Origin of the sequence: Hymenobacter taeanensis (assembly GCF_013137895.1) — a bacterium.
Lineage (GTDB): Bacteria > Bacteroidota > Bacteroidia > Cytophagales > Hymenobacteraceae > Hymenobacter > Hymenobacter taeanensis.
The window spans coordinates 1,795,781-1,911,123 of record NZ_CP053538.1 but is presented as its reverse complement, the minus strand read 5'-3'; the positions used below and the strand labels follow the sequence as shown (position 1 = coordinate 1,911,123).

The window sequence follows — 115,343 nt, the reverse complement described above, 5'->3', positions numbered from 1 at the left end:
TAGGCTTCTCCTCAATGCTGAGCGCTTTGTGGTTTTCATCGAATTCCACTACGCCGTAGCGCTCAGGGTCATGCACGTGGTAGGCATACACCACGCCGCCATCGGGGTTGTTATTAGACTTAAGCAACTCTTCCATGCCTTCGCCGTGGAAGATGTTGTCGCCCAGCACCAGCGCCACCTTGTCGTCGCCGATGAAGTCTGCGCCCAACACAAAGGCCTGAGCCAGGCCATTGGGTACCTCCTGAATGGTGTATTGGAAGTTACACCCCAGGTTCTTGCCGTCGCCTAGCAGCTTCTTGAACTGCTCCTGATCATGTGGCGTCGTGATGATGAGGATATCCTTAATACCTGCCATCATCAGAATCGACAGCGGATAATAAATCATCGGCTTGTCATAGACGGGCATCAGTTGCTTGGAAACAGCCAGGGTAAGCGGGTGCAAACGGGTGCCAGAGCCACCGGCGAGGATAATACCTTTCATGTTGAGGTGTTGCTATCGTATGATCTTGACTACTAGCTGCCTTGAAACCAGCTACGACTAATTTCGCTCGGCAATAAACTCCTGATGCGTCTTAAACCAAGCGAGGGTTTTCTGCAAGCCCTCCCGGATGCGGATCTGAGGGTTGTAGCCCAGTAGGTTTTGCGCCTTGCTGATATCAGCCAGCGAGTCGCGGATATCACCGGGGCGGTCAGGGCCGTACTCAGGGTTGATATCTGATCCGGCTTCTTCCTTCAGGATATTGAACAGGTCGTTGAGCGAGGTCCGGTCGGCTACCGCAATGTTGTACACTTGGTTCACGGCCTCTGGGTTCTGCACGAGTGCCGCCTTAATGTTAGCCTGCACGCAGTTTTCCACGAAGGTAAAGTCCCGGGTCTGGCCACCATCACCGTTCATGCGCGGCGACTTGCCCTCCAGTACAGCATCAATAAAGAGCGGAATAACGGCGGCATAAGCCCCATTCGGGTCTTGGCGGGGACCAAAGATGTTGAAGTAGCGCAGGCCGATAATTTCCATACCATACGTCTTACCGAATACGTCGGCATAGAGCTCATTGGCATATTTGGTCACGGCATAAGGCGACAGCGGCTTGCCAATACGGTCTTCAACCTTTGGCAGGGCCTTATGGTCGCCATACGTTGAGGAGGACGCGGCATATACAAAGCGCTTCACGCCTGCCTCTTTAGCGCCTACCAGCATGTTCACGAAACCTCCCACGTTTACGTCGTTGCTCGTGATGGGGTCGTTGATGGAGCGCGGCACGGAGCCCAGCGCCGCCTGGTGCAGCACTACATCAATACCCTGGCAAGCATCAATGCAGGTTTGCCGGTCGCGGATATCCCCCTCAATTACTCGCAAGGCTGGGTTGCCTTCAAACAGCGCAACGTTTTTGCGGAAGCCGTTTGAGTAGTTGTCTAGCACTCGCACTTCTTTGGCTCCGTACTTAAGCAGGTATTCAACCAGGTTAGAGCCAATGAAGCCAGCTCCACCTGTTACCAGGAAAGCCAGATTATCAATGGGCTGGTTGTGAAAAGGCGTATTGTACACGTTGTGTTGATTAACAGTGATGAATAAACAATGAGCAGTGGCCTACCGAACAGCGTAGGCCACTGCTCATTGCTCATTGAAGCGCACTAGCGCGTAGCGTATTGCTGCTGGTAGTACTGCTGATAAGCACCACTAGTCACGTGCTCAAGCCACTCCGTGTTCTCCAGGTACCAGTCTACCGTTTGTGATAGGCCTTGCTCAAACGTAACGGATGGTTTCCAGCCCAGCTCGTTCATGATTTTGCTGCTATCAATAGCATAGCGCAAATCATGGCCAGCGCGGTCGGTTACGAAGGTGATGAGCTTGCGCGAAGTGCCTTTTTCTTTGCCGGTTTTCTCGTCCAGGGTATCGCAGAGCAGATGAATGAGCTCCAGGTTGGCCCACTCATTCACGCCACCGATGTTGTACGTATCGCCCAGCTTGCCCTTGTGGAACACGGCGTCGATGGCGGTGGCATGGTCTTTCACGAACAGCCAGTCGCGTACATTTTCGCCCTTACCGTATACCGGTACGGGTTGCCCGTGCTGAATGCGGTGGATAGCCAGCGGAATCAGTTTCTCGGGGAAGTGGTTAGGACCGTAGTTATTGGAGCAGTTGCTCAACTTCACGGGTAGGCCGTAAGTGTGGTGCCAGGCCCGCACGAAGTGGTCAGAAGAAGCCTTGGAAGCTGAGTAAGGAGAACGAGGGTCGTAACTGGTTTCTTCGGTGAACATCTCGGGACCGAAATCCAGGGAGCCGTACACTTCATCAGTGCTTACATGGTAGAAGGTTTTGCCTTCATAGCCCAGCGGCTTCCAGAGGTTCTTGGCTGCGTTAAGCAAGTGTACCGTGCCTAGTACGTTGGTCTTTACAAATGCCAGCGGATCGGTGATGCTACGGTCAACGTGCGACTCAGCCGCCAGGTGAATTACCGCATCGGGCTCTTCAGTTGCAAACAGCTGATCTACGAAGGCTTGGTCCGTAATGTCGCCTTTCACCAAACGGTAGTTAGGTGCCGACTCAATATCGCGCAGGTTTTCGAGGTTGCCGGCGTACGTCAGGGCATCCAGATTCAGAATCTGATACTCTGGATACTTCGTCACGAACAAGCGCACCACGTGCGACCCAATGAAGCCGGCTCCGCCGGTGATGATGATTTTCATAGATGTAGTGAATACGTAAGGCCCGTTATGTGCCAGGCGTAGGCTGACGTAAGGGAAAGTACGCTGTTTTTGAGTAGGCAGGCCTAGCTACTCCAGTCAGGCCTAGCCATACCATCTGATTATTTTTTTTGATCAAGAGCCTGCTGCCAATGCCAGGCACTGGCTAGTGCTTCTTCCAGAGTAGAGGTAGTGGTAAACCCTAACTCAGCCGTAGCTTTTGTTACATCGGCGTAAATGGCGGGCACATCACCGGGACGAGGCGCGCCTATTTTGTAGTTCAGCTTCTGGCCAGTAGCCCGCTCAAACGCCTGTACTACTTCCAGCACTGAGTTGCCGTTACCGGTACCCACGTTAAAAGTTTCAACGGTTTCACCTTGGCCGTTCAGCAGGCGCTGTACGGCTACAATGTGCGCCTTGGCCAAGTCCACCACGTGCACGTAGTCGCGGATATTGGTACCATCGGGGGTGTCGTAAGTATCGCCGTAGATAGTGAGTTGCTCCCGGATGCCAGCGGCCGTTTGCGTTACAAATGGCACCAGGTTTTGAGGAACCCCTAGTGGCAGCTCGCCAATTTCAGCCGACGGGTGCGCCCCAATTGGGTTAAAGTAACGTAGCAGAATGGTTCTCAGGGGCTGCTCAGGCACGGCGGCAATATCGCGCAGAATGTCTTCACACATTTGCTTGGTAGCGCCGTAAGGTGAATTGGCCTTTTTAGTGGGCGTCTGCTCGGTTACGGGTAGTTGGTCTGGAATGCCATATACCGTGCAGGAAGACGAAAATACCAGCGCATTCACGCCAAACTCCCGCATTACCGAAAGCAGAGCCAGCAGTGAGCCTACGTTGTTGCGGTAGTACTCCAGGGGTTTCGCCACCGACTCTCCTACCGCCTTATAAGCAGCGAAATGAATTACTCCGCGCAGGTTGCCTTCCTCGGCAAATACAGCACGCAGAGCTTCTTCATCATTGCAGTCAACGTTGTGCACCGGCACGCGCACACCCAGAATATGCTCTAGGCCATCTAGTACCTGCTCGCGCGAGTTGCTGAAGTTATCTACAATAACCGGCAGAAAACCAGCATTATAGAGCTCTACTACTGCGTGCGAGCCAATATAGCCCGCGCCTCCTGTTACTAATATTTTGGTGCGCTCCATTTTCAGTCGGTGAAACAGCCAAGAATTAATTTAATGAGCTTATAAAGTATAGCAGCAGTATCTCCTCTCTGCAGCTCAGTGCTCACTTTTACAGGCTCCAGTAAGCCAATTCTTGAATCTTATTGCGGAAGAGGCCTTTTATGTCCACTACTACAGCTGGCTGGTTGGTAATAGACTTAAAGTAAGCTTCATCCAACTTCATGTATGGCTGATGACTCACAGCTACGATTACCGCGTCGTAATCATTGCGAATCTGATCCTGTGGAGTCAGACGGAAGCCGTACTCATGGTTCAGTTCATCAGAGTCGGCGTGGGGGTCGATGATATCTACGTTTACGGAAAAGTTCTTCAGCTCTTGGATAACATCAGCCACCTTGGAGTTACGGATGTCTTCTACGTTTTCTTTGAAGGTGGCACCCATTACCAACACGCGGCCTTTGGCTACGTCCTTGCCTTGCTTGATCATGGTCTGCACCGTTTTGCGGGCAATGTAGGCCCCCATGTTATCGTTGGTGGTGCGGCCAGAGAGAATCACTTTAGCATCGTAGCCCAGCTCTTTAGCCTTGTAGGTGAGGTAGTAAGGATCAACGCCAATGCAGTGGCCGCCTACCAGACCGGGCGAGAACTTCAGGAAATTCCACTTCGTTCCGGCGGCTTCCAGCACTTCATAGGTATTAATGCTCATGCGGTCGAAGATCATAGAGAGCTCGTTCATCAGGGCAATATTTACATCGCGCTGGGTGTTCTCAATGATCTTAGCTGCCTCAGCCACCTTAATGCTACTGGCGCGGTGTACACCCGCTTTCACTACCAGCTCGTAGGTTTTAGCAATTTCTTCCAGTGACTCAGCATCGCAGCCCGCTACTACCTTCACAATGCTGGAAAGCGTGTGCTCTTTGTCGCCAGGATTAATTCGTTCAGGAGAATAGCCTACTTTGAAGTCGCCGTTGGCGAAGCTTAAGCCTGAATGTTTTTCCATCACCGGAATGCAGTCTTCCTCGGTGCAGCCGGGGTAGACGGTGCTTTCAAACACCACATAGTCACCCTTTTTCAAAACTTTGCCTACCGAAGAGGAAGCGCCTAGTAAGGGCTTCAGGTCGGGCATAGCATGTTCATCGATGGGTGTAGGCACTGCTACCACGTAGAAAGTAGCTTCGCGCAGTACGTCCAGGGAATCGGTAAACTCAATGTCACAGCCCTCAAAATCCTTGGCATCCAGTTCGCCGCTAGGGTCGATGTTGTTACGCATCATCTCCACCCGTTTCGCATTGATATCAAAGCCAATCACTTTAATCTTACGGGCAAATTCGAGGGCGATGGGTAGGCCTACGTAGCCGAGGCCAATAACGGCCAGGTTGGTTTGTTTCTGGAGGAGTTGCTCGTACACGGGTAGGGACTTAGAAACTTGAGTTAGTTAAAGACGGAGAAAAGCTGACAGCTTATACTTCAGAGTTGATAGGAAAAACCTGGTTTTTAGACAGGCGATATTTTTGGCCACTTTCAGGACAAGTAGCCAAGCCAGTGCTATTAAAATCCAGCCGGTGGCCGTGCGTACTCATCCAGCCATGAGGACGGGCGGGATTGCCATACACTAGGGAATAAGAAGCTACATCAGTAGTAACTACCGACCCTGCACCCACGAAAGCATACTCGCCGAGACGGACGCCACACACGATAGTACTGTTAGCCCCAATACTTGTGCCACGTTCTACCAACGTTGGACGATACTCATGGCGGCGGGGCACGGCGGAGCGCGGATTTAGCACATTAGTGAAGACCACAGAAGGACCGATAAAGACATCATCGGCGCACTCTACGCCAGTATAGAGGCTAACGTTGTTCTGTACCTTCACATTTCGGCCCAACCGTACGCCATCGGCTACGAATACGTTCTGACCCAGGGAACAATCAGGACCGAGTTCGGCCCCTGCACTCACGTGCGAGAAGTGCCAGATACGGCAGCCATCACCAATGCGGCATCCCTCATCCAGGATGGCAGTTGAGTGCGCATAGTAAGCCAAGGGCTCCGCCATACCGAGGGGTGATTGGAGAATAGAATTCAGCCGGCAAAGGTAAGGGTTTTGTCAGTTCAATAGGGTAGAAGTTTGAACGGATGCGAGTTAAGGTTCTGCTACAACACGATGCATAGGTATCTCACCCTAGGGGTAGATAGCCGAACCCAGCCTCAAAACAGCCTGCTTAGGCTTGCCGTGGTAGGGCAACTTATTTCTGTTCAAGTCCCTAACCAGGTCGCACGGGCCATTCGATCCTTGTCAAAAATATCAGTCTGCACTTCACACTGCTGATACCCTAGCTCCTGAAGCATAGAACTGGTAGCATGGGCGTACCGCTCATTTATCTCGAAATACAAGCAACCGCCCGAGCGCAGAAACTGCTGCCCGAGCTCCGCAATTCGGCGATAAAACAGCAGGGGGTCGTGGTTGGGCACGAACAGGGCCGTGGTGGGCTCGTAGGCCAGTACGTTAGGGCGCATAAGGTCGCGCTCTTCTTCCAGTACATAAGGCGGGTTGCTCACTATCACGTCTAACTGCCCCAGGAGTTGGGGCTCAGCGGTCAGAATATCAACTTCCTGAAAATCGACAGAGACGGCGTACCGGGCAGCGTTGCGCTGCGCCACGGCTAAGGCCTGGGAAGAAATATCTACGGCCGTGAGGGTGCAACCAGGCAGTGACAGGCCTAGCGCTACCGGAATGCACCCTGAGCCCGTGCCAACATCCAGAATATGCAAACTGCGGCGGCCTTGCTGCTCCCGGGTTATCAGTGCTACCAGTTCCTCCGTTTCGGGGCGCGGAATAAGCGTGGCCGGAGATACTTCCAGCTCTAAGCCGGCGAAGTGCGCTGTACCCAGCACGTACTGTAAAGGCTCATGCGTTAGCAGCCGGGCCTGAATGGCGGCTAGCTTCTGGGCTACCGGCTCTGCTACGGGCTCCTGGGCTTGCATGCGGCGCTGCAGCGGCGAGAGGCCTAGCAAATGCTCTAGCACCAGTCCAGCTACCGAATCAGCTTCGGAGAGGGAGTAAATGGTTTGTAGGGCTTCTGATAAAGCAGTAGTAAGCTGGCGAACCGTTGGCATACCGCAAAGGTAGTACTCGGCTTCTGGCTCGGCTAGTTTTGTACCTTCACCCTCCCACCCAATCTGCCGCCATGTCTGCCACCGACTTCGACCACCTCATGATGCGCCGGGCCCTCGATCTTGCCCGCTTGGGCACGGGCTACGCGCGTCCAAACCCTATTGTTGGTTGTGTAATCACCCATAAAGGCCGAATAATTGGGGAAGGCTGGCACCAGCAGTATGGCGGTCCGCACGCGGAGGTGAATGCCGTAGCGTCCGTTACTGAGCAGGATCTGCTACCGCAAAGCCGGGTGTATGTTACGCTGGAGCCCTGCTCCCACTACGGTAAAACCCCACCCTGCGCCGATTTACTGATTGCGAAAGGCGTGGCGGAAGTAGTAGTGTGTAACCTCGACCCTAACCCGCTGGTAGCTGGCCGTGGCATTACCAAGCTCCGCGAAGCAGGTATTGCAGTAGAAACCGGACTGTTGGAGGAAGAAGGACGCTGGCTCAACCGCCGGTTCTTCACCTTTCAAGAAAAGCAACGGCCTTATGTAGTACTTAAATGGGCCGAAACGGCCGATGGCTATTTGGCTGGTCCCTACTTTCAACCCGTGGCTATTAGTGGCAGGCTGGCGCAGGTAGTAGTGCACCAGTGGCGCACTGAAGAACAAGCCATTTTAGTAGGTACCCGTACCGCCTTGCACGACAACCCGCGCCTGAACGTGCGGGAGTGGCCCGGCCAAAACCCCATCCGGTTAGTCATTGATAAAAACCTGTGCCTGCCGCCTACTCATCAGCTGCTTGACGGCAGCCAGCCCACTATCGTCTACACATATCGGGAGCGGGATGCTACCAACAACCTGGCCTACGAGCCACTGTCGGCAGCCAACGACTTGTTTCCCCAGATTCTGCATAACCTCTATGAGCGTAACGTGCAGTCGGTGCTGGTAGAAGGTGGGCCCACCGTGCTCAACTCCCTGCTCAAGGATGGACTCTGGGATGAAGCGCGGGTTATTCGGAGCCCTAAGGTGCTGGGGGGAGGAGTAGCAGCCCCGCAGATGGGCCTGACTGGCCTACGCGAACAATTTGCACTGGGAGAGGATGAGGTATTTGTGTACCAGCGGCAGGCGCTAGGCCAGGTAGTGCCGACGCGGTAATAACTTTGCGGCGCTGGCGTGGTTTGCTAGCACCTCCCCCTTTATCTGCACTGACCCATGGCCGAAGAACTGCACCTCGATACTACACTAACCAAAGCGGAGCAATACCGCCAACTTCTTCCTCAAATTGAAGCCCTGACCACTGGCGAGCCTGACTTGATAGCCAACCTCGCTAATACCGCGGCGGCACTGCGCCAGGCCTTTGGGTTTTTCTGGGTGGGCTTTTACCTGGTAAAAGACAACGAACTGGTGCTGGGACCCTTCCAAGGCCCTATTGCGTGCACTCGTATCCGGCGGGGCAAGGGCGTGTGCGGTACCAGCTGGGACCGCGCCGAAACAGTGTTGGTTCCCGATGTAGAGCAGTTCCCCGGCCACATTGCCTGCAGTTCCGACTCGAAGTCGGAGATTGTGGTGCCCGTGCTGAAGGCTGGGCAGGTAGTAGCCGTGCTGGACGTGGACAGCGACCAGCTCAACGACTTTGACCAAGCCGACCAGGAGGCGCTGGAGCAACTGATGGCCGCCGCCGCGCGGTGGTTTTAGGGAACCCAGGGACCCGGAAAGCAGAAAGGCACCTACTGGAGGTGTTTCTCAGCTGTTAACCGCGTAACTTACCCGGATAAGTCCTACCCCCATCCTACCCCACCCATGCGTAAAGTTGTCCTGTACATAGCCACCAGTCTGGATGGCTACATTGCCTCCCCGGATGGCTCCGTGGAATGGCTACCCACCCCGCCGCCCAACGAAGACTATGGGTACGGCAACTTCCTGGCCACCGCCGATGCTACGCTACAAGGCCGCGCCACCTATGAGCAGGTACTCACCCTCGGCGACTGGCCCTACCCAACCCTAACCAACTACGTATTTACCCGCCGCCCGCCTACGGAGCCCGCGCACCCGTCCGTACACTTCGTGACCGAAGACCCGGTTAGTTTCGTGAGCCAGCTCAAGCAGCAGGAAGGCAATACTATCTGGCTGATTGGGGGCAGTATGCTGGCGGCACCGCTGCTGGCGGCTGGCGTGGTAGATGAGCTCATGCTGTTCATTGTGCCGCAGTTGCTGGGCGCAGGCATTCCGTTGTGGCGGGCCCAGCCACAGCCACGGCCCCTGGTGCTGCTGAATCAGCAGGCCTGGCCCGATGGCATGGCACTTCTGCATTACCAACTGCCCGCGCAGGAAAGCCAACAGGCTGTCGGCCGCTCGGCTCAGCAGTAGGCATAGGCCACTTATACAGCGCAAAAAGCAGCGGCCTCCCAAACATGGGAGGCCGCTGCTTTTTGCGCTGTATGGGAAAATGTCCGGCGCGTATGCGCCTTTAAAACAGGCTGGTGGTTTCGGTTTTTAGTTGAGCGATGATGGTTTGGCCACCTTTCACTTTCTCACCCATCTGTACTTTTACTTCTGTATCAACCGGCACGAAAATATCTACGCGAGAGCCGAACTTGATGAAGCCAAACTCCTCACCCTGACTTACTTCGTCGCCCTCGTTTACATACCACACAATGCGGCGGGCCATGGCGCCGGCAATTTGCCGGAACAGCACAAACGGGCCAGCCTCTGACTCAACCACTACCGTGGTGCGCTCATTCTTGGTACTGCTCTTGGGGTGCCAGGCCACCAAGTAATTACCGGGGTGGTATTTAAAGTAGCGCACAATACCCGAGATAGGGTTACGGGTAATGTGCACGTTAATGGGCGACATGAATATGCTGATTTGCTTGCGCACATCATCAAAATATTCTGGCTCGTGCACATCCTCAATTACAACCACCTTGCCATCGGCAGGGGCAATAACCAAGTCTTCGTGGGTGAAGAGGCGCCGGGCCGGGCTCCGGAAAAACTGAAGCAGCGCCAGAAAGACGATTACCGAAATGACCGCGAAAATCTTGTTAAAATCATCGTAGCGGGCATTATAGCGGAACAGCAGTAGGTTGATGGCCACCAGGGCCAGCAACGTAAAGAATAAAATTCGTCGTCCTTCTTTGTGAATCTTCATAAATCACTGATTTGCGCTGAGTACGTGAATTACGATGATTCAGACGCTTTTTCCAGAAACAGAGCTCGGCAAGCAGATGATTCCCTGACAAAAGGGAACACCCTGCCGACCTGCACAAAGATAGCCCGAGCCACCGGCCCGGGCTATCCGGAAACAAATATAGGTGGTGAGGTGGTGAAATAGTGAGTGAGTACCATAGCGAGTCTGACATCAGCAGACAGGCCTAAACGGCGCCACTTGGGCAAGCTGTGCAGCCAGCCCCCTCATTGCCTCACGTATTCACTAACTCTCCACTAGAAGCCGCCGCGGAACCGGTAGGTCTGGGCTACTTTATCAATAGCCACTACGTAGGCCGCAATACGCATCGGGACGTTGTACTTCTGGCTGGTGGCGTACACCTTCTCAAAAGCGTCGTTCATGATCCGGTCGGCGCGCTCAGTCACCATTTCTTCGGTCCATTTGAAGCCCTGGCGGTTTTGCACCCACTCAAAGTAGGAAACGGTTACCCCACCGGAGTTAGCCAAGATATCAGGCACCACCATGATGCCTTTCTCATTGATGATGGGGTCAGCGGAAGCTGAAGTAGGGCCGTTAGCACCCTCCACAATCAGCTTGGCTTTGATGTCGTGGGCATTGTGCTCCGTAATAACATCTTCCACGGCAGCGGGCACCAGCACATCTACGTCAGAGGTCAGCAGGTCGTTGGCGTCGTCCATGAGCGTGGCACCCGTGAAACCGTCGAGGCGGCCCTTGTGCACGTTCTTGTAGGCCACTGCCTCATCGATGTTGATGCCGTTCTCGTTCCAGTAAGCGCCACTTACGTCGGAGATGCACTTGATTTTTACGCCTTGCTCGCTCAGCAGCTTGGCAGCCCAGGAGCCTACGTTGCCGAAGCCCTGCACAGCGGCTGAAGCCTGCTGCGGGTCCATGCCCAGCTTCTTCATGGCGGCCAGCGCCGATACCATTACCCCGCGGCCGGTAGCCTCGGTGCGGCCCAGTGAGCCACCCATTACCAGCGGCTTGCCCGTTACTACGGCCGGCGAGGTGGCGCCTACCGTTTTGGAGAACTCGTCCATTAGCCACGCCATTTCGCGCGGACCGGTGCCCATGTCGGGAGCCGGAATGTCGCGGTCGGGGCCAAATACGTCCTTCATGGCCATGGTGTAGCCACGTGTGAGGCGCTCAATCTCGCCGGCGCTCATGGTAGTAGGGTCGCAGATGATACCCCCTTTGGCGCCGCCGTAAGGCAGGTCAACCACGGCGCACTTCCACGTCATCCAGGCAGCCAGGGCCTTCACCTCATCCAGGTGCACGTTCTTATCGTAGCGGATGCCGCCTTTCGAAGGGCCCAGAATGGTGTTGTGCACCACGCGGTAGCCTTCAAACACACGCACCTTACCATTATCCATGGTAACGGGAATGTGCACGATAACCTGCTTATCGGGAGCTTTAAGTACGTCGTAGGTTTCGTCATCGAGGCCGAGAATTTCGGTGGCCACGTTGAAACGCGACATCATGGACTCGAGGGGGTTTTCGGCATCTACGCGAGGAGCCGGTTCTTTGTACACCGTGGTGGCAGCCATACGGGGTTGGGGGTTGGGGTGGGTGAGGAAATGAAAAAGGGCGACCAAGGGCGGTGGGAGCCACTAGTCGCGCGCAGAAATTAGGTGGCCAAAGGTAGTAGGAATATGCCATACGCAACGCGCGTCGGGCGGGGTACATTTTACCATAACCTTGCTTTTAAGCCACTGTAGGCGCAAAAACAGCACCAAACAACTGTTAGTCTTTCAACTATCTGACTGGTTACCCAATAAGACACAAAAAAAGCCCGCGGAAATACCTCCGTGGGCTTTTAAAATCTTTGTCAATTCTGGTTACTGGCCTAGCTGAACACTAACTGCAGGAGCGCCAGCACCGGCAGAATAAACAAGAAAGCATCGAACCGGTCGAGCAGGCCACCGTGGCCGGGCATGATTCGGCCGGAGTCTTTCACGTCTACGCTCCGCTTCAGCATTGACTCGGCCAGGTCACCGAGCGGACCGAATACTGCTACCACACCCGCCACCACGAGGCGGTAGGTCAGGGAGAGTTCGGGCAGCAAGTAGCCCAGCGCCCAGCCCATAACCAGCGTGAGCAGAAAGCCGCCCACGGCACCTTCCCAGGTTTTTCCGGGCGAGATTTTCGGGGCCAGCTTATGCTTGCCCATCGTCTTGCCCGCTGCGTAGGCGCCAATATCAGAGGACCACACCAGCAGTAGCAGCGCGAAGATGCGGCGGTAGTCGTAGCTTTCCCGGTTGCTAAACGCTACTACGCTCAATAAGCTCATCGGCAGACTCACGTACAGGATGCCCAGCAAGGCAACGCCTACATTTGCAAACGGAGGTATGCTGTGGTTTTCCCGAGGCCAAGAATACATTTCTCTCAGGATCAAAATAGTAGGCAGCAAGAAAGCCACTGTGTACAAGCAGTCTTTAGCTGGCTCCACTGTGTTAAGCCAGGTAAGAGCATCACTTGTCTCAAGCACGCTCATACTGCCTGCTACTCCGGCATGGTAGCCAACACTTTGCAAAAAGTATATGGCCGTAAATAATATCAGACTCAATGCGCCTCCCAGCAACGCCGCGGGCTTGTACCCGGCGTGGCGCATCATGCGGTAGAACTCCCACAGCATCCGCATCTGCACCAGCCCGAAGAACAGAGCAAACGTCCAGGCACTGTACCACACGCTGCCCAGCAGCAGTACGGCCCCAATGGCCCCAAAGAGTATCCGCTGCGCCAGGTTAGACATGGGCGGCTTGCCGGTAGTGGGCTCAGCGGCCGGCGGCGGGGTGGGTGCGGGAGAGGTGGGCAAGGACTGTGAAATTGGAGAGTGGTACAGGCAAATGAGAGCCAGAGGTGGCCTAGCAGCAAGTTCTAAGCCTGTTTCTTGTGTTTAGTTAGTTATTTTCTCGGGTGATATCTATGCCATCGTGGCTGAGAGTGCGCGCCTTGGCGGGAGCCTCGGGAGTGGCTACGGCCACGCCACCACTGCTGAGCGTGTGCATATGGGAGGGTAACCCATCGGCCCGCGGGGCCTGCATGTTGTGGCGTAGCAGCCACAACAGGCCTACGCACACTATCAACGAAAGCAGCATCCAGGGCCAGGGCAGCGCATCAGTTGAGTCGGGGTCGAAGGCGGTGGCTGACCATTGGCGCTGTTGCACATACAGCAGCACCAGTTGAAAGGCATTTTGGGTGAAGTGCGCCGCCATGGGCACCAGAATGTTGCCGCTCCACTCGTATAAATAGCCCAGCACCAGACCCAGCACAAACCGGGGCACAAACCCAAAGAACTGAAAGTGAATGGCGCTAAAAATAGCGGCGGCCAGCCAGATACCCACGTGACGCGAGTTGAACCACTGCACCAGGTTACGCTGCACAACGCCGCGAAAAAACAACTCCTCACTAACCGCCGGTACTACCGCTACTACCAGCACTGCCACCAGAAAGCGGGTAAGCGAGGTGAACCGAGTAAGAAAGCGTGTGATAACCTGCGCTTTGTCCTCCATGGCTTTGGCCTTCACTTCCCAGTCGTGCAGGAAGGCGGGGAAGTGAGCGTGCGTATTCCAGTCTATCAGCCCCGACATAAATGGCAGGCTAATGATAATAAGCGCCATGGCCACCAGCGCCCACCACACGGGAACTGGCCTACGAGGAGCAAAATAGTCGGCGAGCTTGTGCCCAGTTAGGGCGGCCAGTACGGCGGCGGCTCCTCCTACCCCACCCAGCAACAGCAGCCCTTGGCTGAGCATCATGATGCCCCACCCATTGGGGTATGACTGCGGAGCCTGCTGCACGTTGCCCATCTCCTGCAACCCCACGTGAAAGAACAAATTGCTGCATATCGCAATCAGCAAACTAGAGAGGCAAAACATCACAAACGCTACCACTACCAGCAACACAAGGTTAACGGCGGGGTGCAACCGGCTGGAAACGAAACCTTTCATGGGGTGGTAAGAGTTGGAAGAGTCGTAAATTTGCGCAAAATACTAGAATAGACTGCCGTGGTACACATCCGCAACATTGCCTTGCCCGATTTCCCTTTGCTACTAGCGCCCATGGAGGACGTTTCGGACCCGCCATTCCGGGCCGTGTGCAAGGAAGGGGGTGCTGATTTGATGTACACCGAGTTTATTTCTTCGGAAGGCCTGATTCGGGCGGCCGCTAAAAGCCGGCAGAAACTGGATGTGTTCGACTACGAGCGTCCCATCGGGATTCAGCTGTTTGGCTCCGATGTAGAGACGATGGGCGAGTGTGCCCGCATCAGCACCGAAGCCGGCCCCGACCTTATCGACATCAACTACGGCTGCCCCGTGAAGCAGGTGGCCTGCCGCGGCGCCGGCGCTGCGCTGCTCCGCGACATCCCCAAGATGGTGGAGATGACCTCGGCGGTAGTGAAGGCCACCCACCTACCCGTGACGGTAAAAACCCGCCTGGGCTGGGACGACTCCACTAAAAACGTGGAGGACGTAGCGGAGCGCCTGCAGGATGTTGGTATTGAGGCCCTGACGGTGCACGGCCGCACCCGCGTACAGATGTACAAAGGCGAAGCCGACTGGGACCTGATTGGTCGCATCAAGAACAACCCGCGCATCAAAATCCCCATCTTCGGCAACGGCGACATTGACTCACCCCAGAAAGCGGTGGAGTATAAAAACCGCTACGGCGTTGATGGCGTGATGATTGGCCGCGCGGCCATTGGCTACCCCTGGATTTTCCGGGAGGTGAAGCACTTCAACGCCACTGGCGAGCTGCTCGCGCCGCCCACCGTGGAAGAGCGCGTACAGGCTTGCCGCATGCACTTTGAGAAGAGCCTGGAGTGGAAGGGCCCGCGGGCCGGCGTGTTTGAGATGCGCCGCCACTACGCCCAGTACTTCCGGGGCCTGGAAGGAGCCCGCCAGTGGCGCACCCGCCTCGTTGACACCAACGACCCCGCGGAAATCCACGCCATCATGGACGAAATTATTGCCGCCGAGCCGGTGCTGGTGGGGTAACCCGTACGTCATGCTGAGCTTGCCGAAGCATCTGTCCCGCTGGTTAATCAAGAGAAGTTAGCTAGGAGAGATGCTTCGGCAAGCTCAGCATGACGTTCTTTTTGCTGCTCTACACCCTTCTACTTCTACATTCCTCCCCCGCATGCCTACCGCCCCGGCCCCGGCCGTAACGTCCGCTCCTGGCTCCCCGACCGTGGCCCCACCGCCGCCCCACCGCACGCCGGCCTCAGCCTGGGTGCTGCTGATTGTTTTGGCTACTATTTGGGGCACTTCGTTTATTTTGATGAAGAAGGGGTTGGTAGTCTTTTCAGCCCTGGAGCTAGGGGCCACGCGGGTGAGCGTAGCGGCACTACTGCTGCTGCCATTTGCCCTAAAGCATATTGGCAAAGTAGAGCGCAGCCGGTTTAAGTGGCTGGTGCTGAGCGGCGTGGTGGGCACGCTCATTCCGGCCTTCCTGTTTGCTTACGCGGAAACCCGAATGGCTTCTGGCCTAGCGGGAGTACTAAATGCGCTTACGGCAGTTTTTACCCTGGTGGTAGGCGCGGCCTTCTTTGGGCAGAAGCTGACTGGCCTACGAGTGTTTGGCATAGGCCTAGGCCTGGCCGGTACCGTAGTGCTCATGCTGCTGGGTGGCAGCGGCGGGGATGCTACGCCAAGTGGCGAAAGTAATGCTTGGTATGGACTATACATTGTACTGGCCACGTTGGGCTACGGCTTCAGCGTCAACATTATCAAGCACCACTTCAATGGTATTCCTTCGGTAGCAATTACCGGGCTCTTGCTGCTGTTCATTGGCGGGCCGGCCTTGGCATACCTGCTGCTGGGCACCCAGTTCCTGCATAAGCTGGCTACCGTGCCCGGCGCCTGGACGGCCTTCGGCTATATCGCGCTGCTAGCTACCATGAGCACGGCCGTAGCCATGGTGCTGTTCAACAAGCTCATCCAAAGCTCCACGGCGCTATTTGCAGCTTCCAATACCTATTTAGTGCCCATTATGGCCCTCGGATGGGGTTTGCTTGATGGCGAGCAGTTCAACCTCTGGCACCTGCTGGGTATGCTCATTATCCTGGTCAGCGTAGCCATCATCCACCGGGCGAAGTAAGTTAGGTTATGAAGTGAAGAGGTGAACTGTAACAGGCATGAAATAGAACGTTGTGCGGAGTGTAGTGCAGGATAACGTGCTTCTTTTTTCACCTCATCACTCCTGTACCTCGTCACCAATAAATACATACGGCCAGTCGTGAAACCGCTCGGGTAGAGCTAGGCGCTGGGGGTGGCCTAGTAGATACTGCCGGATGCGGTCAAGTTCGACGGCATCCAGCACGGGTAGCTCATGGAAGCCGGTTTGCCAGAAATCAGCTTCGGGTGGGAGCTGGCCGCGTAACAGGCGCCGGGCCTGGGCAGCAGTGCGCTGGTGGAGCAGCTCTACCGTTTTGTACAATGACACCGACTGGCCTAGCGGCAGGTGTAGCACCGCGTGCAAGTGATTAGGAAGCACCACGAAGCATGGCACCCGCAGCCCCTGCTCCTCCAGCATCAGCAATTCCCCGGCTACCATTTCGGCCAACTTTTCCTTTGTTAGATAGTCTGGTCCTACGGTGCGGGCGTCTAGCAGAGCATCGAACCCGGCGAAGAACTGCTTCTCGGCACGGCGGTGCGCTTCCGCAGAAGCAGCGGCTTGTTTGGCAGCTATGTGCTGGGCGTGCAGTTCGCGAGCGGCTTTTTGCGGCACGGAGCCGGCCAGGCGGAGCGTGAGTAGCATGGTTTCGCCGGGAGGAAGCACGGTTGTTCTGGTAAGGGTTCCCGCAGAGGTGCGCAGAGGATTTCGCAGAGGGCGCTGAGCTGTTTTGGGTTAGATCGGGCGCAGAATGCCGTTTACTTCTTCAATCTCACCTCGTTCCAATAGGCCAGTAAGGGCAGGTTCTAGCTGTTGGCGCATATCGTCGGAGAGGCGGCTGAAGCCCAGCAGGCGGACGGTGGGCAGAAACACCGCCTCGCGGGGTAGGGCGAAGCTTTGCTCTACTACGGTGCGCAGGGCGCGAGCCAGCTCCTCGGGGGCTACAAAGGGTAGCTTGCGCGAAATGGCGGGCAGGTTGCTTCGGTCGCGCAGGGGCGGTTGCTGCATGCTGATGTCCCAGAGGAAGTCGCCCTGCTGGCGCAGGTGGCGCAGGTTAGTAGCCAGCAGCGCCGCATCGCGGCCGGCTTTACGCATGCGGGCTCCAACTTGGGTGGCACCGCTGGCTTGGGCCAAGCGGCGGGTGGCTTCGTCGAGATGAATCGGGCTTTCTATCCGAACTATCTGGGTGAGCCAGTTGGCTAACTGGCCTAGGCTGTGCTGGTGCAGCTCGCGGTGGCCTACGGCGGCCGGTAGCTGCGCCACTTGGTAGGGCTCGGCCATGGTTTGGGTGGCGGAAAGCTCTTCGCGCTCAATACTGGCACCGGTGGCTTCCAGTGCTGCTTCGGTTTCTTCTGGCTCGTCGGAGTCATCCTGGGCGGCGCGGCGGCGGGCTTCTTCGATGGCCTGCACCACGCGTTCCGTTTCGCGCTGTGGATCCCGAAACCAGTCGGTGCTCCAGATGCGGTGCAGGCGCCAGCCCACGGCCTCCAGCACCTGCTGGCGCAGCCGGTCCCGGTCGCGGGCCGAGCGGGCCGAGTGGTACATGGCCCCGTCGCACTCAATACCCAGCACGTAGCGGCCGGGCTGATCGGGGTCTACTACCGCTAAATCAATGTAAAAGCCCTGGCTGCCGATTTGGGGGCGCACGGTATAGCCATGGGCGGTGAGGGCCCGGTACACCGCTTCCTCAAACGGCGACTCCATTTCGCGGCCGGTTTCTTCGTTCTGGTTCAGGCGCCCGTGCTGAGCGAAGTTCAGGAAGGTCTTGAGCGCGGCCACGCCCTTAGCGCGGGTACGCGTAAGGTCCAGATCATCGGCGGTGAGGTTGGTGAATACCTCGCAGCGCTGCTTGGCCCTGGTGATAAGCACGTTCAGCCGCCGTTCACCCCCTTCCCCATTCAAAGGCCCGAAGCTCATGGTCAGGTAGCCCTCTTTGGTACGCCCGTAGCCTACGCTAATCAGGATAACGTCGCGCTCATCACCCTGCACGTTTTCCAGGTTCTTGATGAAGAAGGGCTCGTGGGGGTGGCGGTTAAAAAAGGCCTCGGTTTCGGGGTGCTGGCGGCGCAGCTTTTCCAGGGCGTCCTGAATGGCCTGGCGCTGCGCCGTACTGAAGGCTACTACACCCAACGTGAGGCGCGGCGTAGTGCGGGCGTGGTGCAACACGGCTTCTGCCACGGCCTGCGCCTCCAGCGGGTTTGTGCGCGTGGTACCCCGCTCATAGTGCGTAGTGGGCAAGTGATGATACACCAACCCCAGCTGTCCTTGCCCGCCCGGACTAGGAAAAATTACCAGTTTGTCTTCGTAAGACAGGTGGTTGGAGGCCGCAATCAGCGACTGGTGTAGGCTCCGGTAGTGCCAGCGCAACATCCGCTCGGGCATCTGGCGGGCTTTGCACAGCTCCAGAATACTCTGGATGTCAGCCGTCACATTTTCCTCGTCGGCTTCTTCCCCGCTACCAGTCAGTGAGTCGAAAAAGGATGTGGGCGGCAGCTGTTTAGAGTCGCCGACTACTACCAACTGCTTACCCCGCGCAATAGCCCCCAGCGCGTCTACGGGCTTCACCTGCGAAGCTTCGTCGAACACCACCAAATCAAACTCCACTGCTCCCGGGGGCAGATAATTGGCTACCGACAGCGGTGACATCATGAACACCGGCTTAATAGCCTGCACGGCTCGCCCGGCTTGCTGCATAAGCTTGCGCAGGGGCAAATGGCGAGTCTTTTTAGCAAATTCATTGCGTAGCAAGAGCATTTGCCCACCCGCCTGCGGGTGCGGCAAACCTTCATAATGCTGGCGCAGGGCCCGAATGCGGTTGTGGTAGAGCGAGTCCTGATCGGCCTGACGGAAGCGGGCGGCGGTTTCCTCGTGGCTGGCCCGCTCAAATTGCCGGAGGGCGGGGTGCTGCTTGTAGGCTTGGCGCTGCAGGTGCTCAAGCCAGGTTTGGCGCACGGCTGCAGCCAGTAACCGTGGGGCATGGGGCCAGCTTTCGGCCAGCAGCAGAAGCTCCGGCAGCTGCTCAGTTTGCACGGCTGCGGCTACGTTGTTCCACTCGGTAGTCAGGCGCAAGGCGGGTACGTCGGCAGCCCAGGCGGCTAAAATGCGCTGCTGAGTTTCAAACGGCTGAAACTGCAACCGACCCGCCGGCCCAAAGCGGCGCATTTCATTAAGCTGCAGCGCATCGGCTACAGCCTGCACAGTTGTTCTGTGCAGTACTAGGGCAGTTTCTAGAGCTGCCAGTGGCTCTACTATCTCACCAGGGTTAGTTTCGCCTTGCAGATAGGCCAGTAAAGCGCCCGGCAACTCACCGCGAGCAATCCGCTGATGCGTGAGAGTTAAATACGCCTGCGTTTTGAGCAGCGTAGGCCAGTCGGAACGTTCTCCCTGCCAGCTCACCCCAAAGAGCTGCTGACCTAGGCCACTTATTTCTGTTATGGCTTTAGCGTAGCGGGCAGCTTCATGAATAGCATCGATGACCGTGATTATTCCGCTTGACTCTTTGGGTAACGGGCCACGCCAGAAGCTCTGAAGGCGCTTGCGGGCCCGCCGGTATTCACCGCTGAGGAAGTTCCACCACTTGTCGCCGGCGGCAAGCAGGGCCGCGCGCTCCATGAGCAGCTGCTGGTCCCAGGCTTCGGGCAATAAGGTAGCCTCGTGTTGCTGGCGGAGGGCTTTGTAGGCTAGTCCGGCCGCTAAACCTTCTTGAATATGGCTGGCTTGCTGGAGCCAGGCTACATCTGCTACGGCCGCTCCAGGCAGAGGTGGCGCCAGCTGGGCGTGGCGGGCAGCCGGTAAAAGCTGCTCAGCCGCCGTACGCTCCTCGGGAACAGGCAACCCGAGTTGTTCTGCCAGAGCTTGAGCCGCGGCCTGCAAGCTGGCCACAGCGGCCTGCGCTGCGTCGAGCCGGGCAGCTAGCGCCGCTTGCTCGGCGGGCAGCAGCACCGTTAGCTCACTGCCCCAAAACAGCAACTCTTTGGGCGAGCCTAGTTTCTGCAACGTTGCCTGCAGGCGGGCGGCCAGGGCCTCGGTGTGGGCAGCGGCGGCATCAGTCCAGTTGGTTAGGTCAGAAAACGCAATACGCGGCAGCTCCGTTGGGCCGCGCTCGTCGGCCAGGCGCAATAGTTCACCGGCAACCTGCTGGGCGGTGCGGCGGCTGCGGCCGATGGGCGCATTCACAGCCAAAGCGTAGTCGTTGAGGGCTTGGCGGTAGCGGGGCAGCTGGGCCATCTGGTCCTCCACGTTGGCCACGGCAGCGGGGCGACCCAGGCTTAGGGTCTGGCGCAGCTCGTCGTGCAGGGCTTTTTTGTTGGCCTTGTGGCTATGTAGCTCCAGGCAGGCCGCGCCCAGGCCCAGGGCATCTAAGCGGCGCTTTACCACCTCCAAAGCGGCCATCTTTTCTGCTACAAACAACACCTTCTTGCCTGCCCCAATGGCTTCCGCCAGCAGGTTGGCAATGGTCTGCGACTTCCCGGTGCCGGGCGGGCCCTGCACTACCAGGTTACGTCCTTCCTGCACCGCCAGCAGCGCCAGCAGTTGGGAGCTGTCGGCATCCAGTACTTGGTGCAGCTCGTGGGCGGTGCTTTCGTTGTCGAGAAAGGCGGTGTCGCTCACCGTGGGGGCCGCGTCGTGGAAACCGGTGGCCGTGCCCAGGAGTGCCTCAATGGCCGGATGGTCGAGCAGAGTGGCACCTCCAGGCCAGGTGGCAGGGTCCAGGTCGCGGTAAAGCATGAACTTACCGAAGGAGAAGAAGCCCAGCGCAATGCGGTTGGGCTCTACCTGCCAGCGCGGAAACCCGGCCACGCCAGCGCCCACGGCGGCATAGTAGTCGGGCAGCGCCGTTTCCTCCTCCAGCGGCGGCAGCACCACCCCAAAGCCAGCCTTCAGCTTGGTTTGCAAGGACAGGTTACTCTCAATTTCGGCTCCGGTGTAGCGTAGCTTAAACCGCTCGGCTGCGGTGCCACGCTCCAGCAGTACGGGTACCAGCACCAGCGGCGCTTGGCGAGCCTCCTCGCTGCTCTCGGCCTCGTACCAGGTCAGCATGCCCAGTGCCAGGTATAGAATGTTCACGCCCTGCTCTTCCAGGCTGGTTCGGGCGGTGTAATAGGTGTTGAGCAAGCGGCTCTCCAGCTTAACCAGCGGCTCAGCGGTTTGCAGCTTATTATCGGTAAGCAAGGCCTGGCGCTCCTCCGCGGTAATCTCCGGCAGCGGCGTAACGGCAGCGGCTTCTTCCGCGGCGGATTCACCAAGCGGTTCAGTAGTAGCAGAAAGTATATTCTTACGAGGCTCCGGGGCGGCCTGGAAGTACATAGTTTTCCCCTGGCTCACCAGCACCTCATATACCAGCGCAGCGTCTTCCTGCACTACGGCCACGCCCTGGGCTTTGGAAAGCCGAAAGTTAAGCAGCGGATTACGCAGACCCAGGTCTAGCAGCTCCTGACGGGAGGCCTCCAGGCGGGCAGCAAGGGAAATGGTAGTGGATTGCGTAGGGGTAGCAGGAAAAACCGAAGAATCTGAGTCCATAAGAATTGCCGAGGGAGGGATACAGCAGCAGAGCATTCAAGTTACAGCCATGAGCTTCGCGGAACAACTTTCAACCGCCTTGGTCGCAACACCAAACGCCCCGGCTACTTGATTAGCAACCGGGGCGTTTGGGTAGGCAAAGCGACTTGCTGAGCAGGGCCTAGGCTAGCTTAGACGGGCGCCGTTTGGCGCTAGTCGTAACCCCAGCTTGCTGTTTTTGAAGCCGTAGTTGAAGTACAGCGCCAGCCCGATAATCAGCCAGCCAAAGAACAACAGCCAGTTGTTGATGCCGAGCTGGGTCATGAGGTAGAGGTTGGTGAGCAAGCCCAGCACCGGCAGCAGCGAAAGACGCTTGCGGAACGACAGCCACGCCAGCAAAAAGCAAAACCCAAAGAACACCAGCATCGGGATGTAGTGGCGGCCTTCCTCGTAGCCGCTGCTTAGCGCCTGCTGAAATTCCTGAATACCCGCCTGATTATAGAGGAACAGCAGCACGGCACCCACTATCAGCACCAGTGGCACCAGAAACTGCCCATTGATGTAGGGCACCTTAAACCGGGCATTCGACTGGCCTAGCGGGTCAATAATCAGAATACCGCCGCACACCAGCGCAAACGCAAACAGAGTACCGATACTCGTCAGGTCGATTACCAGGTCCATATTCAGCAGCATGGCCGGCACGCCTACAAAGAAGCCCGTGACGATGGTGCTGAACGAGGGTGTGTGAAACTTGGGGTGCACCCGCGAGAATACGGGGGGCAGCAATCCGTCGCGCGACATGGTCATCCAGATGCGGGGCTGCCCAATCTGGAACACCAGCAGCACCGAGGCCATGGCCAGCACCGCCGACACGGCTACCACGCCGCCCAGCCACTTCACCCCTACTTTATTGAATACGTAGGCCAGGGGGTCGCCGACGGCCAGCTCCTTGTAGTTCACCATGCCCGTGAGTACCAGCGTGATAATCACGTAGAGAATGGTGCAGATGATGAGGGCGTAAATCATAGCCCGGGGCAGGTCACGCTGGGGATTTTTACACTCTTCCGCCGTGGTCGAAATAGCATCGAAACCGATGTACGCGAAGAACACTGCCGATACTCCTTTGAGTACCCCGCCAATGCCGTTTGGGGCGAAAGGGCTCCAGTTTTCGGGCTGCACGTAGAAGGCACCTACCAAAATTACCACGGCCACCACCACTAACTTCAGGGCAACCAGCAGGTTAGAGGCATTTTTAGATTCCTTGATGCCCACGTACACCAGCGCCGTAATGGCCAGGGTAATGAGGCCAGCGGGCAGGTCGAGGACGAGGCGTAGGCCACCCGGCAGCTCCGGAGCCGCGCTCCAGGCCCGGTAGCCTTCCAGCTGCGCCGCCGAGGCGTCGGCCAGCGGCTTACCCGACTGCATCAGCTCCAGCACTTCATTGTAGTGTTTATGAGCACTTTGCATCCCCATGGTTAGCCAGATGGGTACGTTAACTCCTATACCTTGTAGTAAGCCGGTAAAGTAATCTGACCAGGATATGGCTACCACAATGTTGCCCACCGCATACTCCATAATCAGGGCCCAGCCGATAATCCAGGCGGCCAGCTCCCCGAAGGAGGCATAGGCATAGGTATAGGCCGAGCCGCTTACTGGGATGGTAGCCGCAAACTGCGCGTAGCACAGGGCCGAGAAGGCGCAGGCAATAGCCGTAAATACAAACAGCAGCGACACGGCCGGCCCACCGTCGTGTGAGGCGTTGCCAATGGTGCTGAAGATACCGGCCCCAATTACGGCCGCAATGCCCAGCGAAGTCAGGTCGCGGACGGTGAGGTGACGCTCTAGGCCACCATGGCTGTGGCCTTCGGCGTCGGCGGGTGGGTTGTGCAGAATATCGTCGAGGCTTTTGCGGCGAAACAGGCCGCTGAGGCGCGAGGGCGGAAGAGGTGTAGACAAGGGGCTGATGTGAGAGGTTAAGGGGGCAAAAGATACAGAATAATGCGTGGGGCTGCACGCCGCTAGGTGTAACGGCCCTCTTAACCAAGGGGTAAACCTGTAGGCTTTCTTCCTTTTTTCGAAGAAATTTCTCCGCCCTTATGGAAAGTGGCCTAGCGTAGCATCAACACAGCAAAACCAACCCGCTGCTGTATGCCTACTCGCTCTACCCTCTCTATTCCGAAGCCCTGCCACGAGAACTGGCAGACGATGACGCCCGCCGCCCAGGGCCGCCACTGCGCTGCCTGTGATAAAGTAGTAGTTGATTTTACCCGCATGACAGATGCCGAGATTGTAGCCTTTCTAGGGCAGTCGGCGGGTAAAAGTTGCGGACGTTTTCGGGCTGATCAATTGAACCGGACGTTGGGGATAGTAGCACCGGCGTCAGATACAATGTGGCGTGGGCGCTGGATGGCGCTGGTAGCGTTGATAGGCCTAGGCGCAGCCGCAGCACCCATAGCAGTTGCTCAACAGGCACCCCCCGTCCGGATACAACGAAGTATTACCTTAGGCATGGTGGCTCAGCCGGCTTTCTCAACCCCGACTCTGTCACTTCCGCCACTTATGGTGCGCGGCCGTATCCTTGACCACTCCTCGGCCACCGCGCTACCCGGCGTAACGGTGCTGCTCAAAGGTACAACCGTGGGTACCTCCACGAATAGTGATGGAACGTTTGAGCTACTTCTGCCTGCCGGGCAATTGGGCCCCATTCTGCTTTCTATTCACAGTGTTGGCTTTGTCACCAAGGAAGTAATAGCCAATCCTGAAGAACCACTCCATCTTTCTTTGGACGCAGATGTCAAGGGAGAGTTTGAAAGTTGGTACTCGCCCCGCAGCCTTTGGTACCGCCTCACCCGGCCCTTTCGGCAGCTCTAAGCTAGTGGCCTAGCAAACCTTTTGCCCTAGAAAAGCCTTATTCCGGGGTATGAAGCATAGTATTCTGGCCTTTCTGATTCTGCTGTTTGCAGCCGCCGGCTGCGCCCTCAAGCCTACCAATAAGTACGACGTCTTCAACGAGCGGGCTCAACTGCCCCTGGAGGAAGCCGTGCACAAGCAAAACTCCCTGGAGTGGTGGTACTTCACCGGCCACCTGCGCGATAAAGTTACCGGCGAGGTGTTCGGGGTGGAGTACGTGTTCTTCCACTTCAACCTGACCGGCAAAAAGGACTGGCAGATGGTCAACTTCGCCATCTCCGACCCCAAAACCCAGGAATTTCGCTATGACTATAAAGTAGAGCGCCTACCTCAGCTCCTGCCCGAAAGCCTGCCTATCAACCTAGCCACCCAAAAACAGGCTCAGCGCTGGACGCTGACTGGCCAGGAGGGTAGCTACCATCTGCAGGCTCGCATGGCCGCGCACAAAGGTCACGCCATCAACCTTACTACCACACCTGCTAAACCGGTGCTCTTGCATGGTGGCACGGGCTACGAGAAGTACGGCCCCGTGGCGCAGGCCGGCTACTACAGCTACCCGCGCATGACGGCCACCGGCACTATTGAAATCAACGGCAAAGAGCGCCAGGTAGAAGGAGAGCTGTGGTATGACCGCCAGTGGAACTGCAACAGCGTCACCACCAAAGACATTGGTTGGGATTGGTTCAGCATTCAGCTCGATGAACCCCGGGAGGAAATTATGGCCTACCAGCTCTACAACAAAGCTACTGGCCAGAACATTGGCGGCGGCTCGCACTACGGCACCCAAGCTCAGAACACCCACCTCGACCAAAAAGACTTCGAGCTCGAGCCCCTGGCCTACTGGACCAGCCCCCACTCCAAGCAGCGTTACCCCAGCAAGTGGCGCCTGCGCATCCCCGCCCAGGGCTACGATCTTACCATCACGCCCCTTATTCCTGATCAGGAATTAACGCTAAAGCTCTTTGCCGGCATCAAAATGCACTATTGGGAAGGTATGTGTCGTGTAGAGGGCACCCACCACGGCAAACCAGTAACCGGCAACAGCTACGTGGAAATCACCAACCGCGCAGAGGTAAAGAAAGCCCGTGAGGCAGCGGAGGAAGTAACGGCTAAGGAGTAAGAAGGCCCTTACCTTCTTTTAACTGAAGGCAGCATAATTCATATTTTTTCTATGAAGCCCCAATAAGACACGGCTACAACGAAAGCTGTCATCAGAAATAATAGAAACAGTCCGCTTACATCAAATCCTTGAATAGCAAAAACCTCAGGTCTTTTAGCTGAATACAGAATATCTACTTTTTCGCCAACCCGGAAATAGTCGCCAACTTCTTCAGCGCCGTAGAGACTTTTTGCTCTGACTGACTTCCCTTGAATTGTGGTAAAAGCTACCATTAGATAATATACCGTGCCGTCGCCTGAATCAGAGCGTATTATCTCGACAATAGTGCCAACTGTTCGAATTCCGTGTAGTTGCAAGTAAGTCAGCCGATAAGCTAACCAAACAAATAGTGCGACAAACACACCAGTTCCTATATATACCATAGCTATAGGCTAATATCTATTTCAGACACATGTAAAACTTTTAGGTAAGTTTTACCCATTCAAAATCAGGCGGAACGTAGTGCCGCGGCCTACCTCGCTCCACTTCACAAAGAGGCGGCCTTCGTGGTAGTTCTCAATAATTCGTTTGGCTAGCGCTAGGCCTAGGCCCCAACCGCGCTTTTTGGTAGTGTAGCCGGGCAAGAATACACTTTCCATCTTGCTCTTCGAGATGCCTTTGCCGGTGTCCGTTATATCAATGGCAATCTGGGACTTGTTGCGGACGGGACGGCGCAGGTGAATGGTGATGCTGCCCCGGCCGTCCATGGCGTCTACGGCGTTCTTGCAGATGTTTTCAATCACCCAATCATAAAGCGGGATGTTGACCTTGGCGGGCGTGTCGCGGGGCAGGTCAGTCTTGATTTCGAACACTACTTTCTTCGACACGCGGCTTTGCAGGTAAGCAATAGCGTTTTCGGTTACGCGCAGGATGTTCTCGTCGTTGAGGACCGGCACGGAGCCGATGTTGCTGAAGCGCTCCGTGATAATCTGCAGGCGGCGTACGTCCTTGCCCAACTCCTCCACAATGGGCTCGTGCCGGAAGCGCTCCGACTCACTCAAGTAGCTCTGCCAAGCCATCAGGCTGCTTAGTGGGGTGCCCAGCTGATGAGCGGTTTCCTTGGCTAGGCCTACCCACACCCGGTTCTGCTCTGCACGCCGCGAGTAGCTGAAGGCGAAATAGGCTATAACTCCCAAGCAACCAATGATGGCTAGTTGTACGAGTGGATAGTACCGCAACTGGGTCAGCAACGACGACTCTTTATAGTATAAGTAGTTACGAAGACCCGCTCCTATTTCAATCACGATGGGTGGGTGCTGCTGCTTCATCGTTTCAATCTCCCGGTGCAAGTAGGCAATGGAAGCCTGCTCGCTTAGCCCCTTCGGAATGTTCACGTTATGCGCATCCACAATGTTGTTGTCGCCGTCGGCCAGAATCACCGGAATTGTGTTGTTGGCATCAATGATTTCCGTCATCAGAAACGACACGTTTGACTCCTCTTCGGTGTTAATCAGGTAGCGCTGGGTTTTGGCGTAGAGGTCAATCTGCTTTTGCTCCCGCTCAGAAAGGCGCTGCACCAGAATGTTGGTGTAGATAACCGTTGCGGCCCCAATCAGCAGAGCCACGCCCACAATGACGAGCTTAATACGGGATTTTTGGTCGTAGATCGGAAGCACAGATGAGAGAGCGGAATAGAGAATCAGAACGGCAACCGTCCGCAACGAAGATACGGACGGCTTGCCTTACTGGCTGAAATCTATGATGAAGCCTAATTTTTTGCCTTTTTCTGATATACTTCCCAAACTGGCAAAATGATTTTTATCAGTTTGGATCGTCAAAGTACCCTGTTAAACCGTCTAAACTGCCTTTTCAACGTGAATAGTACCCGCCTCGAACCCTAGCTGAGTATCAACTGTTTCACACTAGTGATTTGTAGCGTATTTTTGCCTCCCGTTTATCGCACTAGCACCAGCTATGCTCCAACCATTCAAGGCCGTTAGTCTTTCCTTCAAAAAAGCTCCCCTAGAAATTCGGGAGCTGATTGCATTGGACGAGGCTGCCTGTCGCCGATTCCTGCATACCCTCCACCACGAGCTAGGCCTCTCCGACCTGCTTGTGCTGAGCACCTGTAACCGCACGGAAGTTTATTACTCCGCAGAGCGCGACCAAAGCCCCACTATCATTGAGGCCTTGGGTGAGCTCAAGGGATTGGCTGATATCAGCCAGTACTTCCCCTATTTCGATATTCTTGATGAGCACACTAGCGCCGTGCGCCACCTCTTTGAGGTGGCGATGGGACTTGATGCTCAGGTTGTTGGTGACCTCCAGATTAGCAACCAGGTAAAGCAGGCCTATCAGTGGTCGGCTGATGAGGATGCGGCGGGGCCGTTCCTGCACCGGGTGCTGCATACCGTTTTCTTCACCAACAAGCGCGTACAGCAGGAAACCTCATTCCGTGATGGGGCTGCCTCTACCTCATACGCCGCGCTGGAGCTGGTAGAAGAGTTAACCGGCGATGTGGCTAACCCCCGCGTGCTAGTAGTAGGTCTGGGCGAAATTGGCGCCGACGTTTGCCGCCACCTCGGCGACAGCAAGCTCTTCACCGACGTGACCATCTGCAACCGCACCCGCTCTAAGGCGGAGGCGCTGGCCGAAGAGTGCGGCCTGAAGGTGCTCGACTTCGAGAACTTGGTGCCGGGCATGAAGGAGGCCGACGTTATCATTTCTAGCATCTCTCGCTCTGAGCCGTTCTTCACCACTGAAATGGTGGAGCGCCTGGATGTATTGAATTATAAGTTCTTTATTGACCTTTCCGTGCCCCGTAGCATTGAGGCTGATGTGGAGAATGTACCGGGCGTGCTCGTTTACAACATCGACGCCATTCATAGCAAGGCCTCGGCCGCGCTAGAGCGCCGCCTGGCTGCCGTGCCGCAGGTGCGGGCTATCATTGAGGAAAGCCTGGCCGGTTTGCAAGACTGGACCAAGGAGATGATGGTGTCGCCTACCATTCAGAAACTAAAGAACGCCCTGGAGCAGATTCGTCTCGAGGAAATGGATCGGTTCCAGAAGAAGATGACGCCCGAAGAAGCCCGCCGCGTTGACGACATCACGAAGTCGTTGATGCAGAAGGTACTCAAGCTGCCGGTACTACAGCTTAAAGCTGCCTGCAAGCGCGGCGAGGCCGACCAGCTCATCGACGTACTCACCGACCTCTTTGACCTGGAGCGCCAGCCCGACCTGGCATAGGCCCGTCATTCGGCGCCCTCACAACGCCAGACGTACTATAAACACAACAAAGCCCGCCGGATAAGCATCCGGCGGGCTTTGTTGTGTAGGCTAGCTGAAAACCCACAGACGCACGCCTATAACATGGCGTAGGTCTCCTCCCTTACATGGAGTCGCAGCAATCCTCAAGCGAGTCGATTACATCGAGCAGCTTTGGGATGGAGAGGGAGTAGTAAATTTTAGTACCCACTTTGAAAGACGACAAAATGCCGCGGTCTTTCAGAGTGATGAGGTGCTGAGAGGCAATAGCCTGGGGCAAATCGAGGGAACGATAGATTTCCGTAACGGTCATCTTCTCCTCTTTACCGAGCAGGTCTACAATAGCTAAACGCTTGGGATGAGCCAACACTTTCAGCATGGCGGCGGCCTTGTCTACCTTTTTTGATTCTACGCGGGCAAGCAATGGTTTCATAAAGAAGTTACAACGGTGGTTGTTCGGGAGAGGGGTATTCAGGAATATCGGTAATACGATATTCAGGGGCATGTAAGTTCCTTATCAACGTATTGGCACCCGAAATAATTTGCAAATGCAGGAATATTGTACCTCGTACTCTTTGTACGGTCTGGTATTGCTCAAGGACGAACCGGCTTGCGAAGGGCTGCTTACCTTTGCGGCATTATTCCCCACCCCACCTTGCATAGCGCATGAAAGAACTCCTGGCTAAATTTGAAAATAAACGTCCTGAAATCGTTTTTGAGTGGAAAGATTCTGAAACCGAGGCCGAAGGCTGGGTTGTCATTAACTCCTTACGCGGCGGGGCAGCCGGGGGCGGTACGCGCATGCGCAAAGGCCTTGATAAGCGCGAAGTAGAAAGCCTGGCCAAGACCATGGAGGTGAAGTTTACCGTTTCGGGCCCGGCCATCGGGGGAGCCAAATCCGGTATCAACTTCGACCCCCAGGACCCCCGCAAGCGGGGCGTGCTGGAGCGCTGGTACCGAGCCGTTATTCCGCTGCTCAAGAACTACTACGGCACCGGCGGCGACCTGAACGTAGACGAGATTCACGACGTAATTCCTATCACTGAAGATTATGGCCTGTGGCATCCGCAGGAGGGAATCGTGAATGGGCACTACCACGCTACTGAACCTCAGAAGATTCAGAAGCTAGGCCAGTTGCGCCAGGGCGTAGTGAAAGTGCTGGAAGATGCTACCTTCTCTCCCGACCTGAGCCGCAAGTACACCGTAGCCGACCTGATTACGGGCTACGGCGTGGCCGAAGCCGTGCGCCACTACTATGAACTGTGGGGCGGCCGCTCCGTAGCGGGCAAGCGGGCCATCATCCAGGGCTGGGGCAACGTGGGAGCCGCGGCAGCCTACTACCTGGCCACTCAGGGTGCCCGTATTACCGGCATTATTGATCGGGCGGGTGGCCTGCTCAAAGAAGAGGGCTTCTCGCTGGAAGAAATTCGGGCGCTGTTCCTCAACCGCGAAGGCAATGCTCTGACCGCCGCTAACCTGCTTTCCTTCGACGAAATCAACCAACGCGTGTGGTCTTCGGGCGCTGAGATTTTCATTCCGGCCGCAGCTTCCCGTTTAGTTACTCGCGGTCAGGTTGACGAGTTGGTGGCAGGTGGCCTAGAAGTTATTTCCTGCGGCGCCAACGTGCCATTCCAGGACCCCGAAATATTCTTTGGCCCCACCGGCGAGTTTGCCGATGACCATACCAGCGTTATCCCCGACTTTATTGCCAACTGCGGCATGGCCCGGGTATTTGCCTATCTGATGGAGTCGAACGCTGAAATCACCGACCAGGCCATCTTCCAGGATACTTCCCGCATCATCCGCTCGGCGCTGGAGCGTACCCGCCACCAGAGCGACTCCCGCACGGGTATCGCGCAGAAGTCGTTCGAAATGGCGTTGCGCCAATTGGTGTAGTTGAAATTTGGGGTTTAGAGTCTAGGAGTTTGGCTAGTTATTATGCCCGTGGGCAACACATCAACTAGGCTCCTAGACTCTACGCCCTCAGGCTCCAAGCCTCATGCCCTTACCCATGAATCTTCAGGAATTTCTGAATCTGCGCTTTCTCGGCAACAATGTTGGGGCCTACCTGACGTGCGCCGGTATTCTCCTGTTTGGTTACGTCTTTAAAACGCTGCTTTCGCGGCTGTTATCGAAGCTGGTGTTCCGTTTTATTCGTAAACGGACGGAGGGTGTAACTGAGGCCCAATTTCAGGAGCTGCTTATTCGGCCGGTGTCTATCGTCGTCTTTTTCGTGACGATATACCTTGCCTTTCAGGTGCTTGACTACCCGGTGCGCAGCTCTGAGCTTACGCGCCACGAGCCCTGGCCGAAGGTGGCGCTGTTTCGCCTCTATCAAGTTGGCCTTATCACGGGCATGGCCTGGATAGCCTTACGGCTGGTAGATTTTATGGTGATGGTGTTTCAGCGCCGCGCCGAAACCAATGCCTCTCGCCTTAACAATCAATTGATTCCCTTCGCCAAGGACTTGTTGAAAGTTCTGGTACTTACTATGGCGTTTCTGGTGCTCCTGAGCCGAGTGTTTGGCGTTAATGTAACCGCGCTTATCGGGGGCCTGGGTATTGGAGGCTTGGCGGTGGCATTTGCCGCTAAAGAAAGCCTGGAAAACCTGATTGCCTCCTTCACTATCTTCCTCGACCGGCCCTTCGCCGTGGGCGACCTAGTAGAAGTTGGCGCCGTAACGGGCACGGTTGAGAAAGTAGGCTTCCGGAGCACCCGCCTACGCACCGCAGAGAAGAGCTATGTGACGGTGCCCAATAAGGCGATGATTGACAAGCCCCTGAATAACCTCTCCCTGCGTACTGCCCGACGCGTAAGCTTTACGCTGGCCCTGAGCCATACTACCACCAGTCAGCAGCTGCACCACATTGTGAAGGAAGGCAAACGCCTGCTGCAGGAGCACCCACTAGTGACAGCGGAGGTACAGATGCAGTTTTCGGCCCTCACCCCGGCCGCGAAGGAAGTAACCGTGCAGTATTTCGTGGAAACCACTAGCTACGACGAATACCTGCAGGTGAAGGAGGAGTTGAACTACTGCTTAGTGGAGGCTGTAGAACACGCCGGTGGCACTTTTGCCAGCATCAACAACACTGTAGTGCAGCTTAGCACTGGCGGCCGGTTTGATAGCCTCAACAGCGTTACTACGCCCGTGCTGTAGGCCAGTTTCTACCGAAACTTCGGTGATTTTATGGTCTGGCGGTGCTGAATAATTTCCACCTCTTTATCCTGCGGGTAGTCTACCTGAAAGCTAAACCGCAGACGTTGGCTGGCTCCCGCTGCAAGCGGCAAAATCCAGGTGAGCTTACCGGTGCGTTCATCAAGCTGTGCTCCGCTAATTTCCAAGACTTTTACTTCAATTTCCTTCTCGCTTGAAACAGGCACCTGATCTACCAGGCGCAGCCGTACTGTTTCAGGGTGGCGGTTGCGGACGTTGAGCTCATAGGTCAGGCGGACGCGACGTTTACCACTAAGGCCTGCTTTCCCGCTGAAATCTTCCAGCTTAGTTCGGCCAACTACCAGCAGATCATCATGGCCTAGAGCTACTTCCAATGAATCGTTGTAGGCCCGGCTGTTCAACTCAGTAGTGCCTACATACCCCCCCTGGTGATATACGTCCGCTTCTTCGGGTAGATGTAATCCCTCCCAGCCCGTTACTTTGGCTTGTAACACTACTTCCTCTGACACCTTCGGCACCGCTAAGTATTCTGGCCGGGCACTCAGGCGCAAAGCGGGCAGGACTATTTCTCGGCGGCCTCCTACTGCCAGCGTTATAGGCTCCGGAACCTCATACCGGGTACCCTGAGAAACTTCAGCGGGGCTGCCTTTGGCGGTTCCCTTCACCACAAACTGGTCAATTCTACCTTCCCCAATATGGTCGCCACCGTTAAAATCTAACTGCCAGGGCTCTAGCGCCGGGCGAGTTACATCATCCGCCAGCGCTTGCCTGGCAATTGTAACACGTACTGCCTGCCAGGCTAAACCTGACTGGTTACGCAGAATACCATTGGAAATAAACTGTATTTCCCGGCCGCTATCGTTAGCTCTGATATCTAGCCGTGGCTGCCACGGGAAACGGGTATTTACATAATAGCGCAGCGTTAGAGGCACCGTTACGGCTCGCCCTGCCCGCACCAGCAGCACAATCCGGCCATCCGAAATTGTACCTGCCGCTCGCGGACGCAGTTCTTTTACCTGCCCTTGCAACTGCGTTTGTTGCGCTAGGAGTTGAGTCGTTTCTAGATGAATGGCTGCAAGACGGGTGCGCATGAGCGTAGCTCCTTTCTGCACCTCGGCACTCCAATTAGCCTGAGTACCCGCGGCCACTATCCGGTTTGCTTGTAAGAAAGCCTTCTCTTCCTCTAATCCCTTTAACTCTGCCTCCACTTTCTGGAGGCCCGTTTCCGCACGTGCAAGGCTATCGGCTGCCGTTCGGATGCCAACTACGGCTGGCAATCCGTCATTATCACTAATAGCTACTAGCTCAGCTGCATCACCCAGCTGTACCTCAAGCGTCTCTTGTTTGATCTTAGTAGATAGGTTTTCTACTACTAGCTTGCTAGTTCCCGCAGGCAGTGCTACACGAGTCTGATGCTCTAAAGCGGCCCCATTCAGGTAAACTGTTACGGCCGTGAGTGGTGGCCGGGTAGTGGTGAACACCGGAGCTTGAGCAAATACTTTATTACCTAAAAAAGTAAATAATACCAATCCTAATAACTGTGCTTTCATTCTGAATTTCTCTGAATAGATCAGCTTCAAAGCTACAGCAAATGGTCTTATTTTAAATAAAGAAGTCGGTACCCTTACAGAGCACCGACTTCTTTTTATCTTATTATTGCGTGTAAACAAGTGGCCTAGCGGCCGCCGAACAGGCCGCCTAGTAGGCCACCCATGCCGCTGCCCATTAGCCCGCCACCGCCTGCACTACGCGGTGCCGAGTTAGGTTGCCCACCCAGGCCACCTAAAATAGACATCAGTGAACCGAGGCCGCCGCTGCCCACGTGTGAACCTTGCTGCGGGTAGTTACCGTAGCCGGCTTGGCTCTGACCGCCACCCATCAGGCCGCCTAAGAGGCCACCACCGAGCAAACCGCCCAGTAGGCCACCCATGCCGCTTTGAGCTGCGCCCCCGAGCAACCCGCCCATGCTGCCGCCCATCATACCGCCGCCCATGCCGCCGCGGCCACCGGCCACCCGAGATAGTACCATGGGCGCAACAATACCCAACAAGCCCGCCATCAGGGCTCCCTTCGGAATACCCACGTTGCTGAGCTTGTCAGTAATGCCACTCAGGAAGCCTTGCTTACCTGGGTCATTGGGGTCGTGGGGCACCGTGGCGGCTTGGTCTACTACTTGCTCCAGCGCCTGAGTTTGCTGCTGGTTGATGCCCAGATAAGATGAAATTTTATTCACCATTTCCTCCTCCGTGTTGGAATAGGCACCATCGGCGCGGGCAAAGCTGATGAGGTCGGTGACGAGCGAAAAACGCAGGTCGCTGGAACGCAGTGTATCCAGGTTCTGCTTAATGGTTTCATTGGTAGAGTCTTTAGCGGCGGCTATAACCTGTTGGGTAGCGCCCCCGATAAACCCGCTTGGTGAGCCAGCTGCTGCAGAAACTCTACCTCGGCGGCAGATGCTTCACGGTCAGCAGAGGCCAAACTAGCAATAACGCTTAAGTAGGCCGCTTTTTCTTGATCAGAGTAGTTTTGCAGAAGTTGAGTATCAGCCATGAGGGAGGTAGCGTAGTGGGGTGGAAGAATATGAGGTGCTTAACGCCAAGTAAGAGGCTTAGGTTAAGCCTTGCCGCTGTTGGGGAGGCTGCTGGCACCAACCTGCGCTTATACGGCTTAAACCGCCAGGGTTACCTACTATGAATTTCAGTGGCTGATGATTTTTTTCTGATCCGCAAACCAGCTGTTTAGTAGGGTTTTGCTGCAGCACGAGGCTGTATAGGAAATTTTTCTTGCAGAATCTTCTGGCTAAGAGTTGCGCAATAAAAATCGACCTGCCATATTTGCCATCCCAAACGGGACACGCCCACGGGAGATTAGCTCAGCTGGTTCAGAGCATCTGCCTTACAAGCAGAGGGTCACTGGTTCGAACCCAGTATCTCCCACTTTTTTTTACAGTACGCACACCCCACGGGAGATTAGCTCAGCTGGTTCAGAGCATCTGCCTTACAAGCAGAGGGTCACTGGTTCGAACCCAGTATCTCCCACACAAAAAGGACAGTCGGAAACGGCTGTCCTTTTTTCGTTTTGTCATATTGGCAAGCCGCGTGTTATTGAGACTTCTTTGCGCCCAAGGCAAACCGCAGCCGCACCCAGGTAACCAGGGGAAATAACAGCAGCGCGGGCTCGGCGAAGAACCGCCACCGGAAACCCACAAAAAATACCAGGCTCAGCAGCCATACGGCCACCAGCGGCGTGAGCAGTAAGGCATCGCGCGACTCAAACCGCAGGCCCTTGTAGTGGAAAAGCGTGAGACCTAGTGCCACGAAGAAAGCCAGGTGTACTACCGCCGTGAAGGGGCTCCAGGGGGTCCGGATGGCATCAGCAATGAAGTTCTCGGGCGAGAAGAACAGGACCGTTTTACGCCACCACAACTGAACTTCCTCAGCGGGGTGCTCTGCCACCCACTGCCGGGCTAATCGGGCGCGGGCCCGGCTTTCCTCATACTGATCAAGGGAATCAAGTTGTGGCACATTAGCTCGCACGTACTGGTCGAAGGGGCCTTTGCGGTCATCCCAATCGAACATAAACCTTCCCTGCGTAACGGAGTTGTGACCTTGCAGCAATTCAAACCCGGCTTGGTTGCTCAGCGTCCAGGCACCAAACTGGTGGTGGTTTTTCAGCAGAGTAGGAACGTGGGCTACTACCAGTGCCAGCAATAGGCCTAGGCTCAGTCCCCAGGCCATGCGCCGGGCATGGTATTCTTGGCGGCGCATTATCAGCACCAGAAATACCGCAAACAGTATTGCGTATACGGCCAGCAAGTACCCCCGCAGCAGGCAGGAGAGCACTACCGCAGCTACAATGAGTAGCGCATTAGGCCACTGCAGGGGCCGCCCGGCGTACAGGCGCAACAGTTTGTATACCACTACTATCAGCAGGGGCAGCGCAAGATTTTCAAACCACCAGAAGCCCCCTACATAGTACACCACCCCCGGCGACAGGGCCCACAGCCCGGCCCCCAGCCAGCTAAGTCCCTGCCCGGCGCCGAAGTGGCCTAGAGTGCGCTGCACATACAGCGCCCCCAGCAGGTAGCAGCCCGCAGCTGCCAAGTACACCAAAAACGTGAGGTAGTGCCGTGGCAGGCCCGCTTTGCTCCAGCCGATGTACACAAACACGGGAAAGCTGGCGTGGAATGAATCTGGCCGCACTTGCTTGCGCTCAGGGTCGCGGCTGACGTAGCCGCGGCCCTCCAGGTAGTTATCGGCAATACGGGCGTTGCGGCGCTCATCGTAGTTCATCTCCAGGCCGGGGTTCAGGTGCAGATTCAGCAGCAGCCGGATGCCTACGAGTAACACGGCCACCGGCCAAACAAAACGAGGAATGGTACGGAGCACGACCCTAAGCAAGTGGTTTGGAAATGAATTGCCGAATTTAGCCGCCTAATCTGGAAAACTTTCGGCTTTAGCCTTCCTGCCGCGTCTCCCTTATGCCCTCTCTAGAACCTATCACCTCTGGTACCCGCCCGCCCGCCTTGCTGCGCCGTGGGTGGGTTGGAGGCTTTTTTGGGCTTTTACTGTTGCTAGGCCTAGGCCTATACCGCGACTATGGCGTGGGCTGGGATGAGCAGATTGACCGCCTCAACGGGATCATCAATGCCAAGTACGTGGCTATGCAGCTGGCTCCGGAACTGGCCAAGCGGCAGCCCACCTTCGCCGAAATACCCGACTTATACGGCAGCCAGGACACTGACCACGGGGTGTTTTATCAACTGCCGCTCGTAATATTAGAGAAAGTAGCGCACGTAGAAGACTCCCGCGACGTGTACTTGCTGCGCCACCTGGTTATCTGGCTTACCTGCGCGGCAGGCACCTGGGTAGTGTACCGTTTGGGAGCGTGGCGCTTTGGCAGCTGGCACTGGGGGCTGCTCACGGCGGCACTGCTCGTACTCTCGCCCCGCCTGTTTGCGGAGTCCTTCTACAATTACAAAGACCCCGTGTTTATGGGGTTCTTTGCGCTGGGTATATACACCTTGGTGCGGTGGCTGCGGCACCCTACCTGGCAGCGCGCCTTGCTACATGCATTGGCCACCGGAGCTGCCACCGATGTACGCACCATGGGTGTGCTGCTACTCCCCCTCACACTGGGGTTTGGAGCCCTGGAGCTCTGGCAGCGCCCCCTCGTGCGGCGCCAGCTTCTGCTCTCCGGTGTACTATACTTGCCGTTCACGGCTCTGGTGGTAGTGGTAGGGTGGCCCTACCTCTGGGAAAACCCCATAGGCCACTTTTTAGAGGTCTTTCAGAGCTTTAGCCGCTACCGCACCGATATGCTGACGGTGTATTTGGGCCAGGAGATTTCGGTGCGGCAGTTGCCTTGGCACTATGTGCCGGTCTGGCTGCTCGTCACCACCCCACCAGCTTACTCCGTATTGTTCGTGCTGGGCCTTGCCAGTGTAGCGTGGGCCGCTGCCCAGCGCCCATTGCTGTGGATGAGCACCACTACGGGCCGCCTAGATCTGCTGCTGGTGGCGTGGTGCCTCGGGCCGGTGTTGGCCATTATTGTTTTGAATTCTGTGATTTACGATGGGTGGCGGCACCTGTACTTCATTTACCCGGCCTTTCTGCTGCTGGCTGTGCGCGCCTTGCATATGCTCTGGCACAGGTGGCGGGCGGCGGGCAGCCCTACCGGGCGTATGGCGGGCTGGGTTAGCCTAGGCCTGTTTATCTTAAGCCTGAGCAGTGTGGCCTACCGCATGGTGCAAGACCATCCGTACCAGAATATGTACTTCAGCCTGCCAGGCACGGCGGCCGGGCGCTGGTTTGAGCGCGACTACTGGGCTCTGTCTGGCCGGGAAGGTGTTGAGTGGATTCTGACTCATGACCCTGCCCCTCAGGTAGCAGTAGGCACCGATGCCCGCAGCCGGCTGGTGTTGCACAATGCGCAGCTGCTGCTGCCGCCGGCTGAACGGGCCCGCCTACGTATGGTGCCGCCCGACCAGGCCACTTATTTTTTAACCACTTACCGGTGGCACCCGGGGCCCTACAACGCTTATGGCCTGCCCATTTATGAGCGTCAGGTAAACGGCATCCCTATCTTATCCATCTTTCGGCTTCGTTAAGTATATGATATCAGATTGGTTATCGGCTACTTCCAGCGTCGGCCGGCGCTGGGTAGTAGGCACCTTCTTTGGGCTGCTGGTCTTGCTAGGCCTGGCCTTGCACCGCGACTATGGCGTATCGTGGGATGAGCCCACCGACCACCTGAACGGGCTGGTGAACGTGAAATACATGGCGGAGCTTGTTGCCCCCGAGAAAGTGCGGCAGGAGCCCTCTGCCCACCTGATTCCTCCACTGAAAGGCTACCGCGACAACGACCACGGCGTTATTTTCGAGATTCCGGTGGCGGTGCTGAGCTACATCTTCACCCGCCATGATTCTCAGGCATTCTACTACCTGCGGCACCTGCTAATCTTCGGGACGTTTCTGCTGGCCGTGTGGGGCACGTATACGGTAGGCCGTATACGCTTTGCTGACTGGCGCCTGGGGTTGCTGGCAGCCGCTGTACTCGTGCTTTCCCCCCGGATATTCGCGGAGGCCTTCTTCAATGGCAAGGACATCATGTTCATGGGTCTCTTCGCCCTGGGCATGGCCACATTGGCACGCCTGCAGGAGCGCCCCTCCACCTGGCGGGCCGTGCAGCATGGCTTGGTCATTGGTCTGGCTATTGATGCCCGCATTCTGGGCAGCCTGCTGATTCCGTTTACGGTGGTGCTCATGCTGCTTGACTGGCCCCGGCTACCTGCACCTGAGCGCCCCCGGCGGTTTGGCCTGCTGGCTATTACCCTAGGGGCAGCGGTGCTCATGACGATAGTAGGCTGGCCTTACCTCTGGGAAAACCCGGCGGGCAATTTCCTGGCGGCCTTCCGCAACATGAGCCACTACCCCTGGACTTTCACTAACTTCTACCTGGGCCAGTACTACAAAGCCCTGGATATTCCGTGGCACTACGCCCCCGTCTGGATCATCGTAACCACGCCTATTCCGTATGTACTAGCCGCCCTGGTAGGCCTGCTAGCAGTAGCCGCTCACTTTGCGCGCGCAGGCTGGCGCGGTCTGCAAACGCAGGCGCTGTCTCTTGATTTGCTGGTAGCTGGCTGGCTGCTAGGCCCGTTGCTGCTGATTATTGCCCTGCATTCGGCCCTGTATGATACATGGCGGCATGTGTACTTTGTGTATCCGGCGCTGGTGTTGCTGGCCGTGCGCGGGGCCGTGGCCCTGGCTGCTGTGGCCCAGCAACGGTGGCGGTGGGCGGTAGTATCAGTGGCCGTGCTGGCTGGCCTCGAAACGGTTCACACTGCCATCCGGATGGTACGCCTGCACCCCTATGAGCACCTGTATTTCAGCTTTCTCTCGGCACCAGCCGCTGAGGCACTCTTTGAACGCGACTATTGGGGCCTAACCTTCCGGCATGGCCTGGAATGGATGCTTCAACATCAGCCTCAGGGCCCCATTCGGGTGTACGTCCGGTGGCCCTGGTACAACCCGCTTTACAACAACAGCCTCATGCTGAAGCCTGAGCAGAGCCAGCGAATTAAGTACGTGCCTCTGGCTGAGGCCGAGTATTTCATGACGGCTTACCGCTGGCATCCGCAAACCTACGCCGATAGCATGGGCACCGAGATTCACACGCTTCGCACCGAGGGCATTAAGGTCTTATCCATCTTCCGTTTACCTGCCAAATAAGCGGCGCATTGCCCCCGAACGCCTTTCTTTGCGGCGTACCCGTGCCGCGGTTTCCCTCGCTTCCCTCTCTTTATGGCCTTACTCGAAGTCACGACGCCCGAATTACGCCGCCAGTTTCTCGACTTGCCGGCGCGCATTTACCAGAATCACCCCACCTGGATTTCGCCCCTCGACCATGAAATTGAGGCTGTCTTTGACCCCAAACGCAACCAAAACTTTGCCCACGGCGAAGCTATCCGCTGGGTTTTGACTACTACCACTGGTGAAGTTATTGGGCGCGTAGCAGCCTTTATCAACCACCAAACTCCCCAAACTGACCCTACCCTACCAGTTGGTGGTCTAGGCTTTTTTGAGTGCATTGATGACCAGGCAGCTGCTAACCAGCTCTTTGATGCCGCCCAGCAGTGGCTCAGCCAGCGTGGTTTAGCCGCCATGGACGGCCCCATTAACTTTGGGGAGCGAGACCGGTTCTGGGGCCTGCTGGTATCGGGCTTCACGGAGCCCAACTACGGTATGTTCTACCACCCGCCGTATTATCAGGAGCTTTTTGAGAACTATGGCTTTCAGGTATTTTTCAAGCAGTACACCTGCTACCGTGAGGTGGCCATGCAGCTGCACCCTAGCTTCAGCCGCGCCTTCGATACCTACGCGCAGCAGTACCCCACCTTCCGGTTTCAGCACGGCAGCAAGCGTGATGCCGAGAAGCTGGCCCGCGATTTTCACCACGTATATAACCTGGCCTGGGCCAACCACAGCGGCGTAAACCCCATGCCCCTGGAGAAAGCCCGGGAGCTAGTGAAGGAAATGAAGCCGGTGTTGGATGAGCGCCTGCTCTGGTTTGCCTACCATCACGATGAGCCCATTGCGTTCTTCGTGAGCCTGCCAGAGCTCAACCAGATTTTCAAGCATGTGGGCCGCAACTTCAACCTATGGGGCAAGCTGCGTTTCCTTTGGGAAAAGCGCAAGTACATGCAGCGCCCTGATAAAAAGCTCTTTGGCGTTATCTTTGGGGTAGTGCCCGAGTGGCAAGGCAAGGGCATTGAGTCGGCGATGATGGTGCACGCCCGCGCCGAGTTTATGCGCTCTGGCTACACTGAAATTGAGATGAACTGGATCGGGGACTTCAACCCGCGCATGCTGGCCCTTACCCGCTCTATCGGTGCCCGCATCTACAAAACCCACGTCACGTATCGCTTCCTCTTTGACCGCACCCGCCCCTTCGAGCGCAGCCCTATCATCCGGTGAGTTAGTGGCTTACTGAAATGGTAAGTTTGCCGCTCAACTGGCCTAGACGGCGCTGCTGGCACGTATCGCGCAAGCCGAACGGCAAACTTACCATTCCGCTAAAGCACCACCTCACTGCGCGTATGTTTCGTGGAGCTTTAGCACTTGCGGGATGAGCAGGTGGGCGTCGTCGTTGTACACCACATGATTTGCGCGCTGCATCTTCTCTTCCTCACTCATCTGCTTACCGATGATGTTCTGAATATCGTCGGGGGTGCGGTGCGGGTCACGGGTCAGAATACGGGCCTGCCGTACTTCCACGGGCGCAAACACTGTAATAATTTCGTCTAGCTGCTGGTAGGCGCCCGACTCATACAGGAGCGCCGCTTCTTTCAGAATATAGCGGTGGCCTTCGGCCTGGCGAGCGGCAGCCCACTGAGCGAAATCACGCCCTACGGCAGGGTGTACCAACGCATTCAAGCGGCCCAGCTGACCGGGGTCAGCAAAAACTACCCGAGCCAGATAGGTGCGGTTGAGGTGGCCTAGGTCATCAAACGTATCGGGGCCGAAAGCCGCACGTAGTTCGTCGCGCAGTTGGTCATCGTTGGTCATTACCCACTTAGCCCGCGTATCAGAATCGTATACTGGGGCCCCCAGCGTGGCGAACAGCCGACATACAACGCTTTTACCCGAGCCTATTCCGCCCGTAATCCCAATTTTCAGCATATCTGTAGTTCGGAGTGGAAGGCTACGTGGAGCACCTGTGCGGCTGGTTGCTCCTTTGAACAAGTTAGGCCAGTGCTCCCCGGCTCAGGTCCAGCAGCTTACCTTTTAACCGTCACGCGCACGCCCGGCGTGAGCACCTGCCCGCCCCGGGCCGCCGCGGGCCGCTGTGACAGGAACGGCCGGAGGCTGGAGTCGGCGTTAATAAATTGGCCGTAGTGCAACTGCACCTGCACATCGGCCGCGCTCAAGCGGGCGGTATCTTCCGGAAAGCACTGCAGCTGCACCTGCACTAGGGCGGGGCTCAGTTGATACGTGCGGCCTTCGGGCGCATCCATCAGCTCGGGTACCACCTGCAGGGGCACCGTTACCAGGGGGCGGTGTTGCAACCGCACCCGCACATCCTGCACGTTGGGCTCTACCAGTTCAGGGCCACCAATGGGCACCCGAATATCACCGGTGGTACTGCCGGCCGGCGCCTGGGGCAAGTGCACCGGATAGGGGTTAGGCAGGCTATTTACTTTACCGGCCGGCCCCCGAAACAACACCGTCTTCGGACTGAAGCTGGCGTCATAGGGCAAGGCTGAGCCATCGGTAGCGGGGCTCAGGGCCAAGGGCAGCCGGCGGCTCACCAAGCGGTCAAACTCTATCCAGAGGGTATCAGTAAGCAGGTAGTTAAACTGTAGCCCTTCCATGGCCTGCTGCAAAGCCGGGCGTAGGTTGCGCGCCGTAACGTAGCGGGTGCTGGGTAAGGCCGGCAGAATCAATTCTGCTGGCTTTACTTCCAGCGGCAGACTGCGGCGCAGTAGCTTCCAGCCGCGGCCGGTTACGTTCACGGCTACCTCCATGGGCAGGGGCCGCACGGGTACAAACTGCGCCTCGTTGTAGCGCCATGCTACTGGGTAGGTAATACGGGTAGTGTAGGTTTTGTTGAGAGCATTCAGTACCCAAAACGTGCTGGCCGCCAAAAAGCACGCCACTACTGCCCGCCAATAGCTCCGCTCCTGCCCCACAAAGGGACTCAGGAACCAGCGCAGCATTCGGAAAGGGCGGGCAGGTGGCATCTGGTAGCTAGTCGTTAGGTAGTAGTGGTGGGCGCAGTGGCAGCCCCCAACGATTTGCTGGCGGCTTCGCGGGCAATGGCTGTACGGTCAAACTTCAGCCGCACCCCTTTGTCTACTTCCACAATCACCGATTCTTCGTTTACCTCCAGCACCTTGCCGTGTAGGCCACCAATGGTTACTACGTTGCTGCCCTTCACAATGGACGCCCGAAATTTCTTGGCATCGGCCGAGCGCTTCTGCTGGGGCCGGATCATGAAGAAATATACCACCACGGCAATAGCAATGGGGAACAACAGAGAAGTCAGGCCCTCACTTGAGGCGCCGGCTTGCAGAAGAAGAGTTGAAAACATGCTGTAAAGTAAAAAGAAGCGGTGTGTAGCCGCCTATAAACGAAAACAAAAACGCCTGCCGTTTCGGGTGGCACAGAGATTCTACGGTTAGCGGGAGCCTGTTACAGCCCCAGTTGCTCTACCGCAAAGTTTCTCTACGCTACCCAAAACGGCAGGCGTACTTCTAGGCCACTACTGGCGTACGGGGCCGGCGGCGCCGTCAGAAAGTACGTTGGCTTTGATAACTACTTTGGTAATGTTGGGCTGCGTGTTAGCCTGAATGGCTACCTCTTTGTTCTGGATGCCCATTTTGCCGTGGCTGTCAAACTGCACATCAATGGTGCCTTTAGCGCCGGGCGCAATGGGCTCCTTGGTCCAGTTAGGCGTGGTGCAGCCGCACGAAGCCGTAGCATTCTCAATTAGCAGCGGCGACTTGCCCGTGTTAGTAAACTCAAACGTGTGCTTCACCACCGAGCCGGGCTGAATGTCACCGAAGTCGTGCTCAGACACGGCGAAGGTCATTACGGGGGCGTTGGGGTTAGGAGCAGCCGTTTCGTTGGTTACGTTCGGGTTGTCAACCACGGGGTTGGCGGCGGCCTCGTTGGCGGCGGCATTCATGCCGGTTGCGCCTACTTCACCAGCCTTCTCATTGTTGCAGGCTCCCAGCAGCAAGGCGCTGGAAAGCAGGAAAGCAGAAAACAGATTGCGTTTCATATGTAGAAAGGAAAGGCAGTTAGTCGCCTTCGGATGGATAAAGATACTAAGCAGTTACCAGTTGTGAGTTACCTGTTGCCGGCTGCCCACTGATGACGTAGCTCCTATCTGGCAACGCACAGCGGGTACCTGGCTATTTATCGAGGTTGTCGATGATGGCCTGCGCAAACTCGGTGGTAGAGGCTTTGCCGCCCAGGTCGCCGGTGCATTTGTCCTTGTCTTGCAGGGTCAGTTCCAGGGCCTTCTCCAGGCGGTCGGCCTGCTTGTGCTCTCCAATGTGGTGCAGCATCATCAGCGCCGAGCGCAGCAGCGCTGTGGGGTTGGCTTTACCCTGGCCAGCAATATCAGGAGCCGAGCCGTGTACTGCCTCAAAAATGGCCATGTCGTCGCCGATGTTAGCGCCCGACACTACTCCTAGGCCACCTACCAGGCCCGCGCACAGGTCGGAGAGAATGTCACCGAACAGGTTGGTGGTTACGACCACATCAAACTGCTCAGGCTTGTTTACCAGCTGCATGCACATGTTGTCGATGATCTTATCCTCGAAAACAATGTGCGGGAATTCGTTGGAAGCCTCTTTGCAGGCGTTGATCATGATGGTGCCGGCCATCTTCAGGATGTTGGCCTTGTGGGCCAGTGTTACCTTCTTGCGGCCGTGCTTCGAAGCGTAAGCGAAAGCCGCGCGGCAAATTTTGCGGGCGCCTTCTACCGTGATGCGGGCAATAGAGTCAGAAATACCCAAGCGCTCATCAAACACCTCCAGGCCTGAGTACAGGCCCTCGGTGTTCTCGCGGAACAGCACCAGGTCAATACCGGTGTAGCGGCTCTGAATGCCCTCGGTGGTTTTAGCCGGACGTACATTCTGGTAGAGGTCGTACTTCTGGCGCAGCGTGATGTTGATGGAACGGAAACCCTTCCCCACGGGTGTTGTGATGGGGCCTTTCAGCGCCACCCGGGTTTTCTCCAGCGAGTCCAGCAGCGTCTGCGGAATCAGCTCGCCCGACTGGTCAAACGTGGTTTGGCCGGCGTTCTGCTCTTCCCACTGCACTGGCACCTGCGCCGCCGCGAAAATATCCGTTACTGCTTTCGTGATTTCGGGGCCAATGCCGTCGCCGGGGATAAGGGTGATGAGGTGCATTCTATCTGATTTACTGATTGTTTGATGTTGTTAGCCCTAGGCCACTGGCCTAGCAGCCTGCCACCATATGGCGGTAGGCCTGTTTGCTGCAAAGGTACCAAAGCCTGGGTGTGCTGAAAATGAAAATGTGCCGATGCGCCCATGATTTAGCATCATTAGCACATCAGCACATTCCTGGCTCAGGTCATGATTACACCGTCTTGCGGGAGTTAATCTGATTGATGAGCTGGTCTACATCACCGAGGAGTTGTTCTGCTTTGCTTTTCGCGTCTTGAATCACGCGTTGGCCTTCGCTTTTAGCCGAGCTGGGGCCCGCGTCGGCGCGGCTGGTTACCAGGTTCTCGGTAAGCTCAGCCAACTGCTCGCGATATTTTTCCAGCTTATAGCTGAGCCAGCTGCGCGTTTCACGGCCTTTTTCAGGCGCATACAAAAGTCCGATGGCGGCCCCAGTGAGGGCTCCGCCGGCGAAGCATAGAATACCGGTAGTGGTTTTGCTACCCATAATGCAAGTGTGTGGCGTGGTGGGAGGTGGAGAATACCCTATATAGACGACGTTACCCCGGTGTGGGTTGTCGGCACTATTGATTGTCCAGTAGCCCGCGGCCCGATTTGCGAATGGCGCCGCTGGCAGTCAGATCCTGGGCCAATTTATCCAGAATACCGTTCACAAACTGCTTACTCTTCGGGGTGCTATAGATTTTGCTGATTTCGATGTACTCGTTGATGGTCACTTTCACGGGAATAGCCCGGAAAAGGTGCATCTCACAAAGCGCCATCTTCAGCAGAATCTTGTCGGTAAGCGCCACGCGCTCTACGTCCCAGTTCTGCACCGACTCCGAGATAAGCTGCTCGTATTTGGCGTCGTCGGCTAGCGTTTGCTTGTAGAGTGACTCGGCAAACTCCTTATCGTCCTGCCAGTTAGCCGACAGCGACATCAAAACCAGGTTCTCATCTGCGGCCTCGTCCAGCATCTTGATGGTTTTCACCACCAGGTTCTTCACGATGGGCCGGTTTTCTTCCCAGTTCAAGTCGTCCTCCTCAATGTAGGCGGGCAGGCTCTCGCCCTTGAACACGAACGTTTTGTAGATGTGCTTCAGAATTTCCTGGTCCTCGGCGTAGTTGCCGGCCGGGGCTGCGAGGTAGCTCAGCAGCTCGGGGTCCTGTTTCATCTCATTGCGCCAGGCGCTCCGCAGGGCATCCAGTTCTTCCTCGCCGTGCCACTTCAGGGAGCGGCGAATGGTGAGGTCCTGGAGCTGAATGTTGTTGATGAGCTTCTCGATTACCTGGTTTTCCTGCAGGCGCGTAGCATCGAGCAGGGGCTCCTTGGCGGCCGTGAACCGGCGCGAGTCGCGTACTTTCTCCTCCTCAATCACCTGCAGCAGAGCCTCCGGGATGTTGAGCAGGTGGATATACTGGTCATGAATGCTCTCCGCTGCCTGCACCATTTGGCCGGCATAGAAGGTACCATCCTTCGCCACGGCCTTGCGGTAGTAGCTGATGGCGTCCTTCACGGCATCGTTTACGTCTTTATCGTCGGTGCTTTCGGGCTCCTGGCCACCCTTGTGCCATTCCTTAAAAATGACTTCGGCCATTTTGCGCTGGCCCTGCAGGTGCTTGCGGTCCTGGGGCTCAGGCGAGTCTAAATCGGGCGCGAAGGTGTCCGCAATCTGGTCAGTGGCGAGTAAGAAATCTGACCCTACGGCCTGATGGTAGGCGTAAAGGGCCTGCATAACCTTAATGCGGAGCGTGCGACGGTTGAGCATTGTATGGTGTTGGTACTGGTGGAGTCTCCGAAAAACAAAGAACGACGGGCAGAACAACGCTTCTCCCCGGTTAGTGCTGCAAAAGTAAGGTTATTACTTCGGAGCGAGAGAATTCGTTCTGCCCGTCGGGCTATTGCTCGGGGTTTAGTAGGTTGATTTCACCTTGCCGATAGCCGCAATGCGTTCCTCTGCCTGACGCGTAGCGGCAGCTTGTGGGTGGCTTTGCTCCTGATCGGCCTTGCGCAGAACCTGCGTAGTGATGTCGTAGATATTTTCAGTTTGGGTGAGGGCGGTCTGGCGGCTGCCTCCAATTACTTCTGAGTACACATTGATCAGGCCACCGGCGTTAATCAGGAAATCGGGGCCGTATACAATGCCCCGCTCCACCAGCGCCGGGCCGTGGATGTTCTCGTCGGCCAGCTGGTTGTTGGCACACCCAGCAATTACCTGGCACTTCAGGCGGCTGATGGTATCATCATTAATGGTAGCACCCAGCGCGCAAGGCGAGTAGATGTCCATATCCTGGTCATAAATTTCGTCAAGGCCCACGGCCGTAGCCCCGAAACGAGCGGCGGCTTCCAGGGCGCGGTCTTCGTAGTAGTCGGTCAGCACCAGCTTGGCGCCTTCTTTCTGCAGGTACTCCAGCAGGTAGGTGCCCACGTGGCCTACGCCCTGCACAGCAATGCGCTTACCCGCGAGGCTATCAGAGCCAAACGCCTTCTTGGCAGCGGCCTTCATACCCATGTACGTACCGTAAGCCGTTACCGGCGATGGGTCGCCGCTACCGCCCATGCTCTCGGGTAAGCCCGACACGTGCTTGGTTTCCATCCGGATGTATTCCATGTCCTTGGTGGTCATGTTCACATCTTCGGCGGTGATATACTTGCCATTAAGGTTCTGCACGAAGCGGCCGAACTTACGCAGCAAGGCCTCTGTCTTCATGGTTTTAGCGTCGCCGATGATGACGGCCTTGCCACCACCCAGGTTCAGACCCGAAATAGCAGCTTTGTAGGTCATGCCACGCGAGAGGCGTAGTACGTCGTTGAGGGCTTCGGCGTCGGAGGCGTAATGCCACATACGCGTGCCGCCCAAAGCGGGCCCGAGTACGGTGTTATGAATGCCGATGATGGCGCGTAGGCCAGTCTCGTGGTCGTGGCAGTACACTACCTGCTCGTGTTGGTGTTCGGCAATTTGCCCAAAGACCGACGTATCGGTTAGCACTTTCGTTTCAACCATAAAATAAGGAGTGGGTGGGGTGGGTTGTTGTACCTTTGCAGAAGCAGTAACGGGGTGAAGCGCTACACGTATCTTTAAACGGATGGCCTGGGTGGTACGCCATTCGTTGGTCAGACGGAATTATAGAATGAAGCGTTTCGGCTTCCCTTTCGTACTGCCCCCCGCAATTTGGGTGCAAAAGTAACCTGTTTTTCCGACTTAAGCCACCGGGGTGCTGTCTTTTGCCAGTGCTGCCCCGTTGTTTAGATGTTTGGGAGCGAGAGGGTTAGACCAGGGAGGGACCACAGCCCTAGGCCAGTCTCTGGGCTGGCTGAAAACCACTAGGCCTGTTTCTAACTTTCTATATCCCAACCGCTAAACTCACAACCTGCCTGCCTGTGCGCGCTCTATCTGCTGTTAATAAATATATTCTGCGCTACAAGTGGCACTTCCTGGGTGGGGTGCTCTTTGTGGCATTAAGCACGCTGCTGGCCATCTTCCCGGCCCAGATTGTGCGCTATGCCTTTGATCTGGTAGGTGAAGGCATTGACCTATATTACCTCTACGAAGGCACCCAGGCCCAAAGCGGGGTGTATGAGCTGTTTGGGCGCAACGTGCTGCTCTACGGCGTACTCATCCTGACGATGGCCTTGCTGCGGGGCATCTTCCTGTTCTTCATGCGTCAGACGCTCATCGTGATGTCGAGGCTTATTGAGAACGACCAGAAGAACGAAATATACCAGCACTACCAGTCGCTGCCCCTTTCCTTCTACCGCCGGCACAGCACCGGCGACCTGATGTCGCGCATTTCCGAGGACGTAGGCCGGGTGCGCATGTACGTGGGGCCAGCGCTTATGTACTTCATGCAGCTTGTCATCCTGTTCGTGCTTATTGTGCCTCTTATGTTCATGGTGAACGTGAAGCTCACGATTTACACCCTGCTGCCGCTGCCCATTCTGAGCGTAAGCATTTTCTACGTGAACAACCTCATTGAGCGCAAGTCCGATGAGATTCAACGCTCCCTGGCCAGCATGACCACCTTTGTGCAGGAAGCCTTTTCGGGCATTCGGGTTCTGAAGTCGTTCGTGCGGGAGGAGGATTCCCATCACCAGTTCTCAGTGGCTTCTGACAATTATAAGGATAAGTCCCTGAGCCTGAACTTCGTTAATTCCCTTTTCTTTCCGCTGATTCTGTTCCTGGTAGGTCTCAGCACCATTGTTACCGTCTGGATTGGCGGCCAGGAGGTTATCCGGGGCACTATCACCACGGGCAGCATTGCGGAGTTCCTGATTTACGTGAACCTGCTTACCTGGCCCGTAACGGCCCTGGGCTGGACCAGCAGCCTTGTGCAGCGCGCTCAGGCTTCGCAGGCCCGCATCAATGAGTTCCTGGACCAGAAGACTGACATCGTTTCGCGTCAGAACGTAGAGCTGGACATTAAAGGCGACATCGTCTTCGACCACGTCAGCTTCACCTACCCCGATACCGGCATTCAGGCTCTGCGTGACGTATCCTTCCGCATTCACCCCGGCGAAACGCTGGCCGTAATTGGCAACACCGGTGCTGGTAAGAGCACAGTGGCCGCGCTGCTCAGCCGCCTTTATGATGTTACAAGCGGCAGTATTAAAGTAGATGGCGTAGATGTGCGGGATCTTTCGCTCAGCTCCTTGCGCGAGCAAATTGGGTACGTGCCGCAGGATGTGTTCCTGTTCTCTGACTCCATTCGCAACAACATCAACTTCGGCCTAGAAAACCCCACCGAAGAGCGGATGCTGCAAGCCGCCAAAGATGCCAACGTCTACGAGAACATCATTCGCTTTCCGGAAGGGTTTGATACCAAGCTGGGGGAGCGAGGCATCACGCTCTCCGGGGGGCAAAAGCAGCGCGTAAGCATTGCCCGTGCCCTTGTGAAGGAACCCAAAATCCTGATTCTCGACGATGCGCTTTCTGCCGTTGACACCAACACCGAAAACGCTATTCTGGGGGCATTGCAACGCATTATGCATAACCGCACCAGCCTTATTATCTCCCACCGGGTGTCCTCAGTAAAGCTCGCCGACCAAATTCTGGTGCTCGACGACGGCGTTATTGTGCAGCATGGCACCCACGAAGACCTGATGCAGGACACTGATGGGCTGTACCGGGCCCTGTATGAGCGCCAGTTGCAGAGCGAAGAGGCCTAGGCCACTACCTGCATGGCCTACGGCAATAACGCTAGCTTGGCCAGGAGGCTAGCCCATGAGTTTAGCAGCTTGCCAACCGCTACCTGCACCCATAGCTACGCCCATACCATTGCAACGCACGGCTACAAACAAGCTCGGCTGCACCTCCCGTATAATTGGCGTTAACTCACGCCCAAAACCCATCACGCCGCTCCACCTGTAGTCAATTTTGGGGTGCCGGCCAGGCACAACCACTTCATAGAGCAGCTGCTCTAAACGCTGCTGCACTAGCAGTGTGGTACCGGGTTGGGTTGTTTCCTCCGCCTGAAAATCAAGGTTGCGGCCTCCACCCAGCAGCACCCGCTCTCCTACCTGGCGGAAGTAGTAGTAGCCTTTGTCATAGTGGAAACTACCAGGCAGCTGCAAGCCAGGTAGCGGCTCAGTCACGAGTACCTGGCCCCGGCCCGGTACCACGTCTATATCCGGCAGCAGTTCGCGGCTGAATGCATTGGTGGCCAACAGCACCTGACCGGCTTGCAGCTCTACTCCTTCTAACTGCACTTGTACCGCGCCGGCGGTAACTCCTACGCCCAGCACTGGGCAGCCGTGCAATACGGTTACGCCTGCCTCCCATGCCTTGCGTAACAGTGCCAGCATCATTTGTCCGGTATCAAGGCTCCCCTCAGCGGTATTTTCCAGCATAACAGCCGTTCCGCCTAGCCCCAAGGCTGCTATGCGGTGCGAGGCATCCCGGAAGATGTTGGTGGTCCCTATGAGGGGTGCTAGCAGTTCATTATAGTAGGCCATGTGCTGTTGGCAGGCAGCTGCCAGCTTCGCTTCTTCAGGCCTAAACAACTCGTAGCCTCCTTCTGGCCGGTACTTAATTAGGTCATCGCCGAGTAGTTCACGTAAGCGGCGCAGGCCTTCCCAGCGGGCTTCTACAACGGCTAGCAGCGCCTCAGAGCCACCACGCATTTCCTGCTCTAGCAGTTCCGAGACGCTACCAAAGCAAGCAAACCCCGCATTTTTGGTGCTAGCCCCGCTGGGTAATACATCGCGCTCCAGCACTAACACCCGCGCAGTAGGCCTGCGCTGGCGAGTATATATGGCAGCAGTTAGCCCTACCAAGCCACCCCCAATTATTACCACATCTGGCTGGTGCAAAAACGCCTGCTGCTCCCAGTATGACAAGTTATTCATGGGCAGTTGTGGAATAAGAAACCGTGACAGCAGTAAAACTGAACAAAAAATAAGCCCCGCCATAATAATGGCGGGGCTTATCTGGCAAGGAAATTAACTCTACTGGCCTATGGCTACTCGCTTAAGACCCCGCCGCTCACCTGAAGTGCACTGCACAATGTAAGAGCCGGCTGGCAGCGTACTAACGTCCAGCACCACAGCATCGGCACCCGACATGATGTCGCGGGTGATAACCGGGCGGCCATCGGTGCCATTCAGCTCGACGCGCGTTGGGCCTGAGGCATTGGTGCGCACCGTCAGCCGTTTGGTGAGTGGGTTAGTGTCAGCACGTACCTTCAGTGCATCAGTGTTCGGAGCCGTTGCTTCCATCTTATCCGTGATGAGCGCTGGCGGGGTGGCCATGGCTATTTCCGCAGAGTTTGCAGCTTCTGCGGGCTTCACAGTTTCTACTAGCTTCCCAGCCGACGCAGCTGTTGTTGGCTTGGGCGTTGCAGCAGCAGTTTTACCAGCCGTAGACTTGGCAACTGGTGTCGTAGCTTTTGTTTGGGCCTGTGCGGAGCTCGAAAACAGCAAAACAGCAATCAAGCTTATAAGAGAGGCGAAAAATTTCATATGCGTCCTTGTCAAATTTATTGAACGTTACGGAGTTCCTAAAGCCAATCGTTTTGTGCTCCGATTTGCATTATCCGCGTAAGAAAGTACCGAATCTAATGAAAAATGTATTGAATTTTTCATTATCGCGCTCTTTAAACAAAAAATATAATTTCTTATTTCTAGAACTATAACGGATTCATAAATGGTGTGGCTGTTAGAGAGCAGTACCACTCGCTTGTACCTGAAAAGAGTTTAGTAGTCGTTGTTGTGGTCAGTCGCGGAATACCGTTACAATAACAGCCAGCCTAGATCAGCCCTATGCCTAGGTATAGGGCTGCAGGTGAGAATAGTAGCCCCGGATGAAGCGGTAGTCATGTAACGCTTAAGCGTTGGAGCTGTCTAGTGTGTAGTAGAGGAGTAGAGAGTGAGCCGCAAAATAACGTCTGCACGCATCAGACACGCACGTTATGGCATCAGCACACAATTACCAACCACGACACTAAAGCCTGTGTTAACCACCATAGTTACCCCGCACATTTCATGTTCTCTTGTCTAACTCACGGTTAATGAACCTAATAACTAATAACTATTGTCAACAACAGCAGCTTTAATAAGGCCCAGCAACAAAAAAACCAGCAAATTCTTGTGCACACGGCATTCCCCCCTTACATTTGTGCCATAATTCATCGGGGTGTAGCGTAGCCTGGTATCGCGCCAGCATGGGGTGCTGGAGGTCGTAGGTTCGAATCCTGCCACTCCGACCGAAGAATTTCTTGTTCGAAAAGCCTCTGGGAACCCCACCCGGAGGCTTTTTTCGGCAAGGCCCAATCCTAAAGTACCCGTTGTGCTTACTTAGCACTTCTATTCGGGGTGTAGCGCAGCCCGGTAGCGCGCGTCGTTCGGGACGACGAGGCCGTAGGTTCGAATCCTGCCACCCCGACACTGGTACTCCATTCCTGCTCAAGCAAAGCGCCCCCTGAATTGCAGCTCAGGGGGCGCTTTGCTTTAACGGGAATCTACTAATTATAAAACAGGCCTAGATGGGTTTTCTAGGCCTGTTTCAGTTTGAGTACTACGCACTTATCTAAGCTTGTACGAATTCTTTTTGCGTTTATAGTCTTTGTCCTTGTCGCGGGTAAGGAGCAAAATAGCTCCCGTGGTTACCAGCGCAATAGTGGCCATTTTAGTCACGAAGGCGGTACGGTTATGCTCCCATTCAACCTTGTATCCCTTCTCGGCAAAAATATTGGGCACGTGGCCATGCGCAAGATCTTCCAGTACGCCCTCTACTACGTTCACACGGTCGGCGAGCAAAAGCGGTAGCCAGTGCCCATAGTGCGATTCACTGTAGTTAAATGCGAAGCGCCGGATCATGCCGCTTAGGCCGGTTGGGGGAGCAGCCTCCCCGAATACTGCTGATACATTGGGCCGTTCAATTGTCTTCAGCAGCTCAATATCCACGGGCTGCAAGGCATCTGGCCGGTGTTTACTATCTGGGTCCTGCGAAACGTTCATACGCTCCCGCATAGGGTACGTGGGGTCATTCTCAGGATTTGCATCTATGCCCCAGCCTGGGAGCTTCTGCGGATCTTTCACAGTATTTTCCATGGGTGGTCAGCGTTAGATTTTGGTAGGGAAAACGATAAGGGGCTTAATGCAGTTGTCGAGCTTGGCAGCAAACATGCGGTAACCATCAGCAACTTCTTCCAGCGGAATACGATGCGTAATCAACTCTTTGGGTTTAATGATACCGTTTTGCACGTGATCAATCAGGCGCGGCAGCAAACGCTTCACAGAAGCCTGATTAGCCCGAATCGTCAGGCCTTTATTAAGCACGTTGCCAATAGGCACAAGGTTATCAGTGGGCCCGTACACTCCTACGATAGAGACTACACCGCCTTTCTTCACTGAGTTAATAGCCCAGTGCAAGGCCGTAGTAGAGCCCGCCTGCAACAGCAGTTTACGGCCCGTAATGGTTTGCATAGCGTTGCCGGCAGCCTCAGCCCCCACGGCATCAATTACACAGTCGGCGCCCATAAAATCGGTAGTTTTCTTTACGAATACTACGGGGTCGTCCATGTCTTTCTCAAAGTTATAGGCCTCGCAGTTGGCGTAGTTGCGGGCAAACTCAAGACGGTAATCTTCTTTGTCAATGATGATAACGCGGCCGGCCCCGAAGAGCCAACAGCAGCGGGCGGCCATAATGCCTACTGGCCCGGCCCCAAACACTACTACCGTATCGCCGGGTTGGATACCCGCCATTTCAGCGGCCTGATACCCCGTCGGGACTACGTCAGTCAGCAGTACGGCATCATCAGGATCCATACCCTCCGGAATAACTGTGGGGCCCACGTTGGCATAGGGTACACGGGCATATTCTGCTTGGCCACCGTTATAGCCACCGGCCGTGTGCGAGTACCCAAAAATGCCTCCCACGGCACTAGACTGAGTATTTGACTCGTGGCAGTTGCCAAACATCCCCTGTTTGCAAAAATGGCATTCTCCGCAGGCCACGTTGAACGGAACAATCACATGATCACCTACCTTCACTTTAGTAACCTCGGGGCCGACTTCCTCTACAATACCACAGAACTCGTGGCCGAAAGTTGAGCCTACTCGAGTGTCGGGCACATTACCGTTATACAGGTGAAGGTCGGAGCCACAGATGCAGGAACGGGTAACCCGAACAATAGCATCCTGTGGATGCTTTATTTCGGGCATTGGCTTTTGAGTGGCACGGACCCGCTTGGGGCCCCGGTAATCCATTGCTAGCATAAGAATCCTTTTTGTGTTCAGGTGGGTGTGTTAGCTCATTACCTCCCAAGGATCCATTAACTACAGCATTGCCTAACTATAGGTAAGCCCAAAAGAGGTAATGCTAAATCTGTACTTACACTATTCCTTAAGGTTACTCCAACCACCCGAATCACGTACTTATACGTGGAAATAGTTGCATACAATCAGTATAAACACGCAAAATTGCTTCTCTCTACTCGCTGTGTTTCTCGGCTTACTAATAAACAGCAGAACAACTATTTCCTTAAACTGCTCGCTTTTACTCTTCTAAATCAACCATTTATTGATTTAGGTATATCTATGTTCAAATAACTCCGCTTAATGAGCGTTACAGCTCTATCCTATTTTTTTAATCCACTTCATTTATAACCAGTTCATGAAGAAGTTAGCATTTAGCTTATTACCAGTAGGGCTCGCCTTTAATGCCACAGCACAGATAAGCGCCGGAAAACTGCTACTAAGCGGCGGCGTAAACTACTCCACCTCAAAGTCAGACAGACAACTTCCCTCTTCAAAAGAGATACTCAGTTATCACTCTTATCAAGTTACTCCTGCTGTTGGCTTCTTCGTAGCCGATAACCTAGCGGTAGGCCTGACGGGTGAGCATGGTCGTGACAAGCAATCCTCATACGAAGAGGTTCAAGCAACAAAGCGCAGTGAGTACAGCACTACTAGAACTTTCACTTCCATTGCCCCCTTCGTCCGCTATTATTATATGCTAGGAGAGAAGATCGGCCTGTATGGTCAGCTAGAGGCAGGCTACACCAAAAGTAACGGAGAATACCTTGCTACATCCGTAGCGAATCCGCCCTATAGCTCAACCAGTACGTCAAAAGGCGGTTACGGCGCCTTTACCCCAGCGCTAGTTTATTTTCCGATCGAGAAACTAGCTATACAGCTTACCGTGGGGAGCGTGCGATACGCCAAAACCAAAGGCAGAACCACTAATGAAATGGGTACAGAAACGGAGTCGGGGCGGTACTCCCTGTTATCCACCAACTTCGGATTATCCTACGTGAATGTGGGCCTTGCCTTGCACCTAGGTGGCAGCTAGGCCACTCCTCCCTGAAACACGACACCGGCTCCTCTTATGTTAGAGGAGCCGGTGTCGTGTTTCAGGGAGGAGTGGCCTAGTTGAACCTTACTTCAATACCGCCAGTACCTCTGGCTCACCCTTTTCCGGGAAGCGCTCTAAGTACACATCCTGCAAGGTGATCTTGCGCTCCTTGGCGTAGTCCTTGATGCCACCATAAAGTTTGTCAGGGGCCACCATGTAGCCGGCATCAATGCGGGCGTGGAGCACGCGCTGGCCAGCTGGGAACACGCGGTACTTATAGTTTTGGGGGAGCTTTTGGGTAGTATCGGCAACAACTAGGCCCACAAACACCTTGGCAGCGGTGCGGGTGTCTTCGGGGCTGTTGTAGAAGATGTTACCGAAGTCGCCGCGCACTTGGCCAGTGCGGCGCAGCTCGTAGGCACGGCGCGTCAGCTCACCGAAGGCTTCGTCATCGGCGGGACCTTCGTAGTACTGGCCCGCCACAAAGTAGGGCTGCGCCAATGTTTCCTGGGTAACGGTAGCGGCTTTGAAGCCACCCATCTTCCAGTAGGCCACTGTAAAGCCAATACCCAAGAGAAGGCTGAGCGCTAAAAAAATTCTATTCATGTATTGAAGAGGTGAAATGCCGTAGGAACAATGGGCTCATTTGGGCCACAAAGAAACGGTACTGCGCGGTATGTCTGAGTGCAACAGTGGCCTAGGCCACTCCATTAGCCCTCCAGTACGCCCTTATACTGCATCTGATACAGTTGAGAGTAGAAACCCTGGTGGCGTAGCAATTCCTCGTGCGTACCGGCTTCCTTGATCTCGCCTTTGTCCAGCACAATAATGCGGTCGGCTTTTTGAATGGTGCTCAGGCGGTGGGCAATAACTAGCGAAGTACGGCCCTGCATGAGCTTCTCAATGGCCTCCTGAATCAACTCCTCGGTTTCCGAGTCAACGGATGAAGTAGCTTCATCCAGAATAATAATGCGCGGCTGATACACCATGGCCCGCACAAAGCTGATGAGCTGGCGCTGGCCTACGGAAAGCGTAGCCCCGCGCTCCATTACCTCATACTGCAGGGCACCCGGCAAACGCTCGATAAAGCGCCGAGCACCCACTAGGTCGGCGGCTTCCCAGATTTGCTCGTCGGTTATATCCTGCTTGCCTAGGGTGATATTGTCGCGGATGGTACCCGCAAACAGGAACACGTCCTGCAGCACGACCCCAATGTGGCGGCGCAGATCCTTGAGGTCGTACTCGCGCAGGTCGTGACCATCGACGCTGATGGTGCCTTTGTTAATTTCGTAGAAGCGGCTGAGCAGGTTGATGATGCTGGTTTTGCCAGCGCCGGTGGCACCCACAAAGGCAATAGTCTGGCCGGCTTGCACCTCGAAGTTTACATCGCGCAGCACCCATTCCTCATCGTTGTAAGCAAACCACACGTGGTCGAACTTCACGTCGCCGCGCAAGTCAGTGGGGATGTAGCTGCCATTATCGGCAATCATTTCTTTGCTATCAAGCAGTTTCAACAGACGCTCTGTGCTTACCAGGCCCAGCTGCAAGGTATTGAAGCGGTCGGCAATCTGGCGAATGGGCCGGAAAAACAGGGCGTTGTACATGATGAAGGCGATGAGGGCGCCCTTCGAGATGGTGCCCTCAATCTGGCCCTGGGCGGCGTACCACACCAACAGACCTACGCCGGCGGCAGCCAGCACTTCGGCCACCGGGAAGTAGATGCTGTAGTAGAGTACCGAGCGGATGTTGGCGCGGGTATGCTCCTGGTTGATCTTCTCAAACTTGCGAAACTCCCGCTCCTCGTTGTTGAAGATTTGCACCACGTTCATGCCAGTCAGGTGCTCCTGCACGAACGAGTTCAGACTGGCTACGGCCGTGCGTACCTCCTGAAACGACTTCTTCACTTTCTCCTTGAATACGTAAGTGCTGAACAGCAGCGGCGGAATCACGGCCAGGCTCACCAGCGTCAGGCGCCAGTCGATGTAAAACATGAAGGCCATGATGAACAGCAACTGCAGGATATCGCCAATCATGGCGGCCAGCCCCTCGCTAAATACGTCGGAGAGAGTTTCTACGTCGGAGATATTACGCGTCACGAGCACACCAATAGGGGTGCGGTCGAAGAACTTGAGGCGCAGATCGAGGATGTGCTTATAGAGGTCTACCCGAATATCGCGCACGATATACTGGCCTAGCCACCCTCCGAAGTACGTTTGGAGGTAGCTTACAATGGCGTGGGCCACCAGCAGCACCAGCAACAGCCCAAACATGCGGTTCAGCCCCGACCAGTCGCTTTGCTCAATCGTGACATCGACCATGCGCTGAATCAGGAAGGGCCGCAACGTGCCCAGCGCCGCCGTGGCAATGGTTAAGAAAATCAGAAAGTAAAAGATGCGCTGATACGGCCGCACGTACGTCATCAACCGGCGCAGTACCTGCCAGTCGAAGATATTGCCGCTTTTAGTGGCAGTAGTAGCTTGCTCCATTCGGGTGGGGAGGGGATAATTAGATAAGGTGGTAACAGCCGACGCCGCAGATTGTGAGAATCAGTCAGTCTACGCCGGAGCTACTCCTTCAGACTTTCGAGAAGTACGGTAATCCTGTCGGTAGGTCTACACCTGCCACTAGTTCTGCCGGGTACTCTACGCGACACAGAAACAAGCCGTTGGCCAACGCAGCCCCACTCGCATGTACGCGGTTGAGAGAGGTAAAGACCTGCCCAAACTCTTCTGGTGTCATTTTGCCGCGCCCTACTGTCAGCAGCGTACCCACCACCAGCCGTACCATGCCGCGCACAAAGCGGTTGGCCCGAATCCGGAATACTAGGCCACCCGGTACCTCGTGCCAGCCGGCCTCTACGCACGTGCACATGTAGTGCTTCTCACTGCCTTTTACTTTAGAAAAGCTCGTGAAGTCATGCGTACCCAGCAGCATTGCGGCGGCTTGGTTCATGGCGGCTACATCGGGCGCGCGGTCGAGGTAGAGGGAGAAGTTCGGGCTAAACGGGTCTGGCACCAATCGCACATGGTATTCGTAAGTGCGATGCTTGGCGTCGTAGCGGGCGTGCGCCTGAGCGGGTACGGGGTGCACCGCCTGGGCCCGAATGTCGCGCGGTAGCGCCCGGTTCAGGCGGTATAGCAACGTCTCTAAGTTCAGCGTGTCGGGCAGTTCCGCATCAAAGTGTGCTACTTGGTGGCTGGCGTGCACCCCCGAATCGGTACGGCCACTACCCAATGAGTACACGGGTTGCCGGAGCACCTGCGAGAGGCAGCGGTCAAGCTCCCGTTGCACCGTTACGGTATTGGGCTGGTGCTGCCAGCCGTGGTATTGGGAGCCATCGTAGGCCAGGTGGAGAAAGTAACGCAAACAGAAAACAGATTAAATAATACAGCCGGAGTGGCCTACACAACCAGCGCGTAAAGCAACGAATCCAGCGTTTGTCCGGCTTTGGTAATACTACGTTTCATGCGGGCCTCCAGCTCGTAACCAGCTTTTTCCAGTACCCGCGCCGAGGCAGCATTAGTTTCAAACACTACGGCGTACAAGCGGCACACATCAAACTGCGCCAGTACATAGTCTGAAACCGCCCTGGTGGCCGCCGTAGTTAAGCCCTTCCCCCACTGCTCCTGAGCCAGCCAGTAGCCTACCTCCGCTGAGCGCCGCCGCACATCAGTCTTGAAATGCACCCCAATACTTCCAACTGCCACGCCATTCAACTCAATGGCCAGATACAGGTCGCGCTGGTCATCTGCCACCAACGACAGAAAAAACTCAGCATCCTGGGGGGTATAGGGGTGCGGAAACGTGTCGCGCAGGTTCTGCCAGATAGCGCGGTCATTAGCAAACCGAGCCAGTGCTGCCGCATCCGAGAACCGCCAGGGCCGCAGGCGGGCACCCGGTATCGGCAGTTCCAGCGTGGGTTTCAGCAAGGGGCTCATCATGGCAGGCGCAACGTGAAACTATGCGGTAGGTGGCCTAGCGTATGTGCCAGGCCACCTACCGGTACAACTGACCTACATCTTCTCGTAGATGACGGCGGCTCCCTGGCCTACGCCTACGCACATAGTGGCCAGACCGTAGCGCACACCCTCGCGGCGCTGCATCTCATGGAGCAGCGTAGCCGTAATGCGCGAGCCGCTGGCTCCTAGTGGATGGCCAATAGCAATTGAGCCACCGTTCACGTTTACTTTGCTAGGATCGAGGTTCAGGTCACGGATGCAGGCAATGCTTTGCGCCGCGAAGGCCTCATTCAGCTCGATCAGGTCCATGTCCTGCAGAGCTAGTCCCGCGCGCTGCAACACCTTCTGGGTAGCAGGCACCGGGCCCAAGCCCATGTACGCCGGATCAACGCCTGCTACCGCCGATGCCACCACGCGGGCCATCGGCTTCAGGTTGTATTGCTTTAACGCCTCCTCGCTTACTACAATAACTGCTGCTGCACCATCATTGATGCCCGCCGAGTTACCCGCCGTTACGGTACCATCAACCTGGAAAGCTGGCCGAATAGTCGCCAACTTCTCTAAGCTTGACAGGCGCGGTGGCTCGTCTTGGTCAAACATAGCCGTGTCTCCTTTCGGCTGGGGCAAAAAGACCGGCACTATTTCCTTTCGGAACCGACCTTTTTCAAACGCCCGCTGATATTTTTGCTGAGTAGCCAACGCAAAGGCATCCTGCTCTTCCCGGGTAATGCCGTATTTCCGGGCCACGTTCTCGGCTGTCTCACCCATAGCGTAGGGGTGGTGCATCTTTGAGAGCTTGGGGTTCACGAAGCGCCAGCCCAGCGTGGTATCATGCGCCATAAAGTCGCGGGCGAAAGCCGTCGATGACTTAGCCATCACAAAAGGGGCCCGCGTCATGCTTTCAGCACCGCCAGCCATGTAAATATCCCCTTCCCCTGCTTTGATAGCTCGTGAGGCATCCATGATGCTCTGCAGCCCTGAGGCACAGAGGCGGTTTACCGTAACACCAGGTACCGTAGTAGGTAGGCCAGCCAGCAGCGCGGCCATACGGGCCACGTTGCGGTTGTCTTCGCCGGCCTGGTTGGCGGCTCCAATAATTACATCTTCAATAGCTGCTTTATCGAGAGAAGGGTTGCGGCGTAAGAGCTCACGCAAGACGTGCGCGGCTAAATCGTCGGGGCGCACGCTGCTTAGGGCGCCACCAAATTTGGCAATAGGGGTGCGGACGGCGTCCACAATGTATGCGGTTGGCATTGGCTTGTAATGCAGTTATTCCGGTCGTAGTTGGCTACTTTTGCCAGCCCGTTTACACGGGGAGAATCGTAGTCTGAACTGTTAAAACACAAAGATGATACAAAGAATCCAAAGCGTATTTCTGCTGTTGCTCTCCTTGGCAATGTTGAGCGTATTGTTCCTGCCCATCTGGAGCAAAACCGATCCGGTAAGCGGTCAAACGCTGGTAATGACCGCCTTCCAGCTGGCCTACGAAAATACTGATGCGGGTATGTCCGTCTCGATGAGCACCTGGCCAGTAGCCGCACTGGCCGCCGCCTCAACCCTGGTTGCTCTCTTCGAAATCTTTCAATTCCGCAACCGCTTCACGCAGCTCAAGCTAGGCATGGTCAACTTCCTGCTGATTGTGGCTACTATTGGCGCCGGCTTCTACTTCTCTAGCCTAGGTGAGCAAATGCTCAATGTGAAGATGCCCGGCACCTTTCAGGCCGGCTTCTACCTCCCTACCCTGGCATTGCTCCTAAACTTGCTCGCCAACCGCTTCATCCGCCGCGACGAGCAACTGGTTCGCAGCATGGATCGGCTCCGTTAACCAGACACATTTTTCGTTAAAAAGGCTCCCACCAATGTGGGAGCTTTTTTTATTAGTCTAGTGGCCTAGCAGCTTCAATTACTTGCTCATTACTGGCCTAGAGCTCATGGTAAAGACCAACTCGCCTCCCTGCGTAATATCACTGTGCTTTAGAAAGGGGCGCGTGAGAGGCTTGCCGTTGAGCATCATCTGCTTCACGTATACATTCTTGTCGCTCTGGTTCTTGGTCTGGATAGTGAAGGTCTTGCCGTTCTCTAGCCGGAGCGTAGCGCTCTGCACCGTGGGGCTGCCAATAGCGTATTCTTCGGAGCCCGGAGCCACGGGGTAAAAGCCCAAGGCGCTGAAAATATACCAGGCGCTCATCTGCCCGCAGTCGTCGTTGCCGCCTAGGCCATCTGGCGTGGGGTGGTACATGCGCTTAAGAATCATGCGCACGCGCTCCTGCGTCTTCCAGGGCTGATCGGTCCAATTGTAGAGGTAGGCTGCGTGGTGGGCCGGTTCATTGCCATGAACGTAGTTTCCAATTATACCGTCGCGGGTAATGTCCTCGGTCTCGGCGAAGAACTTATCCGGCAGGTGCATGGTAAAGAGCGAGTCGAGGTGGGGCACAAACTTTTTATTGCCTCCCATAAGCTGGATAAGCTTGGCTGGATCCTGCGGCACATACAGGCTGTAGTTCCAGGCGTTGCCTTCAATAAAGCCCTGGTTGTTGGTGCTCAGCACATCAAACTCCTTCCGGAAACTGCCGTCGCTCAATCTGGGCCGCATGAAGCCAATGCTGGCATCGTATACGTTTTGCCAGTTACCAGCCCGCTTACTGAACTCCTGATAAACATCCTGCCGGCCTAGCTTCTGTGCGGCCTGTGCAATGCACCAATCATCGTAGGCGTACTCCAGCGTCTTCGACACCGATGAGCCGCTTTTGTCTTCAGGTACATAGCCCAGCTTTGTGTACAGGCCTATCCCATCGTACCACTGCTGCCTTGCCGTCGTCACGCAGGCATCAAGGGCTTTGTTAGCATCAAAGGGCGCATTTCCCTTCACAATAGCATCCGCAATTACCGGCACACTATGGTAGCCAATCATGCACCAGTTTTCATTCGCGTAATGTGACCATACCGGTAGCATATGCTCAGCGCTCTGCTGAAAGTGCGCCAGCATCGACTGGGCCATGTCCGCATTTCGCTTCGGCTGTACAATGTTGAACAGCGGATGCAGCGCCCGGTAGGTATCCCAGAGCGAAAAAGTAGTGTAGTTTGTAAAGCCTTCGGTCTTGTGCGTGTTTTGATCTAAGCCTCTGTACTGCCCATCCACATCCATGTAGGTAGTTGGGCTGAGGAAAGCATGATAGAGGGCTGTATAGAAGTTCTCCTTGTCCTCCCGCTTTGGTGCTTGAATCACTACTCTGCTTAGCTCCTGCTGCCATTGCTGCTGCCCTTGCTGCTTGATCTGGTCAAAATTCCAGCCCGGCGCTTCCGTCCGTAGGTTCTGCAACGCCCCATCCGTGCTCACCGGCGACAGCGCAAACTTAAGCTTGATCTTCTCCCCTTCCGTAGTGTTGAAGTCAAAGTACATTCGCAGCTGTTCGCCCGCCAAGTCGGGGAAGTTCTTCGTCTGGTCGAAGCGCCCCCAAAAACCGCGGTAAGCCTGCTTCTTGTCGTACTTCCGGCTACCATAATGGCGGAAAGGCTTCGAGAACTGTAGCGCGAAGTAAACAGTGCGCGTACGGGCCCATCCATTTGTCTGCCGATACCCAGTAACAAGTGAGTCGTTTTCTACCCGCACAAACGTCCATACGTTCTTATCCGGGTAGTTATAGATACCCGCCATCAGATCCAAGATGATGTGTGCTTGGTCTGATTTAGGAAAAGTGTATTGATGAAAGCCAACCCGGTTCGTTGCCGTCAACTCTGCCAGAATATCGTGATCCTCTAGTTTCACCTTATAGTAAGCCGGCTCTGCCACTTCTGACTTATGGGAGAAGACTGACCGATAGCCACTCTGAGGTTTGTCTGCTGTACCTGGGTTGAGCTGCAAAGGCCCTGTGGTGGGCATGATGAGAAAATCCCCCAAATCTGAGTGCCCTGTGCCACTGAAGTGGGTATGACTGAAGCCCACAATTGTTTTATCCTTGTACTGATAACCCGCGCAATACGTATAGACATCCGGGTTGTACTTACCATCCTGCTCATAGCTGAGCGTATCCGTATCGGGACTTAGCTGCACTGCTCCAAATGGAATGGTAGCTCCCGGAAAGGTGTGCCCCATCTTCTGGGTACCGACAATCGGGTGCGCATACTGAATTAGGTTCTCAGTGACATTCTTTTGTGCAACTCCGCTAAGGGGAAGCCCCAGAATCAATACTCCAAATATCCTTTGCATAAACGTTTTATCACTCGTTAGAATGCTTCAACGGGCAATGTACAACTGCTAGAGCTTTTTGAATAATAAAGGGGCAAGGTGGGCACTATGAAACACTAGTACTTGCCCTTGAAAACTAGCGAACTTATCCGCACTTATAATAAAATAGCCCCATAGTATGATTTACGCAGCGCCTTTTGTCGTAACGCCAAGTCGGTGTCCTTGTCGGCGTGAGAGCGAGTACTACGGGCTGTAAATGCCAAAGAGGCCTAGCGCGTCATGCACTAGGCCTCTTCTTGAGGTGCGGCCTGCCGCGGCTGAGACAGACCGGCAGTAAACGCCACTGAGCCGCCTTCTCCCCCTTTCGCTCGCGGGGCGCATCCTAGACCTGTGGGTCCGGACGCGGCGCACGCGTAAGCGGGGGCCAAAGCGGCTCAGCAGTTCAGTAAGGTTGGCGGCGACCTACTCTCCCGCCGGTGAAGGCAGTACCATGGGCGCTCCGGGGCTTAACGACTCTGTTCGGAATGGGAAGAGGTGAACACCCGGGCTAAAGCCACCATTACTGGTGTCAGCAGATCGTGTTCGGGATCTACTGCAATAACTCGACGCAGTGAGCGAGAAAGAAAAAGAAGCTAGGGAGCTTGTTTCCACAGAAGTGTTCGAGTCATTAGTACGGCTCGGCTGTGCCATTTCGGGCTCTACACCTACCGCCTATCTACGTGGTGGTCTCCCACGACTCTTCGTATATCGGAAATCTCATCTTGAGGTGAGTTTCGCACTTAGATGCTTTCAGCGCTTATCTCATCCCAGCGTCGCTACCCGGCGCTGCAGCTGGCGCCACAACCGGTGCACGAGCGGCTAGTCCAACTCGGTCCTCTCGTACTAAAGTCAGGTCCTCTCAAATTTCCAACGCCCACCACAGATAGGGACCGAACTGTCTCACGACGTTCTGAACCCAGCTCGCGTGCCACTTTAATCGGCGAACAGCCGAACCCTTGGGACCTTCTCCAGCCCCAGGACGTGACGAGCCGACATCGAGGTGCCAAACCTCCCCGTCGATATGAGCTCTTGGGGGAGATCAGCCTGTTATCCCCGGCGTACCTTTTATCCTTTGAGCGATGGCCCTTCCATGCGGAACCACCGGATCACTATATCCGTCTTTCGACCCTGCTCGGCTGGTCAGCCTCACAGTCAAGCCCACTTCTGCTATTGCGCTCTACGTACGGTTACCAAGCGTACTGAGTGGACCTTTGAAAGCCTCCGATACATTTTTGGAGGCGACCACCCCAGTCAAACTACCCAGCAGACACTGTTTCCGTTGCCAGATTAGGTGCCAAACAACACAAGGGTGGTATTTCAACGTTGACTCCCCCAGACCTGGCGGCCCGGGTTCACAGTCTCCCACCTATCCTACACATGTGTTGTCCAGCAGCAATGTCAACCTATAGTAAAGGTGCACGGGGTCTTTCCGTCCCGTGGCGGGTACTCGGCATCTTCACCGAGACTACAATTTCACCGAGCTCACGGCTGAGACAGCGCCCAGATCGTTACACCATTCGTGCAGGTCGGAACTTACCCGACAAGGAATTTCGCTACCTTAGGACCGTTATAGTTACGGCCGCCGTTTACCGGGGCTTCGATTCAAACCTTCGCTTGCGCTAAGTTCCCCTCTTAACCTTCCGGCACCGGGCAGGTGTCAGACCTTATACTTCCGCTTACGCGTTCGCAAAGTCATGTGTTTTTGTTAAACAGTCGCCTGGGCCTTTTCACTGCGGCTTCTTGCATTGCTGCAAGGAAGCGTCCCTTCTCCCGAAGTTACAGGACCATTTTGCCGAGTTCCTTGGCCGTGATTCACTCGAGCGCCTCAGGATCCTCTCCTTGACTACCTGTGTCGGTTTGCGGTACGGGTTATTCAGCAGTAAACGCTTAGCAGGTTTTCTTGGCAGTCTGATTAGGATGACTATCCCATTGGCCGAAGCCGCTAGGTACTATCACGTTTCAGCTAACTCGGCGGATTTGCCTACCAAGTCAATACCTACACGCTTCAACGGGCACTTCCGTCCGCCCGCGCATCTTTCACTTCTGCGTCACTGCATCACTCCACTGAATAAGTGCGGGAATATCAACCCGCTGTCCATCGACGTAGCCTCTCGGCCTAGCCTTAGGTCCCGACTAACCCTGCTCCGATTAGCGTTGAGCAGGAAACCTTAGTCTATCGGCGAGGGGGTTTCTCACCCCCTTTATCGTTACTCATGCCTACATTTGCTTTTCCAGCCGCTCCAGCAAGTCTGACAACTCACCTTCACCGCTGCTGGAATGCTCCCCTACCACTTACGCATAGCGTAAATCCATCGCTTCGGTACCGGACTTGATGCCCGCGTATTATCGATGCCCTCTCGCTCGACCAGTGAGCTGTTACGCACTCTTTAAAGGAATGGCTGCTTCCAAGCCAACCTCCTGGCTGTCAAAGCAAGTGGACCTCCTTTGTTCAACTTAGTCCGAATTTAGGGACCTTAGCGGATGGTCTGGGTTCTTTCCCTCTCGGCATGGGACCTTAGCACCCCACGCCTCACTGCCGAGTATATCAACGGGCATTCGGAGTTCGTCAGGATTCGGTAGGCTGTGACACCCCCTAGTCCTATCGGTAGCTCTACCTCCCGCTGACTCCACCTCGACGCTGTACCTAAATACATTTCGGGGAGTACGAGCTATTTCTCAGTTTGATTGGCCTTTCACCCCTACCCTCAAGTCATCCAAATCCTTTTCAACGGAAACTGGTTCGGACCTCCAGTTGGTGTTACCCAACCTTCATCCTGCTCAAGGGTAGATCACAAAGTTTCGCGTCTACCCCCTCTGACTCTGCGCCCTGTTCAGACTCGCTTTCGCTGCGGCTCCATGTGTTCACACATTTAACCTTGCCAGAGAGGAGTAACTCGTAGGCTCATTATGCAAAAGGCACGCCGTCACCCCACTCAAGGGCTCCGACCGCTTGTAAGCACACGGTTTCAGGTTCTTTTCACTCCGGTATTCCCGGTTCTTTTCACCTTTCCCTCACGGTACTAGTTCACTATCGGTCTCGCAGGAGTATGTAGCCTTAGCGGATGGTGCCGCTGGATTCAGACGGGGTTTCTCCGGCCCCGCCCTACTCAGGAATCCTCTACCGTACTCTAGCAGTTCGTCTACCGGACTCTCACCGTCTATGGTTGACTTTCCCACGTCATTCGACTAAGCTAGAATAATCAGTTGTTGAGGTCCTACAACCCCGGACTGGCCGTAACCAACCCGGTTTGGGCTCCTCCCCGTTCGCTCGCCACTACTAGGGGAATCATATGTTATTTTCTTTTCCTCCGGGTACTTAGATGTTTCAGTTCCCCGGGTTTGCCTCTATCCCTTTATGGGTAGATCACTAGTCTTCAACTAGCGGGGTTGCCCCATTCGGAAATCTCTGGATCAGTTGGTATGTGCCCATCCCCAGAGCTTATCGCAGCTTATCGCGTCCTTCTTCGCCTCTGCGAGCCTAGGCATCCTCCGTGTGCCCTTGCTTACTTCTGTTAGGTTCAGCCCGTGGGCTGAACGCTCCGTGTCAGCCTATAAATAAGCAGACACTTCTTTTTCTCTCTCGTTTCACTACGTCAAAGAACATGTGTCACTCCAATTGAGTAACAGAGTAGAAGGAACGTTTTGAGCGTTACTTCTATGTATTAGTATTCTCACGCTTATGCTTCCAATTGAAGCCTAAGTATTGTGGAGAATAACGGATTCGAACCGTTGACCCCCTGCGTGCAAGGCAGGTGCTCTAGCCAGCTGAGCTAATCCCCCGGTTTGATCCACGCCTAACCTTTCGTTAGACGAAGTGGGCCTGCGTGGACTCGAACCACGGACCTCTACATTATCAGTGTAGCGCTCTAACCACCTGAGCTACAAGCCCGGGTACGACTAAAAGTCGAATCCGTAATAAAAACGTTGAATAAAAGGAAAGACAGTACGGGAAGGTACTTCATTAAGCGTATCGAGTAACGAGCCACTCAGCGGCGTCGACGAGTCGAAGGGCTCCAGAAAGGAGGTGATCCAGCCGCACCTTCCGGTACGGCTACCTTGTTACGACTTAGCCCCAGTTACTTGTTCTACCCTAACTGGCTTCTGTGACGAGCACCAGCTTCAGGTCTACCAAACTTCCATGGCTTGACGGGCGGTGTGTACAAGGCCCGGGAACGTATTCACCGCGTCATTGCTGATACGCGATTACTAGTGATTCCAGCTTCACGAAGTCGAGTTGCAGACTTCGATCCGAACTGAGAACGGCTTTGTGAGATTGGCATCACATCACTGTGTAGCGACCCTCTGTACCGTCCATTGTAGCACGTGTGTAGCCCTAGGCGTAAGGGCCATGATGACCTGACGTCGTCCCCGCCTTCCTCACTGCTTGCGCAGGCAGTCCAGTTAGAGTCCCCAGCTTAACCTGATGGCAACTAACTGTAGGGGTTGCGCTCGTTGCGGGACTTAACCCAACACCTCACGGCACGAGCTGACGACGGCCATGCAGCACCTTGCTTTGTGTCCCGAAGGAAAGGCTCATCTCTGAACCGGTCACGCGCATTCTAGCCTAGGTAAGGTTCCTCGCGTATCATCGAATTAAACCACATGCTCCACCACTTGTGCGGGCCCCCGTCAATTCCTTTGAGTTTCACTCTTGCGAGCGTACTCCCCAGGTGGGATACTTACCGCTTTCGCTAAGCCAGTGACTGTCTATCGCCACCAGCGAGTATCCATCGTTTACGGCGTGGACTACCAGGGTATCTAATCCTGTTCGCTCCCCACGCTTTCGTGCCTCAGTGTCAGGTGTAGCCTAGTCAGCTGCCTACGCAATCGGGGTTCTAGAAGGTATCTATGCATTTCACCGCTACACCTTCTATTCCGCCAACCTCGTCTACCCTCAAGCCCGTCAGTATCCAGGGCAGTTCCACAGTTGAGCTGTGGGCTTTCACCCCGGACTTAACGGGCCACCTACGCACCCTTTAAACCCAATAAATCCGGACAACGCTTGCACCCTCCGTATTACCGCGGCTGCTGGCACGGAGTTAGCCGGTGCTTATTCCTCAGGTACCGTCAGTGTGTCTCGCAAGACCGTTTTCTTCCCTGAGAAAAGCCGTTTACAACCCAGAAGGCCTTCATCCGGCACGCGGCATGGCTGGGTCAGGCTCTCGCCCATTGCCCAATATTCCCTACTGCTGCCTCCCGTAGGAGTCTGGCCCGTATCTCAGTGCCAGTGTGGGGGATCAGCCTCTCAGCTCCCCTAGACATCGTCGCCTTGGTGGGCCCTTACCCCGCCAACTAGCTAATGTCACGCAACCCCATCCTTGACCAATAAATCTTTACTAGTTATCTGATGCCAGATTGCTAGTTTATGCGGTATTAATCCGCCTTTCGGCGGGCTATCCCCCAGTCAAGGGCAGGTTGGTTACGCGTTACGCACCCGTGCGCCACTAGTGGTATTGCTACCACCCGTTCGACTTGCATGTATTAGGCCTGCCGCTAGCGTTCATCCTGAGCCAGGATCAAACTCTCCATTGTATAAATTACTTAGCACCTGCCGAAGCAGGGCCGATGTCGAGTGCCATCTCCGACTCGTTGTTTGACGAGCTGTATGTGTATTCGTTTCTTCTCTACGCTTATGAGTCCTTATTATTGACCCCGTGTTTCCACTGGGTCAACACCCATATTGTCTTTCCAATCATTCAAAGAACGTCTGCTCCTTCCTATTGAAGAAGCGTCGTGACTACCCTATTAGTAGTCGGGGTAAGCTACACTGCCAGCGCTTCCAGGCGAAGCGGGTGGCAAAGGTACTCACTCTATTTTGTTTGGCCAAATGCTGAAGTGAAAAAAACTTTCTCACTTTTCGGTTGACTCAGGCGCTTCCAGTTGAAGCGGGCTGCAAAGATACGCTGCTCTTTTCCTCTTTTCCAAGTCCGAAAGCAAAAAAAATCTTTTCACTTTCTTCGTTTCCCGCGTCCTGAGCCCCTTTTGGGTCGTAAGCGGGGTGCAAAGGTAACAGGAGTTTCTGAACTGACAAGCGAGCGAAGAAAAACTTTTTTCGACTCGACTGCCGGGGCGCTTCCAGCTGAAGCGGGCTGCAAAGGTAGGCCGAGTCTCTCCGCTTTTCCTAGCGCTTACCGCAACTTTCTTTTCGCCCTGTCCGTAGCCCGCCTCCGTCCGATTTGGGTGGGCAAAAGTGCACGTCTTATGTAGTTTTTGCAAGCCCTAGGTCCCTTTTATTTCAGGCAAATCTAGTTAGTCTACTGTAGTTCTTGACAATCAGCATGGTAGAGGCCTTAGTTGGTTGCGCTCTCTTGAAAGTATAGGCCTCTATGCAATGATAGCCTTCCATACATCCACCTAACAAACGCCAGTATTCCTTTATATGGCTTCGCTTTTACTATCTCCCACTAAAAAGGCCTCTCCTATATAGTATAGGAGAGGCCTTTCTACTCTTGGCAAAGATTAGCGGTTATATCCTTCTACATATCGCTGTAGCTCTTGCACGCTACCTTGAAAGTCAAATGCCTCATAGACTTGGTAAAACCGTTGCGGGTCAGCGACACGTGGATAAGCATATTTAGCTAGCTCTACCCTGTTGCGGTCGAACGTAAGCGTGGAGAGTAGCTGTCTTAGGTCTTCTGACTCTATAGCGGATTCGCGTAGAGCATCTCGGAGGATGGGAAGCTTGTAGTCGTCAAACGACTGTCGTTGCACTGCTTGCATTAACTGAGACACATCCTGTGGAGACATGACGTAGTTATTGACATCATATTGAGGATTATTGTTGGGGTATCCGCCCCCTGAATTAGGGTATGCGGGACCTGGAGCTGGATAAGAAGGTTGAGGTGTTGCTCCACCTGGGTAAGGGCTACCATATCCCCCGTTCGGATACCCACCGGGCCCGCTAGGTGGATAGCTACTTCTGATAGGTACTGCTGATACCTTTCGGAGGGTAGGTGGAAAGCCGTTACGAGTCAAGAGCACAAAGCTGCTTTCTAGGCCACCACCCAAAAACACCTTAGTGCGATAGTTAATACTGCGCCCGTAGCTAGTGGGAATAATAAACTCCGCTAGATGATATCCGGGGACAAGCCTATCTAAGGCAATTTGGTTAGTTCCGCCCCTATTCAGAGCTCTTCCATCAAAGACCAGCTGGAAAGGGATTCCCCGCTCAGAGTAAAAGGTAGCGTTTGCGGGGGCCGCTTGTAGGCCACTCGTTAGTAAGAGGAGCAAGCTAGTGCATAATAGTAGTGCCTTCTTCATGGCAGTAGCAGAAAAAGAGAAGCAACCTGTTCGCTCCTCTACCTCTATTACGCCAAGGATTATGCCATTTCTTGAATATTTCGGCTGTGATTTCTGACCGTATGTTAAAAGTGGTCTACACCCTGAGATACAGAAAGGCTTTACCCCATCAAATGACTGCAAGAAGTAAAGCTGCCAGCTGATAGAGTATCAAAAAAAGCCCCAGTATATTTTATACTGGGGCTTTTTTTCAGTTGACTCGATCAAGCTTACTCAGCAATCTTAGTCACCTTGAATTCTGTGCGACGGTTCTTCTGGAATTCTTCTTCCGTCTTCGCATTCTTAATTACGGGTTGTGACTCACCATAACCACGCGCTGTAATGCGGTCCTTACTGATTCCCTTGGAGATGATATAATCTACGGCCGATTGTGCCCGCTTCTGGGATAGCACTTGGTTATAGGCATCCTTACCGCGGGAGTCAGTGTGAGAACTTAGCTCAATAGTAATCTTAGGATTGTCGTTGAGCGTCTCGACTAGCTTATCCAGCTCTACTGCCGCATCCGGACGGATATCTGCTTTGTCGAAGTCGTAGAAGATGTTCTCTACAACAATAGCCTTGTTCTTGACAATCTTAGTGAGTGTAAGAGTTACGGGTATCCGTATCTCATTCATTGGATCAGGAAGCGCCTCCTGAGCGGGTTTGCGCCCAATGGTGCTAATGGAGTTTCGGGCGGTGAAGTATCCCTGTCGGTTTGCGATAAGGGCATAATTAGCCGCAGCGGTATCTAGCTTGAAGCTGAATTTGCCATCGGGGCCAGTGGTAACGTCCTGCAGTTTTTGGCCACGAGCGTTATATAGCGTTACTGTTTCGCTGGATACAGGGAGAGTCTCCCCAGTTTTATCGTTGCGTTCTACCAGCGTGCCATCGGCAAAGAAGGCGACTAGTTTGATGATGCTCTCCCGGAAGCGATATAGATCATCGGAGCCTTTGCCACCTGCCCGGTTTGAGGACATCACACCGGTTTTGTTGCCCGTAAAGAACGGGGCAAAGTCGTCGCCGGAGCTGTTAATAGGAGCTCCAAGGTTAACTACTTTTCCTTTCTCGACTTTAAAGATATCAAGCTTGCCTAGGCCAGGGTGCCCGTCGGAGGAGAAATACAGAGTTCCGTCGGGGGCAATGGCCGGGAAGTTTTCGTTGCCAGCGGTATTGATTTGTTCACCGAGGTTTTCGGGCGGAGAAAACCTACCTGGAGTTTCCATAGTGGACTTGTATAGGTCGTTGCCGCCTTGTCCGCCCTTGCGGGTAGAAGTGAAGTACAGCGTTTTGCCGTCAGGCGCAAATGAGGGCGCAAAGTCATCGGCAGTACTGCTGTTTACTACCCGAAGAATTTCAGGCTCGGTCCAGGTACCATTTTTATTGTAGGCCACCCAGAGGTCAACGCTCAGATACCCTTTCTTAGAACCATTGTTTGACCGGGCGAATACCATCATTTTGCCATCGGGTGTGTAAGTAGCACTGGCTTCGTGCTTATCGTCGGAGTTAAAGATGGGCTCCAACTTACGAACGGTACCGCCGGTCATTTTATCCGCATCATCAAACTTAACAGCATAGAGGTCATTGAACCCTTCGCCGTTGCCTTTGTACACTTTACCTTCCCGCCCCGAAGCAAAGATTAATTCTTTGGTTTCAGGCAGAATGGTGGCGCTAAACTCTGCAGAAGGCGTATTGACCTGGTCGAGTGCCGTTACCTCACTGTTGGTACGCATGGCTACTACTGCGGTAGAAGCACGCGCATTTTTAGCCTCCTGCTCTGCGCGAGCCGCCAGGGTACGATTGGTGCCGTTCTGGGCATAAGAATCAAACCGAGTAGCAGCTTCATCAAATTTGCCACTCGCCTTTAGTGCCTCAGCATAATAGAAGGCTGCATCCGTTGCTTTTACGCCTCCATCAAGAGCCGCTTTGTAGTAGCCCTCAGCCTGATCAATTCTGTTTGAAAGCCGGTAGGATTCTCCTACCCGATAGTTAGACTGAGCTACGTTCTTGCCCTTGGCTACATCAGCTTTGTAGAGCGCAATGGCCGTTTCATATTCACCACGGGCAAAGCGCTTATCTGCTTTACTCATACTGCCTGATGCCGCGCATCCGCCGAAGAAAGCAGCTGAGCCAGCGGCAGCACATACTAGGATAAAAGTTCTCATATGCGGGAGGAGGAGTGGGCCCGCTGGCCCTTAGTTGGCCAACGTGGTGCTAATAATACTAAGTTTAGGTAGGACTTTTGCGGGGCCCTGGGGTTTTGTACGCAGAGTTAGAAATACCGGCTCAGCCATGAGGCCGCAGCCGGCGTAGGCCAGGCAGTCTGAAGTTGCTCGTGGCGGCCAATGGTGTTATCGAAGTATAAGGTGTCAGGAGACAAACGCCCCTCTGCAACTGCTGCCCGTAGCTCTCGACGGTCAAGTAACTGCACCTGCTCATCAAGCAAAAAGGCTAGTTGGCTTTTCTCCAAGAGCGAGACACCTAGCTGCTCCTCCATAGCGCGCACAAACCGAACGGAAGCATCAATTGAGCAACCACTGGCGTCGGCTACCGCCTCATCTAGGCCTATCACCAGGAACTGCTGATGCAAGATTTCGGCCGAAGCCTGCAGGGAACGGCCGTGACTGGTCCATTCTTCGGCAAACTGACGCAGCACTGGCTGCATAGCGGCTATCTCCGATTCCGTAAGCGGCCGGTTAGCCTGGTAGATCCATAAGCGCGCTGAAGCGGGTAACTGATTGAAAGGAACGTACATACTTTGAATTTCCAGGAGAGCAACTGGCCTACCAGTAACGTTGGGCCATCGTATTTTCTTGTAAAAGAAACAGCCTCGCCCAGAAGTTCCGGCGAGGCTGCTTACAAAAGACAATTTTAATGACTTAAGTGGCGTCGGATTTAAGCGTTCAGGCCCTCCGCAGAAGCAATGAGTTCGGCGAGGTCAAATACCTGCACATCTGACTCCCGCTCTTTGTTCTTAACGCCATCGGCCATCATGGTCATGCAGAAAGGGCAAGCCACCGCAATAACGCTACCGTTACGGTTAGAACCCGCTGGCAGCACAGGAGCTGTGCTTTCAACGCCCTGCAGATTCAGGAGCACATCGGCGTTTCCATCGAGCGTCGCCAGGGCCTCTTCTGCCCGTTCAATGTTAATGTCTTTCTTGCCAGGCTCAGGCTCTTTCCACATCTGAGCACCACCAGCACCGCAGCACAAGCCGTTGGTTTTGCAGCGCTTCATCTCCAGCAGGTCGGCATCTAATACTTCCAGCACAGCCCGGGGGGCTTCGTAGATGTTATTAGCGCGCCCCAGGTAGCAGGAATCGTGGAAGGTAATGCGGCGGCCTTTAAAGGACTCTCCCCCCTCAGCCTTTACCTTGCCTTCGTTAATAAGCTGCTGCAAGAAAGTGCTGTGGTGAATTACCTCATACTCTCCCCCAAGCGCTGGGTACTCATTTTTGATGGTGTTGAAGCAGTGAGGGCAAGCCGTAACTACTTTCTTGATGCCATAGCCATTAAGAGTAGTAATATTTTGCATGGCCTGCATCTGAAACAGGAATTCATTACCGGCCCGCTTGGCAGGGTCGCCGGTGCAGCTCTCCTCCATGCCTAGTACAGCGTAATTAACGCCTACATGCTCCAGAATGCGAACGAAGGCCCGGGTAACGCGCTTGTAGCGGTCATCGAAGGCGCCGGCGCAACCAACCCAGAACAGCACTTCAGGGGTTTCTCCCTTCGCTGCCAGATCGGCCATTAGTGGAACAGATACAGGACGCTTGGCAGTTTGCTCAGCCATATGAGTGGGAATGTAGAAATCGGGGGGGTGAAGTTAAGTAGAGCTTTTTAGGCCTGTTTGGGTGGCCTAGCCAGCAAGGGGAGTAGTAGCCTTATCAGCCACATACAAGTCATCGGCCCAGTTAAAGCGGTCAGAAGGCGAGAAAGCCCACGGGGCACCGTTGTTTTCTATGTTGCTGAACATCACGTTAAGGGAGTTAGGCGCCGCTGACTCCTCTAACACTAGGAAGCGACGCATCTCTACGATGCTCTCCAGAGGATTAATGTTGACGGGGCAAGCTTCTACGCAAGCGTTACAGGTAGTGCAGGCCCATAGTTCCTCCGGGGTTACATAGCCACGGAGTAGGGTATGGTTTTCGGCATCTAGCTGCTCCTGGGTATCGTGCTTTGCTTCCTTACCATAGAGGTTAGGATTGAAGATGAGGGGCGAGTTGTACTTCTCCTCCATCCGGTCGCGGGTATCCATGATGATTTTGCGCGGCGAAAGCAGCTTGCCCGTTAGGTTAGCCGGACATACGGAGGTACAACGGCCACACTCGGTGCAGGAGTACGCGTTGAGCAGGTTAGTCCAGGCGAGGTCGTCTACATCTTTGGCTCCGAACGGCGTGGGTGCGGCAGCAGAACCATCGGGGCCTACGGCTGGAGCCGGCACCTCGTAGCTCGGGTCCATCATGGCTTTCACCTCATGGGTAATACTTTCTACATTGGAGAACTGCCCCTGCGGTACCAGACGCGAATAATACACGTTGGGGAAAGCCATGATGATGTGAAAGTGCTTGCTGCTGGGCAGATAGTTCAGGAAGAGCAGGATACCTACGATGTGTGCCCACCATCCTATGCGCTCTAACACTTCTAGTGCTGTAGTATTATCTGGGAAGATACCAGTAAGCAGGCTGCTAATTGGGAATGCTCCGGGCAATGTGCGGCCTTCTACTTGGTGTAGCTTTAGATCGGCGGCGTTCATGGTGAACAAAGCGGCCATCAGAATCACCTCCACATACAGAATGACGTTGGCATCTAGCTTAGACCAAGCGCGCATTTCAGGCCCGGAAAACCGACGCACCCCTTTCACGTTGCGACGCCACCAGAAAGCAGCTACTGCCACTATTACCAGTGCACCAAGAATCTCATTGGTGCCGGTAAGCGCCGAATACAAAGGGCCTAGGAACTGCAGCACCCGATGAGTGCCAAACAGACCGTCAATAAGAATTTCGATGACTTCAATGTTGATAACAATGAAACCTACGTATACAATCAGGTGAAGAATAGCCGGCGTTAGGCGCTTGAACATTTTCTGCTGTCCAAAGGCAACAAGCAGGGTTTTTGAGAGACGCTCGTTTACATTACCGCTCATATCCCGGTCGCGCCCGACCAAGATGTTGGCTTGTATCTTCCGGACTTGCCACGCGAACAGGCCGAAGCCCGCCACTGCGACTAGCAGGAAGAGAATGTTTTGGATGGAAAAGTGCACGGGATAGGGTAGGTTTGGGGTTCAGTCCGAAATATACTCGGTATGCATAACAAATTACGGAAAAATCCCCGGAAAGATTTTTTTTGCCGAAGTATTGCAGGTTGATTTTGCTTTACTACTTTTGTGCTCCCCAACGGTTACAACGGCCTTAGGGGGCACCCAGAGCTGGTAATGTAGCTCAGTTGGTAGAGCACAGCACTGAAAATGCTGGTGTCGTTGGTTCGATTCCAACCATTACCACAAAAAAGCCCTTTGCGTACTGCAAAGGGCTTTTTTATTTTCAGGCCACTGATAAGCTCCTGCTCAGAGCCTTAGGCTAGTTGTACGCTATTCTTTAAGAAAGCGTTAGTTGTGGTCGTTCCTCGGGGCCAAGTGGTAGGGTGCTGCCCCCGTGCATCATAAAGAACGCCTCAATATGCTGCTGCAGCACTACTACATCATCGCTATCTAACTCAGCTACTACATGAGTCAGTGATGATATATGTTGAGCCGTAGTGAGCATGTACCCTGGCTCATGAATCCAGGAGCAGGCGTATAGCCGGGTGCCATCGCGGCCAACCAGCCGATGCTGATAGCGCATATCGGATACGGGGGCAAATTCAGCCTCCGGAGCAGCTACCGGATAATCCCAGGAACGATATAAAGACAGCCTGACAAAACCAAGTTTTTGGAGGTAGGAGTCTTTGAGAGTAGAAAAGACCATGAAGTGCAGAGAAATAGAGTTCCGTCTGCGCAGAGGCATTAGGTTTTACAATATCATGTTTTGACTACCGCTTCGAAAGGACAAACAACCAAGTATTGTGACATCAGCGCTCCATCATTCACAACTATTTACACGGCTTCAACAATTTGATTTACAGATTATTATAATAGTTATTAGCATGCATTTACCTGTTTTCCAGTGACTATACCATATCTAGTTAGGTTTACTACTAGTAAATGGCCTTTTGCTTGGCTAGGCACTGTTATTATACTTCCAACGTTCAGCACGACTTTATTTGCCTGAGGGCTCTACTACCACGCTCGAGGTGGAGCAGTAGGCCACTATTTACTTATCAACCCCAGTTATTTCTTGGCTAGGCCACATTTTTCTAGTAAGATGAAGCTTCATCTAGGAAAACTGGTATGACTGCCTTAGACCCCCACCTCGCTGAGCGGCTTCCCACCACGCTCTACCCCGATTCTGAACAGGCCTCCATCGCGGTAGCCCGGCAAATAGCCCAGCTTATTTCACAGCGAGCCGCCGAGCAGCGCTCATGCGTGCTAGGCCTAGCAACGGGGTCTACTCCTACCCGGCTGTATGAAGAGCTAGTGCGGCTACACCGCGAGGAAGGGCTGAGCTTCCGGCACGTGATTACGTTTAATCTGGATGAGTATTTCCCGATGCCGCCAGATTCACTGCAAAGTTACGTGCGGTTTATGCACGAGTACTTGTTTGACCACCTTGATATACCAGCGGCGCAGATCCATATTCCGGATGGCACTATACCTCAGGAAAGAGTAGCGGAGTTCTGCCAGCAGTACGAAGCCCAAATAAGGGCGGCCGGTGGCATTGACCTGCAAATTCTGGGCATTGGCCGAACCGGGCATATCGGCTTTAATGAGCCAGGCTCAGGCGCCAACTCTCGTACCCGACTGATTACTCTAGACCACATTACCCGCACCGACGCGGCCTCTGACTTTTACGGGGAGGAAAATGTGCCACGCCGAGCCATTACGATGGGGGTAGGTACTATTCTGGAAGCGCGCCAGATTGTGCTACTTGCCTGGGGCGAGGGCAAGGCTGCCGTAGTAAAGCGGATGGTGGAGGGTGAAATGACGGATTCGGTGCCGGCAACGTACCTGCAGAAACATCCAAACGTGCAGGTGGTGCTAGACCAGGCCGCCGGCGCCGAGCTCACGCGCATAAAAAGCCCTTGGCTGGTTGGCACTACTCTCAACTGGCAGAACGGTACCAACCGCAGAAAAGCAGTGACGTGGCTTGCCCGTAAGCTGCAGAAACCAATTCTGAAACTTACGGACCAGGAGTACAATGAGCATGGCCTGTCGGAGCTGCTAGCGGAGTCAGGACTGGCCTACGAATTGAACATCAAAGTATTCAACGAATTGCAGCGCACTATTACGGGGTGGCCCGGGGGTAAACCAAATGCTGATGACTCAAGCCGCCCTGAGCGGGCTTCTCCTTTCCCCAAGCGAGTACTTATATTTTCTCCGCACCCCGATGACGATGTAATATCCATGGGTGGCACGTTGCTACGCCTAGTAGACCAAGGCCATGAGGTGCACGTGGCCTACCAAACAAGCGGCAACATTGCGGTGTTCGACGATGAGGCCATTCGGTTTGCTGAGTTTGTAGCCGACTATGACGAAGCTTTTCGGCTGGATGAACAGCCAGCCGAAAACCTGTACCGCCGCGTAACTGAGTTTCTGCGCAATAAAGCGCCGGGGCAGGTTGACTCAGAAGAAGTACAACAGATTAAAGGGCTTATCCGGCGCGGCGAAGCAAAAAGCGCCTGCCGCTACGCGGGAATTCCGGACGAAAACGTGCACTTCATGGACCTGCCCTTCTACGAAACCGGGCGAGTCAGGAAGAAGCCCATTGGCGAGGAGGACATCCGGCTTACCATAGACCTTCTCCACAAAATAGCCCCTCAACAGATTTATGCCGCCGGCGACCTATCAGACCCACACGGCACCCACCGGGTGTGTTTGGCAGCGGTGTTTGAGGCTCTCCACCGGTTGAAAGCACAGCATACCCCCTGGCTCACTGACTGCTGGCTGTGGCTTTACCGGGGCGCCTGGCAGGAATGGGATATCGACCAGATTGAAATGGCCGTTCCGCTTTCTCCGCAGGAGCTTACCCGTAAGCGTCGGGCCATCTTCAAGCACCAGTCGCAGAAAGATAGACCCTTATTCCCGGGAGCCGACCAACGGGAGTTCTGGCAGCGGGCCGAGGACCGCAACCGTACTACGGCGCAACTATATGATCTTCTGGGTCTGCCGGAATACGAGGCGCTGGAAGCCTTTGTACGTTGGCACTTTTGAGTGGAGACAGCGTATCTGGGTTTTGCACAAGGGTAATAGTTGCGCGTTTGCGCCGCCTAACCGGCTTTGTGGCGGCTGAATCAACTGAGGTACACGTTGCTTGCCGTATGGTTTCAGCAAACGTGTAGCCTTGTACCACAGCCCGCCGAAAAAACTCACATGCATCGGATAAGGCACCTTCCTGCTGGGCTACCCGGCCTAGCAGGAAGTATACTTGTCCGCTACGTGGCGTCAGGGTCAAAACCTGCCAGTAATCGGCGCGAGCGGCGCCAAAGTCTTTGAGCTTATACTGGGCCAGCCCCCGAAAAAGCAGTAAGCGGGTTACCAACTTAGGTTTTTTGGTATGGCGTAGGCCAGCACTAAAATCCTGGATGGCGCCGGCATACCGGCGCTGCTCAAATAACAAGTCCTCGCCCCTACCCAGCCGGGCTCCGGCCAAAGTAGAGTCTAGAGCCAGAGCCTGCGTGAAGGCCCACTGCGCTGAGTCTGGCTGTTGTAGCGCGGCTTGGCACTGGCCTAGCCGCCACCACAGCATAGCCCGCTGAGGCACCTCAGAAGCAACCTCTAAAGCCACACGGTAGTCATGGCGGGCATTACCGTACTCATGGTAGATAAGCTGCAGAATTTCACCGCGTCGCTGTAATGCTCGTGCATGCTGTGGTTTTAGGTAAAGTGTTTCAGTGAAAAAGCTGTGAGCAGCACTCCACTCTCCATGCGCGTAAGCCTCAATGCCATCATCGTAATTGCTGACGGCCGTGACATGGTCAATGGTCACCTTTACTGACAGAATAAACAGAATCAAGCCCAGCAGCAGCGCTCCAATCACCCAGTAGTCGCGCCGGGTGAACTTCACTTTCTTCCGCGGGATACGCTGGTAGTAGCGCTCTGCTGCACCGGCCGGGCGGCGGGTTCGGAGGGGGGCGGGCGGAGGCATAGGCACTCCGTACAGGTGCTGGGTTTGATTACGGTACTGTTGCTGGCGCCGCTGCTCTTCGGCGCGGCGGGCGGCTGCCTGCAGCTGATAATCATATTGAGCGCGCCGCTTGGGCTCCCCTAATACATGGTATGCCGCCGCTACTGCCTTAAATAAGTCCTCATACAGGGTATTGCCCCCGTGCTTATCCGGATGGTAGCGTATAGCTAACTTCTTGTAAGCCAACTTAATCTCACTAGCCGAGGCGGTAGTTGGCACTCCTAAAACCTGGTAATGACTCTGGCTCAAAATGCGACAATATATAGTAAAAGTACGGTAATTTTCAGACACTACGCATGCTTTTCCGTATGTAGAAGCTCCCTGAAATGTAGGCCTGTTTCTACTTTCTGACGTTTGCTCCCGTAACATTGTTCCCTATTCAATTCTCTCATCTATCGTATGGGCCTCTTCTCCACTGACGACGACGACACCACCAAAACACCCCGCACCGATAACATGCTGGGTAACCTGATGGGCTACCTCGATACGCGTATTGATTTAGTGCGCTTAGAAACCCAGGAGAAAGTAAAGCACGCTTTCGTGGGTACCATGCACGGTGTAGCCATGGCTACTATTGGGCTGCTGTTCTTTCTATTTCTGAACCTCTTTATTGCCTTACTACTAAACGACGTATTGGATAGCTCTTACTGGGGTTTTGGCATTGTAGCGGCCTTTTATCTGCTTGTGCTAATCATCTTCATAGTAGGAGTCGACAAAAAGATGTTTCAGGGGTTGGCTGACAAGCTGCTCGACAACACCATTTATAAATCCGACAAACGCCAAGCTTAACCCACTATATGGCTGATCTGCACAACCCGCTGTTTGAGGACGAAAAGGAGTTTCTGGAGCGCCAGAAACTTGAATACGAGCGTGCCCTGAAGGGTGACGTTGAAGAAATTAAAGCCAAAACCCAGACCATAGGTAAGTATGCTGCCATGGGTGCTGGTGTACTCGGTGGCATTTGGCTGCTGTCGAAGGCATTTGGGAGCAAGAAAAAAGAGCTAGGCCCCACCAAGAAGAAGCGCCGGCAGCAAAAGGCATTAGCTGATACCTCCTCTGCCCGCCGCTTGCGGGGCAGCGCCGCCCGCCTGCAACGCCCCTCAACCGCTACAGGTGTTGATATTGCCTCTGCCGACGACCTGGGCTTTGGAGCTGGTCGTCATCAGTATGATCGTGGTCAGACGCATGAGCGCGCCCATATTGCTCCGGATGTTTACCACACCGATACTGACCCGTTTGCGCCCGTAAACTACGCATCCCACCCTAGCAATGCTCCAATTCAAGCGTATCAGCATGAGCCGGAAGATCAGGATCTTGGGTCGGAAGCCTCTTCGGTAGTTGCTTCGGCCTTTAAATCATTCCTGCAATCAGATACGGGTAAGATGTTAGTGGCGCAGGCCTCGGCAGTGCTAATGGCTTATGTGGCAAAGAAAGCCAGCGAGTATTTGCCTGTGCTTAAAAATCCCGACCTTGCAACTCCCACTAACGGCTACCACACGGAGCCCGAGACCCGGGATGTTGAGTTTACTTACCACGACGACGACGCGGATGCGCCTCACCAGTCTCTATGAAGCCCTGACCAACCGCCGCCAACACGGCCAGAAGTCGCTGGCCGTTTTACTTGATCCCGATAACTTAGATCAGGATAGCTGCCGGCACATTCTGGAGCTCAGCGAACAACATCCGGTCGATTACTTTTTTATGGGCGGCAGCTTGGTGATGAGTTCTCACCAGGCTGCCCTCATTCGTTTCATCAAAAGCCGATCGAGGATACCAGTGTTGCTTTTTCCCAGCAACAGCCTACACCTCGACGAGCAAGCCGACGGGATTTTGCTGCTGTCGTTGATTTCGGGCCGCAACCCCGATTTTTTGATTGGCCAGCACGTTATTGCTGCGCCCTTACTGCGCCAAAGCAACTTGCAGATTCTGCCTACTGGCTACATGCTGGTAGATACCGGCAGGCAGACTACCGCCAGCTATATGAGCGGTACTACCCCCCTGCCATTTGATAAGCCCGCTATTGCAGCTTGCACTGCGATGGCCGGTGAGCAGTTAGGCCTACGGCTAATGTACCTCGATGGTGGTAGCGGGGCCATGTACCCAGTATCAGCTGCTATGGTAAGAGCCGTACGGCAAGCCACTGATGTGCCACTTATAGTTGGTGGGGGCATTAACACCGTAGAAAAGGCATATACTATATTAGCAGCCGGAGCCGATGTTATTGTTATTGGCAACCAGATTGAGAAAGCTCCTGAGTTTTTAGGAGAGGTTTCTAAAGCAGTGCATAGCTTCAACAAGGTCCGGAACGTCAACCCCGAGCTTCAATAATTTTACAGGCCACTCTAACTGAAAAAGGCCGTGCATAAGCACGGCCTTTTTCAGTTAGAGTGGCCTAGCGGCTACCTAGATATTCATAGCGGATTCACGACGGCGCATTTTGCCAGCGGGAATACCAAACATCATTTTGAAGCGGCGGCAGAAGTACGCGGTGTCCTTGTAACCAACCTCTTTACCAATATCGCGGATGCTCTTCTTGGTAGTGCGGAGTAAGAATACGGCCCGCTCCATGCGCTGGTACTCAATATAATCCTGTGGGTTGATACCCGTCAGCATTTTGAAGTACTGGCCTACGTAGTCCTCGCTTACGTTAGCAACGCCCGAGAGAACCTTGTTTGACAAATCGCCGCCGATGTTCTCCTTAATGTAGTTGAACAGATCAATGAGGCGTGGATCTTTGAAGTAAGTGCTGTTGGTAGCCAACTGCTCCACAAACATCTTGTTTTTCAAGATGTAGCGCACAATCTCCACCACGATATTCTCGGTGTAGATAGTGATAAGACGCTCACGACCAGGCAGTTCCTGCAGGCTTTCTTCTACTACCTTGATGATCAGGTTAGCCAGTTTAGAGTTACCTGTAATCAGGAAAGCTGGTACGTCTAGCGAAGCAAAGAAGTTAACGGAGTCAAATACTTTAGCTTCAAAGCTCACATGGCTGTGGCTCTCCTCCGCATCCCCAATCAGGTCCAGATCAGTATTGGAATGGAAAAACTTGTCTTTATTACTGATCAGGTCATCATTTGTGATGCTCTTCGAAGAAGTCTCGCCATAGGATACTTTCGTGGCGCGCCCTCCTGGAATAAACAGCATCTCCCCCTCCTCTACCACCTGCTCTTCATCGCCGAAGGTAATACGCCCTTTGTGCAGTAGAATAAGGTTATTGCCCACATCATAGTAATTGCGCACCGTAAACGGCTGTTGCAACACTAGGTTTTTCGCTTTGATGTAACGAACACCCAGCGACTCTATCACTTTGTTATAATCTTCCATCTGCAGCGAGTGACTGTGTTACGTAAGTGCGCCGGAGAAATAGCACCTCCGACTTATGTAATGCAAAATAACATATAAAAATTCACAAAAAGAAAAACCCAGCCTTTTTTTGGCTGGGTTTAATGCAATGATTCTGACTTTTAGGCAACTCTAAATCCTACTTTAGGATTTCCCGAGAGATTACAATTTTCTGAATCTCAGAAGTTCCCTCATAAATCTGGGTGATTTTAGCATCCCGCATCATGCGCTCTACATGAAACTCCTTCACGAAACCGTAGCCACCATGCACCTGCACGGCCTCCACAGCTGTGTCCATGGCTACTTTAGAAGCAAACAGCTTGGCCATGGCCCCGGACTTTGCATAGTCTTGGTGGGCATCCTTGTCATTAGCAGCCTGCAAGCACAGTAAGCGGGCAGCGTCAATGTTAGTAGCCATATCTGCCAGCTTAAACTGGATAGCTTGGTGTTGTGAAATGGGTACGCCGAAAGCTTTACGCTCCTTGGCATACTTCACGGAGAGTTCATAGGCCCCGGAGGCTATACCCAGCGCCTGGGAAGCAATACCGATACGGCCACCAGCCAGCACTTGCATTGCAAACTTAAACCCGAAGCCATCTTCACCGATACGGTTCTCCTTGGGCACTTTCACATCCGTAAACATGAGGGAGTGCGTGTCGGAGCCACGTATACCCAGTTTGTTCTCTTTCAGGCCTACTACAAAACCAGGAGTGTCCTTTTCTACAATGATGGCATTGATGCCACGGTGCTTGAGCTCAGGGTTGGTTTGAGCAATAACAATGTATACCGAGGCCGATGAGCCGTTGGTAATCCAGTTTTTGGTACCGTTAATCAGGTAATGGTCGCCTTTATCTTCGGCGGTAGTACGTTGCATAGTGGCATCGGAGCCAGCTTCTGGCTCCGAAAGGCAGAATGCTCCAATGATTTCACCGGTGGCTAGCTTGGTCAGGTACTTCTGCTTTTGCTCCTCGGTGCCATATTTTTCTAATCCCCAGCATACTAAGGAATTGTTTACCGACATAATAACGGAGCAGGAAGCATCTACCTTGGAGATTTCCTCCATAGCCAGCACGTAGCTGACGGTATCCATACCGCCGCCGCCGTACTCAGGGCTCACCATCATACCCATGAAGCCCAGCTCACCCATTTTCTTGATTTGCTCGGCGGGAAACTTCTGGTGCTCGTCGCGTTCAATAACGCCATTCCATAACTCGGTTTGAGCGAAGTCGCGAGCAGCAGCCTGAACGGCTAATTGTTCTTCAGTGAGCTGAAAATCCATGTGGTAAAAGTGGGGTGGGGTGGGAAAAATCTTCGGGAAGCATAGCGCAAATTCGCTAACAACCCTCAAAATTACGCGACTGAGTTGGCAGATAGCATAGAAGCCCTGTTTTTTTTCTAGTTGCCATCCTGATAAGGGAAAGCGCCGACTTTTTGTTTCCTGTAAGCTTCTTTAAGCTGATTTAAGCCAAGTATTATGGCACTTTACAGGCCTAGCAAATAAAAACACCGCTCCGGAGTACGGAGCGGTGCTAAAAAGCCCTCTAAAGTCCTCGCGTTAATCACGACGACGACCCATCAGGAAGGATGCGTAATAGAGCAGTGTGGCCAACGAGCCCAGCGCCGCAACTACATAAGTCAAGGCCGCCCATTTAAGCGCGTCTTTAGCCATAGCATGTTCCTGCGTTGTTACAATACCGCGACGGTCAATCCAGGCCAGGGCCCGCTTAGAGGCATCAAACTCAACCGGCAAGGTTACAAAGCTGAACAAGGTGGTTAATGCAAACAGGCCTACTCCAATTGTTAGGGGCAACGGAGTACTGTTCAACATAAATACCCCTGCAAACAGCAGAATGGGCATGAACTTCGACACTGCACTCAGGGCCGGCACCATAGCCGAGCGGAACTGCAGCGCCGCATAAGCAGTAGCATGCTGCACGGCATGACCACACTCGTGGGCCGCTACGGCGGCAGCGGCGGCTGAGCGATCAGCGTACACCGCTTCGCTCAGGTTTACCGTTTTATCGGCCGGGTTATAGTGGTCGGTAAGACGGCCAGGCGTTGAAATTACCCGAACATCGTTGATACCATGGTCAGCGAGCATAAGCTCGGCAATTTGCTTGCCCGACAGGTTAGACTGCAGACCTACTTGCGAGTAGCGCTCAAACTTGCTTTGCAAGCGACGCTGAATGAGCCAACTTGCAATCATCGTAATAATTACGATGATGTAGGCCGGATTCATTGGATAATACATGGTGGAAAGGGCTTATGGAGTGAGATGCGCCTGGATACGCTCAACAATGCGCGTTGTGCTGTAGCCGGCTACCAGTGGTACGGTCAGGACTTGCCCGCCGTTTTGTAACACCACTTCGTGTCCCACAATTCCACTGATTGCGTAGTCATCACCCTTCACCAGAATGTCGGGCAGAACGGCTTCAATCAGGGTCAACGGCGTTTGCTCATTGAAGAGTACTACCGCATCCACAAACAAAAGCGAGGCCAACACCCTGGCACGTGACACTTCGTCTTGCAGTGGCCTACCGGGCTTGAGGCAGCTCACCGAAGCATCGGTATTGAGCCCCACTACCAGCCGGTGGCCCAGGTGGCGGGCCTTCTCCAGATAATCAACATGCCCTAAGTGTAGCAAATCAAAGCAGCCATTGGTGAATACCACACGCTGCTGCTCCGCTTTCCAGCCGGCCACTACGGGCAGTAGTGCTTCCAGAGTCAGGATTTTGTCTTTACTCCACATTGGCAGGAACAGCTACCGCTGCTTTTACGACCCCGGCCTGGCGGGCTACACGGCCAGATTTAATCATGCTTGCGGCAAAGCTGATGCCTCCCATTAATATCACCAGCAAGGTTTGGGAGCCATGCACCACCAGTGCGTATGCAATACCCGCATCTTTACTGATACCGTAGGCCAGTAGAATGCTCTGCACCATAACGTGGAAAGGCCCAATGCCACCGGCCACCGGGGCTGCCATGCCAAAGGCACCAAACGTGAGCACAGCTAAGCCCGCCCGCATATCCAGATTATAGGTAGCCGGAAAGCAGAAGAAGGCAAGGTAATCCATTAAATAATAGACTGCCCATGTAAAGAAGGTGTGAAACAGGAACAAGCCCTTATTCTCCAGCTTCAGAACACTGAACACGCCCGCTAGCAGGCCTTTCAGAAAAACTATTGCCTTATTAAAGAACGCGTTCTGCCGGAGCCGCTCCAAATTGCGGAACAAAGTATAGGCCGCCACCACTAACAGCACCAGCGCTATGGCACCTGCAATCAGCAGTGGAGTGCGGTTGCGGGCCAATGAGTCGTAACGCCCGCCAAGCAGCTTATCCGTGACAAAAATCCAGAAGGTGTTGAAGTCAAGCAGCAGCGTGGAGCCTAATAGGCCTAGCAGTACCAGCACATCAATTACCCGTTCCGTTACTACGGTACCCAAGGCCACCTGCACGGGCACGCCATTAGTACGCCGCAGCACGGAGCACCGAATTACTTCCCCCATTCGCGGTAACACCAGGTTAGCCAGGTACCCTACCATCATGGCGTGGTATACGTCCCAGAAGGGCACTTTGTAGCCAGTGGGGTTGAGCTGCATTTTCCACCGGTAGGCCCGACTGAGGTACCCCAGTACCGACAGCAGCATGGTAAGCACCAACCAGGAGTAGTTTGCCTCCCGGATAGAGGCTCCGATTCGCTCCAGGTTCTGCCCTTGCATAGCGTACCACATGAGCAGCCCAGAAACGGCTAACAACAAGGCATATTTAAGAGCGGTGAGAAGGTGCTTCACGTAGTAGTAGATAAGGAGCCCGTGACCAATACCAAGAGTGGCCTAGCCGTCCGTTAGGCGTTAGCCCAGGCGGTTATGCTGATCCGGAAAAATGATGGTGGGCTTGTGTGCCCGAGCCTCCGCAAAATCAACGAGACCATAGGAGATAATAATGATAATGTCGCCAACCGCGACGCGGCGTGCCGCAGGCCCGTTCAAACAAATCATGCCAGAGCCACGCTCTCCCCGAATGGTATACGTTTCAAAACGCTCACCATTGTTAATGTTAACAATGGTTACTTTTTCGTTCTCTACCATGTTGGCCGCATCCAGAAGGTCTTCATCAATAGTGATGCTACCAACGTAGTGCAGCTCCGCCTGCGTAACCTTTACGCGGTGGATTTTAGACTTCAGAACCTCTATGTGCATGAGATATAGGCGGATGAAAAAGAAGGCTACAAAGATAGGAAACCCTACCTGAAGCCCGCCGGTTCGTCTGGGGCTAAGCCACTTTTGCTACTATGTTATCAATCAGCCGCACCCCTCCTATCTGGGCCGCCAAGCACAATGCTACCTCCTGCCCGGGCTGCCATTCCGTTACGGGCTGGAGCGTTACTGCATCGGCTACTTCAAAGTACTCTAGCGTAACACTTGGCTGCTGGCCGAGCATGGCAGTAGCGGCTGTGCGTACGGCATCAGGCGCGGCGTGCTCATGCACTAACTGCTCTGCTTGCTGCAAGGCTTGGTAGAGAACCGGGGCCACCGCCCGGGCCTCAGAGGTTAGCCGTCGGTTGCGAGAAGACATGGCCAGGCCATCTGCCTCCCGGATGGTTGGATAGGCTATCAGCTCCAAGTCAAATGACAGATCCTGCACAAGCTGGCGTACAATAGCTACCTGCTGAAAATCTTTTTGCCCAAAGTACGCGCGGTGCGGCCGGCACAAATGAAACAGCTTGCTCACCACCGTTGCTACACCATTAAAGTGCCCGGGCCGTTGCGCTCCTTCCATCACCCGCTCAAGGCTTCCAAAGTCAAAATGCAGCACCGCCGGCCTAGGGTACATTTCTTCTACGGTGGGCAGGAATAAAGCCGTACATCCGGCTGGACCCAGCAGCTCAGCATCTGCCTCGGGCAGCCGCGGGTACAGGCGGTAATCATCGGGATTATTGAACTGCGTTGGGTTCACGAAAATACTGACTATCACCACGTCGCAGTGCTGGGCAGCGGCGCGCACTAACTGTAAGTGCCCCTCATGCAACGCCCCCATTGTGGGGACCAACCCAATGCGTTGGCCTTCGCGGCGCCAGGTTTCTGTTTGAGCTTGCAACGCCGCAGCCGTTTGCAGTATCTGCATAGAAAGAAGAGGCCTACCAGAATACCGGCAGGTGTGTTTAGTTGAAAATTCCCTCAAAAATGTTTAATTTTGTGCATCCCAAAGTGTTGCCCTCTCCCATTCACACCAACTGACCCCGTATGTCCAAGTTGAGAATACTCTATGCTGCCACGGAAATCAACCCGTTTTTGCAGACCACCAAGGTAGCGGAGTTTTTGCGGCGCTTGCCGCAGGGAATGCAGGAGATGGGGATGGAAATTCGCATTTTCGTACCCCGCTTCGGCATCATCAATGAACGTAAAAATCGCCTTCACGAGGTTGTTCGCCTGTCCGGCATCAACATCGCGGTAGGAGAAGATGAGAAGCCCCTTATCATTAAAGTGGCTTCCATTCCGAACGCGAAGCTACAGGTATACTTCATTGATAACGAAGATTATTTTCACCGCAAATCGGTGTTAGTAGACAAGAACGACAAGTTCCACTCTGATAACGATGAGCGGGCTATCTTCTTCTGCAAAGGTGTACTTGAAACCGTGAAGAAGCTAGGCTGGGCTCCAGATATTGTGCACTGCAATGACTGGATGACGGGCCTGATTCCTATGTACTTGAAAACGACCTACAAGAAGGATCCGATTTTCAAGGACGCTAAATCGGTCTTTACCATCTACAATAATGAGTTCGACCACAAGTTTGATGGCGATATTATTGAGAAGGCAAAGATGCTCGACATTGAGGATGACATGCTGGCTGCACTGAAATCGGCTGACTTTGGTGGCTTCATCAAAGTAGGCATGGAGTACGCCGACTCGGTGGTGAAGTCTGATGAAGACTTCAGCGACAACCTCAACACGCTGTTCTCTGAGTACTCAGAGAAGAAACAAATTGGACAAGTGGGTGCCGATGAAAACCTACTTACTTCTTACTACGCGCTCTATAATGAACTGGCCAGCTAGCGCCATCCGACTAGCGTCGGTTACCCTCGTATCTGGTACCTTACTAGGTCTCACTACTGCCTGTGAAAAGGCCAATGACCTAGGACTTGAACTACCCGGTACCTCTCCTATCAATTCTAACTACCGCGATTTTGCTGTTACGGCTTATACGGTGCGGCAACAGCCGGTAGAAACTATCAAGGCCGATCATTTTTTGGTAGGTCGAGTGCAGGACACCAAAATTGGTGTTACAACGGCGAAGTCGTTTCTGAACCTGCAACTTGGCATGCCTTCAGATTCGCTGCCCTCTAAGTACACCGAAACCAAGCTGGATTCTGTTGTGCTCAGCCTGGGTTTCGACCAAGTGTATGGTACCGCAGCCAAACCATTACGCTTCGATTTGCTCCAACTCCAGCAGCCACTGGGTGAGCGCACGGTATACAACTCCCAGTCAGAGGTAGCTACCAGTGGCACGCTAGTATCTGATTTTGTGGGGGTTTTGAACCGCGACAGATCTATTCGGCAGGCTATTGCGGGCAGCACTACTGATAGTAGCACAGTACGCGTACCGGATCGGGTAATCCGGATGCGCCTGCTGCGTTACCCACAAGCTGCTGCTTTTGCTAACTCAGTATTTGCTGCATTAAATGAGGCTGGCTTTGATCAGGCGCGTTTAGATGCCGTGGCAAAAGGCGTAGCGCTGCTGCCGACTTCCAATAGTCAAACCCAGGATAACATAGTAGGCTTCAGCCGAAACTATGACACCCGGCTAGCCTTCTATTTCCATGGCAAAGCCAGTGGAAAAACTGTCAGCATTCCGCACGCCTACGCGGTGTATTTTGGTAACAACCCAGCCAAATTGCCTGCTGACGCTAAGTTCTTTACTCAGCTATCCACTGCCTTTATTCAGCCGCTCACCGCCCTGGCCACTCCCTTCCAGCAAGTGCCCGCCAGCGCAACCGGCGGCGAAACGTATTTGCAGGAAGGTGTAGGCTTAGGAACTCGTATTGAGTTTCAGGGGCTCGATGACCTGAAGAACAATGGCCAGTTAAATATTGGTCTGGCGGAGCTTCGCATTCCGATTAAGCAGTTCACCAATGGCTTGTTTCCGTACGCTAGCAATGTGTACCTACAGGAAGTAAACGCCACGAACCAAGTCCTGACCCGGATAGTAGGAGCAACCGAATATGAGCGCCTTATTCAGCAGGAAATAAATAGCAGCGGGGTAGTAGCACCTACCGCGGTAGGTTCTCCGGCAGCGGCACTCTTATACCCAAGCTATTCTGAGCCTCAGTACTACACAGTACCTCTCACGAGCTACCTGCAGTCTTACCTGCTCAACCGGCTAAATGGCGAGTTGCCCTCGGGCCTGATTCTTTCGCCTATCCTGCGTAACAATACCAGCTTAACTTTGAACCGCACTACCCTAGATGCCAGTGGCATCAAGCTCCGAGTGTACTTTTCACAGCTTAAATAACATTGCTGGCGGTTTCCCGCTGGTACAAACAGGGCGGCACGGCTTTTGCCAGTGCCGCCCGATTTTGTTTCTCTCAAAACTTTTGCTCTGACACAACCATCCAGCTATGTGCGGAATTGTCGCTTACATTGGGCACCGTGAGGCCTGCCCCATCATTATAAAAGGCCTGCGTCGCCTGGAATACCGTGGTTATGATTCAGCCGGGGTAGCGTTGCTTAACGGGCAACTGAGCGTATACAAAAAGAAAGGAAAGGTTGCCGAGTTGGAGGCCTTCATTTCTGACAAGAATACGCACGCCAACATTGGCATGGGCCATACGCGTTGGGCTACTCACGGGGAGCCAAACGATGTAAACGCACACCCACACTACTCTTCTTCAGAGCGAATTGCCATCATCCATAATGGCATCATTGAGAACTATGCGGCCCTGAAGACGCACCTGCAGCAGCAAGGCCATGAGTTTCATTCAGATACGGATACCGAGGTATTTGTTAACCTGATTGAAGAAATTCAGAAGCAGAACAAATGCACGCTGGAAGAGGCTGTGCGCCTTGCTCTGCACGAAGTTGTTGGCGCCTACGCTATTGTAGTGCTTAGCAAAGACGAGCCCGGCCAACTGATTGCGGCCCGCAAAGGCTCACCGCTTGTTATCGGGGTTGGTCAGGATGAGTTCTTCCTGGCTTCTGATGCCACGCCTATCATTGAGTACACCAATGAGGTTATCTACGTCAACGACTACGAAATTGCGGTAATCAAAAACGGCAACCTCGATATTCGGACGAAAGAAGACGTGCAACAGACGCCTTATATCCAGAAGCTGGAAATGGCGCTGGACAGCATTGAGAAAGGTGGCTACGAGCACTTCATGATGAAAGAGATTTTTGAGCAGCCCCGCTCAATTCTCGATTCTATGCGAGGTCGTTTGGAGTTAGAAGCTGGCCACTTAAACATGGGCGGGGTACGTGCTTACGAGCGGAAGTTTGTAACTGCTGACCGCATTATTATTGTGGCTTGTGGTACTTCTTGGCATGCTGGCCTGGTGGCAGAATATCTGCTGGAAGACTTAGCCCGCATCCCGGTTGAAGTAGAGTACGCCTCGGAGTTCCGTTACCGGAACCCCATTATCACGGAGCGCGACATTGTAATTGCCATTTCGCAGTCGGGTGAGACGGCTGATACGCTGGCCGCAATTGAGCTGGCGAAAAGCAAGGGCGCTACCATTTTTGGCGTTTGCAACGTGGTGGGTAGCAGCATTGCACGAGCTACAGATGCCGGTGCTTATACGCACGCCGGACCAGAAATTGGAGTGGCTTCTACCAAGGCGTTTACGGCGCAGGTAACGGTGCTCACGCTGCTGGCTATGATTGTAGGTCACAAGCGCGGCACGCTTTCCGATACCAAGCTGCGTGAGCTCATGATGGAACTCAGCAACATTCCGGCAAAGGTGGAGAAGGCTCTCCTGCTTAACACCGAGATTGAGCAAATGGCTGAGATCTTCAAGGATGTTCCAAACTTCCTGTACCTCGGCCGGGGTTACAACTTCCCGGTTGCTCTGGAAGGCGCCCTGAAGCTGAAAGAGATCAGCTACATCCACGCTGAGGGGTATCCAGCAGCTGAGATGAAGCACGGCCCTATTGCCCTTATCGATGAGAATATGCCCGTAGTAGTTATTGCTACCAAGGACAGCTCTTACGAGAAGGTGGTAAGCAACATTCAGGAGGTGAAAGCCCGGAAGGGCCGCATTATTGCCATCGTAACTGAAGGTGATGATGTAATTCCGCAGATGGCCGAGTTTGTGATTGAAGTACCCGCTACGAGCGAAGTGCTGATGCCATTGGTATCAGTAGTTCCGCTGCAGTTGCTTTCGTATCACATTGCAGTTCTGCGTGGCTGCAACGTTGATCAGCCCCGTAACCTGGCAAAGTCAGTAACGGTAGAGTAATTAGCTGCTGTGCTATACAAGAAGCCGCTTCAGCAAACTGGAGCGGCTTTTTTGTTTCTAGGCCTATTCAATTGCAACCGCAAATTGCTGTTCACTTAAATACATAGTTTTTAGCAACGGGCAGGGCTTATAGCGGTCCTCATGAGTGTCTTGGTAGAGCGCTTCCAGTAGCTGATAGATGTGGCCTAGACCAATCTTATTGGCCCAGGTGAAGGGCCCCATCTCTAGGTCTAACCGTAGTTGCATTGTTCGTTCAAGATCGTTTATTGAAGCCGCTCCTGTCTGGAGAAGGTAGCAGGCCTCATTTATAAATAAGCACACCATACGCGGCGACAACAGGCCTACGCGGTCGGGGATGAGGCTGAAGCTGGTGCCTAGAGCGGCGCACAGTTCCTTAAGCGGCGCTGCATCCGCGGGGCGGAGTAGGCTTACCTCCAGATGCTCCCGGTTCAGTAAGGTTGGCAATGCACAAATTCCAAACGCAGCCCCAAAGGGCGGAGCCTCTTTATGGAAAAGCTGGGACAAGCTCTTGGTGGCGGTAGCATAGAATAACGGTTGCCGCGGCTGCTCGTAATGCAACTCTGGCCACTCCCGCAGATCAAACCCAACATCGGCCGCACCTAAGCGGGTTAGCAAGTCAGGAGCGGCGGCATCACAAAAATCGTAGCTGTGACCAAGGCCAAACTTGGCGCGCAGTTCGGCTTCTATGGCTTCGCCGCCAACGATGAACAGATGCATAATTTTTCCGCTTACTTTGGCCTAAGATAGATTTTCTCTCTTTGCATTTACTCCACCCGTATGGCAAACACTGTTGTTTATTCCGATCAAGCTCCTGCTCCCATTGGCCCTTACAGCCAGGCTATTCAAGCCGGTAATACTGTGTATGTTTCTGGCCAGATAGCCCTCGACTCGAATTCGGGTCAGCTCGTTGGCGAAGGTGATGTGGCCCAGGAAACCCATCAAGTGATGCGCAACATTCAAGCAGTACTGCAAGCCGCCGGCCTTACGCTGCGCAACGTGGTGAAGTGCAGCATCTTTGTGAAAGACCTTGGCAACTTCGGGCTCATCAACGAAATCTACGGCAGCTACTTTGAAGCCGACTACGCTCCAGCCCGTGAAACCGTAGAAGTAAGTCGCCTACCGAAGGACGTGCAGGTAGAAATTTCCTGCATCGCCGTTCAGTAAACACTTTGTAAAATGGGTGCAGTGGTGAAAGGTGAAGCTGCTTTTCATAGCTTTATCTTTCACCACTGCACCCATTAGTCATATGAGAGAATTAGGCATCTTCTTATTTGTGGCAGGCTTGATAGCTATGGTAGCGCCCTTGTTGCTGCCGAGTAATTTTCGGTTTCCCCTGCTAGATTGGATTCATACCTGGGGCAATACGGTGGCCTGGATTATCCGGATTGGCATTAGTCTGTTAGGCCTGGTGCTATGGCTGACGTTTAAGAACCGAGAATAGTGCGACGTTCAACTCGTAAACCGGCAAAGGCACTGCAAAAGCCCGGTTTTTTCCCGGCTGAGCAGGTAGTGCAACGAGCCCTTCCACCACACCTGGTAGGCCACCAGGAGTTCGAGCAATACCACTTCATCAACTTCGATCTGAGCCAAGCCAATTTAGCAGACCGTGTGTTCAGCGACTGCTTATTTGAGAACTGCAACTTGGCAGGTGCCAGTATCGGGAATGTAGCCTTACAAAATGTGGCCTTTGACGGTTGCAAGCTAATAGGCCTACAGTTTCACTCCTGCCGCGACTTTCTATTTGGTGTGCATTTCGACAAGTGCCAACTGGATTATGCGTCTTTTGCGGGCAAGATGATGCCGAACACCCGCTTTAACAATTGCTCTCTGCGGGAAGTGGAGTTTGGACGTGCTGATCTAACGCAGGCCGTATTTGCTGACTGTGAGCTGGAAGGCGCAGTTTTTCACCAAACCAACCTATCCGGCACTGACTTCACAACAGCGCGGCACGTGGTGCTGGACCCGGAAGTTAATGAGTTGAAGCAGGCCCGGTTTGCCTTAGCTACTCTGCCGGGGCTCCTGAGCAAGCATGAGCTGGTTATAGTATAGTGGCCTAGCGAGTAAGCCACTGGTGGGGTACCAAGCCGCTTACGCGTAGCGGGAACTTACGCTAGCTATGGAGTACTGTATTATATCCTTCTCCCTCCCCTGCTAATTGCCTACCTTTGCGGCGCGTTTCGGACTTGAACCGGCCGCAAATCTGCTGTTTGTATGGAAAGAGAAGTACGGGTACGCTTTGCACCCAGCCCCACCGGTCCGCTGCACATTGGCGGCGTGCGCACTGCGCTCTATAACTATCTGCTAGCCCGTAAGTTGGGCGGCAAAATGCTGCTGCGCATCGAGGATACCGACCAAAACCGCTTTGTACCCGGTGCCGAAGACTACATTCGGCAGAGCCTGGAGTGGTGCGGTATTGAGCTTGATGAGAGCCCCTGGAACGGCGGCCCCCACGCCCCCTACCGCCAAAGCGAGCGGAAACCCATGTACATGCAGTATGCGCAGCAGCTCATTGATAGCGGCCACGCCTACTATGCCTTTGATACTCCCGAGGAGTTGGACGCCATGCGTGCCCGCCTGACGGCCGCCAAAGTGCCCAACCCACAATACAACAGCATTACGCGGGCCCAAATGCGCAACTCCCTCACGCTGCCAGCCGAGGAAGTAAAGCAACTACTGGAAAGCGGGGAGCAGTACGTGATCCGTCTGAAGGTGCCCCGTAAAGAAGAAGTGCGTTTCAATGACCTCATCCGCGGGTGGGTAGTGGTACACTCCTCTTCTATTGACGACAAAGTGCTGATGAAGTCAGATGGTATGCCAACGTATCACTTGGCTAACATCGTGGACGACCACTTGATGGAAATTACCCACGTGATTCGGGGTGAGGAGTGGTTGCCCTCGGCGCCGCTGCACGTGCTCTTGTATCGCTACTTGGGCTGGGAAAGCACTATGCCCCAGTTTGCCCACTTGCCCCTGCTGCTCAAGCCCGATGGTACTGGTAAGCTCAGCAAGCGCGACGGCGACCGGTTAGGCTTCCCTGTGTTCCCGCTGGAGTGGCACGGTAAAGATGCCGAAACCGGTGAGCCTACCGTGAGCAGCGGCTACCGCGAGAGTGGTTACCTGCCCGATGCTTTCATCAACTTCTTGGCCTTCCTGGGCTGGAACCCCGGCACTCAGCAGGAGCTCTTTACCATGAAGGAGCTGATTGAAGCTTTCTCTATTGAGCGCGTTAGCAAGTCGCCGGCCCGCTTCGACCAGAACAAAGTACGCTGGTACAATGAGCAGTACCTGCGTGCCAAGCCCGACAGCGAGCTGGCCCAGTACCTGCTGGAAGCGCTACAAGCCCAAGGCCTGGAGGTGCCCGCCGACAAAGCCGAACAGATTGCGGCGTTAGTGAAAGAGCGTGCTACCTTCCCCGCCGACCTGGCCAAGGAGGCCCAGCTCTTCTTTGTGCGGCCTACAGCTTATGATGAGCAGGTAATCAGCAAGAAGTGGAACCCACAGGTAGCCGGCGCTCTGGCTGAGTTTGCCCGGGAGCTGCCTGCTATTACTGATGCCTCTCCTGATGCTATTAAAGCGCTGCTTACGCAGGTGCTAGAGCGCCAGGGTATCAAGATTGGGCAGGTATTGCAGGCGTTGCGCGTAGCCGTAACTGGTGCTGCCGCCGGCCCCGACCTCATGCACATCATGAGCATTCTGGGCACCCAGGAAACGGCTGAGCGTATTGAAGCAGCAGTTAGCCAGCTGCCCGCTTAACCTTACTGGCCTAAGAAGCCAATAGCTTTAAGCCCACCCAGCAAGATGTGCTGAGTGGGCTTTTTTGCACATGTGAGCCATTGGGACCAGACTTCTAGGCCACTACGTCAACCGCGGGTAAGGTCGCATCGTACTAGTTCTTTTAAGGCGACTGTTATCTGCTGGGTCGCTTGCTGTTGAACTGACTTTAGCCGCCCGTATTATGGCCAAAAAACCCGTTAACTCGAAGAAGAAAAAGAACGATCCGGAAAAGAAAGCCCGGGTACATAAAGAGCTAGAAGGCTTCGAAATCAAAGTAAACCCGCTGGGTGAAATCACCTCTAACTACTCCATCGAAGACATAAACCACTTCCTGAACCGCCATGTGCGCGACAAGAAGCTGGTGAACCGTGATGGGCAATTTGGGGAGAAAGACGAAGAAGATGATGATTTTGCGTTAGAGGGAGGCGTACAAGAGCCGGAAGAGTCTGATGAGGACTTTATGCTTCGTACTAGCAAGGAAGCCACAAAAAAGGGCCCTAAGGCTAATGCGGAGCCCGACGAAGACTTAGAGAAACTAAGCGAAGAAGACGAGTAATAGCTTTTGATATTGTTGGTAGCGCCCTGCGGCGTAGAGCACCTTGGTTTGACTCTCTCCGGTGAGTTGGGTAAGGCACTTTACGCCGCAAGGCGTTTTTACCTGCAGCTTTTGCTCTCCGTGGCTACCTCATGCGAGTTGAATCAATGCGGGTTTTACTATACTTGGGTTGTCTATTCACCACTTCCCTCTCGTTATGCAATCCCACGATGTTGACTACAAAATTCTAGGCCACGACATTCAGGTACTGGAAGTAGAGCTAGACCCGAATGAAACGGTAATTGCTGAAGCCGGCGCCATGGTATATATGGACGAGGCCATTGCCTTCGAAACCAAGATGGGCGATGGCTCTGAGCCTGACCAGGGATTTATGGGCAAGCTATTTTCGGCGGGTACGCGCCTGCTTACGGGGGAGTCGTTGTTTATGACACACTTCACCCACCGTGGTAGTTTCGGTAAAAGCCGGGTAGCTTTCTCAGCGCCATATCCAGGCACTATCATTCCGTTAGATCTGCGGACTCTGCCTCAAGGGCTAATTGTGCAGAAGGATGGGTTTCTGGCGGCTGCCCGGGGCACCAAGATGAGCATTCACTTCAACCAGAAGCTGGGCACAGGCCTATTTGCTGGGGAAGGTTTCATTCTGCAAAAGCTGACGGGTGACGGAAAAGCCTTTATTCACGCCGGGGGTACCATTATCGAGAAGCAGCTGAACAACGAGTTACTGCGCGTTGATACGGGCTGCGTTGTTGCCTTTGAGCCGAGTATTGACTTTAGCATTGCCCGCGCAGGCGGGCTCAAGTCAATGATCTTTGGTGGTGAGGGCCTGCTATTAGCAACCCTTCGTGGCACGGGTCGGGTGTGGCTCCAATCTATGCCGGTGAAAAAGCTGATTCAGGCCTTGGCGCCCAACGGAGGCAACAGCCGCAAGGAAAGCGGCAGCATACTAGGCAATGTGGTAGGTGGCATCTTCGACGAGTAATGACTTAGTTAAAGCCGCTCCTATAAAAACTCGCCCTGCTTGGAGATGTACCATTACATAAGCACAACTTCAAGCAGGGCGAGTACAATTATGGGGTGCGAGCAGTACCCCACTTGTTTGGTTACATAGCTAAGTTAGCCGCAATTATACCTAAGCTTAGTAATAGCGTCAGGCCCATAAGGCCCAGAAAGGCCATTATGGTGCGGTTGCTTAAGAGTGTGGGAGTTTCGGGGGAGCGGCGGCGCCTACGCCGAGCTGCCAAGGTGTGGGTAGAAGTTGTTGCAGTAGACACGCTCGTGAATTGAATGGGAAACAATTCACTAATATATTATTTTCCTGATCTAGCAATAAATCCTATTTAATTTTTTTGGTGCGCTTTAAAACGCGCCAATTTAAGAGGCCTCCGTATTAGCGCATTTTGCCTTGTAACTGGCCTTTTACATAGTACTCAGAAGCCTGAAGATGGCCTGACTCAGAGTACCGTTTCCACTCCCCAAACCAGTAGAACTGGGCCCCATCGGGCCGGAGTACATACTTTGCCTTACCCTCCCGAGCGATTTGCCCAGTAGCGTAATAATAGGTTATAGCCAGTTGCTGGGGAGGCACACGCAAAAAACGCTCTTTGCGTTCAAGCTGCTGAGCTGGATTGTAGTAACGCCAGAGGCCTACGGGCCGCCCATGCCGGTAACGCCCTTGGTTAGCTAACTGCTTCTCGGCGACATCAAAGTATTCTTGCCAACGCCCATGGCGTTGCCCTTTAGCATCATGGTGGTTGTGGGCGTGGCTCAGCGGCCAAGAGGCGCACGAAGTAAGAAGATCACTCAAGACAAGCAGCACCCCCCTGCCCCTGCTGTGACAAACCGTTGAGTAAAGCTTACGGGGTAATTCTTCCAGTAGCATCATACAATTGAGTCATATTGATGATAGCGGAAGGTATAACTAATTATTTAGTTCTAACAGAATCTCCTCCATGAACTCTCGTGAGTTACTGAGGCGTGGTACTTTGTGCTGCCCCCCAAGCTTTCCTTTGTGGGCCAGCCACCGCTCAAACGTACCGGCTGGGGCAATAGTCAGGTATGGGGGCGTGAGGGCAATATCGCGGTGCCGTTTGGCATCGTAGTCGGAGTTGAGCTGGCGAAGGGTTTGATCCAGAATTTCGGCGAAATGGGTAGCATCGGTGGGAGCTTGCACAAACTCCAGCACCCACTGGTGGCCGCCGCGGGAAGTACCATTATCAGCTGCGAAATAGATGGGCGCCGCCGTAAAGTCGCGGATGGTAGCGCCCGTGGCCTGGCAGGCAGCAGCAACGGCGGCTTCGGCATTTTCTACCACAACCTCTTCCCCGAAGGCGTTTAAGAAGTGCTTCGTTCGGCCCGAAATCCGGATGCGGTAGGGCGCCAGACTGGTGAAGCGTACCGTGTCGCCGATTTTGTAGCGCCACAGGCCCGCGTTGGTGCTGATGATGACGGCGTAGCTGCGGCCAAGCTCTACGTCTTCTAGGCCTATGGCTTGCGGCTCGGGCTCATTCCACTGATCGGCGGGCAGAAACTCGTAATAAATCCCGTGGTTAAGCAGCAGGAGCATGTCCTCGGAGTTAGGCTCATCCTGGAACGCTAGGTAGCCTTCAGAAGCATTATAGATTTCAAGGTAGTGCATTTGCTCTCCCGGAATCATCTGCCGGAACAGCTCACGATACGGCCCGAAGGCAACGGCGCCGTGCAGGAAGAGGCCCAGGTTGGGCCACACTTCGCGTATGTTCTGCGCGCCGGCCAGCTCTACTACCCTTCTGATCAGCACAATCATCCAGGTGGGTACGCCGGCCAGCGTACGCACATCTACATGGCGCACGTGCTGGGCAATGCGCTCAATCTTCTCTTCCCACTCGTCAAGCAGAGCCAACTCCAAAGGTGGGGTGCGCACAAACTCAGCCCAGGCGGGCAGGTTCTGCATGATAAGTGCCGAGACGTCGCCTATCCGGGAGCCAGAGCCTTGTGCTCGGAAGGGGTTGGGCTGATGCGTACCGCCGAGAGAGAGGGTTTTGCCCCCGAAAATATCTACCCCCGGGTACAATGATGTAGCCACCGCCGACATATCCCGACCGGCGCGGTAATGCCCATCCTGCAACGACTCGCGCGTGACGGGAATGTACTTGCTGCGGGCATTTGTGGTGCCGCTACTCTTGGCAAACCACTGCACTGTGCCAGGCCACAATACATCCGCTTCTCCCTGCAGTACACGCTCCAGGTGCGGATACAAGTCTTCGTAGCTGCTAACGGGCACGCGCTGGGCAAACTCCCGCACCGAAGGTGCCTCTGCGTAGCCATACCGCTGGCCCCACTCTGTGTCGCGGGCGGTGCGCAGCAGGCTTGTCAGCAGGGCTTGCTGCACCTCATGCGGGTGCTGGCGGAAGTGTTCAATATCATCCAGGCGGCGCTGCACGGCCCACGTAAGAACGGTACTAATCACAGCGGCGGGAATAGGTAGGACATAGGAAGGAGGGCGAGAGTAGGGTTCTCTACCGCAGGTAGGGGCAGAAAGTTACTATAAATGCCATAGGCCTAGAACAGACGTTCCGGGCGGAACAAGCCATGTGGGTGACTACTAGTGAGTGGCTCCACTTGCTCGTTTCGTCCGGAACAATCGTTCTAGGCCTATAAGCAACCCTAAATCTTGCGCTTCAGCTCAAAATGTTTGCCCAGATATACTCGGCGTACCATCTCATCGGCGGCCAGCTCCTCGGCCGTGCCTGCTTTTAGAAGTTTGCCCTCGAAGAGCAGGTACGCCCGGTCTACGATGCTAAGCGTCTCGTTCACGTTGTGGTCGGTGATAAGGATACCGATGTTCTTGTGCTTGAGCTTGGCCACAATGCCCTGGATTTCCTCCACGGCAATGGGGTCAACGCCAGCAAAGGGTTCATCTAAGAGCACAAATTTGGGGTCTACGGCCAGGGCACGGGCAATTTCAGTGCGCCGCCGCTCACCTCCTGAGAGCACCCGGCCCAGGTTTTTGCGCACGTGGGTCAGGCTAAACTCGTTGAGCAGCTCTTCGGTTTTATCGCGCTGGGCCTGCTTTGAGAGGTCTGTCATTTCCAGCACTGAGAGGATGTTTTCCTCTACGCTTAGGTCACGAAACACGCTGGCCTCCTGAGCCAGGTAGCCAATGCCTAAACGAGCCCGCTTATAGATGGGCAGATGGGTAATTTCCTGGTCATCAAGAAAAATCCGGCCCTCGTTGGGCTTCACCATACCCACCGTCATGTAGAACGATGTGGTTTTACCGGCCCCGTTGGGCCCCAATAGGCCTACGATTTCGCCCTGCTCTACGTGCAGCGACATATCGTTCACCACTGTGCGCGACTTGTATTTCTTAACCAGGTGTTCGGCTCGTAAAATCATCGTAGCGCAAAGATAAATGAGGTGATGAGGTGAGTAGCGAAGAGGTGACGTAGTAACTAGACGAGGGGGGTAAAAAGCGACGCCTGTACCACTTCTCACCTTATCACTTCATCACTGCCTTACTTCATTACCCTTTCAATAACCCGTCCTGCAGGGCTTGCTGGGTGGGTGTGGGGGTTGGAACGGCTTCTACTATGTTTTTCACCTCCACATCAAACTCGCGCGGAGTGGCCTGTCGCTCTTGCTCAGGGCCGCTGGCGCCACTGCGAAATTTCACTCGCACTGGCTCAGCCGTTTTAGGCTCCACCAAGGGGCGCAGCAGCTTCTCGGCGGTTTGCATGTTTACGGCCTGCCCGTTTACGGCTACTATTACGTCACCTTCTTTCAGGCCAAAGGCATTTTCGTCGGCCTTGGTCTTCATGGCCCGGAACTGGTCTTTTTCCTGATCGTACCCGAAGCCAATGTTGCCGAAGGCTTTCACCTTGGCCTGGCCTACGGGGGCGTATACCCAGCCAATTTTACCAAGATACTCCGTGAGCGGCAGCGGTTCGGCGCCTATCACGTAGCGGTCAAAGAACTGCTGCACCTGCGGGTTGGTGAGGGCTACTACCTCCGGAATAAGCTGGCTGTCCTCAAAAGAACGGTCGGGGCCGTATTTTTCGCGCAGGGCCAGCAGTACGTCGCGCAGGGTCTGGCGGCCCTGGCTAAGCTCCCGGATGCGGATATCCAGCAGTAGGCCTATTAGGGCACCCTTCTCATACACGTTGTTGTACATGTCTTTGTAGGGCGTCTCCAGAATCTTGCGGCTCATTTCCGTGAACGACACATCCTGGAATTTCTGAGCCTTGTCAATTTTGTCCTTCATCCGCTCCCGGAACTCGTCGGGCGTAATCAAGCCCCCGCGCACCTGTACCAGCTGCGACACGTACTCCGTCACGCCCTCATACAGCCACAGGTGCTGCGACATTTTGGGGTTCTGGAAGTCAAACTCTCCAATTTCCTTGCTGTGGATGTTGAGGGGAGCTAGCATGTGCAGAAACTCATGCGAGGCCACTTCCAGCACCATGCTCCGCATACGGTCCGGGTCCGGAATCTCGGGCAAGAAGTAGAGCGAGGAATAGCTGTGCTCCATGGCCCCGTAGCCACCGTTTTTGCTGTTTAGCGGGGAGTTGAGGCCGGGGAAATACATCAGAAACTGGTACTTCGGCACCGGCATCTTGCCAAAAAACTTGGTCAGCGCCTCCGACATGGGCCGTAGCATTTCGCTCACCTGCGCGGCCTTCACTAGGCCACCCTCTGACAGCACAGCCACCGAAATGCGGGCACCGCCCGTGCTAAAGCTGGCCGTATCGGGCTTGTTGTAGAGCACCGGGCCGTCGGCTAAGGTCACGTAGCTGTTAGCCGTAAATACGTCCTTGGTGGGCGACTCGTGTCGCACATCAAGGGCAGAAGCGCCGTAGAAATCAGCGGGCTTTTGCACGCTTACCTGGTAGGGCTGCATCTTGTAGCCCTCCAGGTAGCCATAAAAACCATAGTGGTTAATGGTCACGTTGCGGCCGGCATCAATGTTAGTGCCGCCGGGCTGGAAGATGAAGGAATCGTCTTGCTTGGCGTCCCAGGTATCATCTACCAAGTACTCCAGGCGCACCAGGTTCTTAGCGTTATCGATGACGAAGAGGTTGGGGCCATTATTCTTCACCTTGAGCTGCTTGCCCTTGCTATCGAAGGCCTTGAAGCTGGTAACAAAGCGGCCATAATCCTTCTTGGAGTACGAGCCGGGCACCACCGAAGGCATCACGTAGGTAACCTGCGCCTCTTTCACCGGCGGCGTATTCACGACCACCTTCACGCGGTCGTTCTGAATATTCTGAAGGTCGAGAGAAATCTGATAACCGGCTGGCTGCTGGGCCTGCGCCGTACTAGCCACGGCCAAGCCTAGCCCCAAGGCCAGATAGAACGTTTTCATCAAGTAGTTGTAGGTAATGAATGAGGAGCTATAACGCCTAGTGCAAGGTACACATTGTGGCTGGCTAGTGGCCTGGCGGGCTTTCCAGACTTTCGCTGCTCTTGGGTGTGGTAGTTTATGCTAGCTTGTTGTCTGGCAACTCAAAGCCGGCGCAACTCATCAGGTAACCGCTATGAATTACAGGAAAATCAGTCGCGCCGTATTAGCCTTCTTATTCATTGGTGCGGGGGTTCTGCACTTTGTTAACCCCGCTCCTTTTGCACGCATTGTGCCTCCTTATTTGCCAGCCCCTCTCTTACTCGTGTATGTGAGCGGCCTGGCAGAACTGGCCGGTGGCCTAGGCCTCTTATTGCCCGCTACGCGGCGGGTAGCTGGTTACGGACTTATTGCCCTGCTAATAGCTGTATTTCCGGCCAACGTTTACATGCTGCAGGCACAAGGAGCGGGCATGGCGGTGCCCGTATGGGCCCTATGGGTGCGGCTACCACTGCAGCTAGTACTGCTTGCGTGGGTGTGGTGGAGTACTCGGCCAACCTTGCGCCGTTGAGCTAGGCCGCAACAGCCTCTACTCCCAACGAATGTCTTTTACCCTGAGCTGCAGCGTTTTTACGCCGCGGTACTCATTCATTTCCACGGTGTAGCACACGCTAAATGGCTGGCCCCGCTGGATTTCCTCTAAGTACTCGCCCAGCCCAAAACCAATGGCATCCACGGTGTGACGGCCATCCTGGGTGAGCGTGAGCTTGAGGTGAGAGTTACCCACAATACGAGCTGAGTCAGGCGTCACATACACCTTCTCCGACTCAAATACTGGGTTGGAATTACCGGGGCCGAAGGGCTCCATCTGCCGGAGCAAATTGAAGAAGCTGGGGGTAATGTCGCTGAGCTGTATCTTCTGGTCAATTTCTACCGGCGGAATCATCTGCTCGGGCAGAATGCGGCCGGCCACAATACGCTCAAACTTCTCGCGGAAGGCCGGCACATTCTCTACAGGCAGCGTGAGGCCGGCGGCGTACATGTGCCCTCCAAACTGATCAAGCAGCTCAGAGCACTCTTCAATGGCTTGGTGCACATCAAAGCCAATTACTGAGCGGGCCGAGCCAGTGGCTTTGCCGTTGCTCTCCGTCAGGATGATGGTAGGGCGGTAATACTTATCCAGGCAGCGCGAGGCCACAATACCTACCACGCCCTTGTGCCAGTCCTGCTTAAACAGCACGGTGGTACTGGCGGTGCGCAGCATGGCATCCTGTTCAATCATCTCCAGCGCCTCTTTGGTGATGCTGGTATCAAAGCCGCGGCGCTCTTGGTTGGTTTTGTCTACCACGCCTGCTTTTTCCTTGGCTTCCTCGGTGCTCTCAGCCAGCAGCATGGCCACCGAGCGCTTGGCGTCGCCCATGCGACCGGCAGCATTAATGCGCGGCGAAAAGCCGAATACCAAGCTGCTGATGTTGAGCTCAGCGTTCTGAATACCAGCCAACTCCCGCAAGGCGTCCAGCCCGGCCCGCTGAGGGTGTAGGCGGTCATTGAGCAGGCGCAGGCCGTGGTAGGCCAGGGTACGATTCTCCCCCACAATGGGCACAATGTCGGCGGCAATACTTACCGCTACCAAGTCTAGCAGCTCATGCAGCGGCTCTTCCGGGAACCCTTGGTTTTGGGTGAACGCCTGCATCAGCTTGAAACCCACGCCGCACCCCGATAGCTCTTTGAACGGATACGGGCAGTCGGCACGCTTGGGGTCCAGCACGGCTACGGCAGCGGGCAGCTCAGTGCCAGGTAAGTGGTGGTCGCAGATGATAAAATCAACACCCCGCTGGTTGGCGTAGGCCACCTTCTCCACGGCTTTCACGCCGCAATCGAGGGCAATAATCAGTTCGTAGTCATGGTCGGCGGCAAAATCAATACCGGCATCTGATACGCCATACCCTTCCTTGTAACGGTCAGGAATGTAGTAGTCAATACGCTCTGGCCCGAAGAAGGAGCGCAGGTAGCTGTATACTAGTGCTACTGAGGTGGTACCATCTACGTCGTAGTCGCCAAAAACCAGCACCTTCTCCCCCATATGCAGGGCCCGCACAAGGCGGTCAACGGCGCGGTCCATGTCGCGCATCAGTAGGGGGTCGGGCAGGGAGTCGAGAGACGGGCGGAAGTAAGCGCGGGCCTCCTCAAACGTACACACCTTACGCTGACACAGCAGGGAAATGATAGCCTCGTTGACGCGGAGAGCGTCGGCCAGGTGCCGGACTTTATCGGGGTCGGGCGCGGGCTTGCGAATCCATCTTTTTTCCATATTCTGCCGAGAGCCAACTGAGGGCTGTATCTTCAAAAGTACAAAGAAAAACGGCGCCTGCCGCGCCTATTTCTCTCTGCGAAATCTAGTTTCCGTAATTTCGCCGCTGCTAATTGCCTCTATCTCATCATGAAGAAACTCCACGAATTCTTTCAGCAATACCGCCAGTATATCCTCACTGACGGGCTGATGTATCTGGCGTTCTTCGTGATTTTAGGCCTGATGTTCCTGTTCTTTTCGTAAGCCGCTTTTGTCAGTGCGAGCAACGCGGTAAATCTGGGCAGTGACCTAGCTGCTAACCCAGAACCCTCGCCTCATTTGCAATAAGCAGGGATGAAGTGGCCTAGAGGGCGTCGCCGCGCAGCTTACGGAAGCGCTTGCGGGCCTCAGCCACATAGATGCTGCCGGGGAATTTCACCAACACCTGGTTGTAGAGCTGCTGGGCCTTCTCCCGGTCCTGCACATTATCCTCCAGAATACTAGCCGCCAAGAACAGAGCGTCATCGCTGAGCACATCATTCTTAGGGTTGGCGGTAATCTTCTCCAGGGTAGCCAGGGCGCCAGGATAGTCGCCGGTGCGGCGCTGCAGCTGGGCCTTCAGATACCACGATTCATCCTGCAGTGCGTGACCTGGATACTTCTGCAGCAGCGCATCAAGACCACGGAGGGCCTCCGGAATCTTGTTCTGAAATACCAGCTGCTCTACAGAAGCATAGTCACGCAGAGCCACGCCGGCGGTGTCCATAGCCGTATTATCCGTAATGAGCAGGCTGAGCTGCATAGCATCATTGGCAATTTCGCGACTGGTGGCCTGCTTTAGAATATCAAGATGGCTTTGAGCCAGCTTAAAGTCTCCGGCAAAGTAGCTTAGGCGAGCATTGCGCAACTTGGCATCATAGCCCAGCGGCGTATCCTTGTGCGACTTCTCTACCTGCGAGTAGAGCAGCGTAGCCTCCCAGGGCTCTCCCTGCAGCAGGAAGATATCGGCTAGGTCTATTTTGGCCTGATCTACCACATCCAGACTGGCCCGGGGCATGTTAATCACCTCGTTAAGAAGCTCGATTGCCTTCGGTTTCTGATCTAGTTGAAAGGCCAGTAAGGAGGCCATACTGCGCAGCACAGGGGCCGTTTCGGGAGTGCGGCCCAGGTCGGTGAGTACCTGCTGGTACTCTTGCAGCAGGCTCTGCAGCTGGGCCTGATTAATGGGGTACGTGTTGCGAACCTGCTCTTCCCGGGTTTGCACGAGGCGCTGGCGGGCAATAGCATACCACGGCGGCGCCTTATACTCCTGCACCACATACTCGTAGCCCTGAATAGCGCTTTCGTAGTCTTTGTTGCGGCGGGCAATTTCGGCCACGTCCAGCACACGCTGGCCATCGGTGTGGCTGCGGCGGTCCAAGGCTTTGGCTTGTACCAGAGCCCCTGTGAAGTCGTGGCGCTGCACCTGCAGCCACAGCAGCAACTCGCTGTACACGGTACGGTCGGGGTTTTTCTGCACTAGGCCTAGCAACTCCTTTTCCAGGGCCGCAAAGTCTTTGTCATCCTGAATACTGTTCTGGAGCATGTTGCGCACGAAGGGCAACTGCCGCTCATCATCCTGCACTAGGCGCAGGGTTTCCACCATAACCTTGCTCTGCTGGCCGGCTTGGGTGTAAAGCTGAATGAGCTGGGGGGCATATTCCGTTTCGTTGTTAGCTAGCTCGCGGCCGCGCAGGTAGGCGCGCACTGCCCACTCCGGCTGACTGGCTCGCTGAAACTCCGCCGCCACTGGCACTACCTGCGCGGTAGTCAACTGGCCTACCACCCGCTCAAACTGCTTCTGGCTGGCGGCTTCATCCCCGGCTTTCATATATCCCAGGCCCAGCGCCACGCCCAGCAACGGGTCGTCGGGGCGCTGGCGCTGGGCGCGCTTAATTAGCTTCTCGGCATCCTTATAGCGCTTCAATGCCTGCAGCGAGGACAGGTAGTCGGGCAGCACGTTAGCGGCCGTCTGCTCATCGTTGCGTAGCCGCCCGAACAGGTATACCGCTTTCTCATTTTCCCCTTTGCGCACATACTCGCGGGCCAGGCTAATGGCACTTCCCTCCGGCTCCTGCTGAGCGTGCAACGGAGCGGCGGCGGTTAAGAGAACAACGGAAAGCAGAACAGGACGAAGGCAGCGCATACAAAGAAGATATTCAGCAGCAACGGGCCGCAGCCCAGATTCATTTCAAGATACGCAGGAAATCTATGGGGCTTGGTTACAAAACCTCCTCCCCCTGGCTGGTTCAGCCCGGCCTCTGATCCACAACAACGGGCCAGGCCAATCAATAGCTGCATCAGGCGCACAGGCATGGTACCCCACGCATAAAAAAAGAGCCGCACCTTCTGGTGCGGCCCTTTTGCTTATCCAGGCTTGACTTAAAGAGTGGCCTAGAAGAATTTGGTGCGGTTGTCTTTCACGTTGGCGTGAGCCTTCACAGCCTCATAGATCAAGCCATCTGCCCGAGCGGTGCGCTGAGCCGTCAGCTGCTGACGAACTGCTTTCACATCGGTATTGGTGGTTGGCTTCTGCACGCTCACGGGCTCTACAATGAGTACCCCCTGCTCGCCCTGGAAAGGAGCCGATTTCTGGCCGGGCTTCAGGCCGAAGGCTTTACCTACTGCCAGGGGCTCGTTGCCGAGGCCGGGCAATAGACCCGTTCCCAGCGTTACGTTATCGGCGGTTTTTACCTGGGCATTGCTGCCGTAGGCCTGAGCAATTTGCTCCAGTGTGCCCTTCGAAGCATTCAGCTTCTTAATGATCTGCTCGGCCTTGAGGTCGTTGCGCACTAGCGCCGATACTTCAGGTTTTACGCTGGCAACGTCGGCGGTGCCTTTGTTACGCTCACCGGTTAATACGGCAATTACGTACTGGTCACCGATTTCGAACACCTCCGATACGTCGCCGATTTTGGTTTCAGCGCCACCCTCGGGGTTCACACCGTAGGCCCAACGTACCAGCTGACGAGCACCCTGTAGGTTGTTCACTGACTGGTCGCCGCGGCCGATGCCTTTGGCCTCAACTTTCTGCACGCTCTTGTCTTTGGCAACTGCATCACGGAACGACTTGATATCGGCCGCTTCCCCTTTCAGCTGCTGCGCCTTCTGGTAAGCGGCGTCACGTGTAGCGTCGGTGGGCTGAATGGACTTCTGCACGGCAGCCACTTGGTAGGTCTGCGTGGTTTTAGGAGCCGTGATCTTGATGATGTGGTAGCCGAACGAGGTCTTTACCGGAGCGGGCAGCAGGCCCGTTGAAGTAGCGCCAAATACGGCCTTCTCAAACTCAGGCACCATGCGGCCTTCCTGGAACCAGCCCAGGTCGCCGCCGGTAGCGGTGGTGCCATCGGTACCGTACTGGCGAGCCATGGCGGCAAAGTCAGCACCTCCTTTGATTTTGTTCAGAATATCGGTGGCTTTGGCTTTGGCAGCAGCATCAGCCTCGGGCGTAGTACCCTCGGGCTTGATGAGGATGTGGCTGGCGCGGGCAGCGGCCTGCGCCCCTGCTTTTTGATTCATAACCTTGAACAGCGAATAGGTGCCATTCTCAGCGAAGGGGCCATATACTTTACCTACCTGCAGAGGCAGCTGGTTGCGCAGCTTCTCGGGCATATCGGCCGGTGAGAGGTAAGCACCATTGAAGGGCTGGTCAGAGTTCAGCTTAACGAATAGCGAGTCATTAGGAGCCGTAGTGAACTGGGTAGCCAGCTCATCGATGTTTTTGCGTACGGCGGCGCTGTCCTCTACTGAAGCGGAAACGGGAATGGTTACGTACTCAATGTCGCGGCCATCCTCCACTTTGTAGCGGCCTTTGTTTTTGTCGATGTAGGCCTGAATTTGCTCATCAGTCACTTTCACGCTCGAGTCCGAAACGGTGAAGTACGGCACCAGCAGGTAACGCAGGCTAGCCTTAGTGTTCTGAGCCTCATCAAAGCGCTTGGCTTCGGCGGAGGTTACGTAGGTGCTCTGCTTGATCAGGTTATTATACTTGATAGCCAGACGCTCGGGGCTCAGGTTGGCTTCAAACGAGCGGAAGGCATCCTGGTTCTGGGGGGGCATCTTGTCGAGGTTGCGCAGGTACTCGATAACCTTCATCCGATCAAACTGACCAGTCTGCGGATCGGTGAAAGCCTGACGAATGCTGGGGTGAGGATTTTCGCCCTGCACCATATCGGTGAGTTCCTCATCTGAAACCTTCAGGCCTAGCTTATCAAACTCTTTCTGAAAGGCAATCCGGTACAGGATCTGGTTCCAAGCCTGGTCCCGCAGGTAGCCCATGGCATTTTCGTCGGGCTGGCGGCCTTGCTGGGCAATGAACCCCTGCTTGGCCTGCTCCAAGGCAGCATTGAAGTCTTCGTACTCCACCTTCTCACCGGCTACTTCGCCTACTACGCGGTCATTGCCACCAAAAAGACTGTTGCGACCATAAAGGAAGTCTCCCCCCAGCATGAAGAGCAGTAGGCCAATGATAATGGCCCCGACTGCCCAGCCCGATTTTTCGCGAATCGTGTTAATTAATGCCATTTACTTGAAAAAAAGCACAGGTAGAAAGGTGATTGAGGTGCAAAATAACCAGAATACCGCGGACATTCAAAGCTGAGCTCCGAACGAGTGGCCTGGCGAAGCCCCGAAACGGAAGCCACTGAGAAGCAGACAAGAAGAATCTGGAAATAATTGCCGGTTCAGGCAAATCAAACGACCTCATTTCGCTGGTTAGCAGAGGCTCCAACGCAATGAGGTCGTTTGTTGGTTAAAGGCAGCCGGGTGCCACCCCCGCTATTTTTTATTTTTCTTTTTTGACTTTGCCTCAGCCTTTGCTGCTGCTTTAGCGGCGGCTTCGGCTTCGGCTTCGGCTACTGCCTCTTTGTGCCGTTGCTTAAGGTAGCGGTAGTAAATAATGGCCCCGAAGGAAATCATGTAGAGCCAGTAGTTGTGATACAGCCCATCCATCTTCCCTTCTACCAGTGTTTGGTAGGTGGCTATTACGAAGGTAAAGATGGCCACCGTAAACAGTAGCGTACGCTCAATGCCGGGGTCCCAGAAACGTTTCATGCAGCAGAGTTAACGGTTTGATTCAGGGGCTTTGGTAGCCGGGGCAGTTGCGGTAGGGTCAACGGCAAATACCCCCGTAGGAGTCATGATAGTGTAGCGTGAAAAATCCTGGTTGGCAGTCAGGCCGCGGCCAGTAAGCCTTTCTGTGGGCGTCGTAACGCGCACTTCCGTTTCTTTCTCCGTGTAAATCAGTGCTCTGTTTTTGTCGTAGAACGCTTCTTCGGTGTTCATCCGCTGCTGCTTCTCTACGTTGGTGACCTGCACATCACCCCGCACGATGTAGAGGTTTTTGGTTTTATCCAGCTTGCCGTAGTTGCCCTTGATGGTGTTTACTACTGTGCTGCCATCCTTAGCGAGAAAAGTGAGGTTTACCCCTTTAGGATACACCTGGTCGCCATTCTCAAAAATCTGCTCCAGCGGGGCCTTCAGCCGCAGGCGCAGTTGGGCTGAGTCGCTCATGAGGGTGAGCACGTTGGTTGTTTCCAACATGGGCCCTTCATACTTGACCTTTTTCTTCTGAATTTCCTCCTCCTGCTTCTGACAGCTCATCAGTCCGCCAACTACCAGACTGTAGGCCAGTAGTTGTTTTCCCAGCCGTTTCATACCTCGGTTACTCAATCTTGCGCTTCAGGAACCAGCGGTTGTTGAGCGTTACGCCCAACTGCATCTTCACGTAGTTTTCCTTTACGTTACGCTCTACGTTGCCATCGGCCAGCGTACGAGAGTCGGTGTTGCCGCGCTGCCCATACTGGAAGCCCAGACTGATAGTTGTAGCCTCAAGCGGAGTGGCAGTAGGCAGCGGTAAGGCAAACCCCCAGCTCACGGAACGATCATAGAGTGTTTTGCCACCGGGCCGGTAAGGCAGTTGAGCCATGTTCAGGCCCATGCGGTAGGTTACCCGGCTAAAGTAATTGTCTACCGCGGTGGCATCGGGGGTTAGCTCACCGCCCAGGCCTACCCGGTAGGTGTCGCTGAGCAGCACGCCCGAAGAGCCGCCGGCCTCGTTGAAGGCCCGGAACTTCGACCACTCCTGCCGTGAGCCATCGAGGTTCACGCTCCAATTTTTGTTGTTGTCGAGGCTGATGCCTACCTGCGTTAGAGCAGGCACGGTAGCTTTGCCCTTCTTTTCGGTCTCAACCTGCAGCGAAGAAACCGCCACTCCTTCTATGGTCTCACGGTTCAGCGAAATAGTCCGCTCGCCATCGATGTTAGACTGGAAGCTATATACCCCACCTAAGTTGAAATTCACTTTATCCGTAATCTTGCCCCGGTAGTGCGCCGCCCCCCGAAACGTAAAGTCGGAGTAATGCACATGCTGCAGATAAATGTTGCGGTCGGTGTTTGAGGTAGTAGAAGTTGAGCTAAGGATTACGGTGCCTGCCTGCTGATCAATGCTGCCAAAAACATAGCCTGCTGAGGCCCCCAGGGTAAGCCCCTTGGCAATCTTAACCGCGTGGCTGGTATATGCTTCTGCCAGGCCACCGCTGCCCTTGTACTGGTTCTGCGCTAATGCAGTCGGCTCACCCTCTACCGTGGCCGTAGTGTTCGATTCGTAATCAACGGTGCTGTAGGGTTTGAGGCCTACAGCACCAGCCCACCGGCTGTTAATTGGTAGTGATAATGCCAGGTAGCCTAAGTTGGCAGAGCCTGTTCGCTGGGAGCTAACTGCGTTGCGCAGGGTTTTTACCTGAGCCGAGTAGCCTGCCTCAAACGTAGTACGAGAAGTATAGAACAGCAGGGCTGGGTTTAGCTCGTTGACGTTAACATTGTTGGGAGCGGCAATACCTACTCCGCCCATGCTCAGCTGCCGGACGCCGCCCAGGTTGCTGTTCGCATCGCCGAGGCCGAGGCGTGAATACGGCGAGTTCCCGAGGCCCTGCCCGTGTACCGACGAAGCTGCCAGGAGGCCGAGCAGCGAAAGACCACCAGCGAGGCCGGCGAAATTAGGTTGAGACATGGTGTACTAAAATTCGGTGAAGCCCCATTAGCACGAGCTCCGGTATGACAAAGATAGAGCCTTTCAGCCGGGCATGGAAAAAAGCCGCATCGCCCCCGGCCAAGACCACCGCCAGGCCCGGGTAGTGAGCTCGATATTCCTCCACCATTCCCCTGACTTCTGCCGCCGCGCCGTTCAGCACGCCGCTTCGTATCGCCGACAAAGTGTCGTCGCCGGTGAGGGTAATAGGTAATGTAGGGTCAGCGGGCCGCTCTACTAACGGCAGGCGGCCGGTAAACGTGTGCAAGGCCTGAAACCGCATGGCCAAACCCGGCGAGATGCTTCCACCCCGGAAAATACCCGCCGCTTCCACTAAGTCGCACTTAATGGCGGTGCCAGCATCCACAATGAGCACGTTGCGGCCTGGTAACAGCCACGCCGCGCCTACGGCCGCCGCCAGCCGGTCGGCGCCCAGCGTCTGCGGCGTGGCATACCCATTCTGGATGGGAAGCGGGGTGGTAGCCGGGAGAAACTCCAGTGCTAGGCCAGGTAGCAATGCTTGCAACTCAGCTGCCCAAGCAGCAGTAGGTTCTGCCACCGAGGCCACAATGGCGTGTTCGGGCTGCAAACGCTTAAGTGCTGCCCGCACCTGATCTGGCGTTTGATGCGTGGCCGTTTCCACCAGCACATCCTCCTGGAAGCATCCATACTTCACAGCCGTGTTGCCAATATCTAGGGAAAAGGTACGCAAGGAGGAGTGGTGTGGGTTGGATTAGGCTAATTCACAAAAATGGTGAAGCTATGATGCACGGCAGGAGAAAGGTGGCGTTCAGGCTGAACTACAACTTCTCTCCTACCATACTTCACAACTTCACCATTTAGAGCCACCCGCTGAGCGGGTGGTTGCGTGCTTACATAAAATACTTCAGACGAATTACTTCTTTCTCAGAAAGGAAGCGCCATTTACCACGGGGCAGGTCTTTCTTGGTCAGGCCAGCGTACTGCACCCGGTCCAGAGAAACTACATCGTATCCTAAGTGCTCAAAGATGCGGCGCACAATGCGGTTCCGGCCAATGTGGATTTCAATGCCCACGAAGTGTGGATTGCCGGCTACTACAGCTACGTCATCTACCTCTACTCTCCCATCTTCCAGCTCCAAGCCAGCAGCAATCTGCCCAAGGTGCTCTTCGGTCAAAGGCTTATCGAGCTCTACCTGGTAAATTTTCTTGTTGCGGTGCGATGGGTGCGAAAGCTTCTGCGCCACCTCACCATCATTGGTGAAGAGGATCAGGCCCGTGGTGTTGCGGTCAAGGCGGCCTACGGGGAAAATACGCTCTTTGGAAGCACCTGCCACCAGCTCCATCACCGTCCGGCGGCCTTCTGGATCCTCCGTGGTGGTGATAAAGTCTTTGGGCTTATTGAGCAGCACGTATACCAATTTCTCACGGTTGAGGTTGGTCTTGCCATACTGCACCGTATCGGTGGGCTTCACTTTGTAACCCATCTCGGTTATTACTTCTCCGTTCACTTTAATCTCACCGGCTGCAATCAGCGAGTCGGCTTCCCGGCGCGAGCAGATGCCTGCATTGGCGATGTAGCGGTTCAGGCGCGTCTCATCATTCTGCGAGTCGTCCTCTTCCCGACGGCGCTTGTTGCCGCGGGTTTTGTCTTCCTCATAGAACTTCAGATTCTTATAGTCGGGAGCCTGGCCGGCTACCTCTCCCCACTTGCGCTTGCCAGCCTGGTTCGAGTCTAACTCGCGGCCGGTACGCTTGTTGGTCGTGCGCTCCGAACGGTCGCCATAAGGCCGGGCTGGGCGTTCTTCCCGACGGTCGTTGAAACGCTTCTCACCGGCCCCGCGGTTGTCCCGGTCACCGAAGCTACCTGGCCTAGCGGGCCGTTCATCGCGGCGGTCAGCGTTGAAGCTGCTGGGGCGGGCGGTGCGC

At 54.7% G+C, this 115,343-nt stretch carries 97 protein-coding genes, 7 tRNA genes, 3 rRNA genes and 1 pseudogene (2 of these 108 running past the window's edge); 36 read left to right on the top strand and 72 right to left on the bottom strand.

Features of this window, described 5'->3' with window-relative positions; all coding sequences use genetic code 11:
- The 7 genes from rfbA to prmC all read right to left on the bottom strand — a co-directional run.
- On the bottom strand, positions 1-481 hold the 5' portion of the coding sequence (rfbA, locus tag HMJ29_RS08185) for a glucose-1-phosphate thymidylyltransferase RfbA (RefSeq protein ID WP_171591012.1). The gene continues 392 nt to the left of window position 1, outside the view; 481 of the gene's 873 nt are visible here — the first part of the coding sequence; the start codon lies at positions 479-481; its stop codon lies off the left edge, out of view.
- A 57-nt stretch (positions 482-538) separates the two neighbouring features.
- Entirely contained in the window at positions 539-1,546 is a 1,008-nt protein-coding gene (locus HMJ29_RS08180) for an SDR family oxidoreductase (protein WP_171591011.1), read from the bottom strand.
- A gap of 86 nt (positions 1,547-1,632) precedes the next feature.
- On the bottom strand, positions 1,633-2,688 hold the full coding sequence (gene rfbB, locus HMJ29_RS08175; RefSeq protein ID WP_135532410.1) for a dTDP-glucose 4,6-dehydratase: 1,056 nt from the start codon (positions 2,686-2,688) through the stop codon (positions 1,633-1,635).
- 119 nt (positions 2,689-2,807) lie between these two features.
- Positions 2,808-3,839 (bottom strand): UDP-glucose 4-epimerase GalE, encoded by a 1,032-nt coding sequence (galE, locus tag HMJ29_RS08170; RefSeq protein WP_171591010.1) that lies wholly within the window; start codon positions 3,837-3,839, stop codon positions 2,808-2,810.
- Positions 3,840-3,927: 88 nt separating this feature from the next.
- On the bottom strand, positions 3,928-5,226 hold the full coding sequence (locus HMJ29_RS08165) for a nucleotide sugar dehydrogenase (RefSeq protein WP_171591009.1): 1,299 nt from the start codon (positions 5,224-5,226) through the stop codon (positions 3,928-3,930).
- A gap of 52 nt (positions 5,227-5,278) precedes the next feature.
- On the bottom strand, positions 5,279-5,872 hold the full coding sequence (locus tag HMJ29_RS08160) for an acyltransferase (protein ID WP_216634102.1): 594 nt from the start codon (positions 5,870-5,872) through the stop codon (positions 5,279-5,281).
- 200 nt (positions 5,873-6,072) lie between these two features.
- Positions 6,073-6,933: a peptide chain release factor N(5)-glutamine methyltransferase gene (gene prmC / locus HMJ29_RS08155; RefSeq protein ID WP_171591008.1), complete on the bottom strand. Its 861-nt coding sequence runs from the start codon at positions 6,931-6,933 to the stop codon at positions 6,073-6,075.
- A gap of 71 nt (positions 6,934-7,004) precedes the next feature.
- On the opposite strand from prmC, the gene ribD reads away from it, so the two are divergent.
- The 3 genes from ribD (at position 7,005) to HMJ29_RS08140 (ending at position 9,284) form a co-directional block, all read left to right on the top strand.
- Complete coding sequence (gene ribD, locus HMJ29_RS08150) at positions 7,005-8,072, top strand: bifunctional diaminohydroxyphosphoribosylaminopyrimidine deaminase/5-amino-6-(5-phosphoribosylamino)uracil reductase RibD (protein ID WP_171591007.1); 1,068 nt, start codon at positions 7,005-7,007, stop codon at positions 8,070-8,072.
- Between the two features lie 57 nt (positions 8,073-8,129).
- Entirely contained in the window at positions 8,130-8,612 is a 483-nt protein-coding gene (locus HMJ29_RS08145) for a GAF domain-containing protein (protein WP_171591006.1), read from the top strand.
- Between the two features lie 105 nt (positions 8,613-8,717).
- Positions 8,718-9,284, top strand: coding sequence for a dihydrofolate reductase family protein (locus HMJ29_RS08140; RefSeq protein ID WP_171591005.1), 567 nt, complete (start codon positions 8,718-8,720; stop codon positions 9,282-9,284).
- 100 nt (positions 9,285-9,384) lie between these two features.
- On the opposite strand, the gene HMJ29_RS08135 is transcribed toward HMJ29_RS08140, so the two are convergent.
- From HMJ29_RS08135 to HMJ29_RS08120, 4 genes are all read right to left on the bottom strand, one after another.
- Positions 9,385-10,065: a phosphatidylserine decarboxylase family protein gene (locus HMJ29_RS08135; RefSeq protein WP_171591004.1), complete on the bottom strand. Its 681-nt coding sequence runs from the start codon at positions 10,063-10,065 to the stop codon at positions 9,385-9,387.
- 293 nt (positions 10,066-10,358) lie between these two features.
- On the bottom strand, positions 10,359-11,648 hold the full coding sequence (locus tag HMJ29_RS08130; RefSeq protein WP_171591003.1) for a Glu/Leu/Phe/Val family dehydrogenase: 1,290 nt from the start codon (positions 11,646-11,648) through the stop codon (positions 10,359-10,361).
- Between the two features lie 299 nt (positions 11,649-11,947).
- Positions 11,948-12,916: a phosphatidate cytidylyltransferase gene (locus tag HMJ29_RS08125; protein WP_171591002.1), complete on the bottom strand. Its 969-nt coding sequence runs from the start codon at positions 12,914-12,916 to the stop codon at positions 11,948-11,950.
- A gap of 85 nt (positions 12,917-13,001) precedes the next feature.
- Entirely contained in the window at positions 13,002-14,051 is a 1,050-nt protein-coding gene (locus HMJ29_RS08120) for a CPBP family intramembrane glutamic endopeptidase (protein WP_171591001.1), read from the bottom strand.
- 57 nt (positions 14,052-14,108) lie between these two features.
- Here HMJ29_RS08120 and dusB point away from each other — a divergent pair, with 57 nt between their 5' ends.
- Positions 14,109-15,098 (top strand): tRNA dihydrouridine synthase DusB, encoded by a 990-nt coding sequence (dusB, locus tag HMJ29_RS08115; protein ID WP_171591000.1) that lies wholly within the window; start codon positions 14,109-14,111, stop codon positions 15,096-15,098.
- 142 nt (positions 15,099-15,240) lie between these two features.
- Complete coding sequence (locus tag HMJ29_RS08110) at positions 15,241-16,200, top strand: DMT family transporter (RefSeq protein ID WP_171590999.1); 960 nt, start codon at positions 15,241-15,243, stop codon at positions 16,198-16,200.
- Between the two features lie 96 nt (positions 16,201-16,296).
- Here the strand turns inward: HMJ29_RS08110 and HMJ29_RS08105 are convergent, their stop codons facing one another.
- The 3 genes from HMJ29_RS08105 to HMJ29_RS08095 form a co-directional block, all read right to left on the bottom strand.
- Positions 16,297-16,881: a transposase gene (locus tag HMJ29_RS08105; protein ID WP_171590998.1), complete on the bottom strand. Its 585-nt coding sequence runs from the start codon at positions 16,879-16,881 to the stop codon at positions 16,297-16,299.
- Positions 16,882-16,950: 69 nt separating this feature from the next.
- Positions 16,951-21,735 carry an anti-phage protein ProA gene (gene proA / locus HMJ29_RS08100; RefSeq protein WP_171590997.1) on the bottom strand — a complete coding sequence of 1,595 codons (4,785 nt, stop codon included), beginning with the start codon at positions 21,733-21,735 and terminating at the stop codon, positions 16,951-16,953.
- A gap of 165 nt (positions 21,736-21,900) precedes the next feature.
- Positions 21,901-23,670 carry an amino acid permease gene (locus tag HMJ29_RS08095; protein WP_171590996.1) on the bottom strand — a complete coding sequence of 590 codons (1,770 nt, stop codon included), beginning with the start codon at positions 23,668-23,670 and terminating at the stop codon, positions 21,901-21,903.
- A gap of 192 nt (positions 23,671-23,862) precedes the next feature.
- Between HMJ29_RS08095 and HMJ29_RS08090 the strand changes: the two genes are divergently transcribed.
- Positions 23,863-24,585 (top strand): carboxypeptidase-like regulatory domain-containing protein, encoded by a 723-nt coding sequence (locus tag HMJ29_RS08090; RefSeq protein ID WP_171590995.1) that lies wholly within the window; start codon positions 23,863-23,865, stop codon positions 24,583-24,585.
- A gap of 49 nt (positions 24,586-24,634) precedes the next feature.
- Positions 24,635-25,744 carry a lipocalin-like domain-containing protein gene (locus HMJ29_RS08085; protein WP_171590994.1) on the top strand — a complete coding sequence of 370 codons (1,110 nt, stop codon included), beginning with the start codon at positions 24,635-24,637 and terminating at the stop codon, positions 25,742-25,744.
- Positions 25,745-25,782: 38 nt separating this feature from the next.
- Here HMJ29_RS08085 and HMJ29_RS08080 read toward each other — a convergent pair whose 3' ends face one another.
- On the bottom strand, positions 25,783-26,166 hold the full coding sequence (locus HMJ29_RS08080) for a DUF3592 domain-containing protein (protein ID WP_171590993.1): 384 nt from the start codon (positions 26,164-26,166) through the stop codon (positions 25,783-25,785).
- 51 nt (positions 26,167-26,217) lie between these two features.
- Positions 26,218-27,399, bottom strand: coding sequence for an ATP-binding protein (locus HMJ29_RS08075; protein ID WP_171590992.1), 1,182 nt, complete (start codon positions 27,397-27,399; stop codon positions 26,218-26,220).
- 298 nt (positions 27,400-27,697) lie between these two features.
- Here HMJ29_RS08075 and hemA point away from each other — a divergent pair, with 298 nt between their 5' ends.
- Positions 27,698-28,969 (top strand): glutamyl-tRNA reductase, encoded by a 1,272-nt coding sequence (gene hemA / locus HMJ29_RS08070; RefSeq protein WP_171590991.1) that lies wholly within the window; start codon positions 27,698-27,700, stop codon positions 28,967-28,969.
- A 142-nt stretch (positions 28,970-29,111) separates the two neighbouring features.
- Here the strand turns inward: hemA and HMJ29_RS08065 are convergent, their stop codons facing one another.
- On the bottom strand, positions 29,112-29,420 hold the full coding sequence (locus tag HMJ29_RS08065; RefSeq protein WP_088845163.1) for an ArsR/SmtB family transcription factor: 309 nt from the start codon (positions 29,418-29,420) through the stop codon (positions 29,112-29,114).
- Between the two features lie 233 nt (positions 29,421-29,653).
- On the opposite strand from HMJ29_RS08065, the gene HMJ29_RS08060 reads away from it, so the two are divergent.
- Both HMJ29_RS08060 and HMJ29_RS08055 read left to right on the top strand, forming a co-directional pair.
- On the top strand, positions 29,654-30,883 hold the full coding sequence (locus HMJ29_RS08060) for a Glu/Leu/Phe/Val dehydrogenase dimerization domain-containing protein (RefSeq protein WP_171590990.1): 1,230 nt from the start codon (positions 29,654-29,656) through the stop codon (positions 30,881-30,883).
- Between the two features lie 115 nt (positions 30,884-30,998).
- On the top strand, positions 30,999-32,144 hold the full coding sequence (locus HMJ29_RS08055; RefSeq protein WP_171590989.1) for a mechanosensitive ion channel family protein: 1,146 nt from the start codon (positions 30,999-31,001) through the stop codon (positions 32,142-32,144).
- 8 nt (positions 32,145-32,152) lie between these two features.
- Here HMJ29_RS08055 and HMJ29_RS08050 read toward each other — a convergent pair whose 3' ends face one another.
- The 4 genes and pseudogenes from HMJ29_RS08050 to HMJ29_RS08040 form a co-directional block, all read right to left on the bottom strand.
- Positions 32,153-33,643: a DUF4139 domain-containing protein gene (locus tag HMJ29_RS08050; protein WP_171590988.1), complete on the bottom strand. Its 1,491-nt coding sequence runs from the start codon at positions 33,641-33,643 to the stop codon at positions 32,153-32,155.
- Positions 33,644-33,837: 194 nt separating this feature from the next.
- The gene (locus HMJ29_RS20330; protein ID WP_253805671.1) at positions 33,838-34,398 is read right to left on the bottom strand and encodes a hypothetical protein; all 561 of its coding nucleotides are present in this window, start codon (positions 34,396-34,398) and stop codon (positions 33,838-33,840) included.
- A 3-nt stretch (positions 34,399-34,401) separates the two neighbouring features.
- Positions 34,402-34,488: pseudogene (locus HMJ29_RS20680) on the bottom strand (TerB family tellurite resistance protein); the annotation flags it as partial.
- A 50-nt stretch (positions 34,489-34,538) separates the two neighbouring features.
- Complete coding sequence (locus HMJ29_RS08040) at positions 34,539-34,712, bottom strand: hypothetical protein (protein ID WP_171590987.1); 174 nt, start codon at positions 34,710-34,712, stop codon at positions 34,539-34,541.
- Positions 34,713-35,023: 311 nt separating this feature from the next.
- Between HMJ29_RS08040 and HMJ29_RS08035 the strand changes: the two genes are divergently transcribed.
- A tRNA-Val gene (locus tag HMJ29_RS08035) sits at positions 35,024-35,098 on the top strand.
- Positions 35,099-35,125: 27 nt separating this feature from the next.
- Positions 35,126-35,200, top strand: a tRNA-Val gene (locus tag HMJ29_RS08030).
- Positions 35,201-35,263: 63 nt separating this feature from the next.
- On the opposite strand, the gene HMJ29_RS08025 is transcribed toward HMJ29_RS08030, so the two are convergent.
- The gene (locus HMJ29_RS08025; protein WP_171590986.1) at positions 35,264-36,550 is read right to left on the bottom strand and encodes a hypothetical protein; all 1,287 of its coding nucleotides are present in this window, start codon (positions 36,548-36,550) and stop codon (positions 35,264-35,266) included.
- Between the two features lie 92 nt (positions 36,551-36,642).
- Here HMJ29_RS08025 and HMJ29_RS08020 point away from each other — a divergent pair, with 92 nt between their 5' ends.
- The 3 genes from HMJ29_RS08020 (at position 36,643) to HMJ29_RS08010 (ending at position 41,140) form a co-directional block, all read left to right on the top strand.
- Positions 36,643-38,271 carry an ArnT family glycosyltransferase gene (locus HMJ29_RS08020; RefSeq protein WP_171590985.1) on the top strand — a complete coding sequence of 543 codons (1,629 nt, stop codon included), beginning with the start codon at positions 36,643-36,645 and terminating at the stop codon, positions 38,269-38,271.
- Between the two features lie 4 nt (positions 38,272-38,275).
- Complete coding sequence (locus tag HMJ29_RS08015) at positions 38,276-39,895, top strand: ArnT family glycosyltransferase (RefSeq protein WP_171590984.1); 1,620 nt, start codon at positions 38,276-38,278, stop codon at positions 39,893-39,895.
- A gap of 72 nt (positions 39,896-39,967) precedes the next feature.
- Entirely contained in the window at positions 39,968-41,140 is a 1,173-nt protein-coding gene (locus HMJ29_RS08010) for a GNAT family N-acetyltransferase (RefSeq protein ID WP_171590983.1), read from the top strand.
- Between the two features lie 111 nt (positions 41,141-41,251).
- Here the strand turns inward: HMJ29_RS08010 and coaE are convergent, their stop codons facing one another.
- From coaE to HMJ29_RS07970, 8 genes are all read right to left on the bottom strand, one after another.
- Positions 41,252-41,845: a dephospho-CoA kinase gene (gene coaE, locus HMJ29_RS08005; RefSeq protein ID WP_171590982.1), complete on the bottom strand. Its 594-nt coding sequence runs from the start codon at positions 41,843-41,845 to the stop codon at positions 41,252-41,254.
- Between the two features lie 98 nt (positions 41,846-41,943).
- The gene (locus tag HMJ29_RS08000; RefSeq protein ID WP_171590981.1) at positions 41,944-42,906 is read right to left on the bottom strand and encodes a YbbR-like domain-containing protein; all 963 of its coding nucleotides are present in this window, start codon (positions 42,904-42,906) and stop codon (positions 41,944-41,946) included.
- Positions 42,907-42,920: 14 nt separating this feature from the next.
- Complete coding sequence (gene yajC, locus HMJ29_RS07995) at positions 42,921-43,256, bottom strand: preprotein translocase subunit YajC (protein WP_171590980.1); 336 nt, start codon at positions 43,254-43,256, stop codon at positions 42,921-42,923.
- 171 nt (positions 43,257-43,427) lie between these two features.
- Entirely contained in the window at positions 43,428-43,949 is a 522-nt protein-coding gene (locus HMJ29_RS07990) for a DUF1573 domain-containing protein (RefSeq protein ID WP_171590979.1), read from the bottom strand.
- Positions 43,950-44,082: 133 nt separating this feature from the next.
- The gene (locus HMJ29_RS07985; protein WP_171590978.1) at positions 44,083-45,087 is read right to left on the bottom strand and encodes an isocitrate/isopropylmalate dehydrogenase family protein; all 1,005 of its coding nucleotides are present in this window, start codon (positions 45,085-45,087) and stop codon (positions 44,083-44,085) included.
- A 190-nt stretch (positions 45,088-45,277) separates the two neighbouring features.
- Positions 45,278-45,589 carry a YtxH domain-containing protein gene (locus tag HMJ29_RS07980; protein ID WP_088845149.1) on the bottom strand — a complete coding sequence of 104 codons (312 nt, stop codon included), beginning with the start codon at positions 45,587-45,589 and terminating at the stop codon, positions 45,278-45,280.
- Between the two features lie 76 nt (positions 45,590-45,665).
- Positions 45,666-46,850: a transcription antitermination factor NusB gene (nusB, locus tag HMJ29_RS07975; RefSeq protein ID WP_171590977.1), complete on the bottom strand. Its 1,185-nt coding sequence runs from the start codon at positions 46,848-46,850 to the stop codon at positions 45,666-45,668.
- 144 nt (positions 46,851-46,994) lie between these two features.
- Complete coding sequence (locus tag HMJ29_RS07970) at positions 46,995-48,086, bottom strand: Glu/Leu/Phe/Val dehydrogenase (RefSeq protein WP_171590976.1); 1,092 nt, start codon at positions 48,084-48,086, stop codon at positions 46,995-46,997.
- 377 nt (positions 48,087-48,463) lie between these two features.
- On the opposite strand from HMJ29_RS07970, the gene HMJ29_RS07965 reads away from it, so the two are divergent.
- Positions 48,464-50,248 carry an ABC transporter ATP-binding protein gene (locus HMJ29_RS07965; RefSeq protein WP_171590975.1) on the top strand — a complete coding sequence of 595 codons (1,785 nt, stop codon included), beginning with the start codon at positions 48,464-48,466 and terminating at the stop codon, positions 50,246-50,248.
- 48 nt (positions 50,249-50,296) lie between these two features.
- Here HMJ29_RS07965 and HMJ29_RS07960 read toward each other — a convergent pair whose 3' ends face one another.
- Both HMJ29_RS07960 and HMJ29_RS07955 read right to left on the bottom strand, forming a co-directional pair.
- Positions 50,297-51,427: an NAD(P)/FAD-dependent oxidoreductase gene (locus HMJ29_RS07960; RefSeq protein WP_171590974.1), complete on the bottom strand. Its 1,131-nt coding sequence runs from the start codon at positions 51,425-51,427 to the stop codon at positions 50,297-50,299.
- 99 nt (positions 51,428-51,526) lie between these two features.
- A complete protein-coding gene (locus HMJ29_RS07955) occupies positions 51,527-51,829 on the bottom strand; it encodes a T9SS type A sorting domain-containing protein (RefSeq protein ID WP_171590973.1) in 303 nt (100 codons plus the stop codon).
- Here HMJ29_RS07955 and HMJ29_RS07950 point away from each other — a divergent pair.
- The 3 genes from HMJ29_RS07950 to HMJ29_RS07940 all read left to right on the top strand — a co-directional run bounded on the left by HMJ29_RS07950 (position 51,828) and on the right by HMJ29_RS07940 (position 52,961).
- Positions 51,828-52,121, top strand: a complete 294-nt coding sequence (locus tag HMJ29_RS07950) for a hypothetical protein (RefSeq protein ID WP_171590972.1) — start codon at positions 51,828-51,830, stop codon at positions 52,119-52,121. The two genes, HMJ29_RS07955 and HMJ29_RS07950, sit on opposite strands and share 2 nt — an antisense overlap.
- Before the next feature lie 587 nt (positions 52,122-52,708).
- A tRNA-Pro gene (locus HMJ29_RS07945) sits at positions 52,709-52,782 on the top strand.
- A gap of 105 nt (positions 52,783-52,887) precedes the next feature.
- A tRNA-Pro gene (locus HMJ29_RS07940) sits at positions 52,888-52,961 on the top strand.
- Between the two features lie 140 nt (positions 52,962-53,101).
- Here the strand turns inward: HMJ29_RS07940 and HMJ29_RS07935 are convergent.
- Both HMJ29_RS07935 and HMJ29_RS07930 read right to left on the bottom strand, forming a co-directional pair.
- Complete coding sequence (locus tag HMJ29_RS07935; RefSeq protein ID WP_171590971.1) at positions 53,102-53,629, bottom strand: hypothetical protein; 528 nt, start codon at positions 53,627-53,629, stop codon at positions 53,102-53,104.
- Between the two features lie 12 nt (positions 53,630-53,641).
- A complete protein-coding gene (locus HMJ29_RS07930) occupies positions 53,642-54,796 on the bottom strand; it encodes a zinc-dependent alcohol dehydrogenase (RefSeq protein ID WP_171590970.1) in 1,155 nt (384 codons plus the stop codon).
- A 397-nt stretch (positions 54,797-55,193) separates the two neighbouring features.
- Between HMJ29_RS07930 and HMJ29_RS07925 the strand changes: the two genes are divergently transcribed.
- Positions 55,194-55,871, top strand: coding sequence for a hypothetical protein (locus HMJ29_RS07925; protein WP_171590969.1), 678 nt, complete (start codon positions 55,194-55,196; stop codon positions 55,869-55,871).
- A gap of 87 nt (positions 55,872-55,958) precedes the next feature.
- Here the strand turns inward: HMJ29_RS07925 and HMJ29_RS07920 are convergent, their stop codons facing one another.
- The 5 genes from HMJ29_RS07920 to HMJ29_RS07900 form a co-directional block, all read right to left on the bottom strand.
- Positions 55,959-56,480: a hypothetical protein gene (locus HMJ29_RS07920; protein WP_171590968.1), complete on the bottom strand. Its 522-nt coding sequence runs from the start codon at positions 56,478-56,480 to the stop codon at positions 55,959-55,961.
- A gap of 104 nt (positions 56,481-56,584) precedes the next feature.
- Entirely contained in the window at positions 56,585-58,360 is a 1,776-nt protein-coding gene (locus HMJ29_RS07915; RefSeq protein WP_171590967.1) for an ABC transporter ATP-binding protein, read from the bottom strand.
- Between the two features lie 88 nt (positions 58,361-58,448).
- Positions 58,449-59,240 (bottom strand): tRNA pseudouridine(38-40) synthase TruA, encoded by a 792-nt coding sequence (gene truA / locus HMJ29_RS07910; protein ID WP_171590966.1) that lies wholly within the window; start codon positions 59,238-59,240, stop codon positions 58,449-58,451.
- Between the two features lie 35 nt (positions 59,241-59,275).
- On the bottom strand, positions 59,276-59,815 hold the full coding sequence (locus HMJ29_RS07905; protein ID WP_216634101.1) for a GNAT family N-acetyltransferase: 540 nt from the start codon (positions 59,813-59,815) through the stop codon (positions 59,276-59,278).
- A gap of 72 nt (positions 59,816-59,887) precedes the next feature.
- Entirely contained in the window at positions 59,888-61,087 is a 1,200-nt protein-coding gene (locus HMJ29_RS07900; RefSeq protein ID WP_171590965.1) for a thiolase family protein, read from the bottom strand.
- Positions 61,088-61,181: 94 nt separating this feature from the next.
- Here HMJ29_RS07900 and HMJ29_RS07895 point away from each other — a divergent pair, with 94 nt between their 5' ends.
- The gene (locus tag HMJ29_RS07895) at positions 61,182-61,658 is read left to right on the top strand and encodes a DUF4293 domain-containing protein (protein ID WP_171590964.1); all 477 of its coding nucleotides are present in this window, start codon (positions 61,182-61,184) and stop codon (positions 61,656-61,658) included.
- 78 nt (positions 61,659-61,736) lie between these two features.
- Here HMJ29_RS07895 and HMJ29_RS07890 read toward each other — a convergent pair whose 3' ends face one another.
- The 11 genes from HMJ29_RS07890 to HMJ29_RS07840 form a co-directional block, all read right to left on the bottom strand.
- Positions 61,737-64,040, bottom strand: coding sequence for a GH92 family glycosyl hydrolase (locus HMJ29_RS07890; RefSeq protein WP_171590963.1), 2,304 nt, complete (start codon positions 64,038-64,040; stop codon positions 61,737-61,739).
- Positions 64,041-64,468: 428 nt separating this feature from the next.
- Positions 64,469-64,580, bottom strand: a 5S ribosomal RNA gene (rrf, locus tag HMJ29_RS07885).
- Between the two features lie 86 nt (positions 64,581-64,666).
- Positions 64,667-67,571, bottom strand: a 23S ribosomal RNA gene (locus tag HMJ29_RS07880).
- 193 nt (positions 67,572-67,764) lie between these two features.
- Positions 67,765-67,838 (bottom strand) — tRNA-Ala (locus HMJ29_RS07875).
- A gap of 35 nt (positions 67,839-67,873) precedes the next feature.
- Positions 67,874-67,947, bottom strand: a tRNA-Ile gene (locus tag HMJ29_RS07870).
- A gap of 128 nt (positions 67,948-68,075) precedes the next feature.
- Positions 68,076-69,590 (bottom strand): 16S ribosomal RNA (locus HMJ29_RS07865).
- Together the 16S, 23S and 5S rRNA genes with 2 tRNA genes alongside form the textbook arrangement of a ribosomal RNA operon.
- A 927-nt stretch (positions 69,591-70,517) precedes the next feature.
- Positions 70,518-70,778 (bottom strand): proline and serine-rich protein 1 family protein, encoded by a 261-nt coding sequence (locus HMJ29_RS20675; RefSeq protein WP_366671512.1) that lies wholly within the window; start codon positions 70,776-70,778, stop codon positions 70,518-70,520.
- Between the two features lie 788 nt (positions 70,779-71,566).
- On the bottom strand, positions 71,567-73,423 hold the full coding sequence (locus HMJ29_RS07855; protein WP_253805670.1) for a CHU_0125 family OmpA-like outer membrane integrity protein: 1,857 nt from the start codon (positions 73,421-73,423) through the stop codon (positions 71,567-71,569).
- 182 nt (positions 73,424-73,605) lie between these two features.
- Positions 73,606-74,088 (bottom strand): hypothetical protein, encoded by a 483-nt coding sequence (locus HMJ29_RS07850; protein ID WP_171590960.1) that lies wholly within the window; start codon positions 74,086-74,088, stop codon positions 73,606-73,608.
- Between the two features lie 140 nt (positions 74,089-74,228).
- Positions 74,229-75,083, bottom strand: a complete 855-nt coding sequence (locus tag HMJ29_RS07845) for a (Fe-S)-binding protein (RefSeq protein ID WP_171593285.1) — start codon at positions 75,081-75,083, stop codon at positions 74,229-74,231.
- Positions 75,084-75,191: 108 nt separating this feature from the next.
- Entirely contained in the window at positions 75,192-76,595 is a 1,404-nt protein-coding gene (locus HMJ29_RS07840; protein ID WP_171590959.1) for a 4Fe-4S dicluster domain-containing protein, read from the bottom strand.
- A 167-nt stretch (positions 76,596-76,762) separates the two neighbouring features.
- Here HMJ29_RS07840 and HMJ29_RS07835 point away from each other — a divergent pair.
- Positions 76,763-76,835, top strand: a tRNA-Phe gene (locus HMJ29_RS07835).
- 94 nt (positions 76,836-76,929) lie between these two features.
- On the opposite strand, the gene HMJ29_RS07830 is transcribed toward HMJ29_RS07835, so the two are convergent.
- Positions 76,930-77,298, bottom strand: coding sequence for a hypothetical protein (locus HMJ29_RS07830; RefSeq protein ID WP_171590958.1), 369 nt, complete (start codon positions 77,296-77,298; stop codon positions 76,930-76,932).
- A gap of 422 nt (positions 77,299-77,720) precedes the next feature.
- On the opposite strand from HMJ29_RS07830, the gene nagB reads away from it, so the two are divergent.
- Positions 77,721-79,640 carry a glucosamine-6-phosphate deaminase gene (gene nagB, locus HMJ29_RS07825; protein ID WP_171590957.1) on the top strand — a complete coding sequence of 640 codons (1,920 nt, stop codon included), beginning with the start codon at positions 77,721-77,723 and terminating at the stop codon, positions 79,638-79,640.
- On the opposite strand, the gene HMJ29_RS07820 is transcribed toward nagB, so the two are convergent.
- The gene (locus HMJ29_RS07820; RefSeq protein WP_262922214.1) at positions 79,564-80,982 is read right to left on the bottom strand and encodes a J domain-containing protein; all 1,419 of its coding nucleotides are present in this window, start codon (positions 80,980-80,982) and stop codon (positions 79,564-79,566) included. The two genes, nagB and HMJ29_RS07820, sit on opposite strands and share 77 nt — an antisense overlap.
- Before the next feature lie 30 nt (positions 80,983-81,012).
- On the opposite strand from HMJ29_RS07820, the gene HMJ29_RS07815 reads away from it, so the two are divergent.
- Genes HMJ29_RS07815 through HMJ29_RS07805 form a run of 3 tightly spaced genes read left to right on the top strand, consistent with a single transcriptional unit; the run spans position 81,013 to position 82,941 of the window.
- Positions 81,013-81,402, top strand: coding sequence for a phage holin family protein (locus HMJ29_RS07815; RefSeq protein ID WP_171590955.1), 390 nt, complete (start codon positions 81,013-81,015; stop codon positions 81,400-81,402).
- Positions 81,403-81,410: 8 nt separating this feature from the next.
- On the top strand, positions 81,411-82,184 hold the full coding sequence (locus tag HMJ29_RS07810; protein WP_171590954.1) for a hypothetical protein: 774 nt from the start codon (positions 81,411-81,413) through the stop codon (positions 82,182-82,184).
- On the top strand, positions 82,129-82,941 hold the full coding sequence (locus HMJ29_RS07805) for a phosphoglycerol geranylgeranyltransferase (protein ID WP_410780001.1): 813 nt from the start codon (positions 82,129-82,131) through the stop codon (positions 82,939-82,941). The genes HMJ29_RS07810 and HMJ29_RS07805 overlap by 56 nt, the downstream gene beginning before the upstream one ends.
- A 75-nt stretch (positions 82,942-83,016) precedes the next feature.
- Here HMJ29_RS07805 and HMJ29_RS07800 read toward each other — a convergent pair whose 3' ends face one another.
- From HMJ29_RS07800 to panC, 7 genes are all read right to left on the bottom strand, one after another.
- A complete protein-coding gene (locus HMJ29_RS07800) occupies positions 83,017-83,940 on the bottom strand; it encodes a helix-turn-helix domain-containing protein (protein WP_135429776.1) in 924 nt (307 codons plus the stop codon).
- A gap of 157 nt (positions 83,941-84,097) precedes the next feature.
- Positions 84,098-85,237: an acyl-CoA dehydrogenase gene (locus tag HMJ29_RS07795; protein ID WP_171590953.1), complete on the bottom strand. Its 1,140-nt coding sequence runs from the start codon at positions 85,235-85,237 to the stop codon at positions 84,098-84,100.
- A 276-nt stretch (positions 85,238-85,513) separates the two neighbouring features.
- The gene (locus tag HMJ29_RS07790; protein ID WP_410780000.1) at positions 85,514-86,209 is read right to left on the bottom strand and encodes a zinc metallopeptidase; all 696 of its coding nucleotides are present in this window, start codon (positions 86,207-86,209) and stop codon (positions 85,514-85,516) included.
- A gap of 12 nt (positions 86,210-86,221) precedes the next feature.
- Positions 86,222-86,707, bottom strand: coding sequence for a D-glycero-beta-D-manno-heptose 1-phosphate adenylyltransferase (gene rfaE2, locus HMJ29_RS07785; RefSeq protein ID WP_171590952.1), 486 nt, complete (start codon positions 86,705-86,707; stop codon positions 86,222-86,224).
- On the bottom strand, positions 86,697-87,749 hold the full coding sequence (locus HMJ29_RS07780) for a lysylphosphatidylglycerol synthase transmembrane domain-containing protein (RefSeq protein WP_171590951.1): 1,053 nt from the start codon (positions 87,747-87,749) through the stop codon (positions 86,697-86,699). The genes rfaE2 and HMJ29_RS07780 overlap by 11 nt, the downstream gene beginning before the upstream one ends.
- 60 nt (positions 87,750-87,809) lie before the next feature.
- Positions 87,810-88,157, bottom strand: a complete 348-nt coding sequence (panD, locus tag HMJ29_RS07775; RefSeq protein ID WP_135429784.1) for an aspartate 1-decarboxylase — start codon at positions 88,155-88,157, stop codon at positions 87,810-87,812.
- Positions 88,158-88,230: 73 nt separating this feature from the next.
- Entirely contained in the window at positions 88,231-89,082 is an 852-nt protein-coding gene (gene panC, locus HMJ29_RS07770; protein ID WP_171590950.1) for a pantoate--beta-alanine ligase, read from the bottom strand.
- 119 nt (positions 89,083-89,201) lie between these two features.
- Between panC and HMJ29_RS07765 the strand changes: the two genes are divergently transcribed.
- The 3 genes from HMJ29_RS07765 to glmS all read left to right on the top strand — a co-directional run bounded on the left by HMJ29_RS07765 (position 89,202) and on the right by glmS (position 93,412).
- Entirely contained in the window at positions 89,202-90,014 is an 813-nt protein-coding gene (locus tag HMJ29_RS07765) for a glycogen/starch synthase (protein ID WP_135429788.1), read from the top strand.
- The gene (locus HMJ29_RS07760; RefSeq protein WP_171590949.1) at positions 89,998-91,470 is read left to right on the top strand and encodes a DUF4270 family protein; all 1,473 of its coding nucleotides are present in this window, start codon (positions 89,998-90,000) and stop codon (positions 91,468-91,470) included. The genes HMJ29_RS07765 and HMJ29_RS07760 overlap by 17 nt, the downstream gene beginning before the upstream one ends.
- A gap of 106 nt (positions 91,471-91,576) precedes the next feature.
- A complete protein-coding gene (glmS, locus tag HMJ29_RS07755; protein WP_171590948.1) occupies positions 91,577-93,412 on the top strand; it encodes a glutamine--fructose-6-phosphate transaminase (isomerizing) in 1,836 nt (611 codons plus the stop codon).
- 63 nt (positions 93,413-93,475) lie between these two features.
- On the opposite strand, the gene HMJ29_RS07750 is transcribed toward glmS, so the two are convergent.
- On the bottom strand, positions 93,476-94,150 hold the full coding sequence (locus HMJ29_RS07750; RefSeq protein WP_171590947.1) for a 3-hydroxyacyl-CoA dehydrogenase family protein: 675 nt from the start codon (positions 94,148-94,150) through the stop codon (positions 93,476-93,478).
- A 60-nt stretch (positions 94,151-94,210) separates the two neighbouring features.
- Here HMJ29_RS07750 and HMJ29_RS07745 point away from each other — a divergent pair, with 60 nt between their 5' ends.
- From HMJ29_RS07745 to HMJ29_RS07720, 6 genes are all read left to right on the top strand, one after another.
- The gene (locus tag HMJ29_RS07745) at positions 94,211-94,597 is read left to right on the top strand and encodes a RidA family protein (RefSeq protein ID WP_171590946.1); all 387 of its coding nucleotides are present in this window, start codon (positions 94,211-94,213) and stop codon (positions 94,595-94,597) included.
- Between the two features lie 82 nt (positions 94,598-94,679).
- Entirely contained in the window at positions 94,680-94,874 is a 195-nt protein-coding gene (locus HMJ29_RS07740) for a hypothetical protein (RefSeq protein WP_171590945.1), read from the top strand.
- Between the two features lie 68 nt (positions 94,875-94,942).
- On the top strand, positions 94,943-95,482 hold the full coding sequence (locus HMJ29_RS07735) for a pentapeptide repeat-containing protein (RefSeq protein WP_171590944.1): 540 nt from the start codon (positions 94,943-94,945) through the stop codon (positions 95,480-95,482).
- A 162-nt stretch (positions 95,483-95,644) separates the two neighbouring features.
- Positions 95,645-97,186, top strand: coding sequence for a glutamate--tRNA ligase (gltX, locus tag HMJ29_RS07730; RefSeq protein ID WP_171590943.1), 1,542 nt, complete (start codon positions 95,645-95,647; stop codon positions 97,184-97,186).
- 202 nt (positions 97,187-97,388) lie between these two features.
- Positions 97,389-97,763 (top strand): hypothetical protein, encoded by a 375-nt coding sequence (locus HMJ29_RS20325; RefSeq protein WP_216634100.1) that lies wholly within the window; start codon positions 97,389-97,391, stop codon positions 97,761-97,763.
- Between the two features lie 196 nt (positions 97,764-97,959).
- Positions 97,960-98,742 carry a TIGR00266 family protein gene (locus HMJ29_RS07720; RefSeq protein WP_171590942.1) on the top strand — a complete coding sequence of 261 codons (783 nt, stop codon included), beginning with the start codon at positions 97,960-97,962 and terminating at the stop codon, positions 98,740-98,742.
- A gap of 408 nt (positions 98,743-99,150) precedes the next feature.
- Here the strand turns inward: HMJ29_RS07720 and HMJ29_RS07715 are convergent, their stop codons facing one another.
- From HMJ29_RS07715 to HMJ29_RS07700, 4 genes are all read right to left on the bottom strand, one after another.
- Complete coding sequence (locus HMJ29_RS07715) at positions 99,151-99,567, bottom strand: toxin-antitoxin system YwqK family antitoxin (protein ID WP_171590941.1); 417 nt, start codon at positions 99,565-99,567, stop codon at positions 99,151-99,153.
- Between the two features lie 114 nt (positions 99,568-99,681).
- On the bottom strand, positions 99,682-101,208 hold the full coding sequence (locus tag HMJ29_RS07710; protein ID WP_171590940.1) for a GH3 auxin-responsive promoter family protein: 1,527 nt from the start codon (positions 101,206-101,208) through the stop codon (positions 99,682-99,684).
- A 197-nt stretch (positions 101,209-101,405) separates the two neighbouring features.
- On the bottom strand, positions 101,406-102,137 hold the full coding sequence (lptB, locus tag HMJ29_RS07705) for an LPS export ABC transporter ATP-binding protein (RefSeq protein WP_171590939.1): 732 nt from the start codon (positions 102,135-102,137) through the stop codon (positions 101,406-101,408).
- 127 nt (positions 102,138-102,264) lie between these two features.
- A complete protein-coding gene (locus tag HMJ29_RS07700) occupies positions 102,265-104,103 on the bottom strand; it encodes a M61 family metallopeptidase (protein ID WP_171590938.1) in 1,839 nt (612 codons plus the stop codon).
- A gap of 172 nt (positions 104,104-104,275) precedes the next feature.
- Here HMJ29_RS07700 and HMJ29_RS07695 point away from each other — a divergent pair, with 172 nt between their 5' ends.
- The gene (locus HMJ29_RS07695; RefSeq protein ID WP_171590937.1) at positions 104,276-104,650 is read left to right on the top strand and encodes a DoxX family protein; all 375 of its coding nucleotides are present in this window, start codon (positions 104,276-104,278) and stop codon (positions 104,648-104,650) included.
- Between the two features lie 18 nt (positions 104,651-104,668).
- On the opposite strand, the gene recJ is transcribed toward HMJ29_RS07695, so the two are convergent.
- The 8 genes from recJ to HMJ29_RS07655 form a co-directional block, all read right to left on the bottom strand.
- Complete coding sequence (gene recJ, locus HMJ29_RS07690) at positions 104,669-106,390, bottom strand: single-stranded-DNA-specific exonuclease RecJ (protein ID WP_171590936.1); 1,722 nt, start codon at positions 106,388-106,390, stop codon at positions 104,669-104,671.
- A 343-nt stretch (positions 106,391-106,733) separates the two neighbouring features.
- Complete coding sequence (locus HMJ29_RS07685; protein ID WP_171590935.1) at positions 106,734-108,554, bottom strand: tetratricopeptide repeat protein; 1,821 nt, start codon at positions 108,552-108,554, stop codon at positions 106,734-106,736.
- Positions 108,555-108,802: 248 nt separating this feature from the next.
- Positions 108,803-110,932: a peptidylprolyl isomerase gene (locus HMJ29_RS07680; RefSeq protein ID WP_171590934.1), complete on the bottom strand. Its 2,130-nt coding sequence runs from the start codon at positions 110,930-110,932 to the stop codon at positions 108,803-108,805.
- A gap of 252 nt (positions 110,933-111,184) precedes the next feature.
- On the bottom strand, positions 111,185-111,460 hold the full coding sequence (locus HMJ29_RS07675; RefSeq protein ID WP_171590933.1) for a hypothetical protein: 276 nt from the start codon (positions 111,458-111,460) through the stop codon (positions 111,185-111,187).
- Between the two features lie 9 nt (positions 111,461-111,469).
- Complete coding sequence (gene lptC / locus HMJ29_RS07670) at positions 111,470-112,063, bottom strand: LPS export ABC transporter periplasmic protein LptC (protein ID WP_171590932.1); 594 nt, start codon at positions 112,061-112,063, stop codon at positions 111,470-111,472.
- A 7-nt stretch (positions 112,064-112,070) separates the two neighbouring features.
- Positions 112,071-113,417 carry a BamG family beta-barrel-assembly machinery protein gene (gene bamG, locus HMJ29_RS07665; protein WP_171590931.1) on the bottom strand — a complete coding sequence of 449 codons (1,347 nt, stop codon included), beginning with the start codon at positions 113,415-113,417 and terminating at the stop codon, positions 112,071-112,073.
- Complete coding sequence (locus HMJ29_RS07660) at positions 113,404-114,147, bottom strand: type III pantothenate kinase (RefSeq protein WP_171590930.1); 744 nt, start codon at positions 114,145-114,147, stop codon at positions 113,404-113,406. The genes bamG and HMJ29_RS07660 overlap by 14 nt, the downstream gene beginning before the upstream one ends.
- 160 nt (positions 114,148-114,307) lie before the next feature.
- On the bottom strand, positions 114,308-115,343 hold the 3' portion of the coding sequence (locus HMJ29_RS07655; protein WP_171590929.1) for a pseudouridine synthase. The gene runs 842 nt beyond the window's last position; the window shows 1,036 of its 1,878 coding nt (coding positions 843-1,878); the start codon falls outside the window, past its right edge; the stop codon is at positions 114,308-114,310.

Coding starts and splice junctions, on each gene's coding strand:
- rfbB (WP_135532410.1), bottom strand. CDS start 2,688: ATGAAAATCATCATCACCGGCGGAGCCGGCTTCATTGGGTCGCACGTG.
- galE (WP_171591010.1), bottom strand. CDS start 3,839: ATGGAGCGCACCAAAATATTAGTAACAGGAGGCGCGGGCTATATTGGC.
- HMJ29_RS08160 (WP_216634102.1), bottom strand. CDS start 5,872: ATGGCGGAGCCCTTGGCTTACTATGCGCACTCAACTGCCATCCTGGAT.
- prmC (WP_171591008.1), bottom strand. CDS start 6,933: ATGCCAACGGTTCGCCAGCTTACTACTGCTTTATCAGAAGCCCTACAA.
- ribD (WP_171591007.1), top strand. CDS start 7,005: ATGTCTGCCACCGACTTCGACCACCTCATGATGCGCCGGGCCCTCGAT.
- HMJ29_RS08145 (WP_171591006.1), top strand. CDS start 8,130: ATGGCCGAAGAACTGCACCTCGATACTACACTAACCAAAGCGGAGCAA.
- HMJ29_RS08140 (WP_171591005.1), top strand. CDS start 8,718: ATGCGTAAAGTTGTCCTGTACATAGCCACCAGTCTGGATGGCTACATT.
- HMJ29_RS08135 (WP_171591004.1), bottom strand. CDS start 10,065: ATGAAGATTCACAAAGAAGGACGACGAATTTTATTCTTTACGTTGCTG.
- HMJ29_RS08130 (WP_171591003.1), bottom strand. CDS start 11,648: ATGGCTGCCACCACGGTGTACAAAGAACCGGCTCCTCGCGTAGATGCC.
- HMJ29_RS08120 (WP_171591001.1), bottom strand. CDS start 14,051: ATGAAAGGTTTCGTTTCCAGCCGGTTGCACCCCGCCGTTAACCTTGTG.
- HMJ29_RS08110 (WP_171590999.1), top strand. CDS start 15,241: ATGCCTACCGCCCCGGCCCCGGCCGTAACGTCCGCTCCTGGCTCCCCG.
- proA (WP_171590997.1), bottom strand. CDS start 21,735: ATGGACTCAGATTCTTCGGTTTTTCCTGCTACCCCTACGCAATCCACT.
- HMJ29_RS08090 (WP_171590995.1), top strand. CDS start 23,863: ATGCCTACTCGCTCTACCCTCTCTATTCCGAAGCCCTGCCACGAGAAC.
- HMJ29_RS08085 (WP_171590994.1), top strand. CDS start 24,635: ATGAAGCATAGTATTCTGGCCTTTCTGATTCTGCTGTTTGCAGCCGCC.
- HMJ29_RS08080 (WP_171590993.1), bottom strand. CDS start 26,166: ATGGTATATATAGGAACTGGTGTGTTTGTCGCACTATTTGTTTGGTTA.
- hemA (WP_171590991.1), top strand. CDS start 27,698: ATGCTCCAACCATTCAAGGCCGTTAGTCTTTCCTTCAAAAAAGCTCCC.
- HMJ29_RS08065 (WP_088845163.1), bottom strand. CDS start 29,420: ATGAAACCATTGCTTGCCCGCGTAGAATCAAAAAAGGTAGACAAGGCC.
- HMJ29_RS08060 (WP_171590990.1), top strand. CDS start 29,654: ATGAAAGAACTCCTGGCTAAATTTGAAAATAAACGTCCTGAAATCGTT.
- HMJ29_RS08055 (WP_171590989.1), top strand. CDS start 30,999: ATGAATCTTCAGGAATTTCTGAATCTGCGCTTTCTCGGCAACAATGTT.
- HMJ29_RS20330 (WP_253805671.1), bottom strand. CDS start 34,398: ATGGTGAATAAAATTTCATCTTATCTGGGCATCAACCAGCAGCAAACT.
- HMJ29_RS08040 (WP_171590987.1), bottom strand. CDS start 34,712: ATGGCTGATACTCAACTTCTGCAAAACTACTCTGATCAAGAAAAAGCG.
- HMJ29_RS08020 (WP_171590985.1), top strand. CDS start 36,643: ATGCCCTCTCTAGAACCTATCACCTCTGGTACCCGCCCGCCCGCCTTG.
- HMJ29_RS08015 (WP_171590984.1), top strand. CDS start 38,276: ATGATATCAGATTGGTTATCGGCTACTTCCAGCGTCGGCCGGCGCTGG.
- HMJ29_RS08010 (WP_171590983.1), top strand. CDS start 39,968: ATGGCCTTACTCGAAGTCACGACGCCCGAATTACGCCGCCAGTTTCTC.
- coaE (WP_171590982.1), bottom strand. CDS start 41,845: ATGCTGAAAATTGGGATTACGGGCGGAATAGGCTCGGGTAAAAGCGTT.
- HMJ29_RS08000 (WP_171590981.1), bottom strand. CDS start 42,906: ATGCCACCTGCCCGCCCTTTCCGAATGCTGCGCTGGTTCCTGAGTCCC.
- yajC (WP_171590980.1), bottom strand. CDS start 43,256: ATGTTTTCAACTCTTCTTCTGCAAGCCGGCGCCTCAAGTGAGGGCCTG.
- HMJ29_RS07990 (WP_171590979.1), bottom strand. CDS start 43,949: ATGAAACGCAATCTGTTTTCTGCTTTCCTGCTTTCCAGCGCCTTGCTG.
- HMJ29_RS07985 (WP_171590978.1), bottom strand. CDS start 45,087: ATGCACCTCATCACCCTTATCCCCGGCGACGGCATTGGCCCCGAAATC.
- HMJ29_RS07980 (WP_088845149.1), bottom strand. CDS start 45,589: ATGGGTAGCAAAACCACTACCGGTATTCTATGCTTCGCCGGCGGAGCC.
- nusB (WP_171590977.1), bottom strand. CDS start 46,850: ATGCTCAACCGTCGCACGCTCCGCATTAAGGTTATGCAGGCCCTTTAC.
- HMJ29_RS07970 (WP_171590976.1), bottom strand. CDS start 48,086: ATGGTTGAAACGAAAGTGCTAACCGATACGTCGGTCTTTGGGCAAATT.
- HMJ29_RS07960 (WP_171590974.1), bottom strand. CDS start 51,427: ATGAATAACTTGTCATACTGGGAGCAGCAGGCGTTTTTGCACCAGCCA.
- HMJ29_RS07950 (WP_171590972.1), top strand. CDS start 51,828: ATGGCTATTTCCGCAGAGTTTGCAGCTTCTGCGGGCTTCACAGTTTCT.
- HMJ29_RS07955 (WP_171590973.1), bottom strand. CDS start 51,829: ATGGCCACCCCGCCAGCGCTCATCACGGATAAGATGGAAGCAACGGCT.
- HMJ29_RS07935 (WP_171590971.1), bottom strand. CDS start 53,629: ATGGAAAATACTGTGAAAGATCCGCAGAAGCTCCCAGGCTGGGGCATA.
- HMJ29_RS07930 (WP_171590970.1), bottom strand. CDS start 54,796: ATGCTAGCAATGGATTACCGGGGCCCCAAGCGGGTCCGTGCCACTCAA.
- HMJ29_RS07925 (WP_171590969.1), top strand. CDS start 55,194: ATGAAGAAGTTAGCATTTAGCTTATTACCAGTAGGGCTCGCCTTTAAT.
- HMJ29_RS07920 (WP_171590968.1), bottom strand. CDS start 56,480: ATGAATAGAATTTTTTTAGCGCTCAGCCTTCTCTTGGGTATTGGCTTT.
- HMJ29_RS07915 (WP_171590967.1), bottom strand. CDS start 58,360: ATGGAGCAAGCTACTACTGCCACTAAAAGCGGCAATATCTTCGACTGG.
- HMJ29_RS07905 (WP_216634101.1), bottom strand. CDS start 59,815: ATGATGAGCCCCTTGCTGAAACCCACGCTGGAACTGCCGATACCGGGT.
- HMJ29_RS07900 (WP_171590965.1), bottom strand. CDS start 61,087: ATGCCAACCGCATACATTGTGGACGCCGTCCGCACCCCTATTGCCAAA.
- HMJ29_RS07895 (WP_171590964.1), top strand. CDS start 61,182: ATGATACAAAGAATCCAAAGCGTATTTCTGCTGTTGCTCTCCTTGGCA.
- HMJ29_RS07890 (WP_171590963.1), bottom strand. CDS start 64,040: ATGCAAAGGATATTTGGAGTATTGATTCTGGGGCTTCCCCTTAGCGGA.
- HMJ29_RS20675 (WP_366671512.1), bottom strand. CDS start 70,778: ATGCAAGCAGTGCAACGACAGTCGTTTGACGACTACAAGCTTCCCATC.
- HMJ29_RS07855 (WP_253805670.1), bottom strand. CDS start 73,423: ATGAGTAAAGCAGATAAGCGCTTTGCCCGTGGTGAATATGAAACGGCC.
- HMJ29_RS07850 (WP_171590960.1), bottom strand. CDS start 74,088: ATGTACGTTCCTTTCAATCAGTTACCCGCTTCAGCGCGCTTATGGATC.
- HMJ29_RS07845 (WP_171593285.1), bottom strand. CDS start 75,083: ATGGCCGATCTGGCAGCGAAGGGAGAAACCCCTGAAGTGCTGTTCTGG.
- HMJ29_RS07830 (WP_171590958.1), bottom strand. CDS start 77,298: ATGGTCTTTTCTACTCTCAAAGACTCCTACCTCCAAAAACTTGGTTTT.
- nagB (WP_171590957.1), top strand. CDS start 77,721: ATGACTGCCTTAGACCCCCACCTCGCTGAGCGGCTTCCCACCACGCTC.
- HMJ29_RS07820 (WP_262922214.1), bottom strand. CDS start 80,982: ATGTTACGGGAGCAAACGTCAGAAAGTAGAAACAGGCCTACATTTCAG.
- HMJ29_RS07815 (WP_171590955.1), top strand. CDS start 81,013: ATGGGCCTCTTCTCCACTGACGACGACGACACCACCAAAACACCCCGC.
- HMJ29_RS07810 (WP_171590954.1), top strand. CDS start 81,411: ATGGCTGATCTGCACAACCCGCTGTTTGAGGACGAAAAGGAGTTTCTG.
- HMJ29_RS07805 (WP_410780001.1), top strand. CDS start 82,129: ATGTTGAGTTTACTTACCACGACGACGACGCGGATGCGCCTCACCAGT.
- HMJ29_RS07800 (WP_135429776.1), bottom strand. CDS start 83,940: ATGGAAGATTATAACAAAGTGATAGAGTCGCTGGGTGTTCGTTACATC.
- HMJ29_RS07795 (WP_171590953.1), bottom strand. CDS start 85,237: ATGGATTTTCAGCTCACTGAAGAACAATTAGCCGTTCAGGCTGCTGCT.
- HMJ29_RS07790 (WP_410780000.1), bottom strand. CDS start 86,209: ATGTATTATCCAATGAATCCGGCCTACATCATCGTAATTATTACGATG.
- rfaE2 (WP_171590952.1), bottom strand. CDS start 86,707: ATGTGGAGTAAAGACAAAATCCTGACTCTGGAAGCACTACTGCCCGTA.
- panD (WP_135429784.1), bottom strand. CDS start 88,157: ATGCACATAGAGGTTCTGAAGTCTAAAATCCACCGCGTAAAGGTTACG.
- panC (WP_171590950.1), bottom strand. CDS start 89,082: ATGCAGATACTGCAAACGGCTGCGGCGTTGCAAGCTCAAACAGAAACC.
- HMJ29_RS07765 (WP_135429788.1), top strand. CDS start 89,202: ATGTCCAAGTTGAGAATACTCTATGCTGCCACGGAAATCAACCCGTTT.
- HMJ29_RS07760 (WP_171590949.1), top strand. CDS start 89,998: ATGAACTGGCCAGCTAGCGCCATCCGACTAGCGTCGGTTACCCTCGTA.
- glmS (WP_171590948.1), top strand. CDS start 91,577: ATGTGCGGAATTGTCGCTTACATTGGGCACCGTGAGGCCTGCCCCATC.
- HMJ29_RS07750 (WP_171590947.1), bottom strand. CDS start 94,150: ATGCATCTGTTCATCGTTGGCGGCGAAGCCATAGAAGCCGAACTGCGC.
- HMJ29_RS07745 (WP_171590946.1), top strand. CDS start 94,211: ATGGCAAACACTGTTGTTTATTCCGATCAAGCTCCTGCTCCCATTGGC.
- HMJ29_RS07740 (WP_171590945.1), top strand. CDS start 94,680: ATGAGAGAATTAGGCATCTTCTTATTTGTGGCAGGCTTGATAGCTATG.
- gltX (WP_171590943.1), top strand. CDS start 95,645: ATGGAAAGAGAAGTACGGGTACGCTTTGCACCCAGCCCCACCGGTCCG.
- HMJ29_RS20325 (WP_216634100.1), top strand. CDS start 97,389: ATGGCCAAAAAACCCGTTAACTCGAAGAAGAAAAAGAACGATCCGGAA.
- HMJ29_RS07720 (WP_171590942.1), top strand. CDS start 97,960: ATGCAATCCCACGATGTTGACTACAAAATTCTAGGCCACGACATTCAG.
- lptB (WP_171590939.1), bottom strand. CDS start 102,137: ATGATTTTACGAGCCGAACACCTGGTTAAGAAATACAAGTCGCGCACA.
- HMJ29_RS07700 (WP_171590938.1), bottom strand. CDS start 104,103: ATGAAAACGTTCTATCTGGCCTTGGGGCTAGGCTTGGCCGTGGCTAGT.
- HMJ29_RS07695 (WP_171590937.1), top strand. CDS start 104,276: ATGAATTACAGGAAAATCAGTCGCGCCGTATTAGCCTTCTTATTCATT.
- recJ (WP_171590936.1), bottom strand. CDS start 106,390: ATGGAAAAAAGATGGATTCGCAAGCCCGCGCCCGACCCCGATAAAGTC.
- HMJ29_RS07685 (WP_171590935.1), bottom strand. CDS start 108,554: ATGCGCTGCCTTCGTCCTGTTCTGCTTTCCGTTGTTCTCTTAACCGCC.
- HMJ29_RS07680 (WP_171590934.1), bottom strand. CDS start 110,932: ATGGCATTAATTAACACGATTCGCGAAAAATCGGGCTGGGCAGTCGGG.
- HMJ29_RS07675 (WP_171590933.1), bottom strand. CDS start 111,460: ATGAAACGTTTCTGGGACCCCGGCATTGAGCGTACGCTACTGTTTACG.
- lptC (WP_171590932.1), bottom strand. CDS start 112,063: ATGAAACGGCTGGGAAAACAACTACTGGCCTACAGTCTGGTAGTTGGC.
- bamG (WP_171590931.1), bottom strand. CDS start 113,417: ATGTCTCAACCTAATTTCGCCGGCCTCGCTGGTGGTCTTTCGCTGCTC.